Consider the following 115,343-nt stretch of genomic DNA (forward strand, 5'->3'; position numbering starts at 1 on the left):
TGAGGACGACGACACCGGCGAGATCGTGGCCATCCTCAAGCGCACGATCGAAAGCGACGGCGAATGGCGCTCACTCCTTTCGATGTGGGCGCGCAGACTCGTCGGCGACACGCTGCTCGTGGCGCGCCAGGCGCTGCGCACCGAGCGTCTTGCCGAGGACGGCGACCGCGTCGAACCCGTTTACACCGAGCTCGTGGGCGCGCATGCGCGCCGGATGGACGCGATGGGGCTCGCCGCGTAGCGCGGCTCAGATTCCCAGTGCCGCGCGCTTGGCGGCATCCGAGCGATGACGGGATGCCGTGAGCGCGAAGCCCGCCACCCCGGCGAGCGCGACCGCACCGACGATGCTCGCCAGCCACAGCCAGCCGCTGTCCTGGCCGACGCCTGCCCACTGCATGACCGTGTACACGATCGCCGATGCCGCGGTCGCCATCGCCGGAACGACCACGACGCCGCGCAGGTCGCGATGCGGCAGCAGATAGTGCACGCCGATACCCAGCGCGCAGGCGGCGATCAGCGCGAGGAGGATGTACATCTCGGGTCAGGCGACGAAGCCGACGCGACGAGATTCCTCTGTGCCCAGCTCGACGTAGGCGAGGTTCGCGGTCGGGACGATGTAGGAGTTGCCCTTCACATCGGTGAAGCTCACGTGCGCTGCGTTCTGCTCGAGGGCTGACGCGACCTCGGTGCGGAGTTCCTCCGCGCCGGTGGCGGTCTCGAAGTTCAGCTCGCGGCCGGTGTTGATGATGCCGATGCGGATTTCCACGCGTGCTCCTTGAAGATTCGGGGACTGAGACGACTCTACCCCGGGGGCAGGATGGCGGATCGGGCACGGGGCCCCGTTTCGCCATGGGCGCACAAGAGCGGCCGCGGGACGCCGCTGGCCGGTCATGTCGCCGGTGCCGGATACCGTGGATGACATGACACAGCATGCCGCGCAGAGAGCTGTCGTCGAGGCCCCCGCCGCGGCATCCGGTGTCGTCATCGGCGCCCCCGGCACGGGCAAGACCCGAACGCTCACCGACCGCGTCGTGGCTCTGCTGACCGACCACGCGCTGGCGCCGGAGGAGCTGCTGGTGCTCACGCCGAACCGGCAGGCGGCGACGGCCCTGCGCGACCGCATCGGCATGCGCATCGGCCAGGCGACGCCGGGGCCGCTCGCCCGATCAGTGGGCTCGTTCGCCTTCCAGATCGTCCGCGGAGCGATGGTGCACGCGGGCGAGGAGCCGCCCGCGCTGCTCACCGGCGCCGATCAGGACCGCATCATCGCGGATCTGCTCGCCGGTGACGCCGATGACGAGGGGCAGGGCTCGCTCAGCCGCTGGCCGGAGGAGCTGTCGACGAGCGTGCGTGCATCGAAGGACTTCCGCTCCGAGCTGCGTGCGTTCCTCGCCGAATGCACCGAGCTCGGCGTGCTGCCCTCCGAGCTGCAGCGGTCGGAGCGTCCGGTCTGGGCCGCCGCCGGTGCCTTCATCGACGAGTACCGCACGGTGCTGGCGGGCATGCGCACGGCGTATCGCGACGCCCCGGACCTCCTCAGCGAGGCGGCGGCGATCATGCGAGATGCGGATGCCGCGCCGCTCGGGCCGCTCGCAGCGCTCCGGGTGGTGCTGATCGACGACGCGCAGGAGATCACCAGGGGCGGCATCACGCTCGTGCACGCGCTGCGCGCCCGCGGCATCGCCGTGATCGCGTTCGGCGACCCCGACATCTCGTCCGGCGCGTTCCGCGGCGCGAGCCCGCAGCTGTTCCACGAGCTGTCCAACCTGCTCGACGAGGTGTTCGTGCTCGACACCGCACACAGGCAGGCTTCCGCGCTCACGGGTCTCACCCGCACCGTGACCCAGGCGATCGGCGTCGCCGGCCGCGTCGAGCATCGCCGGGCGCCGGGGCCCGCCCCCGAGACACCCGATCCGGCGGTGCAGGCGTTTCTGGCATCCTCGCCGTACGAAGAGATCGACCGCATCGCAGGCACCCTCCGCGACTGGCACCTCAGCCACGGCATCCCGTGGAGCGACATGGCCGTCATCGCGCACGACACGCGTCAGGTCACGACGCTAGAGACAGAACTCGCAGCCCGCGAGGTGCCGACCCGCGCCGCCGGCGTGCAGCGCCCGCTGGGAAGCGAGCGCGTCGTGCGCGACATCGTCGGCATCGTGCGACTCGCTCTGCAGCCGGCCGCCGAACGCACGCCGGAGGACCTCGTCGACGCGCTCCGGTCTCCGTTCGGAGGACTGGATGCCGTCGGTCTCAGGCGCCTCCGCGCCCGCCTGCGGCATGTCGAGCTCGCCGACGGGGGATCGACTCCGGCATCCGAACTGCTGCGTCAGGCACTGGAATTCCCCGCGCAGTTCACATTCATCGATGCCCCGGAGGCCCGCATCGCCGCACGGTTCGCCACCACGCTCGCCGAGACGGCCGCCGCGGCTGCGCACGAGACGATCCACGAACTGCTCTGGCGGATCTGGGACGCGGCCCGCGCGCTCGACGGCGGCAAGCTCGCCCGGTATTGGCAGGAGACCGCAGGCAAGCCCGGCGGTGGCGAGATCGCGCGGAACCTCGACGCGCTGGTCGCGCTGTTCGACGCCGCGAAGCGGTTCGTCGAGCGGACGCCGAACGAAGATCCTGAGACGTTCGTCCGCGACATCCTCGACAGTGAGGTGCCAGAGGACTCCCTGTCGACGCCTGACCGTCCTGGGCTCGTCACCCTCCTGACGCCGGCCACGGCGCTGGGAACCCAGTTCGAGGCGGTCATCGTCGCCGGCGTGCAGGAGGGCATCTGGCCGAACACGCGCCTGCGCGGCGGACTGCTCGAGACCTGGCGGTTGGCGGATGCCGTCACCGCAGCGCGCACCGGCAGCCCCGTCCCTGACCCGGGCGTGCTCGACCGGCGACGAGACGCGCTGCACGACGAGCTGCGGTTGTTCGTGCGGGCGGTGTCGCGTGCGCGATCGCGCATCCTGGTATCGGCTGTCGACGATGACGACTCGAGCCCGAGTCCGTTCTTTATGTTCCTCCCCGAGCCGCCGCCGGCATCCGATCACCCGGCCGCCGAGCATCCGCTGACGCTCCGCGGGCTCGTGGCCAGGCACCGCCGTACGCTGACGAGCGCGCCTGACCCCGCCTCGCGCGCCGAGGCCGCCGGGCAGCTGGCCGTCCTCGCGCGCGAGGGCGTCCCCGGCGCCGACCCGAGCGAGTGGTACGGCACGATCGCCCCGTCCACCGACGCCCCGCTGCACGACCTCGCCCTCGAGGCCGCGCGGGTGTCGCCGTCGCGGATGGAATCCTTCGAGGAGTGCGAGCTGCACTGGGCGATCTCGGCACTGGGAGGCGACACAGTGCTCCCGCCCTCGGCGGGGATCGGCACCATCATCCACGAGGCCATGGAGAAGGTGCCGGGCGGCGACCTCGACGAGATGCGCGCGATCGTCGCCGAGCATTGGGGAGAGCTCGATTTCGAGACCGAGTGGATCAGCCGGAAGGAGCGCCGCCGCGCCGACCTGTACGTCGAACGGCTGCATGCCTACCTCGGCGAGGTCGCCCGCGACGGCGGCCGCGTACTCGCCAGCGAGGTCGAGTTCCGCTTCGCCGTGGAGGTGACCGATCAGGATGCGGCTGCGGATCCCGGCGCGACGCCGGCCGTGTTCATCGGCGACGAGACGAGCGGACCGGGGCGCGCCGTCGTGCACGGATTCATCGACCGCGTCGAGGCGTACCCCAGTGGTGCGGGCGAACACGCGGTCGCGCGGGGCAGGGGAACGGCACTGATGGGACCGGGAGCCGAGGGGGAGTGCGTCGTGGTCGTCGATCTGAAGACCGGCAAGTACGAGCCGGAGTCCGACGGGAAGGTCGAGGAGCACGCACAGCTCGCGGCCTACCAGATCGCCGTGGAACAGGGCCTCATCGAGGGCGCCGATCCCGCTGCCCTGACCGGTGCGCGTCTGCTCATCGTCTCGAAGACCCTGTCGGGCAGCCACTACCGGGTCGCGCACCAGCACACGCTCGAGGGCGAAGGGCGGATGCGCTTCCTGAACCGGCTCGCCGATGCGGCGCGAGGGATGTCCGCCGGCAGCTTCACCGCCCACGTCGAGGCGCACTGCGCCGACGTGCAGTGGCGCGTGCAGCCCTGTCGCATCCACACCGTGCCGGCGGTCAGCGCATGACCGCCGCGTGGAGCGAAACCGGGCCGGGACTGTCCGCACTCGATGTCGCCGCCGCCCTCGGGCAGCCGGCACCGACGCCTGCTCAGCAGCGCGTGATCGAGGCGCCCCCGACGCCGGCCCTGGTGGTTGCCGGTGCCGGCAGCGGCAAGACCGAGACCATGTCCGGGCGCGTGGTGTGGCTGATCGCGAACGGCCATGTGCGCCGCGACGAGATCCTCGGGCTCACCTTCACACGCAAAGCCGCCGGTGAGCTGGCCGAGCGGATCGGCGCACGTCTCGCCGTGATCGACGAGTTCGGCCGCCGCGGACTGCTTCCGCACATCCCAGCGATCGTCCGCTCGGGCGCGCTGGCACGTATCGACGCCGCCGGCGCCGCGCACCGGCACATCGTGCGGACGCACGTGCTCGACGAGCTGGCCGCGCACCACGACACCGGCTGGGATGCCGCCACCCCGCGCACCGCGGAGGAGATGCTCATCCGGCCGCGGGTGTCCACCTACAACGCCTTCGCCGACTCGATCGTGCGCGAGCACGCCTCCCGGATCGGGCGCGACCCGGACGTCGCGATGCTGAGCCAGGCGGCATCGTGGATGCTGGCGCGCGAGGTCGTGCTCCGCGCAGACCTGCCGCAGCTGGAGAACATCGATCTTTCCGTCGCCACAGTGGTCGACGCCGTGCAGCGCCTCGCGGGCGAGGCGCTCGATCATCGCGCCGATCTCGCACGAGCGGAGCGGATCGCCCTCGAGCACGCGACGGCGTTCGAGCCCTATCGCAGCAACGCCGACGTCGCCAAGGTCGCAGACAACCTGCGCGCCCTCCCGACCCTCGCAGCGCTCGTGCGCGAGTACATCTCCGAGAAGCAGCGCCGGGGCGTGCTCGACTTCGCCGATCAGGTCAGCGGCGCGTTCGACATCATCGAGTCCTCGCCCGACGTGCGCGCCGCTCTCGTCGAGCAGCACCGCGTCGTGCTGCTCGACGAGTACCAGGACACCTCGGTCATCCAGACGCACTTCCTCTCGGCGGTGTTCCGGGACTCCGCCGTGATGGCCGTCGGCGACCCGCACCAGTCGATCTACGGCTGGCGCGGCGCGAGCGCGGACAACCTCTACGCGTTTGCGCGGACGTTCGCCGACCAGCAGCCGGCACACACCTACAGCCTGATGACGAGCTGGCGCAATGACAGTGCGATCCTCGGCATCGCCAACCGTGTCCTCCAGCCGCTGCAGCGACCGGGGCTCGACGTTCCGCCGCTCGAGCCGCGGCCCGGCGCAGGGGCAGGCAACGTCGAAGTCCGCTACCCGATGGCCGTGCACGATGAGGCGGCCGAGGTCGCCGACTGGTTCGTCGAGCGCCGTGCTGCTCACGGCGACACGGGCAAACCCCATACCGGGGCGATCCTGTTCCGCTCGAAGCGTCACATGCAGACCTTCGCCGAGGCGCTCGCCGCCCGCGGCGTACCGCATCGCATTCTCGGACTGGGCGGTCTGCTCGCGACGCCGGAGGTCGTCGACGTCGTCGCTGCGCTGCGAGTGATCCACGACCCTGGTGCCGGTTCCGCCCTCATCCGGTTGCTCGCCGGACCCCGTTTCGGCGTCGGCGTCGCCGACCTGGGCGCGCTCTACGGGCTCGCCGGTGAGCTCTCGAAGCGCGACAGCGGGCTGCTCCCTCTTCCCGAAGAGCTCCGCGCCCGCATCCGCGCCTCACGCGGAGCGGATGAGGCCGTTTCGATCGTCGATGCCGTCGACGTCGTCCGCGGACTGCGCGACGACTACCGCCTCCTCGAGCGGATCACGACAGACGGCCGCGTCCGCATCCGCGCAGCCGGCGAAATGCTCGAAAGGTTGAGACGCGCGGCTGCGCAGCCGATCCCCGAGCTCATCCGGCTCATCGAGACCGAACTGAGACTCGACATCGAACTCGCCGCCAACGAGACACGAGGGCCCGCGCGTGTCGCGGCGACCCAGCTGCGCGCCTTCACCGACGAGGTGCGCACGTTCCTCGCCGCCGACGAACGCAGCAGCATCGGGAGCCTGCTCGCGTGGCTCGAGAAGGCCGAGAGCACCGACGAGCTCATGCCGCGCCCGGAGCCGCCGGAGCCCGGCGTCGTGCAGCTGCTGACGATCCACGGCTCCAAGGGACTCGAGTGGGATGCCGTCGCCGTGGCGCGCATGGTCGACGACGAACTGCCCTCCCGGCCGAGCGACACCTCCGGCTGGTTCGGGTTCGGTGTGCTGCCGTTCGCGCTCCGTGGCGACAGTGGCGCACTGCCGAGATTCGCCTGGACTCCGCCGGTCGGCGATGAACCCGATCCCGCCAAGCGCCTCAAGGCCGGAGTGGCTTCGCTCACCAGCAAGAGCAAGGTCGCCCCCGGCGCGATCACGGTGTTCAAGGACGCCTACCGCGAGTATCAGCAGCAAGAGGAGCGCCGTCTCGCCTATGTCGCGGTCACCCGCGCCCGCACCGACCTGCTTCTGACCGGCGCGCACTGGGCCGGGCAGAAGCAGCCGCGCAAGGCCGGCCCGTTCCTGCTCGAGGCCATCGAGACCCTCGGCGCGGAGGCGATCGGCGAGGTGGATCCTGACGAGAACCCGTACGAGGGCGAGGGCAAGACGACGGTGTGGCCGCTCGATCCCCTCGGGGCGCGCCGCGGCAAGGTCGAAGCCGCTGCAGCCGCTGTGCAGTCCGCACTCGAGAGCGGGCAGACGGCACCGTCGCCGCAGCTCGAGCGGCTGCTCGCCGAGCGCGCCGAACGTCTGCGCGGCGCAGTCGTCGCCCCTCCGACCCGGGTGCCGGCGTCCAAGTTCAAGGACTACGTCACCGACTTCGACGGCACGGTGCGCGCGCTCGCCCGGCCGATGCCGGAGCGCCCGTACCGGCAGACCCGACTGGGCACGCTGTTCCACGCCTGGGTCGAGCATCGTTCCGGGCTCGTCGGCGCCGGGCCGAGCGCCGACGCGGCGCTGTGGGACAGCGACGAGGAGCAGCCGGAGCAGTCCGGCGTTTCGGCCGCCGACGACGCCGACCTGCAGAAACTGCGCGAGATCTTCGAACGCAGCGAATGGGCAGGGCTCCGGCCGATCGCCGTCGAGATCGAGATCGACTTCGCTCTCGGTGCTGGCGCCGTGTCCGCCGGTGAAGGCCACATCGTGATCTGCAAGCTCGACGCCGTATACCGGCGCGACGACCGCGGCGGCCGGATCGAGATCGTCGACTGGAAGACCGGCCGCGCGCCGCGCACCGCATCAGAAAAGGACGAGAGGATGCTGCAGCTGGCGCTGTACCGCCTCGCGTACCACCGGCGATTCGGCGTGCCACTCGACGACATCGACGTCGCGCTGTACTACGTCGCGGACGACCTCGTCATCCGCGGCGACCGGGTCTACTCGGAGGAGGAGTTGGTCCAGCGGTGGAGCGCGGCGCGCGCAGCGCGCTGAGCCTCGTCGGCCGGATCTGAGTCATCGCCATCTTTCGGCGACTCAGCGTGCGAGGACTCCGCTGCGGACGATTCGTCGCGCCATGCCTCTGCGACCTCGCTCAGGTCTTCGGTCGCGTCGCCGGCCGGGGCGTCCTCGAGCTCCTCGGGCAGCAGGTCGCTCGGGTTGTACGCGTCGGTCTGCATCGAGGTGTTGAAGCCGGTGGCCGCGGTCTCCGGCACGCGGTCCAGGGCGTCCAGAGCCGAGTCGACGCCGTCGCCGCGCGCGGCGATCACCGACAGATCGTTCTCCCGCAGCCCTTCGGCGAGCGCATCCAGGAGGGCTGCGGCGTCATCGACGATGTCCGTGCGCCGCAGCAGGTCACCGTGCACCAGCCAACGGGCGAACTCCAGCTCGGCCAGCATCCGCGCCCGCACGGCCAGCGCGGCATCGGGTGCCCGATCCGAGCTTTCGGCGTACGAGGCGTGCACGTCGCCCGCGGCATCCGGGGCCGAGGAGAGCCACGCGAGGTCGACGGCGGGATCGCCGATCGAGAGCGCGTGCCAGTCGACCATGCCCACCACTTCCGGCCCGCGATCCGGATCGTCCTCGAACAGGAACGAGGTCGCCTTCGCTCCGCCGAGGGTCACCGCCGATTCGAACCGCCACAGATCGTCGTCTTCAACGGCCTCGCGCCAGCGAACCGTGAGCCGCGCGGGAACGCGCCCGGTCGCCGCAGCGCGGTCGACCAGCTGACGGATCTCATCCCGCACCTCTTCCGCGCTTCTGGCAGTGAGGCCCGCACCGCGGACCACCGATGCCGGCAGCGAGTGCACGGCGGCGATCGATGAACCCATCGACGACGCCGCTCCGCGTCCGCGGGGCACGTGCGTCGCCTCGATCTGGAAGCCGTGCAGCAGCTCCGTCACCAGCGCGCGTCCCTCGGCGAGGCGGGTCTCGCCGACGTACTCCGGGGCCCGGAACGGCAGCATCGCCCGTGCGCCGGCCGTAAGTGCACGGAGGGCGAGCGCCTCCGCGGCGAGCTCTCGCGATGTCTCGTCGTCGTCGCCGACGCGGATCGCGAGCTCTCGGCCGTCGGCGAGAGTGACGACGGCGGAGTCGAAGCGTCCGTCGCCGTCTGCGGTGAGGGGTCGCGCGCCCACGACCTCCGCCCCGGGCAGTGCGGCTGTGACCGCCGCCGCTAGAGTAAAGGGAGACCGTGCCATGACCCCAAGGTTAGGTCTGTTCGGGCGCGGTTCCGCCTACGCCACGCCTGCGAGAGAGGGAGTCGATGACCGTCCAGCGTGCTCTGTTCGACCGGACGGGCCACCTCCGTGATGAACAGGGCATCCTCGACGCGCTGCGCTCCTCGGCCGATGCCCGTGTCGTCGTGGTCCGCGACGGACGTGCGCGGGTCCAGGACGGCGCGCTCGTGACCGTCCCGCCGGCCGAGGTCGACGAGGAGGCGGAATGGGGGCTGCTCGGGCAGGACAGCGATGGCAACTCGCTGCTGCTGGCCGCAGTCGGAGCTGAGCCCGATTCGATCGACGCGGCCCCCGCCGAGACCTGGCTCGGGTTGCGCGACACGGGCGGGATGCTGGATGGCGAGAGCACCGAACTCCTCGTCGCCGCGGTGACCCTGGCGTCCTGGCTGCGCGACGCGCGGTTCTGCCAGGCGTGCGGCGCGGAGACGGCCCTGCAGCAGGGCGGCTGGTCCCGGCGATGCGCGACCTGTGCGCACGACATCTTCCCCCGCACCGATCCCGCCGTCATCGTCGCGGTGGAGAACGCCGACGGGGAGCGTCTGCTGCTGGGCGCCAACGCGAACTGGCGCGGCCGGATGTACTCGTGCTTCGCCGGTTTCGTCGAGGCGGGGGAGTCGCTGGAGACCACGGTTCACCGCGAGATCGAAGAGGAGGCCGGCGTCCTCCTCGACGACGTCCGCTACGTCTCGTCGCAGCCCTGGCCGTATCCGCGCTCGCTGATGATCGGGTTCAGAGCGACGGCATCCGACGAGCGCCCGGCGCGCCCGGACGGCGAGGAGATCATCGACGTGCGCTGGTTCACCCGTGACGAGATCCGCAGCGCCCTGAACGGCGACGGGCCGGTGGGCCTCCCTGGCCCTGCATCCATCGCCAGGGCGCTCATCCAGAGCTGGTGCGAGGAGCGCGAGTGAGCGCACTCGACGCGCTCGACGAACGGCAGCGGGAAGCGGCGTCCGTGCTGCGCGGTCCGGTCGCGGTGCTTGCCGGCGCCGGCACCGGCAAGACCCGCGTGATCACGCACCGCATCGCGCACGGCGTCGACACCGGTGCGTACTCCCCGAACAGGGTGATGGCAGTCACCTTCACCTCGAAGGCCGCCGGCGAGTTGCGAGGCCGACTGCGTGCGCTCGGGATCGAAGGTGTCGCCGCCCGCACCTTCCACGCCGCTGCCCTCGCCCAGCTGAACTTCTTCTGGCCGACGCTGGCAGGTTCGCCTGCGCCCGCGATCATCGACAACAAGGTGCGGGTGCTCGGGCAGGCGGCCGAACAGCTGCGCCTGCGGCTGGACACCGCGACGCTCCGTGACGTCGCAAGTGAGATCGAGTGGCGGAAGGTCTCGATGCTGTCGATCGAGCAGCACGCGGCGCTCGGCAAGGCCGTCGGCCGGGTGAGCGCCGAGCAGCTCGCGGATCTGCAGCGGGGGTACGAGGTGCTCAAGGACGACCGGCGTCAGCTCGACTTCGAGGACGTGCTGCTGGCGTGCGCAGGGATGCTGGAGGCCGAGCCTCGCGTCGCGGCATCCGTGCACGAGCAGTACCGCCACTTCACCGTCGACGAGTTCCAGGACGTCTCCCCGTTGCAGAACCGGCTGCTGGAGCTGTGGCTCGGCGAGCGCCGCGACATCTGCGTCGTGGGCGACGCGAGCCAGACGATCTACTCGTTCGCCGGCGCCGATCAGCGCTACCTGCTGGAGTTCGGACGCCGGTACCCCGACGCGACGGTCGTGAAGCTCGAGACGAACTACCGCTCGCAGCCGCCGATCCTCGCCGCAGCCAACGCCCTCATGAAAGGGCGGCCGGGGGCACTCGAACTCGTCGCGGCGCGGGAGGCGCCGACCGCCGAGGGGCCGACGCTCACGGTGTACGACAGCGAGACGGACGAGGCTGCTGGCATCGCCGCGTCGATCACGGCGCGCATCAAGACCGGGGCCGCGCCGTCCGAGATCGCCGTCCTGTACCGAGCCCACGCGCAGTCCGCGGCGATTCAGCAGGCACTCGCGGCGGCAGGCATCGCCGCGAGCGTGCTGGGCGGCAAGCGGTTCTTCGACATGCCGGAGGTGCGTCAGGCGGTGCTGGCGCTCCGCGGCGCCTCCGTCGCTCCGACCGAGCGCGGCTTCCTCCCGAACGTGCGGCGCGTGCTGCGCGAGATGGGACTCACCGACGAACCGCCGGCGGCGGGCGGCGCGCAGCGGGACGGCTGGGAGGCGCGGCGCGCGATCCTGCAGCTGGCAGAGGAGGCCCCGGACGGCACCACGCTGCGGACATTCAGCGACACGCTCATGGCCCGAGCGAAGGACCAGCACGAGCCGACCATGCAGACCGTCACACTCTCGACCCTGCACGCGGCGAAGGGTCTGGAGTGGCCGCACGTGCTGCTGACCGGATGCGCAGAGGGCGCGCTGCCGATCTCCTACGCGACCGGGTTCGATGCGATCGACGAGGAGCGCCGCCTCGCATACGTCGGAATCACGCGCGCCGCAAGGACGCTGGAGCTGTCGTGGTCCCGGTCGGCAGGGCGCGGGGAGCGCCGTGCGTCCCGGTTCCTGGAGGAGATCGGAACGACTGCTCGCGGCACCGGCATTCTTCGTGAAACCTCGCCTCGCGCCACGCGCGGCGCCCGTCGGGGCTGACCCGCACCGACTTCGCGTGCTTCGCGCCGTCGTCCTCGCCGAGCAGGCGTGCGATCAGCCCGGCAGCCTCGGCCGCGCGAGTGCCGGTGATGCGCCCGCCCTCCGCACCGATCAGCTGAGCGTGCATACCCGGCCACGCCGGATCCCGTTGCCGCTCGTGCTCGTCGCGGCACGACAGGCAAGGGGTGCGTCCGGGGACGATCAGAGGACCGACCGTAGTGGCGCCGGGTTCGAAGGCGACCGGTACGTGCGCGAGATCGTCGTGCAGGTAGCCGGCGAGCTGATGAGCGGATGCTGCGCCGTGCACGAGCACCACGCCCACGGCCCCGACGGCTGCTCTTCCCGCGGTCGTGAACCCCTCGTCCCGCAGAGCGAGCTCCATGCGCGCCTCGACGCGCGAGTCGTCGATGTTGACGCTCTCGATCCAGATCGCCGGGAGCGGGGGCGGGTCCGTGCGCAGCACGGGTTCCAGCAACTGCAGCAGCTGGCGGGCGGCTTCGCGCGGGGCGCCGACGCCGTGCGCGACCACGTCGAACGCGCTCCGGCGGAAGCCGGTGCGCATGGCCTGGAGGAGCGGTTCGACCCACGGCTCCGACAGCGACACACGCAGGACTCCGTCCGGCCCGTGCCGCCCGTCCAGGCCGAACTGGACCGTGTCGACGTCGCGCCACAGCAACGGGAACGCCGGGTCGATGCGGGTCAGCGTGGTCGGGGTGATCGGAGGCATGCCCCGATTCTGCTCAGCCGCCGGACGCCAGGGGGCGCCGAACGTCGATCAGTGGACAACTCCGGGGTGCGCGCCGAAGTGCAGGACGAGTCGTTCCGGCCGGCTCAGACCGGCTTCTCGCCCTCGCCGGAAGCGCCGTCGTCGCTCTCTTCGCCGTCTCCTTCGCTCGCGTCGCCGTCATGCGACTCGTCGTTCTTCCCGTCTGCGAAGTCGTCGCCGTCCAGAAGACGCGCCAGCGCCTCATCGAACTCGTCGGCAGCGGGCTCCTCGCCACGGGAGCGGGCCTGCAGACGGGCGATGAGAGCGCTCGGGTCGTCTATGTCGGCGGCGGAGGGCAACAGGTCGGGGTAGTCCCACAGCGAATCACGGGCGGCGATGCCGACGGCATCCGTCACCCTGCGCCACATCTCGGCGGCCTCGCGCATCCTGCGGGGCCGCAGCTTCAGACCGACGAGGGCGCCCAGCGCGTCCTCCGCCGGCCCGCCGACGGCGCGCCGCCGGCGTGCGGCCTCGGCGAGTCGCACGCCGTCGGGCAACCGCGAGGTGGCCTCGCTCGTCACGACATCCACCCAGCCGTCGATCATGGCGACGATGTTCTCGAGGCGGCCGAGCGATTCTCGCTGGGCGTCGGTCTGCGCCGGAAGCAGTGCACCGCCTTCGATCGCCGCGCGCAGCTCCTCGGGATTCGAGGGGTCGAGGCGGCTGGCGACGTCCTCGAGCGCCTCCACGTCGACGGTCACGCCGCGGGCGAAGTCCGTGATCTGCGACATCACCTGCAGATGCAGCCACTTCGCGTGCCGGTACAGCCGTGCATAGGCGAGTTCGCGCGTCGCGAGGTAGAGGGTGATCTGATCCTCGGGGATCTCGAGGCCCTCGCCGAACGCGGTGATGTTCTGCGGGATCACCGCGGCGGTCCCGGCCGGCAGCACGGGGATGCCTACGTCGCCGCCGGAGACGACCTCGAGCGACAGGTTGCCGAGCACCTGTCCGAACTGGGCGGCGAACACCGAGGCGCCCAGGCCCCTCATGAGCTTGCCGGCGCCCTGTATCGCACCGCGCATGTCTTCCGGCACCTGGGTGTCCAGGGCGCTCGTGAGCGCATCGGCGATGCTCGTCGAGACGGGACCGGCGATGTCCTTCCACACAGGCAGCGTCTTCTCGACCCATTCGCCGCGGGTCATCGCCTGCGGACTCTCGGAGAGCTCCGAGATCGTCGTCGCCTCGCCCAGCCAGAGGTTCGCAAGCGCGAACGCGTCGACGAGCGAGTGCCGCGATCCGTCGGTAATGCCCTGACCCTCGCGGTTCGCGATGTGCAGCGCCTGCCGCAGAGTGTTCTCCCACGGGTCCGCGCCGAACACGTTCTGCAGCTGCTGGGAGAGCGCGGCCATCATCGCGGGGTCGAGCTGGATGCCGTCCGCCCCGCCGAGCGCGTTCTGCAGTGCGTCGAGGTCGAAGTCTCCGGCGCCCGCGCCGGACATCATCCTCCGCAGGAACTCCTGGAAGTCTTCCGGGTTCGGATCGTTGTCTGCCATGTCGGTCGCCTCTCAGCACGTCGCTAGCCGTGCCATCTACGCTAGTTGCAGGTTTCTGCACGCACCCCCGACGCGAGCAGATCGCTGTACGCCGGTCGCGAACGACGGAGGAACACGTGTCTCAATCCCGCCCTGTGAGGATCGGGCTCGGAGTGTGGGCGCTCGTCGTCGCGCTCATCGCGCTGGTGGTGCTGACGTTCCTCCCCACCCCGTACGTGATCCAGCGTCCTGGGCCGGTTTATGACACGCTCGGCACCGCCGCGAGCGGCGACGGGGAGCAGGTGCCGCTCATCGAGATCGACGGCGCGGAGACGTTCGAGACCGGCGGAAGCCTCAACCTCACCACCGTCCAGGTCGTCGGCAACCGTGAGCGCACCCCGTCGTGGTTCGAGCTCGCGCTCGCCTGGATGGATTCCTCGCGTGCCGTGGTCCCGCTCGATTCCGTGTTCCCGGAGGGCGTGAGCACCGAGGAGCGCGACGAGCGCAACGCCATGCTGATGGTCGACTCGCAGCACGAGGCGACGGCCGCCGCACTGCACGAGCTGGGCTACGACACCGGAGCAGAGGTGCAGGTCGTCTCCGCTGTGGAAGGCTCACCCGCAGATGGCCTCCTTGAGGAAGGCGATGCCATCGAGGCCATCGACGGCGTCGAGCTGACCAGTGCCAGCGAGCTGCGCGCCGCGATCCAGGATGCCGAGGGGGAAGCCGTCGACCTCACCGTCCTGCGGGGCGAGGAGGAGCTGCAGGTCGAGATCACGCCCGAGCATGAACTGGTGAACGGCGTGGACACCTGGCTGATCGGCATCACGCTCACGACCGAGTACGACTTCCCGATCGACGTCACGATCCAGCTCGACAACGTCGGCGGGCCGAGTGCCGGCATGATGTTCGCCCTCGGCATCGTGGACGAATTGACACCGGGGGAGCTCAACGGGGGCAACGACATCGCCGGCACCGGGACGATCGACGCCACCGGAGCGGTCGGCCCGATCGGCGGCATCCGCCAGAAGCTCTACGGAGCGCGAGACGCCGGCGCCGACTACTTCCTCGCGCCGTCCTCCAACTGCGACGAGGTCGTCGGCCACATCCCGGATGGGCTCCAAGTGATCAGCACGGCGACGCTCCAGGAGTCGCTCGACGCCCTCGAGGTGATCGCGGACGGCGGTGATGTCGAAGAGCTGCCCGCGTGCGCGGCATCGTGACCTGAGCGTCACCATGCACGCGGCCCGCACATAGGGAGCGTGCATAGGATGGTCAGGTGACCACGACCTCGGCGCCGAATCCGGCCACGCCTCGCACCTCTCGACGAATCCTGACGATCTCGTTGGTGATCATCGCCGCGCTGGTCGCGGCGTTCTTCGTCTTCGCCTCGCTGTACACCGACTTCCTCTGGTTCGACCAGCTAGGGTTCGCCGGCGTCCTCACGACGCAGTGGATCGCCGCCTCGGTGATGTTCGTCGTGGGCTTCCTCGGCATGGCTGTGCCTCTGTTCGTCGTGATTCAGCTGGCCTACCGGCTGCGTCCGGTCTATGTGCGCCTGAGCTCCCAGCTCGACCGGTACCAGGAGGTCATCGAGCCCCTGCGCCGGCTGGCGATGTGGGGCATGCCGATCTTCTTCGGCATCTTCGCCGGCTTCGCGTCCGCGGGGAACTGGGAGACCGTCTGGCTCTGGTTCAGCGGCGGATCCACCGGTGTTGCCGACCCGCAGTTCGGCATGGACACCGGCTTCTACCTGTTCGCGATGCCGTTCTACTCGATCCTGCTGGCGTTCGTGTCGGCGGTGCTCCTGCTCTGCCTGATCGTCACCGCGCTCGTGTCCTACCTGTACGGTTCTGTGCGCATCGGCCAGGGCGAGTTGCGCATCTCGAAGGCCGCCCGCATCCAGCTGGCCGTCCTCGCCGGCCTTTACCTGCTCGTGCAGGCGGCGAGCCTCTGGCTCGACCGCTTCAAGACGCTCGTCGCCGAGGAGGACCGCATCACCGGTGCCGCCTACACCGGCGTGAACGCCACCATCCCCGGGATGGCGATCCTCGCGATCCTCGCAGCCCTGGTCGCCATCCTCTTCTTCGTCACCGCGGTGATCGGGCGCTGGCGCTTCCCGCTGGCGGCGACCGCGCTGCTCATCGTGGCATCCCTCGTCGTCGGCATCGGTTACCCGTGGGTCGTGACCACCTTCCAGGTGCGCCCGAACCAGAACAGCTTCCAGGCCGAGTTCTACCAGCGCAACATCGACGGCACCAAAGAGGCATACGACATCGCCGACCTCGAGGTCACGCCGTTCAAGGCGGAGACCGACGCGGAGGCCGGCCAGTTGCGCGACGACGCCGCGACCACGGCATCCATCCGCATCCTGGACCCGAGCATCATCAGCCCGACCGTGCAGCAGCTCGAGCAGTTCCGCGGCTATTACCAGTTCCAGGACACGCTGGATGTCGACCGTTACGAGATCGACGGCGCAACGCAGGACACCGTCGTCGCCGTCCGTGAGCTCGACGTGAACCGGCTCGGCGACAGCAACAACTGGAACAACCGCACCGCGGTCTACACGCACGGTTACGGCCTTGTCGTGGCAGCGGGCAACCAGCGCACCGGCGAGGGCGAGCCGGTGTTCCTCGAGCGGGGCATCCCCACGGCCGGCTTCCTCAGCGAGTCCGAGGACTTCCAGCCGCGGGTCTACTTCGGCGAAAGCTCTCCGCTGTACTCGATCGTCGGCGCGCCTGAGGGCACCGAGCCGGTCGAGATCGACTACCCGCGTGGTCAGGACGGGGCGAACGACACGAAGACCACCTTCGACGGCGACGGCGGACCCCGCGTCGGCAACACGTTCAACAAGCTGCTGTACGCGCTGAAGTTCCAGGAGGCGGAGATCCTGTTCTCCGACCTGGTGAACTCCGACTCGCAGATCCTGTACGACCGCGACCCCAAGGAGCGCGTGCAGAAGGCCGCGCCGTACCTCGAGCTCGACAGCGACCCGTATCCGACCGTCGTGGACGGCCGGATGGTCTGGGTCGTCGACGGCTACACCACCAGTGCGACGTACCCGTACTCGACGAGCGTCAGCCTGTCCGACGCGATCACCGATTCGAACACGGCGGCGCCGAACTTCGCGATCGACGACATCAACTACATCCGCAACTCGGTCAAGGCCACCGTCGACGCCTACGACGGCTCGGTGACGCTGTACGCCTGGGACGAGGAGGATCCGATCCTGAAGGCTTGGCAGAACGTCTACCCGGCGACCGTGAAGCCGGTCAGTGACATGTCCGCCGACCTGATGAGTCACGTGCGGTACCCGACCGATCTGTTCAAGGTGCAGCGTGAGATCCTCGGCGTCTACCACGTCGACACCGCCGGCTCCTTCGCGCAGCAGGACAACCGCTGGCAGACGCCGGACGATCCTCGTGACCCGACGTCATTGCAGCCGCCGTACTACCTGTCGATGCAGATGCCAGGCCAGGATTCGCCGCGGTTCTCGATGTTCTCGACGTTCATCCCTGCGTCCGCGCAGGGGACGACCAGCCGGAACGTGCTGATGGGTTACCTGGCGGTCGATTCGGATGCCGGATCCACCGCCGGCGAGAAGGCAGAGGGCTACGGGCAGTTGAGGCTGCTGGAGATCGACGCCGACACGACGGTGCCCGGCCCCGGTCAGGTGCAGAACACCTTCAACTCCGATCCCGCCGTCGTGCAGCAGTTGAACCTGCTGCAGCAGGGGGAATCCGAGGTGATATACGGCAACCTGCTCACCCTGCCGGTCGGCGGCGGTCTGCTCTACGTGCAGCCGGTGTACGTGCAGTCGTCCGAGGGCACGCAGCTGCCATTGCTTCAGAAGGTGCTGGTCACCTTCGGCGACAGCGTCGCCTTCGAGGACACGCTCACCGAGGCGCTCGATTCGATCTTCGGCGGTGATTCCGGTGCGACCGGAGGCGACGAGGAAGTGGAGCCCACGGACCCGGGCGACGGCACCACTCCGCCCGACGAGGGCGGCACGGACGAGCCCGGCACCGGAACCGAGACCGACGCATACCAGTCGGCTCTGGCCGCAGCGCAGCAGGCGCTGTCCGACCGCGAGGCGGCGCTCAAGGAGGGCGACCTGACGGCGTTCGCGGAAGCCGATGATCGCCTGACGGATGCCGTCACCGAGTTGCTCGAGCTGGAGGCCGCAGCCGCCGAGTGATCGGCGCAGCCGGCCTGACCGGCATGTGTCACAAAGATGGCGGGTTCGCGCGTGCGCGACCCGCCATCTCTGTGTCCTCGCCTCGGTCCGTGCAGGGCGTGCATCTTGGCACGACCCGCTAGGCGGTGTCCACCTCTCCTCAAGGGCCCCGTTCCTTGAGAGACTCTGCGCATGGTGTTCATCGGTTTCCATGCTTCGCACGAGCAGATCGCTCCGAGCGCGCTCCTGGACGCCGTCATCGGAGCCGAGCGCGCAGGATTCGACGGAGCGATGTGCTCCGATCACCTCGCGCCCTGGACTCGGGCGCAGGGCCATTCGGGTTTCGCGCTGAGCTGGATCGCCGCGGCGCTGGCCTGCACCCGTTTCTCGATCGGCATGGTCAATGCGCCAGGGCAGCGCTATCACCCTGTGATGATCGCCCAGGCTTTCTCCACTTTGGAGGAGATGTTCCCCGGGCGTTTCTGGGCGGCGATGGGCAGCGGCGAGGCCATCAACGAGCACGTGACAGGCGATGGCTGGCCCGCCAAGCACATCCGCAACGATCGACTGCGGGAGAGCGTCGACGTAATCCACCGTCTGATGGGCGGTGAAGAGGTCGACCACGACGGTCTGGTGCGAGTCCACCGCGCCAGAGTGTGGAGCTTGCCGGCCGAGCCGCCTCCGCTGTTCGCGACCGCCGTGAGCGCTGAGACCGCGGCTTGGGCGGCATCGTGGGCGCAGGGTCTTGCCACGGTCGTTCAGGAACCGGCCGCATTGCGTCGAGTCGTCGACTGTTACCGTGCCGCGGGGGGCGCGGGTCCCTGCATCCTGCAGGTGCATCTCAGCGTGGCGGACCGCGACGACGTGGCGTTCGCCATCGCGCGCGAGCAATGGAGCAACGGTCTGCTGTCACCGCCGGTCACTTGGGATCTTGAGCAGCCCGAGGACTTCGAGGCAGCAGTGGCCGGGCTGGACGAGGAGCAGCTGCGAAAAGCCGTACTGATCGACCACGACGCCTCCTCGTTGGCCGGCCGGATCGCGGATCTGGTGGAGACCGGATTCGACCGCGTGTATCTGCATCACGTCGGCACCGAGCAATCGCGATTCCTGGACGTCGCCGAAACCGAACTGATCCCTGAGCTGAAGGAGCGACTGTGAAGATCACCGACACCAGCGACCTCTGGTGGAAGACCGCAGTGGTCTACTGCCTCGATATCGAGACCTTCCTCGATTCGAACGGCGACGGTATCGGTGACCTGCAAGGACTCGCCCAGCGGATCGATTACCTCTCGCAGTTGGGCGTCACGTGCCTGTGGCTGATGCCGTTCTATCCGACGCCGGATCGTGACGACGGCTACGACGTCAGGGACTTCTACGGTATCGATCCGCGTCTGGGGAACCACGGCGACCTCGTCGAGGTGATCCGCACCGCACGCGATCGCGGGATGAGGGTGATCGTCGACCTGGTGATCAATCACACATCCGACCGCCACCCGTGGTTCCTCGCTGCCAAGCGCAGCGTCAACTCTCCGTTCAGGGACTACTACGTCTGGCGCGACGATCCGCCCCCGAAAGGCCAGAAGAACGCGGTCTTCCCCGGCCAGGCCGATGGCATCTGGGGCAAGGACGAGAAATCGGGACAGTGGTATCAGCACAGCTTCTACGAGCACCAGCCCGACCTGAACATCGCCAACCCGCACGTGCGTGATGAGATAGCGAAGGTCATCGGATTCTGGTTGCAACTGGGCATCTCCGGCTTCCGCGTCGATGCTGTGCCGTTCCTCCTCGAGATCCCTGAGGGAGCCGGCATCCCTGAGCCGCACGACCTGCTGCGCGACCTCCGCCGGTTCCTGCAGCGTCGTTCGAGCGAGGCGATCCTGCTCGGCGAAGTGAACCTGCCTTACGAGAAGCAGGTGCAGTACTTCGGCGACGAAGACGGAGACGAGCTCACCATGCAGTTCGATTTCGTCGCGATGCAGGCGCTGTACCTGTCGTTCGCCCGCAGGAACCCGGCCCCTCTGATCGCGGCACTGCGTGCCCGTCCCGCACTCGGATCGGAGGTGCAGTGGGCGAACTTCCTGCGAAACCACGACGAATTGACCCTCGACAAGCTCAGCGAGAGCGAGCGGCAGGAGGTGTTCGACGCGTTCGCGCCGGACGAACGGCAGCGTGTGTTCGGGCGAGGCATCACGCGGCGCCTCCCTCCGATGCTCGACGGCGATCCGCGCCGGATCCGCATGGCCTACAGCCTGCTCTTCACCCTCCCGGGCACGCCCGTGCTGTTCTACGGCGAAGAGATCGGCATGGGGGAGAACGTCGAGGTCTCCGGCCGCGAAGCCGTGCGGACCCCGATGCAGTGGTCCGCAGACCGCAACGGAGGATTCTCGGACGCCGCGCAGAGCAGGCTCGTGTCCCGTCCGCCGACCGACGGATACGCGCCCGAGCACGTCAACGTCGCCGCGCAGCTCGAGGACCGAGAATCGCTGCTGTACTTCATCCGTACTCTCACGTCGCGCTACCGCATCTCTCCGGAACTGGGGTGGGGCAGCTTCGAGGTGATCGATCAGCCCGCCGAATCACTTCTCGCGCACTCGATCTCCGCCGACGTCGGCCGTCTCATCGCCCTTCACAACTTCGCAGAGGTGCCTGTGACCACCACTTTCCGGATGACCGACGAGCCGGAGGGGACGACCCTCCTCGACCTCTTCGAGCCGTCCCACATGGCGCTCGGCCCCGGTGGGACGGTCGAACTGGAGGTCCCGGCCTACGGTCATCGCTGGCTTCGGGTCTCGCGGCCCGGCGATGGTCGTGTGACATGAGCGGCCGGGGCGAGCACGAAAGGAGAAGGCCCCGAGATCGTGAAGATCTCGGGGCCTTTCTGTGTCGCATTCTCGTTGCGGGGACAGGATTTGAACCTGCGACCTCCGGGTTATGAGCCCGGCGAGCTACCGAACTGCTCCACCCCGCGGCACGTCTTATAGCTTAGCACGCGTTCGGAGCGCGGGGCGCCACGGGCGGGGATGCGGGAGGATGGGGGCATGCCGTCGACCGTTGCCATCTGCCAGTTCCGTCCCACAGCGTCGCGCGCGGACAATCGAGCGCGGATCGCGGAGCTGACCTCCGATGCGGCGGCGCGCGGCGCGCGGCTGGTGGTCTTTCCGGAGTACTCGAGTTTCTTCGTCGATCCGATGGATGCGACCCTCGCTGAGAACTCCGAGACGCTCGAGGGCGACTTCGTCCAGGGGCTGCGCCGGACGGCATCCGCGCACGATGTCACGATCATCGCCGGACTCGTCGAGAGCGCGGGGGAGCGGGTGCGCAACACCCTCGTCGCGGTGGACGGCACCGGCCTGCGCGCCGTGTACCGGAAGCAGCACCTGTACGACGCGTTCGGGCAGACCGAGTCGGATTGGATCGAGGCGGGCGCACTCGACGAGCCGCAGACCTTCGACATCGACGGGCTGCGCGTGGCGATGATGACCTGCTACGACCTGCGTTTCCCCGAGGTCGCCCGCACCCTCGTCGACGCTGGAGCGGACGTCATCGTCGTGCCGGCGGAGTGGGTGCGCGGGGCGCTCAAGGAGCATCACTGGACGACGCTGCTCGCCGCGCGCGCCATCGAGAACACCGTGTACGTCGTGGCCGCCGACCACCCCACGCCGATCGGCGTCGGTCACTCGCAGATCATCGATCCGCAGGGCGTCGTGATCGCGGGCGTCGGGACAGAAGAGGGTATCGCCGTCGCGGAGATCAGCGCGGATGCTGTCGCCAGAGTGCGCGAGGTCAACCCCGTGCTGCGGCTGCGGCGCTACCGGGTCATTCCGCGCTGATCGCTCGGTTCAGAACCGCGCAGCAGCCAGGCGCGCGGCGGCATCCTCGAGCACCTCGACGCGCTTGCACGCGGCGAAGCGCACGAGCCCGGCGTAATCTCCCTGGTGTGCAGGGCTGACGAACGCGCTCAACGGGATCGCGACGACTCCGGCCTTCTCCGGCAGCGCGCGGCAGAAGGCGGCGGCATCCGCTCCTCCCAGCGGCGTTGCGTCCGCGACCGTGAAGTATCCACCCTGCGGCGGGATGACCTCGAAACCGGCAGCGCGCAGACCGCCCCCGAGGACCTCGTGCTTGTGCTTGAGGGTGGCTGCGGCATCCGCGAAGAAGGCATCCGGCATCCGCAGTCCGACGGCGATCGCGGGCTGGAACGCCGACCCGTTCACGTATGTGAGGTACTGCTTGACGGTCAGCACCGCGGTGATGAGATCGGCCGGCCCGTGCACCCAGCCGATCTTCCACCCGGTCGTCGAGAAAGTCTTGCCGCCCGACGAGATCGTCAGCGTCCGCTCCGCGGCGCCGGCCAGCGTCGCCAGCGGCACGTGCGGACCCGTGAACGTGAGGTGCTCGTAGACCTCGTCGGTGACGATGATCGCGTCGTGCTTCTCGGCCAGCCGCACGATCTCGGCCTGCACCTGGGGCGTGAAGACCGCGCCGGTCGGATTGTGCGGGTCGTTCACGAGGATGATGCGTGTGCGGTCGGTGACCGATGCCGCGAGCACCTCGAGATCCGGCTGAAGATCCGGCAGCCGCAGGGGGACGGTGCGCAACCGCGCACCCGCGAGCGCGACAGCGGCGGCGTACGAGTCGTAGTACGGCTCGAAGACGACGACCTCGTCGTGCGGCGAGTCGATCAGAGCCAGCAGCGTCGCCGTCAGGGCCTCCGTGGCTCCGGCGGTGACGATGACCTCGGTCGCGGGGTCGACCTCGAGCCCGTAGAACCGGTGCTGGTGCTCGCCGATCGCCGCGAGCAGATCGGGGAACCCGCGCCCCGGCGGGTACTGGTTCACGCCTCTGGCGATCGCGTCCCGCGCCGCTTCGAGCACCTCGGCAGGGCCATCCTCGTCGGGGAACCCCTGCCCGAGATTGATCGCACCGGTTCGCGCCGCCGCCGCAGACATCTCTGCGAAGATGGTGGGCGCGACGACGCCATCCGAGGAAAGCAGGCCCGCCCCCGCCGCAGTGCGCCGCCAGGCGCCGGGAATAGCACTCATGCGAACCAGGCTAAGGCCATAGGCAGCACTCACCCTGCCCATATCGAACGCACAGCTACAGGCGGCACTCTGAAATGGCGTTGATGAAGGAGCAGACATGAACCACGACAACACCCCCGACCAGCCCTCGTCCCCCGAGCAGCCTGCGCCGCAGGCCTCAGGCACGGGTTCCGGCCACGACATGCCCGCCGCGTTCACGTCGCCCTCCGCGACGCCGAATCAGCCCGGCTGGGCCGGGTCACAGCACCCGGCGCCGACCGGCAGTACCGCGCAGGGAGCCGCGTTCGGCGTCCCGACGCCGGCTGACCCGCACGCGCACGCGGTTCCGGTCACCCCCTACGCCGCGGGTTCGCACGAGCAGACCACGCCGGTCACGCCCCTCGCGACGAGGACCACGGAGAAGAAGCCGTTCGGTGCAGGCAAGGTCGCGGCGCTGATCGTCGCCGCATCCCTCGTCGGCGGCGCAGCCGGCCTCGGCGGCAGCTATCTCGGCAGTACTCTCTGGGCGCAGCCGGTCGGCAGCACCGCGACAGGGCCCGAGGCGATCACGGTCAACAACCCGGGATCGGTGAACGAGACCACGGCCATCGCGACCGAGGTGCTCCCGTCCGTGGTCACCATCCAGGCCGCGGGTTCCAGTGAATCGGGCAGCGGCTCCGGTGTCGTCCTGAGCGACGACGGCTACGTGCTCACGAACACGCACGTCGTGACCCTCGGCGGTGCCGAGGCGAACCCGACCATCCGCGTCACGACCTCCGACGGTCACATCTACAACGCCGAGATCGTCGGTACCGACCCGATCTACGACCTGGCCGTCATCAAGCTCGAGGGCGCGACGGATCTCGCGCCGATCGAGTTCGCGGACTCGTCAGAACTCAACGTCGGCTCCACCGCGGTGGCCGTCGGCGCTCCGCTGGGACTGTCGAACTCGGTCACCACCGGCATCGTCAGTGCGCTGAACCGCAGCATCCAGATCGCCTCTTCCGCGTTGCCGGACTCGGCAGCCGAGGACGCTCCGCAGGATGAGGGCGACCAGGGCGGCAGCCCGTTCCAGTTCGATCTTCCCGGCACAGAGCAGCAGAGCGCGAGCCAGTCGATCTCGATCTCGGTCATCCAGACGGATGCCGCGATCAACCCCGGGAACTCCGGTGGTGCACTGGTCGACAGCGAGGGCAGGCTCATCGGCATCAACGTCGCCATCGCGACCGCCGGCGCCGCGGAGGAATCCGGTTCCATCGGCGTCGGCTTCTCGATCCCGTCGAACATCGCCAAGCGCGTGTCGGACGAGATCATCGAGAACGGCTCGGCGACCCACGGCCTGCTGGGCGCGACCGTGCAGGATGCCACGTCCGTCGAGAGCGCGGAGGTCGCCGGTGCGGTGATCGTCGAGACGACCGGCGGCGGTGCCGCAGCCGACGGAGGACTCGAGAGCAGCGACATCGTCACGCAGTTCAACGGCCTCCCGATCACGGGGGCGACCGACCTCACGGCGCAGGTCAGGGCCGCGGCCGCCGGCAGCGAGGCGACCGTCACTTACGTGCGCGACGGTGAGACGTTCGAGGCGACGGTGACGCTCGGCGAGCTCGATCTCTGAGCCGAACCGTTCACAGAGAAGGACGCCACCCCGCGATAGGCTCGCGGGGTGGCGTCCTTCTCTTTCGGCTCCGGCAACGCGGCCAAGCTGCTGCGGATCCCGCTGTATGCCGCCGGACGCATAGGCACTCTCCTCGTGCCGCGTGGAACCCGCTGGGTGTTCGGCTGCGGCGCCGGCGTGGGGGACGGCGCACTCGCGCTGTGGCGCGTGGCCGAGGCCGAGGGGCACGACGCCGTCTGGCTCGCAGCCTCCGATCGCGAGCATCGGGACGCCGCCGCGCTCGGCATCCCGACGATCCGCAAGCAGTCCCTGCGGGGCTGGTGGGCGACCGCGCGTGCGGGCGTGCTGGTCGTGACACACGGGCAGGGCGACGTGAACCGCTACGCCGCCTCCGGAGCGTTCATCGTGCAGCTCTGGCACGGCATCCCGCTCAAGCGCATCGGACTCGATTCGCTCGCGACCACCCAGGTGCCGAACGTGCCGGGAGCGCGACTGCTGCGCCGCCTGGTCGAACTCCTGTACCGCGCGACGGCGCAGCGCATCACGTTGATGCCCGCCGCGTCCGAGCGCTCTCGCGGGCGGCTCGAATCCGCCTTCGCTCTCGGGGACGCGAAGGTCGTCGTGACCGGCGAGCCCCGTGTCGACGTGCTGTCGGCCGGCACCGCTGAGGAACGGCGGTCCGCGGCATCCGCTCTGCTGGAGGAGGCGACCGGACCGCTGCCCGAGGGCGCTCGCAGGGTGCTGTACGCGCCGACCTGGCGCGATGGCGGCGACGACCCCGCCGTGCCGACCGCGGCGGAGTGGGTGCGCATCGTCGCCCTGCTCGAGCAGCGCAATGCTGTGCTGTTCGTGCGCTCGCATCCGCTCGGCGCGGGCGCGTACCGGTCGCCGCTGCCGACCGCACGGGTGCGGATGCTGGGATCCGACGTCATGAACGACGTTACACCGGCGCTACCGGGGATCGACGTGCTGATCACGGACTACTCATCGCTGGCGTACGACGTCGGGCTCCTCGGGATGCCGGTGCTGTATCTCGCGCCCGACGCTGAGGAGTACGCCCGTACGCGCGGCTTCTACGGGCGCTACGAGGACATCGCCGGGGCGGATGCCGCGGTCGACTGGAACGGGCTGCTGGACCAGCTGGACGGCCTGCTGACGGACGAGACCGCGTTCGCGATGCGTTCGACGGCATCCAGTACGCTCAGCGCACAGTTGCATGCGCATCGTGACGGGCAGAACACCCGGCGCGTGTACCGAGCCATGCGCGCGCGGGGGATCCCCGCGCCGAGAGGAGCAGGATGACGACCGCCCGCATCGATGAGCAGACCGAGAGCCTGGTCATCGCCGGCACGGGTTCGAGACCCTCTGAGGGGACGCTCGCAGGATCTCGCGCGCGCGTCCTCGGGAAGATCACCGGCGGTGGCAAGACCTGGAAGGCGACGTTTCCGCTGCAGGCGGCGCGCTGGGGTGGCGCCGAGCTGCCGCTCCCGTCAGGCGCGTACGAGCTCAGCATCGACGGCGTGGATCTCACCGGAATCGAGGCGGAGCCCCGGGTGCTGCCGGGGGTTCGGATCTCACTTCAGGGCGCACACGTCGTGATCGCACCTCCGCTGGATCCGGTCCACGAGACGAGCGACGGGCAATCGGCGCTCGAGGAGCGCTACGTCGCGCAATCCGGCGGCGACGAGAACGCCGTGTTCTTCGAGAGCTTCTACGGCCAGAGCGCGGGATGCAACCCCGGGGCGATCGATCGCGAGCTCGCCGCGCGCGCGCCGGGCGTCACGCGGTACTGGAGCGTCGTCGACCTGTCGGTGCCGGTCCCGGACGGGGCGATCGCCGTCGTCGAGGGCAGCCCGGAGTGGTGGCGGGCCAGGGGAGCGGCACGGCTGCTGATCGTGAACGACTGGCTGCGGCGCCGATTTGCACGCAAGGCCGGGCAGCGGGTGGTGCAGACCTGGCATGGCACGCCGCTCAAGCGGCTCGCGCTGCATCGCCCGGGATTCGACCCGAGGCGGATGGCGGCCGTGATCAAGGAGTCGCGGCGGTGGGATGTGCTGCTCGCGCAGAACATCTATGCCGAGCGCATCCTCAAGAAGGCGTACGCCTTCTTCGGCAAGCCCATCTGGACGGACGGCTATCCCCGCAACGACACGCTCGTCACCGGCGACGGCGCGGCGACTCGCGAAGCCCTCGGCATCGGCCCGGAGGAGAAGGTGCTGCTGTACGCGCCGACCTGGCGCGACGATCGCAGCGAGATCGTCGACTTCGTCGATCCCCAGCTTCTCGCCGAGCAGGCGGATGCGGTCGTGCTGGTGCGCGGACACTCGCGAACCCTTCGGCCGGGCAAGGACCACACCGGTGCGCGTGTGATCGACGTCACAGGATTCCCCGACACCACCCGGCTGCTGCTCGCGGCGGATGCGCTCATCACGGACTACTCCTCGGTGATGTTCGACTTCAGCGTCACGGGCAAGCCGATGTTCTTCCTCGTTCCCGACCTCGAGCACTACCGGGGGCAGCTGCGCGGGTTCTACTTCGACCTCGCCCACCGCGCGCCGGGGCCGCTGGTCGGCTCGCAGGACGAGCTCGTGGCCGCCGTGATCGACGACTCGGTGCCCGGCAGGTTCGCCGAGCGGTATGCGGCGTGGCGGCGGCAGTTCAACGGCCGCGACGACGGTCACGCCGCCGAGCGCGTGGTCTCCCGCATCCTCGACCTCGGCTACCTCACCCCGTAGCGCTTCAGGGGAGCGGGGTGTTCCGCGTGCCGAGGCGGGAGGCGTCCACGGTGTCCCTGGCGCCGCGCAGCACACCGGCGATGAAGCCGAACCCCCAGGCCAGGTGCATGGTCGGCAGCACGGCCAGGGTCCACAGACGCTCTCGCGGCGTGCGCCCGCCGCCGGGTCGGAGCGCCATGGCGGCCACGAGCACCGCGTACGCGATCAGCGGCAGATAGATGATGGATGCCACGACAGACGCGACGCCGGTCAGCACGCGCGCGAGCTGCAGGATGCCGACGATCACCGCGAGCGCGACGTTCAGCACGAGCGCGGGGGGAGCGAAGAAGCGCAGGCCGTTGCTGCGGCCGTAGCGCCGCACGAGCTCGCCGCGCCATGCGCCTGTCGCGCGGAACTGTCGCGCCAGCCGCCACCAGCTCTCGCGCGGCCAATAGGTCACCGACAGCTGCGGATCGAGCCAGACCTTGTGGCCTGCCTGGCGGATGCGCAGATTGAGCTCCCAGTCCTCGCCGCGCCTGATCGACTCGTCGAACAGCCCGACCTGCTCGAGCACGGAGCGACGCATCACGCCGAGATAGGCGGACTCCGCTTCGCCCTCGTGCGTGGTGCCGTGATAGGCGCCGCCGCCGAGGCCGATGGGGGAGTTGTACGCCCGGGCCACCGCGCGCTGGAACGGTGTGCGACCGTCCGCGCGCATCACCCCGCCGACGTTCGCAGCGCCTGTGCGCTCCAGCGTCGCCAGCGCCCGCTGCGCGTACCCGGGGGCGAGCTCGGAGTGCGCGTCGACGCGCACGATCGTAGGGTGGCGGCTGGCGCGGATCGCCGCGTTGAGGCCGACCGGGATGTGCGCGGCGGGGTTCTCGACGAGACGGATCCGGTCGTCCTCGTCTGCGAGGCGCCGGGCGAGCTCCGTCGTGCCGTCGGTGGAGGGGCCGAGGGCGAGCACGAGTTCGCTCGGACCCTGCAGCTCCTGCGCCAGCACCGAGGCGACGGCGTGCTCGAGGTACGCGCGCTCGTTGAGCACGGGCATGATGAACGACACCCCTGACCGAGGCGTTGTGTAATCGTGCTCTTCCACCCGTCGATCATGTCATGGCGCGCCGAGCGTCCATGCGTACTCTTGAGAGGTGAGTGGTGTCAGCGATCTCAAGAAGGCCTATCGACTGCTGCGGAAGGCCCTGCGGTCGAGGAAGGCCGTGCAACGGGTCCGCCGGCAGCTCGTGACCCGGCCGCCGCACCCCGAAGACCACTACAAGGTCGCGGTGTATTTCGCCGACGGCGCCGTCAACATGTACCAGATGCGCCAGTGGTACCGGCCGCTCGCCGAACTCGAGAAGCTCTGGCCCGTCGTCGTCCTCGCCCGCAACGCGGGCGGCGCCGAGAAGCTGCTCGAGGAGGACGCCCTGCCGGTCGCCTTCGTGCCCACCGTGCGCGACCTCGAGCGCTTCATCTCCCGACAGGACATCCGCGTCGTGCTGTACGTGAACCAGAACACGCGCAACTTCCAGATGTTCCGGTACGGCCGGCGCTGGCACGTGTTCATCAATCACGGCGAGTCCGACAAGATGTACATGACCACGAACCAGTACAAGGCGTACGACTACGCGTTCGTGGCCGGCCAGGCCGCGCGCGACCGTCTGAGCCGCACGCTCTGGGACTACGACGTGGACAGCAGGACGATCGAGATCGGCCGTCCGCAGGCGGATCACTACTCCGGCATCCTGCCGTACACGCCCGACGAGCGCACCGTCGTGCTCTACGCGCCCACCTGGGAGGGCGATCGTCCCAGCGCCCACTACGGCTCGATAGCGACGCACGGCGAGACTCTCGTCAAGGCGCTGCTGGCGACCGGGCGACACCGGGTGATCTACCGGCCGCACCCCCGCAGTGGTGTCATAGACGACGAGTACGGCGCCGCGCATCGGCGTATCATCTCGGCGATCGCCGAGACTAACCAGTCAGACGCCGCCGCGCGCCACATCTTCGACGACAGCCCCGAGCTGGGCTGGCAGCTCTCGTCAGCGGATGTCGCGATCGTCGACATCTCGGCGATGGTCTACGACCGCCTGGCGTCAGGGAAGCCGCTGATGATCACGCGCCCGATGGACGAACGCGCGTCGATCGACACCGGCGGGTATCTCTCCGACTGCGAGTGGCTGACAGCGGATGCTGCGGCGGACATCGTCGCCGAGATCGACCGCGTGCGTGCCGACGAGCGGGCCATCGCGAAGCTGCGGATGTGGGTGCAGCACTACTTCGGAGACACGACCCCGGGCGTGGCGACGGCGAAGTTCCACACGGCCGTCGATCGGCTCATGGGCGACTGGGACGAGTGGCGCCAGCGTGAGATCGGCGCCGTCGCGCGGGATGAGGACGACGATGACGAAGAGGCGAAGGACGACGACCTCTGATCCGATGCCCCTGACGCCTGACTCGACGGGTTCGTAGACTGGCGACATGGACTTCCCTCAGGCACAGGCCGTGGCATCCCGGCTCGAGGTGCTCGCCGAATCGGCGTCGACCAACGCCGCCCTGCGGCTTCTGTCCGCCGATGCCGAGGCCTGGCCGCATCTGTCGGTCCTGCTGACCGAGAACCAGACCGCCGGCCGCGGCCGGCTGGACCGCTCCTGGGAGACGCCCGCCGGTTCTGCGCTGGCGATCTCGGTCCTGCTGCGCGAGCTGCCGTCCCAGCCGGAGGCGATGGGATGGATCCCTCTCGTGGCGGGGCTCGCGATGGCGGACGCCGTGACCGTGCAGCTCGCCGACCACGAGGTCGGCGTGAAATGGCCCAATGACGTGCTGGTCGGCGGCCGCAAGATATGCGGCATCCTGGCGGAATCCACCGGCTCGGCGATCGTGCTCGGGTCCGGCGTGAACACCGCGATGACCCAGGCGCAGCTTCCGGTGCCCGCCGCCACCTCCTTCGCCGTGCTCGGGAAGACGTGCGATGCGGACCGGCTCGTGGCCGACTACCTTCGTCGGCTCGACGGCCTGCTGTCCGCGCTGCGGTCGTGGGGAGACGGGGACCGCAGCGGCGTGCATGCCGCGGTATCGGCGCGGTGCACGACCCTCGGAAGGAGCGTCGAGGTCGCTCTGCCGGACGGTGAGATCCTCCGCGGCGAGGCCGTTCGCCTCGAACCCGACGGACGCCTGTGCGTGCGCAACGATGGCGAGGAACGCCTCGTCGGGGCCGGCGACGTGGTGCACGCACGGCTGAGCTGACGACGACGGCCGCTGGACACGCCGTCGCCGGAGCGGAGATGTCGGCGGCGCCGGGCACAATGGAGGCATGACTCAGCCCACGACGCTCGGAGGCCGGCCGATGATGCCGCCGCCGGGTGCGCCCGCCGAAGAGCTGCTCATCGCGCGCTTCCACGGTCATGCGCGCGCACTGTTCTGGTCGGCGCTGCTGCTGATCGCGCTATTCGGCGCGACGGCGTACTTCTACGACAACCTCCCCGCCGGCTTCGAGAACTGGATGCTGATCGCCGCCGCTGCCGTGCTGCTCGTCGTCGGTGTGGTCGTTCCGTACCTCGTCTGGGCCTCTCGCACGTACACGGTGACCACGCGGCGGGTGATCGTCCACCGCGGGCTCGGCGCGCGCCAGCGGCGCGAGATGTCGCACGTGCGCGGGTACACGATCGGCGTGCGCCGCGGCATCCTGCAGCGCATGTGGGGTGCAGGAACGATCACGCTCTCCAACGGGATGGATTCGCCGCTGCGGCTGGTCAACATCCCGAACGTCGCGCTCGTGAACGAGGCGCTCGCCGACCAGATCGAGGTGAACCAGATCCTGGCGCACCGCGACGCCCAGACGATGGGCGACACCGACCCCGTCGCCTGACCCCTCGCGGGCCGTTGACTAGCCGGAGCGTCCTTCTGCGGGTCGTTGAGCGAGCCGAAGGCGAGACGAAACGCGTTGAGCGAGCGCAGCGAGTCGAAACGAGCCCCAGGCCGCCCACCCGACCGGTCGAACCGAACCCCGCGATGCGGAAGAATGGAACCCGACGAACGGAGACCCACATGGCGTTGCGCGTTGGCGTGATCGGCGGCGGACAGCTGGCACGGATGATGATCGCACCGGCGGTCGAGCTCGGCCTCGAAATCCGCGTGCTCGCCGAATCGGAGGGCATGTCAGCCCAGCTCGCGGCGACAGCGGTGGGCGACTACCGCGACCTCGACACCGTGCGGGCCTTCGCGACGGACGTCGACGTCGTCACCTTCGACCATGAGCATGTGCCGCAGGATGTCCTGCGTGCTCTCGTGACTGACGGCGTTGCGGTGCACCCCGGCCCCGACGCTCTGCAGTACGCACAGGACAAGCTGGTCATGCGCGCCCGCCTGGCCGAGCTGGGTGTCCCGCAGCCGGACTGGGCGCCGATCGCGAACGCTGGAGAACTGCAGGCCTTCCTCGACGACCACGGCGGTCGAGCCGTGGTGAAGACTCCGCGCGGAGGATATGACGGCAAGGGCGTGCGCGTCGTGCGGGCGTCGGAGGACGCGGCCGACTGGTTCGCGCAGACCGCGGACGGGGAGCCGCTGCTCGTCGAGGAGCTGGTGTCGTTCCGACGCGAACTCGCCCAGCAGGTCGCGCGCCGACCCAGCGGACAGATCGCGGCCTACCCGGTCGTCGAGACCGTGCAGCGCGACGGCGTGTGCGCCGAGGTGTTCGCCCCGGCGCCGGGCGCAGCGGAGCGTCTCATGCGGGTGGCCGAAGGGATCGGCCGTCAGATCGCCGAGGGCCTCGGTGTCACCGGGATGCTGGCCGTCGAACTCTTCGAGACCGATGACGAGCGCATCCTCGTCAACGAGCTCGCGATGCGCCCGCACAACAGCGGCCACTGGAGCCAGGACGGCGCCGTGACGAGCCAGTTCGAGCAGCACCTGCGGGCGGTCGCCGACCTGCCGCTGGGCGATCCTTCGCCCCGTGCCGCGTGGGCGGCGATGGTGAACATCCTCGGAGGCCCCGCAGAGGGAACGTTCGAGGATCGATTCGGAGCGGCGATGTCCGAGCATCCGGACGCCAAGATCCACACGTACGGCAAGGATGCGCGCCCCGGTCGCAAGGTCGGCCACGTGAACGCCGCCGGCGACGACCTCGATGACGTCGTTTACACGGCGCGCGCCGCCGCAGCCCACTTCGCGTGAATCCGCCGGCGCAGCGCGCGCCGTTCAGCGGAACCCCGGGGTTCAGACCGTACCCTGGGTTGGTGATTGAGCCACTGCACACTTCGAGCGCGCCCGCCGTGGGCGTCGTGATGGGGTCCGACTCCGACTGGCGCGTGATGAGTGACGCCTCCCAGGCGCTCGCCGACTTCGGCATCCCGCACGAGGTCGAGGTGGTGTCCGCGCACCGCACGCCCGACAAGCTCATGTCGTATGCGCGCGAAGCGCGCGCACGCGGCATCCAGGTCATCATCGCCGGCGCCGGCGGCGCCGCCCACCTGCCGGGCATGCTGGCGTCGATGACGCCGCTCCCGGTCATCGGCGTGCCCGTCCCGCTCGCGTACCTCGACGGCATGGACTCGCTGCTGTCGATCGTGCAGATGCCCGCCGGCATCCCCGTCGCCACCGTGTCGATCGGTGGCGCGCGCAACGCCGGCATCCTTGCGGCGCGCATCCTCGGAACCGCGGACCCGGCGATCGCGGACCGCGTCGAGGACTACGCGAAGAAGCTCGAGTCCCAGGTCGCCGAGAAGAACGAGCGGCTGAAGGGCTCCTTGTGACCGTTGCCGCACCCCGCGCGACGGCAGGCGCGGGCCGTCGGCTGATCGAGCCGCGGCCGCTGCGCAACCCGGACGCCGCCGACCCGGCGCTCATGGGCCGGCGCGGCTGGTGGCTGGTCGCGATGAACGTGCTGGTCCCCGGATCGGCGCAGATCCTCGCCGGACGCAACCGGAGGCTCGGCCGGTTCGGCCTGGGTGCCACGCTGCTGGGGTGGCTGCTCGTCCTCCTCGCGGCGGTCACGGCGCTGTTCTGGCGTTCGGCGCTGATCAATCTGGCGTCGAACTGGTTCTTCCTCACCGTGCTGCAGGTGCTGTTCATCGCGTACGCCGTGCTGTGGATCGTCCTCACGTTCGACACGCTGCGACTGGTCCGACTCGTGAAGGTGCCGCCGATCTCGCGCATCGCGATTCCCGTGGTCGCAATGCTCGTGGTGGGGCTTCTCGGTGCCGGTGCCGGGTACGCGGCCACCGCAGCCGGAACCAGTCGCGGAGTCATCGGCGACATCTTCGGGCAGAGCGGTCCGAGCGTCGAGCCCAGCGACGGGTATTACAACATCCTGCTGCTCGGCGCCGACAGCGGCGACGGACGCGACTCGATGCGGTTCGACAGCATCTCGGTGGTGTCGGTCAACGCGACGACGGGATCAGTGACGATCTTCGGCATCCCACGGGAGCTGCCGCACGCGCCGTTCAGCGACGGCAGCCCGATGCAGGCGCTGTACCCGGACGGTTTCGAGGGTCGTCAGTCGTCGACGTGCGGCTGGAACCAGTGGATGAATCATGTCCGCTACGCCGCCGAGGTGTGCCGCGACGACGAGGGGTCCGAGCTGTACCCCGACGCGGCATCGCACGGCTCGGCGCCCGGTATCGAGGCGACGAAGGATGCTGCGGAGGGGATCCTCGGGATCGAGATCCCGTACTACGTCTTCATCGACATGAACGGGTTCGCGGCGATGATCGACGCCCTCGGCGGGGTCGACATCAACGTCACCGAGCGTCTGCCCAAGGGCGGTCCTCCCGAGGGCTGGACCGGGACCGACGTCAATGAATGGGCGATCGGGTGGATCGAGCCCGGACAGCAGCACATGGACGGCGATACGGCGCAGTGGTACGCCCGCTCGCGGTACACGACCAGCGACTGGGATCGCATGGAGCGTCAGCGGCAGTTGCAGGTCGCGATCCTGGACCAGTTCACGCCGCAGAACATCCTCGGGCGCTTCAACGACATCGCGAACGCGGGCAACGTGCTCGTCGACACCGACCTCCCGAAGGACAAACTGCCGGAATTCTTCGATCTCATGCTGAAGGCGAAGGAGCAGCAGGTCACCTCGATCGAGCTGGTGCCGGAGAACGGCGTCGACGAGTACGAGCCGGACTACGCCTTCATTCGCGATCTCGCGCAGAAGACGCTGCACCCGCCGACGTCCACGCCGACGCCGACGCCGTAGCGAGGTTCGGGAGCCACTGCTCACCACCCCACGTCTGGGGCGGTGAGCAACAGGCCGTCCGATTCGCATCGATCGACTCGGCGCGAGGGCAGTCAGAGGGGAGAGTCTGCCCTCACCCGGTGAGCGGTCACCGCTTCAGTGATGACCGGGTCTGCGCGCGGCTGCCGTGACGAGCACTCCGCCGGCGAGTAGCGCCATCGCGCCGCCCCCGATCATCCACGGCGAGACGCCTCCGCCTGTGCGGGCGAGCCCGGCGGCGACCGCGGGGTCATGATCGCAGCTCGCTGCCGCGTCCTGCCCGTGCGACACCGTGATCTGTGCGGTGTACGAGCGCGAGCCGTCCAGCGAGACCGCATAGCGGGCATCGCCATCGGCGGGCGGCCGGAACGTGAGCGCGAGTGCACCTGTATCGTCCGCGACGTTGCCCGAGTAGGAGGCACCGGCAGCGTTCGAACCGGAGATGCCCACGGACACGTCCTCGCCGGGATCGAAGAACCCCGCACCGAAGACGATCGACGAGACCTCGCACCTGTCGATGACGGGATGGTCGACGGTCACGTCAGGAGGCTCCGCGTACGAGTGAGCGATGAGCGGCGCGGAATCCGACGGCGCCGCAGATGCGGCGACCGGTGCGCAGAGCACGAGCGCACCTGCGGCAAGGCTGATCACAGCCAGTTTCTTCAGCATGATTTCTCCCCCAGAGAGACACATGCGGAATCACAGCCGAACACACCCCTGCGTTCGTCTGTGCGGACTCCGCTGCCCCCACGGCAGCTTTCAGAGCCCGATATTCCCCAGTGGTGATGAGACTAACGCATCGCGCGTCGATCTGTCATCATCTGCAGACGAACTTCGATCGCGTCGTCTCCGGCGCGTCGATCATGGGGGTGTGCTGCACGCGCGTGAGCCGGTCACCGGCACCTTCTCCGATGTAGGACACGGTGATCGTCGTCGACTCGCCGGGGGCGAGCTCCACCTCGTGCTGCACGACGCTGCGCGCGCCGATCAGAGCCGTCTGCACCGGCGCCTCATCACCGTCCCGGTCGGCGGACTGCACCATGGCGCCCTCCGGGCCGTAGATCGCGACCAGCGTCCGGACGTGACCCGCGTCCACGCCGAAGACCTCGTCTCCGGTGACGTAGCGCGGCAGTGACTGCTCGGCATCCAGGGGCGCGTCATTGGACCAGGTCACCCGCACCTGCGTCGTCGGCTCGCCGTGACAGATCCCGACGGCGGTGCTGATCCGGGCCCGCGTGTAGAAGTCCATCTTCGCGCCGGTGGCGTCGTTGAGGAGCACGCCGACGTATGGTCCGCGCTCGCCGTCGGTGGGCAGGGCGCCCCCGAGCGTGGATGCCGCGAGCATCTCCTGCTCTTCCTCATGAGCACTCCAGATGCGGATGCGGTTCTCGTCCGCGGAGTCGGCGAGGGCGGCGATGAGCTGCTTCGGATCACCTCCGGACAGCGCGACGGAGAAGAGGGCCCTCGCCGCCTGCCCGAACACGATGTCCTGTTCGGCAGGGTCCGGGATGGTCGCATAGATCTCTGAAAGCAGGATCGGCACGATGGTGTCGGGGTCCGCGGTGAAAGGGCCGAACGAGATGCTGCCGGCTGCGCGGAGGAGATGAGCTGCGACGACGGCGTCGATCGCGACGACACCGTCGACGTTCTGGCCGAACTGCTGCTCCCAGCGTTGCGCGAGCACAGGGCCTGCCTCGGTGAAGTCGGGGATGCTGGTGACGTTCTGGATGTGGCGGCCCGGGCCATCGCCGAAGAGCGCGAGGGTGGAGTCGCTGAGGGGGAGGGGGCTGTCCAGCGCAGGGAAGTCGGCGGTGGAGGCCTGGCGCACGATGGTGATGCGTCCGCCTTCGGCGCGCAGCAGGGCGAGCGACCCGACGATGCCTCCGTCTGAGCGCAGCTCGGCATTGTTCTGCATGGCCACGACGTAGGTGCGAGGGCCGTCCGCGCCGAGCATCGGCGGGAGCAGGACGGATGCGCCGTGCAGGGCGCCGACGACCGTCGCCGCTTCGGTGACGACGTCGCGCATCTCGCGCACGGCGTCGGCGAGGACAGGCAGAGTGGCGTCCGCGTCGATCTGCTGAGCGCGCACGTCGGCGATGCTCAGGCTCGCGCTTGCGGCGGCGAGCGGTGATTCCAATTCGGCGAAGGGGGAGAGATCCATGCCGGATCCGCTGAAGCCGAGGCTGGCGAGGTCGATGTCGCCGGCGAGGTCGACGACCGGGGCGACGGCATCCCTCGCGACCGTGCTGGCGATGTCGGACACCTCGCGCACAGCGGTGAAGTTGGCTCCGAGCAACGGGAGGAGTTCGAAGGCCCGCCAGACGACGTCGGAGGTGAGTTCGCGAGCCTGCGTGGAGTAGGTGACGAGGCGGGGCGCGATGCGCTCGGCGTGTTCGATGTCACCTGCGGAGATCGCGGCGCGCAGCTGAACGGCGGAGTTCCGGACGTTCTGCAGTTCGCTGACGGCTCCTGCACCGCGGATGACGACCCAGCCGGTCGCCAGCAGGAGCAGCGCGATGCCACCCGTGATGGTCCATCCGATCCAGCGCCGCCGCGCCGGAAGCCGCCCGTCCGTCATACCTGCATTCAAGCATGGGCCGGAAGGTCGCGGGATCCTGCGCGTGCCCCGTTATCCTTGCGATATGGGAGCTCAGCTGCGCGTCGTCCTCGACCAGATCGTTTCGGTCGTCGATGCCGATCAGGCCAGGGCCGCGCGTGACCTGACCGCAGGGCTGATCGCGATGGCGCCGAGGGACTGCACGGTGGATGCGATCGTGCCGTCCGGCGCGGACGTGGATATCGACGGTGTCGTGGAAGTGCGCAGGCTTGCACTCGGACGTCGGGAACTCGCGGCATCATGGCAGCTCGGACTCGCGCCGGGGGTCGGCGCGGGCCTCATCCATGCACCGTCCCTGATGGCGCCGCTCGTCAAGCACGACCGGCTCCACGACAACCATCAGATCGCCATCACCGTGTGGGACCTGAACGCGTGGGAGGCTCCGCAGACGCTGCCCAAGTCGACAGTGGCCTGGCAGCGAGGCATGCTGCGCCGCGCGGTGAAGCACGCCGACGCCGTGATCGTGCCCACTCACGCGATGGCCCAGCGGATCAGCGAGTTCGCGAAGCTCGGGGACCGCGTGCGCGTGATCGCTGGCGCCCCTCCGAGCGGCTTCGCTGTCCCGGTCGACGGCGTGGGCCGGCGTCGTGCCCTTTCGATGCCGGAGCGCTATATCGTGCTGTCCGGGGCGCCGGACGGGCTCGAACATGGCTTCCGCGCGGCGGCAGCCGCCGATGTCGACGCCGTGGTGATGGATGCCGCCGACGGCACCGAACCGCAGCTGGCGGATCTGGCTGCGGCAGCGGGGCTCCCGGAACGGCGCGCGCACATCCGAGGCGCGCTTCCTGCGGAGGATCGTGCGGCGGTGCTCGCCGAGGCATCGGCATTCGTCGCCACGAACGCGCTCGCGGCGTGGCCGTGGCGGGCCATGGAGGCGATGACGCTGAGCGTTCCGATCATCGCCGTGGAAAGCGGCATGCATCGTGACACGATCGCCGAGGGCGGCGTCCTCGTAGCGGTGGATGATCTGCCGGATGCCGTGACCGATGCGCTCGGCGCGGGGCGGACGCGTCTGGGTGTCCTGGCGGGCGACCGCGGTCGAGCCTTCTCATGGGCGAGCTCGGCGGAGCGGGTCTGGACGTTGCATTCCGACCTCTAGAGCGAACGCCCTTTTTTCTGCCGAGAACCTGTTAATCGCGGCGACACGCCGAGTTCCTATGCGATTTCATGAATCCCAGTGGCATCATCACGCAACTTCAGTCACACTAGTCACATGTCTCGTCGTGTCGCGCGCTCTCGAAGCGTGCTCCGGTTCCCCCGATTCCTGGCGGTCTTCGTCGCCGTCGCAGCTGTCGTGGTCGGCACCGTCGCACCGCTCGAGGTGGCGACAGCATCGGCATCGGTGAACACATCCACCGTTCTCGCCCGCAGCGCCGGCGACCCGATGCAGAGCGGAATCGCCAAGACATCACTCGCTGGCTTCAAAGCGGGCAACATCATCAGCGATGCGGTATTCACGAACAACCGCACGATGACCGAAGCCCAGATCCAGTCGTTCTTCAACTCGAAGGTCTCGAAGTGCGTCGTCGGCAAGGACGAGGACGGCAAGCCGTTCGTCTGCCTCAAGGACTTCAAGATCACGTCGGTCAACCGTCAGGCTGACGCGTACTGCAGTGGCTACAAGGGCGCTGCGAATGAGTCGGCCGCTCGAATCATCTATCGGGTCGCGCAGGCGTGCGACATCAACCCACAAGTGCTCATCGTCATGCTCCAGAAGGAACAGGGTCTTGTGACGCACGTGTGGCCGAGTGCGTGGCGGTACAACATCGCACTGGGGCAAGGCTGCCCTGACACCGCACCGTGTGACCCGAACTACATCGGCTTCTTCCACCAGATCTACGGTGCCGCCCGCCAGATGCAGATCTACATGGAGGGCAAGTACTTCCAGTGGTACGCACCGGGAAAGACCTGGGGCATCCTGTACCACCCGAACGCTTCCTGCGGCCGCGGCAACGTGTACGTCGCGAACAAGGCCACTGCTGCGCTCTACTACTACACGCCCTATCAGCCGAACGCCGCAGCGATGCGCGCGAACTACGGCGAGGGCGACGGCTGCTCGAGCTACGGCAACCGCAACTTCTACAACTACTTCACCGACTGGTTCGGGTCTACGCAGACATCGGCGCCGTCGCATCCTGAATGCACGCCTCCCGCCGGCGGCACGAAAGGCGCGAAGTACGCGTATGTCGTGACGGCTGACAGCGCGGCCGTGCGCACGTCCGCTCGCAATGGCTGCGATCTCAAGGTGCAATGGGTGCCCGCGGGCACCGTGATTCAGGCGGTCAGGGTGACTGCTGCGGGGGACTGGTTGCAGGTAAAGACGGAATGGGGCAAGCGCTGGATCAAGCGAAAGTCAGTCGAACGGGCGTCCGCCGCGCAGGCGGAGTGCACCATGGCGGCTGCCGCCGATCCCGCCAAGCTGACCTACGTGATCACCAGTCAGGCGACGGCGCGACTCGCTCCTCGCAGCGGATGCACCGACGCCGTGACACTTGAGCCAGGTGCTGCAGTCCGCGCTGTTGCCGTGAGCAAGTCGGGGCTGTGGCTAAAGGTCAGGACCGAGTCCGGGAACCGATGGATCCTGCGTGAGAACACCAGGAAGGCGTCCAGCGATGAGGCCCGCTGTGTGGTGCCCAATTCTGCGACGGCCGCGAAATACGCGTACGTCGCCTTGGGCAACGTACCCCTTCGGACCGGACCGGATGCCGCCTGCGACACTGTCGGGACCGGACTCGCAAAGGGAGCGGCGGTACGCGCCGTGAGCAGCACCGGCGGGTGGTTGAAAGTCATCGTCGGCGATTCGGAGCGATGGGTCGATCGCAACGAAATGCGCCGCGCATCGACGGCTGAAGGCGTTTGCGTCCCGCAGGCAGGACAGATTCCTGCAGTCAAGACGTACATCACCACCGGCAGCAGCACCGCTCGTATCGCGCCGAATACGGCATGCAGTACGACGGCATCGACAGTGAAGGCGGGCACGATCGTCCAGGCGGTCTCCGCGACAGCGGAGCGAGATTGGCTGCTGGTCGATCTGGGAACGGCGAAGAAATGGCTTCCACGTGGCAAGCTCGCGTACGCAACGCAGGCGGATCGGCTGTGCTCAGATGTGACGGACGTCACCGCGGCAAAGTACGCCTATGTCACGACGCGGACGACCGCCGCGCGCACTGGCCCCGCGGACGTCTGCGCGAACGGCGGGAAGACCGTCGCGGCCGGGCAGGTGGTGCGTGCGGTCGGCGGAGCCGACGATTGGCTGCTCGTGCGCGTAAACGGCGGCGAGAGTTGGATCAAGCGCTCGGACACCAGGCGCGCGACCACGGCGGAAGCCGTGTGCGTGCCGCCGTCCGTGCTCAAGCCGGCGAAGCTCGTCTATGTGGTCTCGACAGCCACCACGGGACGAATCGCACCCGACACCCGCTGCGCGCAGGAAACTTCTTCGATTCGTGCGGGCGTCACGTTCACGGCGGATCTGGTGACCGCAGACAAGGCTTGGCTGCACACCACGATCGGCGGTCGGGAGGTCTGGGTTCCTCGCGGGTCTGTCCGCAAGGCGACGACTCTGGAGCTTCAGTGTCCCGTCCCATCCGACACGAAGAGCGCCCACAAGGCGTATGTCGTTCTGGACGCCGGCGCCACCGCGCGCAAGGCGCCTACCACCGACTGCGACATCGAGTCATCACAGCTCAAGGCGGGCACGTTGGTGACCGCGGCAGCTGTGACGGCGGACGGAGCCTGGCTCCAAGTCGACGCCGGTTCCGGGCCCGTGTGGATCTCGCGTGCGGACGTTCGCTATGCGACCTCGGCCGATACGACGTGCAAGCAGCCGTCGGATGCCACGGCAGCCAAGCTCTGGTATCGGACGAGTGCGGTCAGCACCGCGCGCGTTGCACCGAGCAATGACTGCACGGACGGCGCCCAGACGATCAGTTCGGGGTCTGTCTTCCAGGCTGTGCGCGTGAACGCCGACTGGCTCGAACTCCGTGTAGGAACGTCAACCAGATGGCTGCTCCGCTCTGATCTCGAGAAGGTGCCGACCGCGACGACGACGACCTCGCTCAACGTGCGAGCGTCGGCGAGCACGTCATCGCCGGTGGTAGTCACTCTCGCACAGGGAACCCTCGTCGCGGTGCTCGCCGAGTCGGGCGAGTGGTGGCAGGTTCAGACCGCTGGTGGAACCGGATGGGTAAAGGACGACTTCCTGCGCTGAGCGATACAGTCGTCGGTCGAGGAAGGCGCCACTGGAGAATCTGATGGTGCGACGAGCTGGCCCCTGTCGCCTTCGCTGGTTGACGCGGCTCGGTCGGATAGAATGTCCAGTGGTCGACTATGCCCTGTCGGGGCGTTCGCGCACGCGTTATCGCTGCGATTCGATGACCCTGCCACACCACACCTTAAGGATCCACTCGTCCATGCGGCTGTTCGTGCAAATCCCGTGTCTCAATGAAGAGGAGACCCTCCCACTCGTGCTCTCGAGCATCCCTCGAGAGATCCCCGGCATCGACGAGATCCACATTCTCGTGGTCGATGACGGTTCGAGCGATCGCACGGTCGAGGTCGCTCGATCGCTCGGAGTCGAGCACTTCGTCTTCCACACGCGGAACATGGGGCTCGCCCGGTCGTTCCGCGACGGCGTCGACTACGCCATGCAGCACGGTGCCGACATCGTGGTGAACACGGACGGCGACAATCAGTATCCGCAGGAGCGCATCGCCGACCTCGTCCAGCCGATCATCACCGGCGAGGCCGACATCGTGATCGGCGATCGGCAGACCAAGACGATTGCGCACTTCTCCCCGTTCAAGAAGTTCATGCAGGGCGTCGGGTCACAGGTCGTGAACTTCGCAGCGGAGACGGACCTGCCGGATGCCGCGAGCGGTTTTCGAGCGTATTCGCGCGAGTCGCTGGTCCGGCTGAACGTCGTCACCGTCTTCAGCTACTGCATGGAGACGATCATCCAGGCGGGCAACAAGCGCCTTCGCATCGCCAGCGTTCCCGTGACGACGAACCCGAAGACCCGTGAATCGCGCCTGTTCAAGAACATCTTCCAGCACATGGGCCGGTCGGGTCAGGCCATCATGCGCAGCTACATCATGTTCAAGCCGCACGCGGTCTTCCTCACGTTGGCCGCGCTGTTCTTCGTCGGGGCTGCGATCCCGTTCGGACGATTCCTCGTCCTCAGCTGGATGGGCATCGCTGGCGACCACATCCAGTCGCTCATCTTCGGCAGCGCCATGCTCGTCGGCTGTCTGCTGAGCATCGCGCTCGTCGTCATCTCCGACATGCTGCGGACCAACAGGACTCTTATGGAGGACGCCCTCGAGCGCGTCAAGCTGCTGCAGTACGCGCCGGATCGAATCATCGATCCGAATCGGGTGCTCCCGGAAGACGCGACGCGTCACCCCTCCATGATGACCGCGGAACCCGCACGGACGACGGACGACATCGGCGACGCCGACCGCTGACGCGGACGCGCGCTTTACGGGAGACATCAGTGCTGAACAAGCTCAAGCTCATCGCCAAGGATCTGCTCGCGATCACGTGGATCAGGCGCATCTACGAGGCGGTCAACCGTCTCTTCCTCGAGGTGTTCGGTTCGAGCCGAGTCCTCACGCACCTCTTCTACTTCGTCAGCTTCATCACATTCAACCGCGAGCAGACCGCGGTCCTCCGCGGTCGGCGCGACTACTATCGCAACAAGCACCGCGATCGCGTCACGCACGTCGAGCTGCGCCGAAACGTGCACCGACTCGAGAAGGGGCTGATCATGCGGCCTCGTCGAGACATCTTCGCCCGCGATTACATCACGGAGACGATCGAGTTCTACGAGGAGGCCGTCCGGCAGTGCTCCACATCACCCGGAACGCTCGATCAGAGCGAGATGGACTGGGCACACGACGTACTCACCGAGTACTTCCGCGTCTCGACCACCGGCGACGCGACCGTGGATGCTGCACGAGTGCGATTCGAAGCGGCCGCGTATCCCGGAGAGAACACGGGGAAGATACCCTATCCCAAGAAGCGTCTCAGCGACATCGACTACGGTGCGCTGGAGAAACTGGTCATGCAGCGCCGCAGCGTCCGCTGGTTCGAAGAGCGTGAGATCCCGCGCGAATTGATCGACAAGGCGCTTCTGCTCGGCCGGCAGGCGCCGACCGCCTGCAACCGTCTGCCCTACGAGTTCCGTGTATTCGACGACCCCGAGATGGTCCGCACGGTGTCGGCGATCCCGTTCGGCACCGCTGGCTACGGGCACAACATCCCCGCGATCGCCGTCGTGGTCGGGAAACTCGAGTCGTACTTCAGCCCGAGGGATCGGCACGCCATCTATGTCGACAGCTCCCTCGCCGCGATGCAGTTCATCCTCGGCCTCGAGACTCTGGGTCTCAGCTCCAGTGTCATCAACTGGCCGGACTTCGAGCCGCTCGAGCGCAAAATGCAGAAGACGCTCGGCCTCGATATGACCGATCGGGTAGTCATGCTGATCGCCTTCGGTTATGCCCATCCGGAGGGGATGGTGCCGTACTCGCAGAAGAAGGAGCTCGACACCTTCCGCCGGTACAACTGACCGTGAGCCTTCCTGACGAGTCCGAGGGCGCGACCCCGCCGCGGAAGAAGAAGCCGTTGCGGCGTGTGCTGCGGTGGACGGCCACGATCCTCGTCGTCGGTCTCGTCGGCTTGCTCTTCACACGCGCGCTGATCGACAACTGGAGTCAGCTCCAGGCCCAGCAGCTGACCTTCGACTGGCGCTGGGTGGTAGCGATCGTGCTGTTCGCTGTGGCGGTCCCGGTCACGGGCCTCGCATGGATGCACATCGTGCGCGCCGTCGAGCCCGGTGCGCGGCTCACGACGGCCGAGGCCATCGCGGTGCAGTGCCTCTCCTGGATCCTCAAGTACATCCCCGGTCAGGTCGGATCGGTCGCGAACAAGGTCGTCTGGGCGAAGAAGAAGGAAATCAGTCGGACGCTGATCATCATCAGCTTCGTCTACGAGAACGTCTTCCTGCAGCTGGCGTCGATCGTGCCGTCCGCGATCATCCTCGTGACCAGTCTCGGCCCGCAGATATTCGGGGAGAACTTCACGCTCCTGGTCCTGCCGCTGCTCGTCCTGATCCCCCTGGTCTTCGTCCTGTACCGCCCGTTGTTCCACCGGATCGTGAACCTGGCCGCTCGCCGCGTCCTCAAGAAGGACGTGCCCAAGCAGTACTTCCTCAAGAGCGTGCAATCGCTGCGCGCGTTTTTCGAGTTCATCGGTCCACGCATCGTGAACGGCGTCGGATTCGTCCTGATCGCCTCCGCCGTGGCCGACGTCGCCCCGCAGCACTGGCTTCCGTTCGCCGCCGCGTACGCGCTCGCCGGAGCGATCGGCATCCTCGCGATCCTCGTCCCGAGCGGTCTCGGCGTCCGTGAAGCTATCATCGTCCTGGTGCTCAGCCAGTACATCCCTGTCGCGGAGGCGATCGTGATCAGCCTCCTGGCGAGACTGCTCAGTACAGTCGGCGACGCGGCCGTCGCCCTCATCTACGTCCTCATCCGACGCACCATACCCAAGGAGCTCCGTCCATGACCACCTCTCGGATCACGATCATCGGATCAGCACTCTCCGGAAACAAGGGAGCAGCCGCGATGCTGGAGAGCGCCGTCCAGACGCTCGGCGACCGTCTCGGTGATGTGGAGTTCACGCTGCTGAGCATGTACCCGCGCGAGGACGCGGACCAGAACCATTACGACAATCTCGAGATCGTGTCGGCCACGCCCCGCCAGCTCGGCGTCACGATCAACGTGCTCGCACTGGCATACCGAGTGCTGCCTTTCCTCCGCGGCACGATCCGCAAGAGGTCGAAGGCCATCGGAGCCCTGGTGGATTCGTCGGTGCTGCTCGATCAGGGCGGTATCACGTTCACTGACGGACGCGAGAAGTTCCTCCTCTACAACGTCGCGTCGATCCTCCCCGCCTTGAACACAAGGACCCCCGTTTTCAAGTGCGCGCAGGCGGTCGGCCCGTTCACCAACCCCGTCAACCGATGGGCTTCCAAGACCTTCCTCCCGAAGGTGAAGACGCTCGTCACTCGCGGCCGCATCACACACGAGTTCGCCGAGGGCCTGGGGCTGACCAATCTCCATGCGGGAGCCGACTATGCGTTCTCACTGGAGATGTCGGGAACCGAGGCCGAGGAGGTCGCCCGCCACATCGATCTGTCGTTCTTCGACGACGGCGATGTCGTCGGCGTCTGCCCGAGCGTGGTGCTGCAGAAGAAGGTCGATGCGGCAGAGGGCGATTACGCGGGACAGATCATCGGCTTCATCGAGCATCTTCAGGCACAGGGGCGCAAGGTGCTCCTGGTCCCGCACAGCGTGCGCACCGGCACCGACAAGACCCACAACAACGACCTGCCGCTGTGCCGGGACATTCATCAGCGACTGAGCGTCTCCAGCAACGTGCTGTTCATCGACCGCGAGCTTTCCTCGCAGCAGCTTCGATACCTCATCGGGCTATGCGATCTGTTCGTGGCCAGCCGGTTCCACGCCATGGTCTCATCGCTGGCGATGGCGGTGCCGACGCTCGTGATCGGCTGGAGCCACAAGTACCGCGAGGTGTTGGAGATGTTCGGCCTGGAGGAGTGGGCGTTCGGTCACGACCAGCTCACACCGGAGCATCTGCAGGGTCGCTTCACCGCGCTCGAAGACGCGAAGGACGATGTTCGCGCGAAGTTCGCCCGTCACCTGCCGGAGGTCAAGGAGCGATCTCTTGCGCAGGCCGATCTCATCGCCGAGATAGTCCAGGGACGACCCAACTACTCGTAGCTGGCCGTCTCGGGCCGACGAGTCGTCGCCCGGCCACAGCCGCGCGAGCTTACTCTTCGAGGAGCCGCGCGCCGGAGAGCTCGTCCTGGAGCTGACCGGGTCGCACCCACACGCGGTAGCCGTAGTTGACGTCACCCTTCAGACGCAGAGCGCCGCTCTGGCGAAGTTCCGCGTTGTCGTGGCACGAAAGGACGAGATCCGAGGTGTAGGGGCGCCCGCCGGGCGGATCGGCGAAATGCACCTCGCGCGGCGCGAACCAATAGCCCGACCAGTTCAGCATCTGTGGTGTCGCTGACCCAGGCCGCTGGCACGAGAAGTCGAAATCCACGGGCAGCATCCCGTCGCCGACCGCCGCATCTGCCTGCTCGAGAGTGGCTGCGATCTTCACCGGTGCAGGCCTGAGCTGGTCGAGGTCGGCCGTCAATGACAGTCCGGTCGCGATCGCGAGTAGCACCACGACCGTGACGCGGGGGAACCTGCGCAGCACGAACATGGCGGCGAGGCATACCACGGCGAAAAGCGAGCCCCATAGCCAGAAGCTGTTTTCGTTGGTGAACGTCGGCAGGAGGGGTCTGTGGAAAGGTTCGTCGGGAAACAGGCCCTGCCAGCTGTTGATCGCAGAGGAGCTTGTGGAGAGCACTCCCCACAGCGGGACATCCGGGGCGACCCGCACGACGACGGCGATCGCACCCAACACGAAGGCCCCCAGCGCAATCCAGATCATCGACGCGCGAACCCGGCGAATCAGCGCGGCGATCGCGACGAGGCAAACGAATGCGGCTACATGGTCGATATAGCGCGTGTAGAGCCAGGCGTCGAGCCGGACGTATTCGTCGTTCCAGAGAATATCCGGCCGGGTCCACCAAACGACACTCATGGCCACGGTGGCGATCGTGAGACCGAACAGGAACGAGCCCGGTCCGAGGCGGAGAGTGCGCACCTCGCGCAGCATCCACACGACGATCACGACTGCCCCCAGCGCGAACAGGCCGGCAGTGCCCACGACCTGGATCCAGCTCTGACTGAACAGGACGCGGGCAGTGAGTGCGGGCTCCACGCGCAGCAGCGCTGAGATCGCCATATCTGGCTTATTGCTCCCCGTTAATTGAACCGGGGCGTTCACCGCGGCGGCGAACACATCGATAACTCGCCAGGCGACGAGTAACACCGTCACGCCGACCACGGACTGTGTGACGCTGCGACGCAAGTAAAAGACGAGCCAAACGACGGCGGTGAAAACGAGTGCTAAGGCGCGCGGGTGCGTGAGGTAAGCCGCAGCGATCGCACCCACCAGCAGTACCAGACGCCACCAGGACGGCCGTCGCCAGAGCGCGAACATCCCCAGCACAGCCCAGGCGTAGAAGAACATCAGCGCCTGCTCGCTCATGGCGTAGTCCGCGGCTCCCATGCGTCCCGGCAGGCACATCACGATCCCGGCCGCGGCTACGGCCTGGGGAGCCGTGATCCGCAGACGCCGGCCGATCAGCGTCAGCGGGACAATCGTCGCGGCGGCAAAGATGTTGCCCAGCACGACGGCGGACTGATACACCGTCGCCGGGTCTTGTGTGAACCACCAGATGGGTGTCATCAGGATCGCCCAGCCCGGATAGTACCCGCTGCCGGAGAGCGGCATGATGGACTCGGCGCCAGAGAACAGCCGTGCGATCTGCAGCGGGTGGATCTCGTCCCAGGGCGTCCGCGGCGCGACGGCGCTGCGGCTCACCTCGATTTGCAGCCAAACGAAGATCCCCAGTGCAACAACAGCGGCGATCCACCAGAACCAAGAGGATTGCAAAGGCACGTCGGGCTCGGCGCGCCGGCGTAGGGCAGTGGGCGGGGCGGTATCCTCGGTCGCGGCACCGGACGTTGCGCTCGCAGGGTGAGTGGCCTCGGAGTCGATGTGCGGCGATGGGTCGGCATCCCGATATGGGGCGGTTTCTGCACCAGGAGCGGCAGAGAGCGGCACGGTCGGCCTCCGTCAGGGTATTAGCAGCTTGACGCGCGACGGCTCGGGGCCTGTTCTCACGCCGATCATCATGGGGTACGTCTCGGATACCGCGCCTCTGATGTGCCGCGGTGGCGGATAAGGGCGAGATCAACAGTCGTCCACTCGGGGAGCGGGGTTAGGACGCTGTGACCATAGTAACCGACGCCGATGCGCGAGGTGATGTCGTGACCCACTCGGTTTGGGTCGCTACTCGGCCGATCCGTTCAGCTTGAGCTTGTCATCCCAGTACGCATCTGATGTCATGTCAGCGTAACCGCGCCGCCATTCCTCATGCAGCTGCGAGAAGTTCCGACGCAGCCGAAGAGTGTTCTTCCACAGCCGCATGGTCTCTTGCCAAAAGCGGCGCCGATCCCGATGGACGACGTAAGAGGCGGTTCCATCGGCGTTCAGGTAGGTGATCTGTTTCGCACCGTAGGTCTTGCGGTAGTCGTCACGGTACGGCGCGGACAGGACCAGCCGGGAGCCGAGGCGGTCGCTGAACGGCGCGAGGTGGCCGTTCAGCGTGGCCAGCCACAGGGCGCGCAGCGGGCGCGGCAAGCGGCCGAGCCGTTCCTGGGGTGTTGCGTCGAGCGTCTTCCAGGTCTCGCTGGTTGTGAGGGCCTTCAGATCCGCACGACGCTGCGCCATGTCCGCATTGTCGTCGAAGAAGCCAGGCCCCCGCATGACATCTTCCATCGCCAGATTGACAGCGGAGAGCGTGTCGTAGTGGAACCGGAGGATGTTGCGCAGATAGAAGCTGCGCACCATCTTGAGCAGCTCGCGCCAGGTGCGCTGCCGGGCGGCGCCGCTCAGATAGTGAATCAGGTGGCTGCGGAAGTCGAGGTACCAGGTCTGTGGGGAGGCCTTGTCGGTGAAGCTCTCCTGGATCGATGCCACGCCGGGAAGGGTGACGATGCTGAAGTCGTTGACGAGCGAGAAGCTCACATCGTCGCCACGAACGAAGAACGGGAACGGGAGGTGCCTGGCCTCTGCGATCGGAAAGGCGAAGAACCACCACCCGCCGTAGAAGTCCTCCGGGGCGGAAGCCGTGGTCTGATACTCCATGCTGAAGACGGCCTTGCGCTTGCGCAGATCCAGCCGACTGTAGAGCGGGATGCATCCACGATCGAATCGTGCGCCGTTCTCCCAGACCTGCCAGCGGTAAGCGGCGTTGATCATTCCGCCTGCCACTGCGGTACGCGGATCCAGCGCGTACGCGAGAAACCACCAGGTGCGGCTGATGGCCTGCATCTGAATAGAGGCGTCGTCGTCCATGAAGAGACAGTGCGTAGCATCGGCGTCTTTTGCCGCTAGCAACCCGCGGGTGAATCCTCCTGACCCGCCGAGGTTCTGGTTGGGGATGACGCGCACCCCGTCGCCATCGTCGATGCTCACGGTGCCGCCGTTGTCGACGATCAGCATGTGCATGTGGTCACGCAGTTGGGACTGCGCCCGGAACTTGCGGAAGCGCTCGGAGGTCCTGGCGACTTCGTCTTCGCGGCGGAAAGTCGTGATCGCGATCGTCAGCTCCGGTGTCCTTCGTGGCGACGCCGTCGTGGCCCACGCGAAGTCGTCCAGGCGCGCATGATCCAGCGCGGTCAACTCGAAGTACATGACCGCCGGGCCATGCCGCAGATCACCGAACACGATTGGTTGGCGGACCGTCCCGTCCAGGTCGATCGTCTCTGTGAAGATTTGGTGCGTGGACGTGATAGTACCGGACACCCGAATCGACAGCACAAACCGTCCATGTCCGGACAGCTGCAGTTCCAGCGGCAATTCGCCGCAATTCTTGCGCCATTTCCCGAGATTGAACAGGTTGTAATACGTGTTGGTGGCCAAGTGACCGCCAGGGCCGAAGTCCGCTCCACCATCGGTCAGTGACAGCCCGACCGGCCCCTTCAACCGGAAGTGGGGCGCCTGTTCGGTGGAGATGTCCGCTTCCGGCCAGATCGCCGCTTGCACAGGATTGCCCATTACCGAGCCGACCTCTTCGTGCCCCGTCGTCGGAGTGCTCCCGTCCGATTCCTGCATTGTCGTCATGTCCGCCAGTCCCCCACCTTGCGTCAGCCCTTGCGGTGGCGCAACAACACGTGATCCATGTCGGTACGCTTCGAGCGCGGTACCAGGACCTTCTCGTCGTAGTGACCGACCGCGATGAAGGAGATGAAGACCTCGTGGTCGGGAATATCGATGATCTTGCGGATCGCGGTTTCCTTCTCGGTGCCCATCGCCGTGTTCAGCGAGCACGAGCCCAATCCGACCTGCGTCAGCCCCAGGAGAAGCGACATCATGAACAGCCCGCCGTCGACGAACGGCTGATTGCGTTCCGGCGCGAACAGGAACGCATCCAAGTCCGCGGTCACGAGAAGCAGACGCGGAGGCATCTGGTAACCGCTGAAGCCTCCTTGAATGTCGAGCACGGATTTGATGATGCGAGGATCCTCGAACTGGTGCACTCGCGCGCCCTGACGGTTGCAGACCGAGGGTGCCTGCATCGCAATCTGCACGGCGCGGGCGATGTCTGCGTCGCTGACCGATTTCGAAGTGAACTCGCGCACGCTGCGTCGCCCGTACATCACGTCGATGAAGCTGCGGTCCGTGTCCGTTTCGCTGGTGATCTCCCGAATCTGATCTGCCGGCACCACGCCGCCTTCTTGATGCGTGATGTCGTCAATAAGGCCCTGACTCGCCTCTGAGAACAGCTGCCGGAATTGCGACACGTCTGCTTTGAGCAGGTCGTGTCGCTCGAAGTATGTCTTCATCACCGCGGCCGAGCTCTGCAGGAACGGGTCATCGACACCACGTCCCGCGGCCAGCCATGCATTCATCTCCTTGGCGAGCCCTGGCACGGCGATCTTGCCGAAGCCGGCGCGGAAATCAGAGCGGCTCAATCCTTTCTCGATGGCGTGAGCGTGAAAGATCATGCGCGCCCGCGCTCCTGAGACGCCTTCAGGAGATCGTCCGTGGACGTAGGAGCGGTTCCGGCGTTCGAAATCTTTCAGGGCGAGTGCTTTGGCCTGGCCGGCGAAGCTTCTTCCCGGATTGGCACCTTTGGCGCGACGCTTCGCTGCAGGGAGCCCGTCCGGAAACTCTTCCAGCTTGATGCTGCGCACCTCGGCACCGCCGCCCCGGCCGCTGAAATGAATGGCTCCCAGCATGAACTGGCTCAGGCCTGCTTCGGTGACATGGAATGCGATCTTGTCGGTCCGCGCCGTGCCTGACTTCTCTGGCATGCTCACCGAGCCGATGACACGGAACTTGCCGGTCTCGGGGTTGCGAACATGAAGGTTAATGGACTCTGCTGTGGTCCGCGGCGTCCAGTCGATCTCGAGTTCGTAGCTCGAACCCTCGTTCAGTTTCTCCGGCAAATCAGTCCAGACGAGATTGCCGAGGACAGCGCCGCCGCGGGCGACCTTCAGTCGGGTGGCCCCGCGCTTGTGTGAGACCCGCCAGGCGGAGTTTCCGGCGGTGAACTCCGGCTCTTCGACCGTGAACTTCTGGGGCGGGGGTAGGACGACGATCTTCGAGGGATCGAGTGCGGCGGAATCCTTCATCTCGGGATCGAGCGCCCTCTTCAGCCATTCCATTGACGATTCGCGGCCCGACTCGATGTATTCTCGGGCCGTTGTGAAGTCGATCTCGCGCGTGACGTTCGGGTTCTTGGCGATCGACTCGGTGTCATCGATCTCGAATACGCGGCGGCTGTCGTCGAACCCGAGGGACGAGAGAAGGTTGGCGAATCGATCTGCTCCACGCTTGGCGTTGTAGATCGACGAGAAGGGCTTCTCGAAGATCGTTGCAAACGCTGTGCCGTGGAAGCTGTCCGTCACGACATAACTGGCATCGGCGTAACCGCGGAGGAAGTTCTCAGGTGCGTCCTCGGAGAGGATCTCCGCACCAGGCTCCTGCGCGAAAACCTCCGCGACGTGCTCGCGTCCGTCATCCGGATTGGGAATGACGAGGATCTTGTCGAAACCGAGCTTGTCGGCGATCGCCTGGGCGACGGCGCGCTTCTCCGGAGTGGGATCGAGGAAGAAGACCGCCATGTATTCGCCCTCCGGGGCGATGGTGGCGTTGGATGCCAGTTCACGGTAGTGCGCCTGGGATAGGAGGAATACCGGGTCGACGACGAGGCTCGCCTTCGCGCCGAAGACATCGACCGCGGTGTCGATCGCGTACCCTTCGCGCACCGAGATGGCTTTGAACTTCTGAAGATTCGCGGCGTGCTTGGCGACAAAGTACCGTTTGAACTTGTCGGTTCCTCGATTGCCGAACGAAGTGCCATAGGCGACTCGATCGTTCTGTGGCCCGACGAAGTCCAGGAACAGATCATCGTTCACTCTGCCGATCAGTGGGTTCCACAGCTGATCGCTGCCGACTACGAAGGTGTGTGCGATGTCATTGAGCTCGGCAAGTTCCGAGTAGTGCACCTGCTCGGTGTATTCGTAGCCGATGCGACGGGCGAATTCCATGGACAGGATGTCGTCGGGCCAGTCGACCCGGTAGCCGTTGTATCCCAGCGGCTCGTGCACCATAAGCGCGGAGCGGCCGAGACTGTCGATCGCGCGGTTCAGCCCGTAGTAAGTGAGGATCGATCCGTAGTTCTTGCCGTACCACCACCCGAGAATGGCAACATCGTACTTCTTGTCCGGAAGCGTCATCTGGCTGTCCTTACTTGCAATCGTCTTGCTGATCGGGCGTCTGGTGAACCGGCAGCACCATCATGACGTGGGCTGGTCGCGGATCGCTCAAGGCGCGCGAAGTGAGTGTAGCTCAGCTCCGCCTGAGAAAGCTCTGCGACGGTGCGCTGCCGCTGAGGCGTTGGTTCGGCTCCATCGTAGTGTGCACGGCAGCCCTCCGGCGGGATGACACAATGGAAGTCATGGATACTGATCTCTTGGTCGTCGGGTCTGGGTTCTTCGGTTTGACGATCGCTGAGCGCGCGGCCTCCGCGGGCCGCAAAGTGACTGTCATCGACAGGCGGACGCACATCGGCGGCAACGCGTACAGCGAGAACGAACCCGAGACCGGCATCGAGGTCCACCGGTACGGCGCTCACCTGTTCCACACCTCGAACCCGACGGTCTGGGAGTACGTGAACCGGTTCACGACCTTCACGAATTATGTCCACCGGGTGTACTCGACGCACAAGGGCCAGGTCTACGCGCTGCCGGTGAACCTGCACACCATCAACCAGTTCTTCGACGCCGCCTACACTCCGGACCAAGCACGCACCCTCGTCAAGAAGCAGGCCGGCGAGTTCGACGTCAAGTCGGCGCAGAACTTCGAGGAGAAGGGCATCGCCCTCGTCGGACGCCCACTGTTCGAGGCGTTCTTCGCGCATTACACCGCCAAGCAGTGGCAGACATCGCCCGAGAAGCTCTCCGGTGACATCATCAGCCGCCTCCCCGTGCGCTACAACTACGACAACCGCTACTTCAATGACACGTGGGAGGGACTACCCACCGATGGGTACACCGCCTGGATCGAGCGGATGGCCGACCACCCGAACATCGAGGTCAAGCTCGACGTCGACTTCTTCGACGAGTCGCAGCCACTGAACAAGAAGGCGACTGTGGGGCAGCTCCCCGTCGTGTACACGGGACCCGTCGACCGCTACTTCGACTACGCGGAGGGCGCGCTCAGCTGGCGCACGCTCGACTTCGAACAGGAAGTGCTGAACATCGGCGATTTCCAGGGCACCTCGGTCATGAACTATCCGGACGCGGAAGCGCCGTACACCCGCATCCACGAGTTCAAGCACTTCCACCCCGAGCGCAAGGACATCTATCCGACGGACAAGACCGTCATCATGCGCGAGTTCTCACGGTTCGCCACGCGTGACGATGAGCCCTATTACCCGGTGAACTCCACCGACGACCGCTCTGGTCTGCTCGCCTACCGCGAACTTCAGAAGGGCGAGCATCAGGTTTATTTCGGCGGTCGCCTCGGCACCTACCAGTACCTCGACATGCATATGGCCATCGGCTCTGCGCTGTCGATGTGGTCCAACCAGCTCAGTTAAGACGCGCATGGTAAAGACTGTCGGTGAACCCGGCTCTATGCGACGCAACCTGCACTCCCTGTGGGTGCTTTCGGCGCGTGATCTCCGGGTCCGGTATGCCACGAGTTGGCTGGGCTATCTGTGGAGCGTCCTCGATCCGCTCGTGATGAGTCTGATCTATTGGTTCGTCTTCACGGAGATCTTCCATCGAAGTGTCGGCTCTGATCCATACATCGTCTTCCTCATCGCGGCGCTCTTGCCGTGGGTCTGGTTCAACGCCTGCATCAGCGACTTCACACACGCGTTCCAGCGAGATGCCAAGCTCGTCCGCTCCACATCGATACCCCGGGTCATCTGGGTCGGGCGGATCATCTTGTCGAAGGGGATCGAGTTCCTTCTGGCTGTGCCGGTGCTCGTGCTTTTCGTCGTCTTCAGTGGCGCCGAGGTGACGTGGGGCGTTCTCTGGTTCCCCGTGGCGATCATCTTGCAGACCGCCTTGCTCGCCGGGCTCGGGCTCATCCTGGCTCCGCTGTGCGTGCTTTTCGATGATCTCGAGCGCACGACCAGGCTCGTGCTGCGTGCGCTGTTCTATGCGACGCCGATCATCTACAGCGCGAACGATCTGCCGGCCGGCTTCTCTTGGCTGCCGCTGGTCAATCCGCTCGACGGCATCTTTTCCATGTACCGGGCAGCCTTCTTCCCTGAGCAGTGGAATACTGCATCCGTGATCGCCAGCGTCGTGTGGACCGTCGTGCTCATCGTCGCAGGCGTGCTTGTCTTCCGCCGTCTCGAGCGGTCCGTGCTGAAGGAGCTGTGATGGGCGAGTATGCGATCGAGGTCTCGGGGCTCGGTGTGCGCTTTCGTCGCAACAGGCGCGGGGGCCGTTCAATTAAGGCGATGTTCGCTGACTCGTCGCGCCGCACTCCCAAGGGGGAGTTCTGGGCGCTGCGGGACATCTCGTTCAACGTGCGGCCAGGGGAGTCCATCGGTGTCGTCGGCCGTAACGGACAAGGCAAGTCCACCCTGCTGAAGCTCGTCGCAGGCGTTCTTCTGCCCGATGAGGGCAGCGTCACGGTGCACGACGGTGTCGCTCCGCTCATCGAGATCACCGGCGGGTTCGTCGGCGATCTGACAGTGCGGGAGAACGTGCGCCTCACAGCCGGACTGCACGGGATGGGCAAGGCTGAGGTGGCGAAACGCTACGACGGCATCATCGCGTTCGCGGAGCTCGAGGATTTTCAGGACACCCCCTACAAGCACCTCTCCAACGGGATGAAGGTGCGGTTGGCCTTCTCGGTGGTGTCACAGCTCGATCAGCCGATCCTGCTCGTCGACGAAGTCTTGGCCGTCGGCGACAAGTCCTTCCGCGAAAAGTGCTACCGGCGCATTGAGGAGATGCTTGAGGAAGGGCGTACGCTCTTCTTCGTCAGCCACAACGAGCGTGATCTGAAGCGCTTCTGCAAGCGGGGCCTGTATATCCGCGAGCATCGTCTTGTCCTGGACGATCGAATCGAGGACGTGCTCAAGATGTACAACGCGGACAATGCCGCGAGCCAGTGAGCCGCAGCCCTTGAGCGCCCACGTCTGACGCTAGGGTGGGGTTTGCAAGGACGTCAGTAGAACCCGGTCGGACGAGCTTGTAGATCACATGAAACGGTGGGACCCGATTGCGACCTCTGCGTGACATCCGAAGATCGTTGGCCGGTCGGCGGACGGCTCCACCACCTTCTTCTGAGCCTCTTCCGCCGTCGCCTCCACCTGTTCACTACTTGGTGTCGACCGCCGGGCATCCGAACTACGGCGACGAGCTGATCACCCGCGCGTGGCTCGACATTCTAACTGAGTTGCGCCCTGACGCCGAAGTCTGGCTTGACTGCCCGCATCCTGGCCGGGCCTCGCACCTGTTCCGTCGCACGCATCCGAACCTGCATGTCACGAACACGCTGTGGGAGTTGGCGCATTCCAGCCCATCACACGATCCGATCTCCGACACGGAGCGCATCGCACGCCACGTCAGAGATCTCGGCACGCCGCGCATCGATCCAGGACTGCTCGCCCTTCGGCACGTGACCAGCGTCCATCTGCTCGGGGGAGGGCACTTCAACGATCTGTGGCAGGACAACCTTGGCATCATCGCCGCCGTCTCCGCCCTCCATCGCGAGTTCGGCATCTCCGCCCGGGCGACGGGCCTCGGGCTGCAGCCTTTGGCGGCTGAACGCGGTGACTGGCTGCGGGAGCAGTTCTCGGTGTTCGACCATGTCGAGGTGCGCGATCGCGCGAGCGCGGACGCCATAGGGAGCGAGGTCGGTTTGGACGACGCGTTCCTCGCTCTCTCGGTTTTGCGTCCCGTTTACGACGAACGTCCGAGCCCCGAGAATGTCGTGCTCGTACAGGGGGATTTGCGCGCATGGTCCGACATCGACGCGATCAGGTCGATCGACGATTTTCTCGCGGACGCGCCGGATAACGAAGCAGCGTTCGTCGAGGCACTGCCTCCAGACGATGCCCGCTACATCGCCGACACTCGCCCCTCTGCACGCTTCTACTCCTTCGGGAATATCTGGTTCGATGGCCTGCCTGCCCGCCCAGGGCAGCGTTGGCTCACCACCCGGTTCCACGCTCACCTGCTCGCTGCAGCAGCCGGAGCGGCAGGAACGGTGATCGCGGGACAAGAGGGTTATTACGATCACAAACACGCATCGCTGCTAGAACTCGGCACGGGCTGGACCGTCGTGCCCGCAGGATCCGTCGCCGAGCCGACAGTGGATCCGGACTTTCCCGCACGTGCGCGCGAGCATGCCGCCGCCAAGCGGCGTCTCGCCGAACGGCTCTACCCGGCCGAACACCGGGCAAGCGCATCGCCTGGTCGCTCGCCGATGGGGGCATGACCGGTTCAGTTCGACGAAGGCAGACCGGGGACAAGCGTGGTCATGACAGGTCTTCGGCGTCCTCCTCATCCCACTCGGTGTCAGCATCGACAACGGCTTCTTGCTCCGATACAAAGTCGGGGTCAACGTCTTCCCCCTCTGGATTCGGGTCGTTTTGGGGAAGCGCATCTTCCGGGTACACAGGCTCGCTCACGATCATCTCCGTTCGTCTAGACGACAAGATTCTCACGCGCCGCCCTCGCCACCACGGCCCTTGACAGCGAATCGCGACCGGGAGAAAATCGCCTCCAGCTCACTAGCGCTTCTGGACGGACGACGTCGGACGGTTGGTTCACTCCCGGCTCGCCGACAGGAGCCCGCGGTCGTGCACGATATCCTGGTTCGGTTGTTCGCGAGAGGAACCCGAAGCCATGGAACGCACGAACTGCGCTGAGCCTGCGGGTTTTACGCGATTCCGTGACAGTAGACCCGGTCGCGGCCATATCCTGGCGGACCTCGGATGATGACCTGGATCTCACACGTCCCGGCACTGATCGCGGTTTTCGGGCTGCTCATCGTTCCCGGCTTGCCCGTGGCCTTCAGCGTCCGAGCGCGAGGAGTCTTTCGCCTGGGAATCGCCGTCGTCGTCTCACTCGCCGTAATCGCGGCTGCGAGTCTCATCGCGCCGGTGCTGGGGCTGGGCTGGTCCCTGGTGCCGGTGGCGCTGGTCGCCGTAGTCGTCGGGATCGTCGCCCTGACGCTCCGGGCGATCGGCAGAGACGCTGGGGAGGAACCGGTAGGCACTTCATCGAAGTGGGTCTGGGGCGCAGTCGTCGCGGCTCTCTGCGGCTGGACGGGCATCGTTGCCCTCGGCATCGGCGCTGCGGACCATCCCAACCAGCTCTACGACGGGCTGTTCCACCTGAATCTCATCGAGTTCATCCTTCAGAACTCGGACGCCTCCTCCCTGCACATGACGATGTCCACACCAGGACAGGCAACGGCCTTCTACCCGGCCCTCTGGCATGCCCTGGTGAGTCTGATCGTTCCCGTCTCGGGCAGCGTGGTCTCGGCGACGAATATCGTCACCCTAGGCGTCGTCGGGCTGATCTGGCCGGTCGCCGTCGCGTCGCTCACCAGCGTTGTGTTCCCGGCACGCCCGATCGCGGCAGCGGGAGCCACTCTCGCCTCATTCGGTTTCAGCGTCTTCCCGCTCGGGTTCCTCAATTGGGGCGTTCTCTACCCGAACCTGCTCGGAACAGTGCTGGTGCCGCTCTTCGTCGCGATCGTGGTCGCTGCGTTGCGGCCGGCACTCACGTGGAGCAGCCGGCTTCTCTGGTGCCTGGTCGGAATCGCAGCCGTCGGTGCCATGGGCTTCGCCCATCCCTCGGCTCTGCTCGGCGGCATAGCTCTCGTCGTGCCGTTCCTCGTCGTGCGGACATGGACGGCGGCTTGCCGTGCGGGGCTGGTCGCCCGTGTGGTGATACTCGTCCTTCTCTGCCTCGGCCTCGTGGCGTTGGCGATCGTATGGATCAAGGCGAACGTCACAACGAATCACTGGCTTCCCTCCGAGACGATGGCACAAGCCGTGGGCGAGGTGCTGTTGCTGAGCCCTGTGGAGCGAACGGCGGGTCTTCTGCTCGGCCCTCTGGCTGCTATCGGCATCTGGCAGGTCGTGCGGATGAAGCTATGGTGGGTCCTAGCTTCTTACGTGCTGAGCGTCGGGTTCTATCTCGCTTCAGCATGGTTCCCCATCCTCTCGCTTCGCAGTCTGCTCGTCGGAGTCTGGTACGACGACACCACGCGCGTCGGGGCGCTGCTGGCGATGTGGGGGTTGCCTCTCGCCGGTCTCGGCGTGGCCGTCGTGACTTCCTGGCTCCGGGCACGGTGGGAGAATGGGGCACGGCTCCCAGTGATCGCGCTGGCGACGCTGATCGCGTTCGCGGCAGCGAGCCACCTCATCATGCTCACCTCAGACGTCCTGCAGATGCGCCGCGTGAGCTTTCAGTTCGGTGACGCGTCACGGGGACTCTCAGCCGATGAGGCCGCTCTCTTCGGCAAAGCCGACGCAGTGCTCGATGAGGACAGCGTGGTGATCGGCGATCCGCTGACGGGTGCGGCTCTGCTCTACGCGTACACAGGTCACGATGTGGTCTTCCCGCACGTGGCCGGCCGATACGGGGAGGACGCCACCTTCCTCGCCCGCAATCTTGTCGATGGCGACGCCGCGGTTTGCGCGGCAGTGGACCGGATGGGTGTCACGCATGCACTGGATTTCGGCGACCGCACGTTTTTCGAGAGTCAGTCGCCGCGGTTCACAGGGCTGCACGACTTGAACGAGTCGCCGATTCTCACCCCCGTCGCCACCGTCGGCGAGGCCACGCTGTACGAAGTCAGCGGCTGCGAGTAGTTCCTTCGTCATCTTCCGCCGTCCGCTCTTCGCGCCCCGTCGCCTCGAGCAGAGCCGTCTTGCGAGCGAGCAAGGTGATCTCGCGCTGCAACGCCAGATTGCGTCGATACTGCGTGTACACGAACGCGAGGAACATGATCACCAGCGCGTACAGGAGCAGATCGGTCCCGCGACCGACGCCGATGAGCGAAGCAACCCAGGTGAGCCACTGCGGGAACAGGATCGAGAGAACCGCGGCGAAGACGAAGAGCCCGAGGAGGATGCGCCGGATCGCGAGATGGCTATCGGCGCCTGTGCGCCGCATCATGAATGCGGCGAGGAGCACGACAGCCACGATCAGCAGAAACTGAATCCACATGTTCTACCTCACCACCAGATCGACCAGGATGTTCACCGAGTTGAGCACGCTCTGGCCCTTCGCCTTCGAGTAGTCCGTGTAGAGCAGTTCGACGGGGTGCTCGGTCCACGGCAGCCCCGTGCGTCCGATCTCGAGGACGATCTCCGTCGCGTGCGCCATCCTGTCCTGCTTGAGCTCGATCTTCTCTGCAGCATCACGCCGGATGACGCGCAGGCCGTTGTGCGCGTCTGTGAGCCGCATTCCCGTTGTCATGTTGGTCACCCAGACAGCGGTCTTGAGCACCACCTTCTTCATCCAGCCCGGTCGCGTGCGGTCGTCGAGGAATCTCGACCCGAAGACGACGGCGGTGTTCTGCGTGCGCACAACTGCGAGCATCGCCACAGCGTCTTCGACGCGATGTTGTCCGTCGGCGTCGAAGGTGACGATGTAGTCGCATTCCGGATGAAGCAGGGCGAAGTCGATACCGGTCTGCAGTGCCGCGCCCTGGCCGAGATTGACAGGGTGCCGCACGAGCCGGGCGCCCGCCGCGGCGGCGATATCGGCAGAGCCGTCTACGGAGCCGTCATCGATGCAGACGACGTTCGTGAACTCCTTGCGGAGTCCGCGGATCACGTCGGCGATGACATCGGCCTCGTTGTACAACGGGATGACGACCCACGCGCGGCGGTCGGGGGTTCGTGGCGCGGGCACGCTCGTGGACATGATTCCATTGTGTCAGGTGCTCGCACACGATTTTGGTGAGGCGTGTGGGAATCGGTCGAGTGGAAGGAGCAGGCATGGCGTCTCGACGTCCCGCGTCGCGATCCGGTGTCCGTACCGTCATCGCGAGCCGCATCTTCGCGCCGGAGCCGTCCGCGGCATCCCTTCGGCTGAGCGCGTTGGCAGCCGAACTCGATGAGCGAGGCGTCGATGTGCGAGTGCTCACGACCCGGCCCCCCCGAGGGACGGCGACAGGGCCAGACCTGGGTCTGGATGTGCGCCGATGGCCAGTACTGCGCGATCGGTCCGGTTACGTACGCGGGTACCTGCCGTATCTGAGCTTCGATGCGCCGCTGTTCGTGCGAGTCCTGTTCGGGGCACGAGGTGACGTGTACGTCTGCGAGCCGCCGCCGACGACAGGATTCTTCCTGCGCCTCGCATGCGCGATCGCACGGCGGCCGTATGTTTACTACGCGGCCGACATCTGGTCGGATGCTGCGCAGGCGACCGGCGCCCCGGATCTCGTGATCAGAACCCTACGCAGCCTGGAGTCCTTCGCGATCCGCGGCGCACAGGGGGTGATCGTCGTCACCGACGGCGTCGCGTCGCGCGTCGCGGCACTCGCTCCGGGGGCGAATGCGCACGTCGTCGGTCACGGCGTGGATCTGAACCGGTTCTCTCCCGATGGAGGAGAGATCGCCAACCGCGCAGACATCGTGTACGTCGGATCGGCAAGCGAATGGCACGGTGCGGAGATCGCGGTGCGGGCCGTGATCGACGTGCTCCGGAGCGAACCGAAGACCACGGCGGCCTTCGTCGGTCAGGGGTCATCCTGGCCGGCCTTGCGCGCAGCCGTTTACGAAGCCGGTCTGTCCGAGCGGATCCGGTTCGTGGCTACGGTCCCGCCAGAACAGGCGGCCGCATGGCTCAGGGGAGCACGCGTCAGCCTCGCGACGCTCGTGCCGGGACAGGGATACGACTTCGCCGTGCCCACCAAGCTATACGCCTCCGTCGCGGTCGGTACCCCAGTGGCCTACGCCGGCCCCGACCCCGTGCGCGGCGTTGTCAATCAGAATGAACTCGGCCGCGGCGTCGAGTATGACGAGCAGGCTCTCGCGGACGCCATCCGGGAGTTGCTCGTCACAGACCGGCCTGAGGCGCGGAAGCGTCTGACTTCATGGGCGCACGCGAACGTCTCCGCACGTGCGGTTGCGCGCCGATCTGCGGATGCGATTCTCGCGGTTGCCGGGACGGTCACGGCCGGCTCAGGTCGCCGACGATAGAATTTCGTTGCGCCGACTCGTCCGGGCGGCGCGCAAGGAGTCTTGTGTCCAGTTATTCCCGTGTCCGCGTCGCCGAATCTGCGGATGTCGCCAGCGAGGCCAGCATCGGCGACGGATCATCGATCTGGCATCTTGCGCAGGTGCGCGAAGGCGTTCGCATGGGCGCGAACTGCATCGTGGGTCGCGGTGCCTACATCGGCACCGGCGTCCAGTTGGGTGACAACTGCAAGGTGCAGAACTACGCGCTCGTCTACGAACCGGCGAAGCTCGCGGACGGTGTGTTCATCGGACCAGCTGTCGTGCTCACGAACGACACCTACCCCCGTGCCATCAACGCCGATGGCACCTTGAAGAGCGCGCATGATTGGGAACCCGTCGGCGTAACGGTGGAACGGGGCGCTTCGATCGGCGCCAGGGCCACGTGTGTCGCGCCGGTGACCATCGGCGCCTGGGCGACGGTCGCGGCAGGCGCGGTCGTCGTCAAGGATGTGCCCCAGTACGCGCTGGTCGCGGGAGTCCCTGCCCGACGCATCGGCTGGGTAGGGGAATCCGGGGTGCCGCTGATCGCGGAAGACGACCACAACATCTGGGTCTGCCCGCAGACGGGTGCCCGCTATGTCGAGAGCGACGGATCATTGAGCAAGGAGACCGCGTGAGCGAATTCATCCCCCCGGCCAAGCCCATCATCGGCGATGACGAACGCGAAGCGGTGGATCGCGTGCTGCGCAGCGGCATGGTTGCACAGGGCCCGGAAGTCGCTGCATTCGAGCAGGAGTTCTCGGCGCACTTCGTGCCGGGGCGCCCATCTGTCGCGGTGAATTCGGGAACAGCTGGGTTGCATCTCGGACTGCTCGCCGCGGGCGTGGGAGTGGGCGACGAGGTCATCGTCCCGTCGTTCACTTTCGCTGCGACGGGCAACGCAGTCGCGCTGACGGGCGCGACACCGGTGTTCGTGGACATCGAGCCCGAGACGTTTTCGCTCGACCCCGACTCGGTGGCCGCCGCGATCACACCGAACACCAGGGGCATCATGCCGGTGCACCTCTACGGCCATCCTGCACGGATGCGAGAACTCGAGGCGATCGTTGCCGAGCGGGGTGTCGCGCTGTACGAGGATGCCGCACAGGCGCACGGCGCATCGCTCGACGGACGTCCAGTCGGGTCCTTCGGCGAGTTCGCCATGTTCAGCCTCTATCCGACGAAGAACATGACCAGCGGCGAGGGCGGCATGGTGACCACGGCCACCGACGACATCGCCCGACGGGTGAAGTTGCTTCGCAACCAGGGCATGGAGAAGCAGTACGAGAACGAGATCATCGGATTCAATGCTCGTATGACCGATATCCACGCGGCGATCGGCCGCGTGCAGCTGACCAAGGTCGACGCGTGGACGAAGACCCGCCAGCAGAACGCGGCCTTCCTCGACGCCAACCTGCAGGGCATCCTGACTCCACCCGTTGCTGAGGGCGCCGTGCATGTGTATCACCAATACACGGTCCGCGTGACCGAAGACCGCGACGGGTTCGTGCGTGCGCTCAAGGAAGAGCACAACGTTGGTGCAGGCGTGTACTACCCGATCCCGAACCACCGTCTTCCCTCTCTAGCTCCGTATGCGCCCGGACTCGACCTGCCCGAGACAGAACGCGCCGCCCGTGAGGTCGTCTCGCTGCCGGTGCACCCGTCACTGAGCCAAGGTGACTTGGAGCGCATCGTGACCGCGGTCAACACTGTTGCGGGAGCGGGCGCCTGATGGCCGCTCTGCGGGCGGGGCTGCTCGGCGTGGGCATGATGGGACGTCATCATGCCCGCGTGCTGCGCGAACTGGATGGTGTGGATCTCGTGGCGATCGCCGATCCCGGTGGCGACCCGCACGGCGTCGCCGGCGAGCTGCAGGTGCTGCCTGACATCGACGCGTTGATAGCGGCCGAGATCGATGTCGCCGTGGTCGCCGTGCCAACCCGGTTCCATGAGGAGGCCGCGCTGAAGCTCGCCTCTGCGGGGGTGCACACCCTCGTGGAGAAGCCGATCGCGCACAGCCTGGACGCTGGGCAGCGGATGGTCGACGCGTTCCGTGACGCCGGCCTGATCGGCGCCGTCGGTCACATCGAACGCTTCAACCCGGCCCTGCAGGAGATGCGCCGGCGCATCGAGGCGGGCGAGCTGGGTGCGGTCTACCAGGTGGCCACGCGGCGACAGGGACCATTCCCGTCGCGGATCGCGGACGTCGGAGTCGCGAAGGACCTGGCGTCCCACGACGTCGACCTCACCGCGTGGGTGGTCCAGAGCGACTACGAGCGCGTCTTCGCGCAGACTGCTTTCAAGAGTGGGCGCGAGCACGAGGACATGATCACGATCACCGGCCGCACGGCCTCGGGCGTTATCGTGAACAACATCGTGAACTGGCTCTCTCCGATGAAGGAGCGCGTCACCGTCGTCACGGGCGAGAAGGGCGCGTTCGTCGCTGACACGTCCACCGGGGATCTGACGTTCTACGCAAACGGCACGATCCCCTTGGAATGGGAGTCCGTCTCCAGCTTCCGCGGTGTCTCCGAAGGCGATGTCACGCGTTTCGCATTCGCCAAGCGCGAGCCGCTGCGCGTCGAGCACGAGGCCTTCCGCGATGCCGTGCTCGGCGAGAAGACCGACGTGGTGACCATGGAGCAGGGCCAGCGCACCCTGATGGTCGTCGAAGCTGCACTCGACTCCGCGCGCAGCGGCGAGTCAAGCACGCTCTGAACGCATGAAGCTCATCGTCCGCACTCTGAAACGGCTGATGCCGTTCCTCCCGCCATCGGGGAGGCGATTCCTTCTCGTCTATTCGGTGGTGTCCTCGCTGCTTTCGCTGATCGACATCGTCGCGCTGATGCTGCTGGCGTTGACCCTCGCGTCCAGCGTGACGGGCAATCAGGTCAGTCTTCCCGGACTCGGGGTGGTCAGCGGAGACGGAATCATCTGGCTGATCCTGGTGCTGGCGGCGATCGTGATCCTCAAGTCCGCCGCCAACGTGGGACTGCAGTGGGTGGCGACGCGTCGGTTCGCTTCCTACGAGCTCGAAGTGGGGCAGGAGCTGTTCGGCGCGTACATCCGCGCCTCCTGGGTCGATCGGCTGTCGCGCAACAGCGCGCAGATCGTCGCGATGTCCGATAGCGGCATCGCGAACGTGGTGGCGGGATTCCTGCTGCCGATCACCACATTGCCGGGCATGGTCGTCACCAGTGTCGGCGTCATCGGCGTGCTGGTCGTCTCGCAGCCCGTCACTGCTCTTGTGACGATCGTGTACCTCGGCGGGATCGCGCTGCTGCAGTACTTCGTGCTCAGCGGCAAGACGCGGCAAGCCGCGCGCGTGGCCCGTGATTCCGCCCTGCACGTCGCGGCGCTGATCTCCGGCATGGTCGCTTCCCTGAAGGAGATCACCCTTCGGGACAAGGCCGACGAGGTCAGCGAGGTGGTCAGAACCAGCCGCGCGCAGACGGCCCGAGCACGAGCGAACTCCAGCTTCTTGGCTGCGGTGCCGCGCTTCGTCTTCGATGCGGCCATCATCGGCGGGTTCGTCGTCGTCGGGGGAGCGGCGATGCTCACGTCGGGCGGAGACATGAGCGCCACGGTCTCGGCCGTCGCGATGTTCGGCATCGCGGGATTCCGGCTCGTGCCCTCGCTCACCGGCTTCCAGACCGTCATCACCCGCACGATCACCTCGGCGCCGTACGTCGAGACGGTGATCAGCGACATTGAGGCGTCGAAGCGGTTCCGGGCAGACCGTGAGGTCCTCGGAAACGCGGACCTGCCTGGACAACCGCGGCTGCTCGAACTCGACCGAGTCTCGTTCAGCTATCCGGGCAGCGACGAGTCGGCGGTGCACGACCTCGATCTCCGCATTCCCATGGGATCGACAGTTGGTGTCGCCGGGGCATCCGGTGCCGGTAAATCGACGCTGATCGACCTTCTCCTCGGACTGCTCACGCCGACCAGCGGACGCATCCGCGTCGACGGGGAGCCCGTCGAGGAGGTCATGGCGGCATGGCGCCGCCATGTCGGGTACGTACCGCAGGAGGTCACCCTCTTCGACGGGACCATCGCGCAGAATATCGCCCTGACCTGGGGGAAAGACATCGATGAGGCCCGTGTCGAGCAAGCTGCTCGTCGGGCGCAGCTGTGGCCACTGATCACGCAGCGCCCGGAAGGGCTGGACTCCCGCATCGGCGAGCGAGGGTTGACGCTGTCCGGCGGGCAGCGTCAACGACTCGGAATCGCGCGCGCTCTGTATGAGGAGCCTCTGGTGCTCGTCCTCGACGAGGCGACGAGCGCGCTCGACACGAAGACCGAAGCCGACGTCTCCGATGCGATTCGAGAGCTTCGGGGCGACGTGACCGTCATCGCGGTCGCCCACCGCCTAAGCACGATCAAGGACTCGGACATCATCGTGTTCATGAAGGACGGCACCGCGGCAGCGCAGGGCTCCTTCGACGAGGTCGTCGCGGCGAACCCTGACTTCGCCGGCCAGGCACGGCTGGCGGGGCTGGCGTGACACGGATCATCGCCCGGGCGAGGCGTCTGGTCGGAGTCGGCTACCGCCGGGCCCTGCAGCGGTGCCCGGACTGGCTCACGGTGTGGTTCCGACCTCCGGGGCGTCGATTCGCGCTCGGTGAGGTTCCGCGACCGGTCGTGCCCCCCGGGGCCGGAGTGAGGCTCTACATCGCTCCGGCAAACTTCGCAGCCCAGGGCTTCGCTCTGGCTCGTGCGGTCGAGAGGCTTCCCGACGTCGGCGCTGTGAGCATGCAGCCGCTTTCCGGTCAGGACTACGGCTTCCCGGCCGACTACGAGATTCCGATGAGCGCGTTCATCTCGTCCGGGACCTGGGGTCGCGGGCAGCGCGATGCGGTGAGCCGGGGATTCACGCACGTGCTCGTCGAAGCCGAACGCTCGGTGTTCGGCGCGGCGTTCGACCGCGATGTGGAAAAGGAGCTCCTCTGGTTGATCCGGCGGGGGCTCTCCGTCGCCTTGATCAGCCATGGGACCGACCTGCGCCTGCCGAGTCGGCACGCGGAGTCCGACGAATGGTCTCCGTTCCGCGGCCGTCTGGACGAGGAGTGGGTGCGGCGCCTGGAGGAGACGGCGCTCCGCAATCGAGAACTCGGACAGAGCCTCGGCACCCCGCTGTACGTATCGACGCCCGAACTCCTCCTCGACTGGCCGTCGGCGACCTGGCTGCCGGTCATCGTCGACCCCGGCACGTGGGCCACGGACTCGGAGCTACTGATCGGGCGACCGCCCGTCGTCGTGCACGCCCCGACGAGCCCGATCGTGAAGGGGACGAACCTCATCGAACCGACTCTGATGCAGATGTCGGATCGAGGCGCGCTCGACTATCGGCGGATCGAACGCGTCCCGGCGGCGGCGATGCCCAGCCTCTATGCGGCTGCCGACATCGTCCTCGACCAGTTCGCGCTCGGAGCCTACGGGACGACCAGCATCGAGGCGATGGCGGCCGGACGGCTGGTCGTGGCGCACCTCCACGAGCAGGTGCGGTCGCACATCGCCGGGGTCACCGGACTGGAGCCTCCCATCGTGGAGGCGACGCCGGACACGCTCGGAGCGGTGCTCGACGACATCATCGCTCGACCGCAGCACTATCGTGAGATCGCTGGACGGGGGCCGGAGTACGTGGCTGCAGTGCACGACGGGACGCTCTCGACGCGGGTCATCGTTCCGTTCCTCACTGGAGCCGAGGGCGCGAGCAGAGGATGAGCGGCGTGCGCGAACTTCTGACCACAACAGCCCGGCGGATGCTGCGGATCCTCCCTGACGGCTTCCTCGCCCGAGCACTTCCCGGACGTCTGGGCTGGGACGCCGGGGCGATGACGATCGTGACTGCGCCGCAGACCGCGATCAGGCTGTTCGTGGGCCCGGTGAACTCGGCCGGTCAGGGTTATCGGTGGGCCCGGGCGGCCGAACGACACCTGGTCGGCGTCGGAGCGGTGAGCATGATGACCACCAATCCGGCGCGCGAACGATTCGATTTCCCCGTCGACGTCAAGATTCCGGAGAGCGGCTTCGTGTTCGCCGGTGGATGGCAGCGGCGTCAGCGCGACGCGCTGTCGAACGGTTTCACGCACGTCCTTCTGGAGTCCGGACAGTATCTCTACGGATCCGTCGCCGGACGGGACCCCCTGGACGTGGCGGCGGATGCTGTGGCGCAGGGCCTGCAGGTCGCACTGCTGTGGCATGGGAGCGACATCCGCGTTCCCAGTCACCACGCCGACATCGAGCGCGATTCGCCGTTCGGTCCGAACGGGAACTACCCGCCGGCGGCTACCGACGTTCTCGAATCCAACGCGAGTGCCCGAATCGAAGGGCTGGGCGGAGCCGGACTCCCCGTCTTCGTCTCGACTCCGGGGCTGCTCGACGTGCCGGGGGCCCGATGGCTGCCTGTCGTCGTCGAAGTGGAGCAGTGGCGCAGCCACGACGACCCACTTCGGCGACCGGTGCCCGTGGTGGCCTACGTGCCGAGCAACTCGCCCATGAAGGGGGATCCGTCCATCGACGAGCAGCTCGTCGCACTCGAGGCGGACGGACATATCGTCTACCGCAGGCTCGAAGGCATTCCTGCGCGGCAGATGCCGGACGTCTATCGTTCCGCGGACATCGTCCTCGATCAGTTCCGCCTCGGCGACTACGGTGTCGCTGCGTGCGAGGCGCTCGCCGCGGGACGAGTGGTGATCGGACACGTGTCCTCAGAGAATCGATCGAGGGTGCGTGACCTGACCGGCCACGAGCTGCCGATCGTGGAGTCGCGGTTCGCGGATGTCGGCGAGACGATCATGAGCGTCCTCGGCGACCGCGAAGCGCACGTCGAAGCCGCCCGTCGCGGGCCGGCGTTCGTCAGCGCCGTGCACGACGGCGCCGCATCTGCAGCCGCGCTCGCGTCCTTCCTGGGCGCGTCGGGGCGCGCGTGATGAGTATGGAGAAGGAGCCTCTGATGCCCGACACCACCCGACCCCGGTTGCTGTGCATATCGTTCTCGGATTTCAACTCCGATTCGCGAGTGCTCCGCCAGCTCGCCGTGCTGGCGGAGAGCTGCGACGTGACAACTCTGGGGTACGGGCCACGTCCTCCGCACGCGGTGGATCACATCGAGGTCGATCGTTCGCTCCCGTCCCTTCCGCAGACGGTCGGCGGCGTTCTGAAGCTCGGTCTGCGTCGGTTCCGGGCGGTGCAGTACGAGGCACCAGCGGTGCGCGCCGCGATCGAGCAGGTTGGCGACCGGGAGTTCGACATCGTCGTCGCCAACGAGGCCCGCGCCCTGCCGCTGGCTTTCCGCGTGGCCGGATCCCCGCGCATCTGGTGCGATCTTCACGAGTGGGCTCCGGCGGAGCGCACGCATGTGCTCTCGTGGAGGCTGCTCGTCGCTCCCTTCATGCACTGGGTGTGTGCGGAGTATCTGCCCCGCGTGGATGCTGCGACGACCATCAACGACTCGATCGCCGACATGTACCGACGCGAGTTCGGGATCGATGTCGAGATCGTGCGCAATGCGATCGGATATCGAGCCGACCTGCAGCCGTCACCCGTCTCCGACGATGTGATCCGGCTCGTGCACAGCGGCGGCGCCATCCCCGGCAGGAATGTCGAGGCGATCATCGAGGCCGTCGATCTCCTGGGTGACGGCTATGCGCTGGACCTCTACCTCATCCCGTCGCGGGAAGGGGACTCGTACTGGCGAGGCCTCCTGCGGCAGATCGAGGACAGCCCGCGCACCACGTTGCATCCGCCGGTCGCACCGGACGAGCTTCCGGATGCCCTCAATCCCTACGATCTCGGCGTCTTCCTGCTGCCCCCGCTCACGCCGAATCACCGGCACATGCTGCCGAACAAGTTCTTCGACTTCGTCCAGGCCAGACTCGGGCTGGTGTTCGGGACGTCGATCGAGACCGATCGGCTGATCGCGGCGGACGAGCTCGGCGTGGTGGCATCCGGCTATGCCGCCGGTGACATCGTGGAGGCGGTGCGCGGACTCGACCGCGACGACATCCGCCGGTTCAAGAAGAATGCCGACGCAGCAGCCGAGAAGCTGTCGTCGATCATCGACGTCGCGACCGAACGGCGCGTGATCGACAGGCTCCGACAGGGGATCAGTCGGCGTTCGCGGCTGTGACGATCGCCTGAGCCGGCGCCACGCCGTACACTGCGCGAGCGTGGGACGGGGCCCAGCGCCTGGCGGCCTGCCACCCTGTCAGGATGCCGTCGCGTTCGAGGACGGCGATGAGATCGGCTCGTTCGATGCAGGTGCGGAACTCTCTGCTCCGCCGCGCAGCGCCCGCGAAACGGTGCCCCGCGTCGAACGGACTCAGCCGCTGGACGTTGCGTCCGAGCGCTGACGTCGACGTCCAGGACTCCATGCGCGCCGTGACGCCCGCGAAGCTCGGTGCCAAGAGCACGGATCGCACATCGGCATCGGGAGCGGCGCGAGAGACGACGGTGATGTCGTCGCTGGTCCCGTCAGCACCCAGTTGATTCAGGGTGAGTGCGACAGAGCCCGATGGTGCGATCAGGACGATCTTCATGCTGGCCTGTTCTGGTCGATGAACTCGCGAAGCTCAGCTATCCGCGGATCGAGCTGTCCTGCGCGCTGGAACTGAGCGGCCCATTGCTGCGTGCGCTCGCGGTCGGACGGAGTCTGAGCATGGGCGGCTTCTGCTGTCTGCATGAGCGTTCGGGCGATGGCGTCCGCTGACAGGTCGTCCGTTGCGAACCACGCCGGATGCTGGCGCAGCACGTCCGAGGCTGCGTTGCCAGGGTCGTGCACCGACGCGATGGGAAGCCCTGTGGCCGCGTACTCGAACACCTTCCCGCTTGTCACGTACCGGCCCGTCCCGAGCACCAGCAGGAGCGCGTCGAAGCGCCCGTACACTCTGCCGATGTCCCTCTTCGCCACCGATCCGTGGTAGCTGATGCCGTTGGCGTTGAACGACTCGAGCCTGCTGATGATCGATTGATTGGGAATGCCAGTGTGGTTGAGATGCCCCCACAACTCGATTCGGGCGCTTCGGAGTTCCGGTGAGAGCTCGCGGGCGCGGATCCACCCTTCCAGCAGCTGCCCGACGGGAACAGCGGCGGAGATGGTGCCGACGTAGCCGAACACGAGCTCCTCATCCGGGGCGGCCGCATCGGCGTCGACCGGTGACTCGTCATAGCCGTTCGCCACGACGCGGAACCGATGCGCCGACGAGGGGTAGAGCTCCGCGTGCCACCGCAGGATCGGCTCGTTCACGAACCAGACGGCGTGCGCATTCTCGATCAGACGCGCTTCGAACTGAGCCACTTCGCTTTCGGGCGACGCGGTGCGCTCACCGCTGAACACGTCGAGCTGCCAGGCATCGCGGTAGTCCATGACATATGGCACGCCGTAGCGCGAGTGCAGGTAGAGGCCTGGTGCGAAGTCGACGTTGGGGTTCGCCGTTCCCAGCACGAGGTCGACGGGATGCCGGTGATGGAGCTCCGCGGCGGCCGCTTCCATCGCCGGACGCCACGAACCGTAGGTGCGTTCGGGGAAGGCGCGTCGCTCGCGTCGGGCGTCCATGACGTTCCAGAGTTCGGGCGCGTGCGCTCGGAACGCGGACCAGGTGCTCAGATCGTTCTCGTACGCGGCGGAGTGGAACGGCACGCGCAGGATCTCGATCGACGGATCGATCGATTTCTCGAGCGACTCGTCGATGCCCGTCGACATGGTGAAGACCTCGCGGGGAACGGTCATGACGGTCACGTCCCAGCCGGCCGCAGCGAACGCGTTCGCCGTCGCCCATGCTCGGTACACACCGCTTCCCCTGCACGGTGGATATCCCCAGGCGACGTAGAGAAGATGAGGTCTGGCGCCAGCGGCATCGCGCGACGGCAGGGGTTCGGTAGGCATCCCTATCATCGTAGCCGCGGTGCCGCTGGTCGCCGTGAGGCCGCAGCCCGCGTGAGGGGCCGACTAGACTCGTCACCCGTGAAGATCGTCAGCGTCGTGGGTGCGCGTCCTCAGTTCGTCAAGCTCGCTCCGATCCACAAAGCGGTGCTCGCCGCGGGAGTGGAACACGTCATCGTGCACACGGGCCAGCACTACGACCCGATGCTCTCGGACGTGTTCTTCGAGGATCTCGGGATAGGCGCACCCGATGTGCATCTCGGCGTCGGGAGCGGGTCGCACGGCGTGCAGACCGGGGCGATGCTCGCCGCGCTCGATGCCGTGTTCGACGAGCATCGGCCCGATTGGGTTCTCGTGTACGGCGACACGAACTCCACCGTCGCCGCAGCTCTCAGCGCGGCGAAGATGCACATCCCCGTCGCTCACCTGGAAGCGGGGCTCCGCAGCTTCAACCGGCGCATGCCGGAGGAGCATAACCGTGTGATGACCGATCACGCCGCCGATCTCCTTCTGGCGCCCACGCAGGTTGCGGTGGATCATCTGGCCACGGAGGGACTGGCCGCGCGCACGGTGCTCGTGGGCGACGTCATGACCGACGTGCTCTTCGAGGTGCGCGATGAGGTCGCCGGACGCCCGTCCGCCCTGGTCGAGGAGTTGGGCCTCGAGCCCGGCGCGTACTACGTCGCCACGATCCACCGCGCCGAGAACACCGACGACCCGCAGCGCCTCGCCGAGGTCGCCGGGGGACTGGCGCACCTCGACAAGCCCGTGATCCTGCTCGCGCACCCGCGCGTGGTCGCCAGGGCCGCCGCAGCCGGGGTGGAGCTGACGCAGGGGTCGCTGATCGCGCATACGCCGCTGGCGTATCCCGACCTCATCGCCGCGGCGCTGTCGAGCGCCGGAATCGTCACGGATTCGGGCGGCCTGCAGAAGGAGGCGTTTCTGCTCGGTGTGCCGTGCACCACCGTGCGCACCGAGACGGAGTGGGTGGAGACGATCGAGCTGGGCTGGAACGTGCTCGCGAACACCTCCGCAGAGATCGCCGCCGGGGTCACCCGTCCCCGGCCCGTGGAGACCGACGCCGCGCCCTACGGCGACGGCCATGCTGCCGGGCGTGTCGTGCAGACGCTCCTGGACGCCCGCCGCGTCTGAACAGCCGCCGCGACCCTGGCGGATTCCCTAAGACCCCGGCCATAGAATGGAACCCATGCGTATCGCCGTCGTGGCCCTCGGAAAGATCGGGCTTCCCCTCGCCGTCCAGTTCGCCTCTTCCGGTCACGATGTGATCGGCGTCGACGTCAACCAGAAGGCTGTCGACACCATCAACTCGGGACTCGAGCCGTTCCCGGGCGAGACGCACCTGCAGGAGAAGCTCTCAGAGCTGATTCCGGCCGGCCGGTTGCGTGCCACGACCGACTATGCGGAGGCTATCCCGGGTGCGGATGCTGTGGTGCTCGTTGCGCCTGTGTTCGTGAACGACGAGACCTGGGAACCCGATTTCAGATACATGGATGCGGCGACCGCGTCGCTGGCCGAGCACCTCACTCCCGGCACGCTCATCTCCTATGAGACCACGCTGCCGGTCGGAACGACGCGCGACCGGTGGAAGCCGATGATCGAGAATGGCTCCGGTCTGACCGAGGGCGTCGACTTCTACCTTGCTTATTCGCCCGAGCGGGTTCTCACCGGTCGTGTGTTCGCGGACCTCCGAAAATATCCGAAACTGATCGGCGCGCTGTCTGAGGAGGGTAACCGTCGTGCTCGCGAGTTCTACGAGGCGGTGCTGCAGTTCGATGAGCGACCAGATCTTGCCCAGCCGAACGGGGTGTGGGACCTCGGCAGCACGGAGGCGTCAGAGATGGCGAAGCTGGCCGAGACGACCTACCGGGATGTGAACATCGGCTTGGCGAACCAGTTCGGCCTGTTCGCAGCGTCGCACGGGATCGACGTGTACAAGGTGATCGAGGCGTGCAACTCTCAGCCGTACAGCCACATCCATCGTCCGGGGATCGCCGTCGGCGGGCACTGCATCCCGGTTTACCCGCGCCTGTACCTGTCGACCGACCCTGGCGCGGACATCGTCCGCGTGGCACGACAGCTCAACGCGTCGATGCCCGAGCGACTGGTCGAGCAGGCGGAAGGCATCCTAGGAGACCTGGCCGGGCAGAAGGCTGTCGTCCTCGGCGCGGCGTACCGTGGCGGGGTGAAGGAGACCGCGTTCTCGGGTGTGTTCCCCACAGTCAAGGCCCTCAAGGACCGTGGTGCGAAGGTCGTCGTCCACGACCCGCTCTACACCGACGAGGAACTGCGCGCTCTCGGGTTCGAGGCGTACGCGATCGGCGGAGCCGCGGACCTCGTGATCCTGCAGACGGACCACGCCGACTACAAGACCCTCACTCCGCAGCAACTCCCCGGCGTGAAGCTCCTCGTCGACGGACGCAACGTCACCGACCCCGCGCTGTGGACAGGTACCCCCCGCATCGTCGTAGGAACAGCCGCCTGATCGTCCTGTCGTCGGGTGCTCTCCCGGCGCGCTGACGGTGAGCGCGCCAGGCGATCGCCCTCAGATCCCGACGAGGGTGCGCACCTGTTGCAGCGCCGCGCCAGCAGCGTCGAGCGACGCCTGCGGATCAGTGCCGTCGTCGTAGGCTGCGCGGAGCTCGCCGAGCGTCGACGCATACTTTGAGACGGCGTCCGTCCAGTCGCTCGCGATCGAACTCGGTGCCGCGGTGTCCGAAAGTGCTGCGGCGTCGTTCTGCAGCGAGTCGACGATCTGCGCGCCCAGGTCCATGTTCTGCGTCACCAGCTCCAGACCCCGGACCGCGTCATCAAGTCGCGGCTGCACCTGCCCGGCGAACGACTCGAGGTCCGGGTTCGGGACCGGCGGCTGCGTGGGCGCTGGGGTGGACGTGGCTGTGGCTGTCGGCGTCGGGATCGGGGTGGACGTCGGCGCGGGCGTCGTCGCCGACGCGCTCGGGCTCACGGTCGGAGCAGGCTCTCGGTCATGGGGAAGCAAGAAGAACAGAAGCACGCCGATGATCGCCAGAGCGAGAACCGACAGTCCGACGATGATCCAGTTCCGCCCCTTGTTGCTCTTCTTCTCCTCCGGGAAGATCCACTCGGGTCGAGGCTGCTCTCCGTCGCTCATCACTTCTCCAATGCGGGCATGGGTTGCCAGGAACGATCGCGACCGATCCTGCCACCATCGCGTACGCCACGGAACAGATTACTTGTGCCGCGCACGGTTCTCTCGACGAACACGAGCCGGATCAACTCCTTGAAGAAGGTTGCCGTGGTCCCCAAACCAAAGAGCACGGGGTTGTAGACGCCGTGCACCCGGTAGTACTGCTTGATGAATGCGCGATTGCGCATGATGTAGTAGCGGTACGCGTTGCTGGAGGCGTTCATGTGCCGCACGCCCATGTCCCACTGCTTGATCTCACGGGTGCGTCGCAGAACGAACTCATCCACGATCACGGCGGTGGTCAGGCGCGAGGCGAGCCATCCGTACATCTGGTCATCCCAGTAGATGAAGAACCGGGGATCGGGCAGCCCGATCTGCATCACGATCGAGCGGTGGATGAACATACCCTCGAAGCATCCGCTGTTCATCTCCTTGAACCCGGACTCGTCGAATCCGGCCGGCGCGAACGGGATCGGGATGCCCATGCGCTCGGCGATGCGGTACTGCCAATAGAACTCGCTGCCGTCGTAGTCGTACCGGCGACCCTGGATGCTTTTGAACCGAGTGGTCCACTTGCCCATGCTCGCCAGGCCGTCCGGGAGGACTTCGACATCGTCGTCCATCATCCAGATCCACTCGCTGCCGAGCTCATACGCCGTCCGCATCCCCTCGCTGAATCCACCGGAACCGCCCGTGTTCGTCTCGAGCCTGCGGTACACGATCTCGGTGCCGATGTCGTCGCGGAACGACTCCACGACCTCGGTGGTGTCATCGACCGACGCATTGTCGATGATGACCACGCGTCCGGGCTTCGGATCCATTGCCGTGATACTGGTCAGCAGTCCCGAGAGCAGGTGGGATCGGTTGTAGGTGACGACGACGATTGCTGACGATGCGGGATCGAACACGACCGGGACGAGATTCGAGGTGGGATCAGACACGTAAGAGTTCTCCGAGAGGTTGTCCCCGAGTATGTCCTCACCGAGGCACTATGGGGGTGCTTGAGCACAAACAAGCCTACCGTCGAAGCCAGTGGGGCACCGGTGAGAGGGGTGCCCACACGACCCACCGCAGTACGATGGGCCCGATGAAGGCTTTGATCACCGGCGGCGCCGGCTATATCGGTTCCTCGGTCGCAACCGCGTGCCTGGAAGCGGGTATCGACACAGTGATCCTGGACGACCTGTCTACCGGCCGCCGAGATTTTGGCGAGGGTCGCAACCTATACGTCGGAGACATCGCCGATCGCGAGCTGTTTGAGCTGATCGTCGATGACCACCCCGACATCGACGTCGTCGTACATTGCGCGGCCCGGATCGTGGTGCCGGAGTCGGTAGCCGATCCGCTCGGATACTACGACTCGAACGTCGGCAAGACGATCACGCTTCTTCACAACGTTCGCAACGCCGGAATCGCGCGCGTCGTGTTCAGCTCATCGGCGGCGGTCTATCTCGGGGAAGGAGGAGGCGGGGTCGACGAAAGCGCCCCGGTCGCGCCATCCAGCCCCTATGCCACCACCAAGTCGATGGTCGAGAGCATCCTGTCGGATGCCGCCCAGGCCGGCGACATCCGGGCCATCGCCCTGCGTTATTTCAATCCGATCGGTGCTGATCCGCGCCTGCGGACCGGCCTGCAGAGCCGCACCCCGTCGCACGCGCTCGGCAAGATCATGTTGGCTCGCGAGGCGGGGGAGCCGTTCACCATCACGGGAACCGATTGGCCCACCCGCGACGGCTCCGGTCTGCGCGACTACATCCACGTCTGGGACCTTGCACTGGCCCATGTCGCCGCCATGCAGCGCTTCGACGCGGTGGCACCGGCGTCCGATCCGTTCCAGACCATCAACGTCGGCACCGGGGACGGCGTCACAGTACGCGAGTTGGTCGCCGCCTTCGAACGCGTCACCCGGGAGCCGATGCCCGTCGTCGAAGTCGATCGGCGCCCCGGTGACCAGGCCGGCGCCTTCGCGATCGTCGACCGGGCCGTCGAACAGCTCGAGTGGAAGTCTCAGCGTTCCATCGACGACGGCGTGCGCGACGCGCTGGCCTGGGCGGAGAAGCTGAAGAGCCTCGACTGAGTTACTCCTCCGCCCTCAGCGTCGGGATCACCCCGGTGTTCGCCGCGTCGATGCTCTCGCGCCACGATCGTGACTGCCCGGCGCGCAGAGCGCACAGCACGAGCATGAACCAGCCGGCGCCCTCGAGCGTGAAGCTCTCGAACATCGAGTCGACGGCGAGAGTCACCAGCACGAGCGGCGTCCATGCGTAGACCACCGATCGACGTGCGCTCGCCACGAGCCACGAGCGCACCAGCGCGACCCCGCCGAGCAACAGGAAGAGCAGCAGGCCGACGACCCCGAGCTGCAGCAGCACATCGAAGTACGCGTTCAGCGCCGTCTCGTGACGGTCGTCCAGCAGGTAATTGATGTACGTGAAGGGATACTCGCCGCGCTGCCACGGCCCGAACCAGCCCCAGCCCTGAAGCGGCTTCACCGCGACGAAGTCGAGGATCTGATTCCACAGGTCCGCGCGGGTCGAGAAGTCGGACCCTGCACCCATCAGGGCGATGATCGGGTGCCGCAGCGCGAAGGCGAGGCCGATCGCGGCGGTGACCAGCGCGCCCAGCATCCACTGCACGACGTTCCGGCGCCGGGGCGGCGTGTGGCGCACGATGGTGAGAGCCAGCGTCACCACGCCGACGGCGAAGGCGAGGACGAGCACGGTCGGCGATGCCGACAGGAGCGCGAGGAAGCCGGCGAGCCCGATCGAGGGGACGGCGACCGGAGCGGCGAGCGACTGCGTGCGCCACTCGATGACGAACGTGATCAGTGCGATCACGGCGATGAAGCCGAGCATGTTGCGGGTGCCGAACAGGCCCTGGATCGGACCGCCGATCGCAAGGTTCCCCTCCACGTCGAGGAATGCGATCGGGATGTCCAGCAGGATGCCGGAGAGGATCTCGACCCCGAGCGAGAGGCCGAGCATGACGCGGAGCGTGTCGCCGATCGCCCTGACGGTCTGGAGCGTGTCGCGAATGTGCCCGATCGTGATCGCCAGCAGCGCGAATCCGAACAGCCACAGCCATCCCGTGAACGTGTCGGCGCGGTCGGTGGTCCACAGGAAGCTGACCAGCGCGAGCAGCAGGAACATCAGCAGCGACGTCGGCGCGATGCGCAGCAGCGAGAGCTCCTCGCGACGCACGAACAGGATCGCGACGCCAAGGACGCCGAGGATCAGGATGACCGTCGCGAACGTCGTGGCCGATGTCATCCGCTCGATCGCGAAGGAGCCGAAGGTGGCGCCGAGGGCGGTGAGCGTGTAGGCGCGCGCCATCTCGACCGAGCCGAGCAGCCGACTGAGGCGCGCCTGGGACGTCGTCACGGGATGCGCCGAACCTCACGGCCGCGATCGGTGACGCGGGCCTTCTCACTGAGTCCCACCCCGATCAGCGGCACGGCCTTGATCTTGAACGAGAACAGCACCAGCAGCATCCAGCCCCAGAGCATGATCGGAGTCGACTCCGCGAGTCCCTGCACGAGAAGGACGACGGTGAACAGAGCAGGCAGCAGCGTCATCGGTGAGTACGGGCGGTCGGCGCGCAGATCCCAGCGCGGGCGGTCTGCGGCGAAGAACCACGACCGCCACAGCAGGCTGAGGTACGCGACGGCCATGAGGACGACGCCCAGGACGCCGAGCTGCATGAGCACGTCGAGCCACATGTTGTGGGCGTGGAACACGGTGATCCCGTGGTCGACGATCCACTCGTCGAACGCAGGATCCGTCGGGATCCACGGGCTCGAGAACCCGTTGCCGAAGATCGGATGCCGCGCCGCGCGCTCCAGCACCTTCGTCCAGACGAGATCGGTGCGGCCAGTGAGGTCGGCCCCGCGACCCAGCGCGGTGAACAGCGGCTCCCTGAAGACGACGAGTGCGGCGACGGCCACTGCGACGATCCCGCCGCAGGTCATGTAGATGCGTCTCCGCCCGCCAGGGGTGCGCGTGCGCCTGATGAGAATGGCCACCAGCAGCACGACGGCCGCGGCCAGAGCGCACAGGTACGCCGTGGCCGACGACGCACGGAACATCAGGTAGGCCGCCAGGAGGGTCCAGAGTGCATGCGTGACGCGCCAGCGCGCGCGCAGCGCGATCTGGATGCCGAACGTGACGATCGCGAACAGGCAGATAATCGCGAGCATGTTCGAGTTGCCCACGACGCCCTGGATGCGGCCGCCGTCGAAGAGGTTCTCGCGAATCCAGTACCAGTGCGGGTCGACGTCGCCATCGGGGAGCGTCACGAAGTTCGGCAGCAGCGGATGCCGGAACACCACCGCGACCAGCAGCTCGAGGGCGAGCGACAATCCGAGGATCCACTTGAACGCCGAAGCGAGCGAGCGCACGATCTCGTGCCAGCTGAGTGCGTGGGCGAGCAGCAGCGCGTTCACGGTCACGGCGGCGAGCAGCGTCCAGGTGATGAGGGTGGGCAGTCGCCATTGCGACCACACCACCGACATCAGCGCCAGGGTGACATACCCGAGTGCGGCCCACGGGAGGCGTCGCCATGCGAACGGCTGCGGGCGGTTCTTCGCGAGCAGCGGGATGCCGATGGCGAGAGCCGCGAGCAGGAAGACGATCATCACGCCTCCCGCCCCGTACGGGCCGACCAGGTTGTACACCGCGGTGTGCGCGAAGACCGCGAACAGCACCAGAGTCGCGTAACCGCGCAGCAGCAGATGCCCCGTCGACTCGCGCTCCGGCGCGGTGGGCGGGGCCGCCACGGGATGCTTCGTGTACTGCGCCATCAGAATCAGGCTACCGCGCGAGGCGGGCGTCTCTCAGTACGCTGGTCGCATGCTGCTCAGTCTGTCGAACACCCCCCGCGACTACGCCTGGGGATCCACCACCCTCCTGGCTGATCTGGAAGGACGTGAGCCGGTCGGCACGCCGGAGGCGGAGGTCTGGTTCGGCGACCACCCCGGCGACCCGGCCGAGGTCGCCGACGGCACGACACTGGATGCCGTGACAGGCGGCACGCTCCCGTACCTGCTGAAGCTGCTCGCCGCCGCGGACCCGCTCTCGATCCAGGTGCACCCGACCGTCGCACAGGCCCGCGACGGATGGACGCGCGAGGCCGGACTCGCCGCCGACGACCCGCAGCGCAACTACCGCGACGAGAATCACAAGCCTGAACTGATCGTCGCACTGAGCGACCGGTTCGAGGCGCTCGGCGGGCTCCGCCCTGTGCCTGACACTCTGAGGCTCGTCGAAGCGCTCGGTTCGTCACACGGCATCGCGGCGCTGCGCGAGCGGCTCGGCGGCGAAGGCGACGTGCTGAGGGATGCCATCGCCTGGCTGCTCTCGGGAGCCGCACAGGCGGAGGTCGACGACATCATCGCGGCGCTCTCGGGTGCGACATCCGACGAGTTCGCCGCGGAGCTGGATGCCGTGCGCTCCATCGCTGCGCGCAACCCGGGCGATCCCGGCGTCGTCGTGGCTCTGCTGATGAACTTCATCGTGCTGCGCCACGGAGAGGGTATCTTCCTGCGAGCAGGGCTCCTGCACGCTTACGTGTCCGGGCTGGGCGTCGAGATCATGGCGGCGAGCGACAACGTGCTGCGCGGCGGACTGACGCCGAAGCACATCGACGTGCCTGAGCTGCTGTCGGTGCTCGACACCACGCCGGGCGTCGTGCCGGTGCTGCGGCCGGCCGCATCGGGCGCAGTGACGGCGTACCCTGTCGATGTTCCCGACTTCGCGCTGCGGCGGGTCGCGCTGAGCGGTACCCCGGTCGCTGTGGAGATCTCCGGACCGGCGATGGTTCTCGCCACCGGCGGAGAGGTGAGTGTCGAGGGCGTGGATGCCGTCGCCCGCGCCATCCCCGTAGGCAAGGCGGTCTTCGCCACTGCAGATGAGAAGGCGCTCGTCCTCTCCGGCACGGGGGAGGCGTTCATCGCCCACCCGGGCGTGTGAATGCCCCAGGACGGGCACATTGTGATGCGACACGCCGATGACACGCCGTGAACTTTCAATATGCGCTTGAGGGTTTACGATCTGCGACTTGACCGGATCGAATGACACGGGTGTAATTAGTGATGCACGGCCCAGCGGGGGGCAATATAAGGGCAAGGAGAACGATATGACGGGTTACCGTTCCGACGTTCCCGAGAACTGGTTTGTCGATCCGGTCAATCTCGGGGTTCCCGGGGTCAGGCGACCCGATCACGAAGAAGACACGGCGCTTGCGTGGCAGACCGATGCGCTCTGCTCGCAGACCGACCCCGAGGCTTTCTTCCCCGAGAAGGGCGGCTCGACACGCGATGCCAAGCGCATCTGCTCGTCCTGCGACGTCCGCGGCGACTGCCTGCAGTACGCGCTCAACAACGACGAGCGCTTCGGCATCTGGGGCGGGCTCAGCGAGCGTGAGCGTCGCAAGCTCAAGCGCCAGGCCGCAGGCTGACACTCGCATAGCTTCCGGCCACGCCGAGTGCGCTGACGATGGTGCACGACCCCAGAGCATAGGCTGACCAGGCCATGCCAACCCGAGTCCATGCAATCATCGTCGCGCGCCCCGGCCCCTCTTCTCGTGCGCAGCTGCTGCGAACACTCGATGCGCTGACGCTGCAGACCAGGCGCCCCGACGCCGTCACCCTGGTCGTCTGCGGAGACGGCTCCGCCGCCAGGGAGAGCGATGCCATCGCACGCGTCGTCGAGGGCATCATCGAGGCTCGCAGCAGCACATCGTTCGCTGCGGCCGTGAAGCTGGCCATGCCCCGCGTCACCGAGGGAGCAGCCGTGTGGCTGCTCGCGCAGGACACCGCACCCCACCCGCAGGCGCTCGCCCAGCTCGCCGGGGCGCTCGAGCGATCGCCGTCCGCGGCGATCGCCGCTCCCAAGCTCGTGGACGTCGACAACGAGCGTGAACTCGTCTCGCTCGGTGTGACGATGACGACGTTCGGCCGTTCCGTCGACCTCGTCGCCGGGGAACTCGACCAGAATCAGCACGACGGACGCGACGACGCGCTCGGCGCGGACATCCGCGGAATACTCATCCGCGGCGAAGTGCGCGAGCACCTGCTTCCCGATCCCGCGCTCGCGGGAGCCGACGAGGGCCTCGACCTGGGCGTCCGTGCACGACTGGGCGGCGGCCGCGTCGCCCTCGCCCCGAGCGCACGCATGTCGGTGAGTCCGGACGGCCCGGCGGCGCTGCCCCAGGGCGCGGCGCAGCGAGCATACGTCACGCGTGTCGCTCAACTGCATCGGCGCCTCGTCTATGCGCCCGCAGCGGTCATCCCGCTGCACTGGCTGACACTGCTGCCGCTCGCACTGTGGCGCACGATCGTGCATCTGATCGGCAAGCGCCCCGCAGCCGTCTTCCCCGAGTGGGGAGCGGCGTTCGCCGAGATGGTGAGGTTCGGCGCGGTCGCCAGGTCGCGGCGCGGCATCCGCGCGTTCCGCACCGCATCATGGGCGAGCATCGCACCGCTGCGCATCACCCGCGGACAGCTGCGACGCCGACTCGATGACGGCCACGGCAGCGAAGGCGGAGCGGTCAGCGAGCTCAACTTCTTCTCCGGCGGCGGCGCCTGGGCCGTCCTCGGTGCGCTCGTCGTCAGCGCCGCGGCCTTCACCTCCCTTCTCGCGTGGCCGGCGATCGGCGGAGGAGCGCTGCTCCCGCTGCGCGACACCGTTGCCGCCATGTGGCAGGACGCCGCCTGGGGACAGCGCGGCCTCGGCATCGACCTGACCGGCCCGGCCGACCCGTTCGCCGGCCTGATCGCCGTGATCGGCTCGCTGTGGCCGGGGGCGCCATCGTTCGCGATGGTGCTGCTCTGGCTGCTGGCGCTCCCGCTCGCCGTCCTGGGCGGTTGGTTCGCCGCCACCCGCATCACCGATCGTGGCGGACTGCGGATCTTCGGCGGCGTCGCCTGGGCGCTCGCACCGACCTTCCTCACCGCGCTGATCGAGGGACGCCCCGCCGCCGTGCTGCTGCATCTGCTGCTGCCCTGGCTGTTCCACGCGGCAGTCGTCGCCCACCGGTCCTGGGGCGCCGCGGGCGCAGCATCCATCATCCTCGCCGCGGTGCTCGCCTGCGCGCCGTCGCTCGCGCCCGCCATCGCACTGCTGTGGTTGCTCGCCCTGATCATCGTCCTCTCGCGTGCCTGGTTCCACGGCGCCGTGCGACTGCTGTGGCTGCTCGTTCCGACGGCTGTGCTCTTCGCACCGCTGCTCCTGAGGCAGATCCAGCGCGGCGATCTCTGGGCCGTCTTCGCCGACCCGGGGTTCCCCTGGGCGGGGCCGCAGGTCGCAGCAGACGCAACGGGGCGCCTCCTGCTGGCGTCGGGATTCCCGACCGCGGATCTCGCGGGCTGGGTGGACGCTGCGGGTCCTGCCGTCGCGGGGTGGGCGCCGCTGCTGATCGTGCCCGTCGCCCTGCTCGCGCTCGCCGCGGCGGTCGCCCCTCGCTGGGGCGCCGGAATCACCCTCCTCGGCGTGGCCATGACCGGTCTCGCGACCGCATTCATGGCCGTCGGCGTGATCGTCACCTTCGCACAGGGAGTGCCGGTCGAGATCTGGCCGGGCACGGGGCTCAGCCTTGCCTGGGTGGGATTGGTCGGCGCGGCCATCGTGACGCTCGACACGGCGATCACGATGCCGGGACTGCGCGTCGCGGCGGTCACCGTCGCGGGGCTCTCGCTCGCGGTGTGCGCGGTGCCCGCGCTGACCGCGCTGCACGCGGAGCGCGCGGTGCTCACCAACGGACCCGAGAGCACCCTTCCGGCCTATGTCGCCGCCGAGGCACGCGGCGACCGCGAGATCTCGACGCTCGTCCTGACCCCGCAGAACGACGGCGGCCTTGCGGTCGAGATCGTTTGGGGACCGTCGGCGACCCTCGGAGCGCAGACCACACTGCAGAGCACCGCGACGGAGCCCCCCGGCGTCGACGCCAGCGCGCTCGCCGTCGATCTGCTCTCGACGCGCACCTTCGATGCGCCGGGCGAGCTCGCGGCTCTCGGCATCCACTTCGTGCTGCTGGACCAGGTCGATGGCGAAGAATCCGATGTCGCGCGCGCGTTCCGCATCGAATCCGTGACGGCGCTGGATCAGCGCGCGGGCTTCGTGAAGGTCGGGGAAACCGACAAGGGCGTGCTCTGGCGGCTGGATGCCGAACCCACCGAGCGTGCGGAACTCACCAGCGCGCAGGCGGGCACGGGCAGGACGGTCACGACCGTCATACTCATCGTGCTGTTCGCGGCGCTCCTGCTCGCGATCCCGACTCGGGCGTCCCGCCGCGCCGCCCGCGCGCAGTCGCGCATCGTCGGCCGCTCGCCGGAGGAACCCATCGTGCTCCCATCCCGCAAGGAGCATCCCATCGCGCACGGTGAGGATGACGAGATCGTCGAGGACGAAGAACCGGACGAGAGCGTCGACGCGCCTGACGCACCGGAAGACGACGCGCTCGACGTGCCAGCGCAAGACACCCCCGACGTGCCGCAAGACGCGACCGCCGACGACGAGGAGAAGGACCGATGACTCAGAAGCGTGCGATCCGGGTCGTCGCGACCGGAGCTCGGCTGCTGGTCGGAGTCGCGGTCGCCGTCGGCTGCGTCGTGGGCGTCACGGCCGCCGTCGCTGTGCCCTGGCCGGAGATCGCAGGTGAGCCCGCCCAGGTCGCCGTGACTCCGACCCCCGGTGACACGACCCTGGTGTGCACCGGCGACTTCCGCGCCGTGGGCCGCAACGCCGAGGACGCTGCGCAGCAGGTCTCGGCCGGCACCCCCGAGTTCACGATCGACAGCAGTGGTCCCCGCGAGGAGTCCGAACTCGTGGCCTCCGATCTCCCCGATGTCTCCGGCCCGCGGCGTCTCGTCGGCAGTGCCGAGCGGGGCGGAGCGGCGCTGATCGCCGCGGCGGAGTCGATCTCCATCGAGGAGACCGATCTCTCCGGGCTCGCCGCGGCCCCGTGCCGTGAGGCGCGCACCGAGTCCTGGCTCGTCGGCGGCACCGTGGAGACCGGCACCAACGACCTCATCATCCTGTCCAATCCCGGCGACGTGACCGCCACCGCGACCCTCGTCGTGTACGGCATCGAACAGACCGCAACGACCACCCTGGTCCCGGCCGGCACGCAGCTGTCTGTACCGCTGGCATCGATCGCGGCGGGCGCTCAGGAGCCGGTCGTCCGGATCACGGCCGCCGGAGCGCCGGTCCGAGCAGTCCTGCAGTCCTCTCTGATCCGCACTCTCGATCCGTCCGGCATCGACCTGCAGGACAGCGCACCCGCGCCACAGAGCGAGCTGTCGTTCGCCGGCATCCAGGTCGCGACGAAGAGCGAGGACGCAGGACTCACCGTGCTGCGGCTGATGGCGACCGATCAGGCGACCAGGGCGCGCATCACCGTGCGCTCCGGCGACGCCGAGGTCCAGCAGCTCAACGTGCCGCTGGAGGAGAGCACGCCCACGGAGATGAGCCTCGACGGTCTGGATGCCGGCGTGTACAGCATCGAGATCGACGCTGATGCACCGCTCGTCGGAGCCGTCAGGCAGACGACCCGCATCGGACCGGGCAGTGACTTCGCGTGGACGACGGCGGCGGAGGGCATCCGCGGCGAGATTCTCGTGGCGGTGCCGGAAGGACCTCGCCCCCGCATCCACCTGGTGAACACCCAGGACGCCGACGCGACGGTGACGCTGGCGCCCGCGGGCGGCGGTGACGGCGAAGAGATCTTCGTTCCCGCTCACGGCGACGCACTCGCGGACGTCTCGGCCGACACCGCGTACTCGCTCTCCACGGATCAGCAGGTCCAGGCAGCGCTGACGCTTTCCGGCACGGACGAGCTGGCCGGCTGGGCGCTCTCGCCGGGGGCAGCGGCGCAGGCGCCGATCATCGTCTACCCCTGAGCGCGCTACCCCTGGTCCGGGCCGAACTCCCACGGGTCCTTGCCCACGTACTCCGCTGCTGCGCGGAAGACGGCGCTCTCGATCGCGATCCGACGGTGAATGCCGTCGTCGTGGCCTGGCGGAAGCAGGCGCTCGATCGGGATCCGGAACAGGACGATGCGACGCTCATCGCGGTCGATGTGCCAGCGGGGGATGCCGTCGGCACTCGCCTTCTGCGGCAGGCCGCCGATCTCGAAGCGAACCTCCTCGAGTTCCGGCCAGGTGCCGCGCAGGAACTCGACCGCGGTGCCGATGGTCACGTCGAAGCGATCGATGCGACCGTCCAGCGGCGCCAGGGGAGGCCGCACGACCTCGCTGCGTCCGAGACGCCCGTGACGGCCGTGCCGAGCACCACGGCGAGGCGTGGCGGCGCGTTCGGTGCGGCGACGGGGCATGACGAAAGTCTAGGTGCTCCGCGCGGCGTCCGCGCCCCGTGAGCCCTGCGCCCTACGCTGACAGAGATGGACGGAAGACTCTGCTCGAAGGTGACCTGCGCACGCGAGGCCGTGGCGACGCTTACGTTCGACTACGGCGATCAGATGGCAGCTCTCGGCCCGCTCGGCGGCACGGATCACCCGCACGCACATGATCTGTGCGCACAGCATGCCGACCGCCTCTCAGTGCCGGCGGGATGGATCGTCGTCCGGCACGAGGCGCTGCGGGTCTGACGACTGCAGGCCGACGCGGCGGCCGGTGAGCCTCTCGGCCCGCGCATCGGCGATCGCCAGCGCCCGCCGCTCGCGTTCGCGGCGCAGGACGGTGATCGCGATCAGCAGCTGCTCCGGGTGCGCCGCGGGCTGCGGTGAGATGTAGACGGCGGATTCCGCCACCAGGTCCTGTGCGACCCGAGCCCGTGCCGCCGGCGACATGCGCTCGGCGTGCTGCAGGAACTGTGAGATGCGCCGGGCGAGACGGTCCGGCATCCGCGCGACGTCCGCGATCTGCGCCCAGCCGGCCAGCGCGGGCGGCATCACGGGGGCGAGCGGAACGAGCTTCGGGGTGCGAACCCGCTGGCTGTACGTGCCGGCCACCAGGTCGCCCAGGCGCTGCGAGCGGGCGGTGAACGCGCCCGAGAGCATCGCCACCGCACCGAAGGTCATGTAAATCTCCAGCACGCCGATCAGGGCGCGGATGAACGCGTGCCGGAACCCGGCCGCTCCGCCGTCGAGGCGCACGATCCGCCCGCCGACTGCGAGCTTGCCGAGACTGCGTCCGCGGAGGGCGAGCTCGACGACGATCGGCACGACGACGAAGCACACCACCATCGCGGCGACGTTGAGGATGCCGTCGATCGAGCTGTCGATGGTCCCGGTGAACATCAGCCACGTCCGCAGCCACAGGAACAGCACGAACAGCACCCAGCTGACGATCATGTCGATCAGTGCGCCGAGTGCGCGCATGAAGAACCCGAGCGGCTGCACGTCGATCGCGACCGCTTCGCCGGAGAGGACCTCGTCGGCGGTGTCGATCGGCGTGGACATGAGTACAGTAAATCAGGTGGATGCCGATGCTCTGGCCGACGCGCGCCGCGCGGAATGGGAACGACTGGACGAGCTCAGTCGGTCCCGGCTGGATGGCGAAGGCGTCGACGAGCTGATCGTGCGGTACCGCGCGGCATCCGCGGATCTCGCCGAACTGAAGACATCTGTCGGCGACTCGCCGCAGGGAGCGTACGTGTCGTCCGTGCTGTCCAAGGCGCGACTGCGCCTGACCGGGGCGTCGGACAGCATCCTCACCCAGATCGCGCGGTTCTTCGCCGATCAGCTGCCCGCGGCGCTGTACCGGCTGCGCTGGACGACCCTGATGATCGCGGTCGTCTTCATCGCGATCACCGCCGGTGTCGGCACGTGGATCGCCTCCGATCCGGCGCTGGTCGCCACGCTGGGGCCCGCGGACTTCCTCGAGCAGTACGCCGAGGAGAGCTTCACCGGGTACTACACCGAGAACCCCGCGGCGGTGTTCGCGGGCATGGTCTGGACCAACAACGCCTGGATCGCCGCGCAGTGCGTGCTCTTCGGCGTGACGGGTATCTGGCCCGTGTACGTGATCGTGCAGAACGCCTTCGGACTGGGCGTCTCCGCGGCCGTGATGGCTGCGCACGACCGCCTGGACGTGATGGTGCTGTACATCCTTCCGCACGGGATGCTCGAACTCACGAGCATCTTCGTCGCCGCCGCAGCCGGCCTGCACCTGTTCTGGGCGTGGGTGGCACCGGGGCATCGTACGCGCGGCGCGGCGCTCGCCGAGGAGGGCAGGGCGCTGGCGACCGTCGCGATCGGGCTGGTCTTCGCGCTGTTCCTGTCGGGGCTCGTCGAAGGATTCGTCACCGGCTGGTCGCTGGCCTGGCCCGTCAAGATCGGGATCGGCGCTGCGGCTCTCGCCGTGTTCCTCGTGTACATGCTGCTGGTCGGACGCCGAGCATACCGGCGCGGTGAGCGCGGGGATCTCCTCGAGTACGAGGCCGGCACCCCGCAGCTCACCGCGGGCTGATCAGGACCGCTGGGTTCCGTCGAGCAGCGTCTTGTACGCGAGGCCGGCGATCATGGCGCCGACGATCGGGAACACGATGAACACCCACAGCTGCGACAGCGGGCCGACGCCGCCGTAGACGGCCGCCGCGATCGAGCGCGCCGGGTTCACCGACGTGTTGTCGACCGGGATGCTGATCAGGTGGATGAGGGTCAGCGTGAGCCCGATCGCGAGGCCGGCGAAGGGCGTCGGTCGCAGTTTGTGCGTCGTGCCGAGGATCACGAACAGGAACATCGCGGTCAGCACGAGCTCGATGATGATGGCGGCCCACATGCCGAAGCCGCCGGGGGAGTGCTCGCCCCAGCCGTTGCTGGCGAAGCCTGCGTCCTGGGCGCCGGTGAGCCAGCCGTCCGGGCCGAACAGCCCGACCAGCACGAGGATCGTGCTGGCAATGAGTCCGCCGACGATCTGGGAGATGATGTAGCCGGGCACCTCACGCCAGGGGATGCGGCCCGCCGCGGCCACTCCGAGGGTGACGGCGGGGTTGAAGTGGCCTCCGGACACGGGGCCGAAGGCGTATGCGCCCACGACGACCGTCAGGCCGAAGGCGAGAGCGACTGCCACATACACGGCCGACCCGGAGCCCGGCTCGGTGAAGTGGTTGGATGCGAACAGGGCGGTGCCGACACCGCCGAGAACCAGCAGGAAGGTGCCGAGAGCCTCAGCGGTCAGTTTTGCGCCAGTGGATGGGACCGGAGCCGCTGCTTCGGCGAGCGTTTCGCTCATGGGATTCCCTCTCGTCGGTTCGATTCGAAGCGATCGAATTCACCGCACATGCTAGTGGGGTCGGATGCCGAAGCATCCGACCCCACGCGGGAATGTTCGTCAGGCGATCAGTCGCCGACGCCGACGGGCTCCGGCTCGCCGACGGGAAGACCGGCCAGCGCGCGGACCTCATCCGCGACCGTCTGGTCGACCTGGCCCCAGTACCAGAAGAAGCGCTCCTGGATGGCGGGCACCGTCAGGGCGTTGTACTGACCGGTGAGGGTCTCGATGAAGCGCCGGCGCTCCTCGACGCTGAAGACGTCGTTGATCAGGGTGCGAGCCTGACCGAAGTCGTCGTCCTCCGAGTGCAGGGTCGCCGCGCTGCGCACGAGCGCGCCGTCGTTCTCCCAGCTCGCCTCGACACCGCGCTGCGGGTCGGCCTGCGGGCCACCGGCGACACCGTACGAGTTCGGGGTGTAGACCCGGTGCTCTGCGGTGTTGTAGTGGTACTGCATGTTGCCCTCGTGCATGTAGTTGCTCGTGTGGGCGGCATGCGGCTGGTTGACCGGCAGCTGGTTGTAGTTCGTGCCGATGCGGTAGCGCTGCGCGTCCGGATACGAGAACACGCGGGCCATCAGCATCTTGTCGGGCGAAATGCCGGTGCCGGGAACCTGGTTGCCGGGCGAGAAGGCGGCCTGCTCGATCTCGGCGAAGAAGTTCTGCGGGTTGCGGTTCAGGGTGAACGTGCCGACCTTGATGCGCGGGTAGTCCTTCTTCGACCAGGTCTTGGTCAGGTCGAACGGGTTGAAGCGGTAGGTCTTGGCCTCTTCGTACGGCATGACCTGGACGTAGACGTCCCAAGACGGGTTCTCGCCGCGCTCGATCGCCTCGTAAAGGTCACGACGGTAGTAGTCGGCATCCTGACCGGCGATCCGCTCGGCCTCGTCGGCGAACATGGGCTCGACGCCCTGCTGGGAGAGGAAGTGGTACTGCACCCAGAAGCGCTCGCCGGCCTCGTTGACCCACTGGTAGGTGTGCGAGCCGTAGCCGTTCATGTGGCGCCAAGAGCGCGGCAGGCCGCGGTCGCCCATGACATAGGTGACCTGGTGGGCCGACTCGGGGGAGAGGGTCCAGAAGTCCCACTGCATGTCGGCGTCCCGAAGGGCCGAGCCGGTGAGGCGCTTCTGCGAGTGGATGAAGTCGGGGAACTTCATGCCGTCGCGCAGGAAGAACGTCGGAGTGTTGTTGCCGACGATGTCGAGGTTGCCCTCGGTGGTGTAGAAGCGCAGCGAGAAGCCGCGGACGTCGCGCCACGTGTCGGGAGAGCCCTGCTCGCCCGCGACCGAGGAGAAGCGGATCAGCGTCTCGCTCTTCGCCCCGGGCTGGAACACGGCCGCGCGGGTGTACCGCGAGACGTCCTCGGTGACGACGAACTCGCCGAACGCGCCACCGCCCTTGGCGTGCGGGTTGCGCTCCGGCACGCGCTCGCGGTTGAACGAGGCGAGCTTCTCGACCAGGTAACGGTCATGGAGGGCGGTGATGCCGTCGGGACCGGAGGTCAGCGAGTGCGCGTCGCTGGCGACCGGGGTTCCGGTCTGGGTGGTCGTGAAAGTCTTGTCTGTCATTTCACTTGTTCCTTTCGCAATCGGAGCAGATGGCTCGGTAGGTCACAGAGGCTTCGATGATTCGCATCCCGTGATCGTGGGACGGATGCAGGCAGGGTGCTTCGCCGGTGGCGCAGGCGACGTCTTCGACGCGGCCGCATTCGACGCACTGCAGGTGGTGGTGGTTGTCGAACTCGTGCTGCACCTCGTAGAGGGCGCTGCCGGCGTCGGGAAGGCTCACTCGGCGCACGATGCCGGCGCCGGTGAGATCGCCCAGGATGCCATGGACCGTGGGCAGCGCCAGGCCGCTGAGCGTCTCGCGAAGGGCTGAGAACACCGAGTCCGCTGAAGCGTGCGGGTGGGCGGCGAGGGTTTCGAGAACCGCGACCCGCTGCACAGTGACACGCAGGCCCGCGGCGCGCAGGCGCTCGGGGGCTCCGTGTGTTGCTGCGGTCGTCATGCCGTCAGTCTACTCTTTTTCTGAATCATTCACAAAAACGAATCGGTCTGAAAAGTGCCTCGCCCCCCGTCCAGGTCGCAATTACTGCCGTTACAGACAGCGCAAACTGGCGCTTTCTGCGACCTGAACGCCAGCGCGCGCAGTCACAGGCCGAGCGCGCGACGGATGCGGGTGAGCAGTTCATCGCGTCGGGCGAACAGCGCGCTGGTCACTTCGATGACCGTCCAGCCGGCAGCGCGCAGCGCAGCGATCCGCTCCACGTCCGCGGCATACGTCGTTGCGTGCACGAGCCCGTGGTATTCGATCGCGATCTTTTTGGCCAGGTAGACCAGGTCGAAGCATCCGAGGAACCGGCCGTGTTCGTCATAGACGTCCTGGTTGAGCGTCGGCTCCGGAAGACCGGCGCGAACGATCAGGCACCTCAGCTTCGACTCGCGCGGCGACCACGAGTCCTCGCGGATGAGCTCGATCGCTTCGCGAAGCCGGCGGATGCCGTGGCGTCTGACTCCGTAGACCCGCGAAGCGAGATCGGCCACGGTCGTGAGCGGCGGTCGTCCCGCATCGGGGCGCCCAGGCCCGGGACGCCAGACCCGGCACAGATGGTCGCCGAGCGCCACCAGGTCGGGCACGCCCCACGACCCGAGCTGCCCCCACGCAGTGGCATGGTCGGCGACGAGGAAGCCCTCGACCTCGATCATCCGCGTGGTTCGGGGATCAGCCCGATGCGCCTGCACACCGGTGGCTCTCACGAGCGGACCCGCGCCGAGGGTGCTCACATGAACGGGCAGGGTCATACCATCCACGGCTGCACGATCGGCCGTCACCAGCGGTAGGGGGCCACCGAGCACGGACACGGCGGTCTCATGGCTGAGGAACTGTCCTGGCTTCAACCGCGGTGCATATCGGAATGCCTGGATGCGCCGCTCGGCGGCCTGGCGTTCGAACACGTCTCGCGCGGAGTGATCGACGGGCGCAGATCGTGTGCGGATGCCGTGGAACGGGGCCTCGAGGTCGGGGCGCCGCAGCCGGCCGCCGTTCAGTCCCGCGTCACGAGCATCCTGCACGGTGAACGATGAACCGAGCTGGCGCGGCAGGGGGCGTGGGGTTCGCATCGGACAACCGTGTCACCGGCGGGGCCGTGTCCGCGGGCGCTCTCCACAGCTTCGTGGCCGCAGCCCGGAGGCCGAGACATGTGCTCGGGTCGCGGAATGTGTCGCTACGACGAAGCCATAACGGCGATTCGTGCGACCTGAACGTCGAATCTGCCACCCGGGCGCGGATCCGCGCCCAGCAAGCGCGAGTTATCCACACGCGCCCCGCGAACGAGTGCTCGGGTCGCACAAATCGCCGGTATCACTCGCTCAGAGCGGCACCTATTGCGACCTGAACGTGGCGCCCGCTGTGCGCGTCAGAGGCGGCCCGCCGCCTTCAGCTCGAGGTACCGGTCGGCGATTCTGGGCGGCAGGCTCTCCGGATCTGCGGCGATCGCCTCGCCGCCCGCGCGGCGGATGGCATCGGCCACATTCTCGGCGTCGCGCAGCGTGTGCTCGGCGGCAGCGGCGAGATAGATGTCCTCGCGGGAATCGCGCTTCGTCGCCAGCACGCCGACCGCTTCATCGGTCACAGAGCCCACCAGCACGGTCGTGGCGCGCGATGCGTTCGGGAAGGCGCCGAGGAAGCTGCGCGCGGACTCCGCGGCATCCTGCGCCGTGAGCACGACGACGAGCGAGGGCCGCGTCGTCAGCGAGCGGATGGCGGTGAATGCTCCCCCCCAGTCGGTGTCGACCAGTCGCGCGTGCACGGGGGCCATCGCGTCGGTGATGGCCTGCAGCAGTCCCGGGCCGTCGACGCCGGTCACCCGGCCCCGCACGACGCGGTCGTACATCAGCAGGTGCACATGGTCGCCGGCCCTCGAGGCGAGAGCGGCGAGCAACAGGGAGGCCTCGAGCGCGGCATCCAGCCGTGTGCCGTCGCCGACGCGTGCGGCCGCAGTGCGGCCGGTGTCGATGAGGATGACCACATGTCGATCGCGCTCGGGCCGCCAGGTTCGGAGCATCGTGGTGCCGGCGCGCGCCGTCGCGCGCCAGTCGATCGAGCGCACATCGTCGCCGCGCACGTATTCGCGCAGGGAGTCGAACTCGGTGCCCTGGCCGCGCACCTGGATGCTGGTGTTGCCGTCCAGCTCGCGCAGCCGGGCGAGGCGGGAGGGAAGATGCTTGCGGGAGGCGAACGCCGGAAGCACCCGGATCGCGCCCCGCACGTCGTGCCGCGCCTGCCGCCCACCCAGGCCCAGAGGGCCGCGGGAGCGAACGAACACGAACGCGCTCACCAGCTCGCCGCGCCGGCGGGGGAGCAGCGGAACCGTCACCCGGCGGCGCTCGCCGGGCGGCACCACGACGCGCAGCCGTTCGGCGCTCGCCCCAGCGGTCGGCTGCCAGGCGTCGCGGATCAGCGCGTGCAGCGTGCGCTCGCCGTGGTTGTGCAGGGCGACGCCGGCGTCGATCGGCTCATCGATCCGGGCACGCGCCGGAACGCGCCTGGTCACGGTGATCCGGCGCGCGCTCGCCGCGAGGGACACGTCGATCGCCAGCAGGATGCCGCACAGCAGCAGCCATGCCGCGACCGCGACCCACACCGGGATCCCGGCCATGGCGAGCGCCACGACCGGGACGACCCCGAGTCCGATGAGCAGGGCGAGGCGACCGGAGACGAACACTTAGATCGGCACCCGCGTCTGCTGGATCACCGAGGCGAGCACGGCATCCGCAGACACGCCCTCCATCTCGGCGTCCGGGCGCAGCTGCAGGCGGTGCCGCCACACCGGCACCAGCATGGTCTGCACGTGATCCGGGGTGACCGCCGTCGACCCGTTCAGCCAGGCCCAGGCCTTCGCGGCGGCCAGCAGGGCGGTCGACGCGCGAGGGCTCGCTCCGAGCAGCACGGACGGCGACTGGCGGGTGGCGCGGGCGAGGTCGACGACGTAGCCGAGCACCTCGTCGGTGACCTCGACGCGAGCCGCGGCATCCTGAGCGGCGCGGATCTCCTCCGCCGTGATCGCGGGCTCGACGCCGGTGAGCTCGCGCGGTGAGAAGCCGCCGGCGTGCAGCCGCAGGACGGTGACCTCGGCGTCGCGCTCCGGCATCCCGACGACCAGCTTCATGAGGAACCGATCCAGCTGCGCCTCCGGCAGCGAATAGGTTCCCTCGTGCTCGATCGGGTTCTGCGTCGCGGCGACGAGGAACGGGTCGGGAAGGTCGCGGCTGGCGCCGTCGGCGGACACCTGGCGCTCCTCCATCGCCTCCAGCAGCGCCGCCTGGGTCTTCGGGGGCGTGCGGTTGATCTCGTCGGCGAGCAGGATGTTGGTGAACACCGGCCCCTGACGGAACTCGAACTCGCCGGTGCGCGCGTCGTACACGAGTGAGCCGGTCACGTCACCCGGCATGAGGTCGGGGGTGAACTGCACGCGCTTGGTGTCCAAGCCCAGCGCGCGGGCGAACGAGCGAACGACCAGCGTCTTGGCGACGCCGGGCACGCCCTCCAGCAGCACGTGGCTGCGGGACAGCAGGCAGACCAGGAGCCCGGTGACGGTGCCCGCCTGACCGATGACGGCCTTGTCGACCTCGGCGCGCACGCGGTGCATGGCCTGGCGCAGCTGCGCCTCATCTGTTTCGGTCACGGTTGTGTCGGTCACTCTGTGTTCCTTTCCACGTGAACGGCGGTGTCGACGGCCGCCTCGAGTTCTGCCAGCCGGCGAGCGGTGTCGACGAGTTCGGAGTCGGTCGCAGGCAGCGGGCCGGCGAGAAGCTGGTGGAGCGAGCCGCGCGGGATGCGCAGCCGGTCGGATGCCGCGTCCGCGATCTCCGCGGCCGTCGAACGGGCCGCCATCCCCAGACGGGCGGCGAGGCGGCGCAGCGAGCCGTCGCGCAGGGCGGCGGCGGCATGCGCGGAGTCGCCGGCCTTCGCGGTGAGACGGGCCCGGCCGTGCATGGTCTCGGAGGCACGCACCGTCACCGGCAGCGTCTCCGTGACGAGCGGTCCGAATCGCTGGCCGCGCGAGATGCCGGCGATGATACCTGCGAGCAGCAGGAGCAGGATGGCGGGGGTCACCCATTCCGGTGTGAGCGTCGCGAGGGTGTCGGGGGACTGCGCCTCGAGATCCGTGTCCGCGAACGATGGCACGTACCAGACGACGTGGCCGGTCTGACCGAGCAGCGCGAGGCCGAGCGCGGCGTTGCCGTTCTCGGCGAGGTGCTCATTGCTGAGCAGGGATCCGCCCTCGACGAGCACCGTGCGGATGCCGCGGCGATCGTCAGCGAGCAGGCCCGCAGCGCCGTCCTCCGTGAAGCATCCGGTCACACCGTCGGCGGGGGAGAAGAAACGATCCGGCTGCACAGTGCCGACGTTTGCGAGTTCCGGCAGGTCACAGCTCGCGCGCAGTGCGCCTGACGCAGGCGGGGCGGCGTTCTCGCCGAGGTCGAGCAGCCGCAGCAGCCGTGAGGCGCTGGAGAGGAACACGGTGTGATTCGCCGGCTCGATCAGCGCCTGCACGGCCTCGTCGGAAAGGGAGAAGGGGGCGGCCATGACGAGGGTCGTGTCGTCTCGGATGGCGGCGATCGCGTCCGCCCTGGTGCGCGCTACGGTGATCTCGACGTCCTGATCGCGCAGCAGTTCGGCAAGGGCGAGTGTTCCGGAATCCTTGGCGCTCTCCGGGTCCAGGGCGCCGCGCGAGTCCGGCGCACCGAAGCTCAGGGCGCCGATCAGCAGCGCGAAGGCGATCACGGCAGCCGCGATCGCCAGCCAGCCGAGGGCGGAGCGCAACCGGCCCTTCTCTCGCACTGCCGTGCCCGTCACGCGGTCACCGTCGCAAGCTCTTGTCCGGCGGCCGGATGCGCTGTCGAGATCAAGTCGTCGATTGCGGCGAGGTCTCGATAGTTCTGCTCGGATGCGGGATGTCGCAGGTACCGCACCCGGTCGAAGGCGCCGGCTGCGGACGAAAGCTCGGCGTGATGGGCGGCGAAGGCGGCTGCCGCCTCGCGTGCGATCGCCTGCGCTGTCGCGCCGGGGGTGGGGTCGATGATGTCGCGCTCGAGCAGGCCGCGCGCGAGCGCGCGGAACCGGAGCACGGTCGCGGAGTCCCAATCGCCGTCGCGGACGCTGCGTTCCGCGTCGGCGCGAAGCTGCGCGGCCGTGCGATCATCGCGCGCGCCGAGGAGGTCGACGGTGCGGCGCTTCACCCGCCGGGATGCGCGCGGACGCCCCCACAGGATCAGCACCGTGATGAGCGCCGCGACGATCACCGCGACCACGATCACCAACGCGGTGCTGCCGACCTGCTGTCCGGTGTCCGGTGAGAAGAGCCCGTTGATGAACTCGGCGATGTCTTCGGCGAGGTAGTCGAACCAGGTCGGCTTGGCGTCCGCATAGCGCGGATTCTGAAGTTCCTGTTCGGCCCACCGGCGTGCTTCGTCGCCGTCCGGTGCGTACGGATCGGGCGTGAGACGGATCATGCTCCGCCGGAGCCGGGCGCCGCCCATGGGTTCTGCTCGGCCGGACGCGTCGGTGCCGCGGCGGCCGCTGACGCTGCCGGTGGTGGCGGGGGCGGCGCCTGGGTGGTCGGAGCAGGGTACTGGCTGGTCGGAGCAGGGTACTGCGCCCAGCCGACGGGCGGGGTGGCGTACGTCGGTGCGGGCTTGGGTGGCGGGGCGCTGCTCACAGCACGCGCGGGATCGACGGTGAACGGATCGCCGAGATCTTCGGGCGTCGCGCCGAGATCGCGGCGTTCCAGATGGCTGATCAGACTGTGGTCGAGCCCTTCATATCGCATCCGGCAGTCGAGGTAGATGAAGGCGGCGGCGGCGCACTGGACGACGATGGCGACGGCCTGGAGTACGTACACCAGCAGCTGCGGCGCGACGGTGGCGATGATGAGACCGGCGATCTCGGAGGCGTCGCTGCCGCCGGTGGGGGCGATGACGGGGACGAAAAGCGACCCGAGCAGTGAGAGCGGGAGGCTCACGACGCTGACGGCGGTGCTCATGATGATGTTGATGAGGAAGATCACGCCGAACGTGTTCCAGAACCGTCCGCGGGTCAGGCGCCACGACCGCACCAGCGCCGCGCGAAGCCGGGCACGCTCGAGAACGAGAACCGACGGCACGAGGAGGAGCTTGGTGCCCAGCCAGACCCACAGCGGAATCGCAGCGAGCACGAGCAGGATGCCGATCACGACAGTGAACGCGACGCCCTCGGCCGATCCGCCGACGCCGGCAGTCACTCCCAGGGCGATGATGCCGCCGATCACGAGGACCAGGACGATCCCCGCGAGCGCCTGCAGGACGCTCCATCCGACCAGACGCCAGAACGACGGCCGCATGATCTGCCACAGCCGGCCGAGCGACGGCTTCTCGCCGAGGGCGGCGTGGCCGATGTCGGCCGCGACCACGCCCTGCATGACGGCGGTGAACGCGAGGCTCACGAAAGCCATGACCAGCACCACGAGCGCGTTGATCGCGATGGTTCCCCACATGACCGGGTAGAAGTCCGGGCTGCTCGGGGAAAGCGACTCCAGCCGCGTGAACGTGGCCAGGGCGACTGCCCCCACGACGACGAGCGTGATCACGGCGACCACGAGCTGCACGACGATCGCGAAGCCGAACAGCACCTTCGGGTTGTGCCGGAGCGCGGCGAAGGGCTTCCCCAGCAGCGCTCCGAACGTGAGCGGGTGAAGCGGGATGAGTCCGGGCCTCACGGCCGGCGTCCAGGATGCTGTGCTCATCTGACTCCCCGCGTTCATCGAGCTCCCTCCGAAGGTGCAGAACCATCGTGTCATATCCGAGGCCGCACACCGCGAACGCGCGAAGGCGCTACCGTGATCGAAATGTTGTCATGAAGTACGCTGGGCATGACTGCGTCCAGCCTTCACCCGAACGGCGGCGCGCCTGGGTAGAAAGATGGGGCTGGGATCATATGACGTCACGGATCCTCGTGGTCGACGATGACACCGCGCTCGCCGAGATGATCGGGATCGTGCTGCGCACCGAGGGCTTCGAGCCGGTCTTCTGCGCCGACGGTGCGAAGGCCGTCGAGGCATGGCGCACGCAGCATCCGGATCTGGTGCTCCTGGATCTCATGCTCCCCGGCATGGACGGCATCGAGATCTGCACGCGGATCCGCGCGGAATCCGGCATTCCGATCATCATGCTCACCGCCAGGGGCGACACGGCCGACGTGGTTCGGGGGCTCGAGGTCGGTGCGGATGATTACATGGTCAAGCCGTTCAACCCAAAGGAGCTCGTCGCTCGCATCCGCACCCGGCTGCGCCCCGTCACTCAGGCGATCAGCGAGATCCTGCGCATCGGCGATCTCGTCGTCGACGTCGACGCGCACGAGGTGCGGCGCGGCGCGACGCCGATCCCGCTAACGCCGCTCGAGTTCCAGCTGCTCGTCGCCTTGGCATCCAAGCCCCAGCAGGTGTTCTCGCGCGAGATGCTGCTCGAACAGGTGTGGGGGTACCACTACAAGGCAGATACCCGCCTGGTCAACGTGCACGTGCAGCGGCTGCGCGCCAAGGTGGAGCTCGACCCGGACGCGCCGAAGATCGTCATGACGGTCCGCGGCGTCGGATACCGGGCCGGGAGCGTCAGCTAGGAGACGGCGTTGATCGCGACGAGCGCGACGCCGACGACCGCCGCGCTGTGGCGCGACTGGCGTAGCTGGCCGGAGGCGGTGACGACGCTCTGGCGTCGCTCGCTGCGGTTCCGCACCATCACCACCACGCTGCTTCTGACGTCCTTCGCGATCTTCGTCACGAGCCTGATCATGGCGCTCGTGATCCAGAACAACCTCTTCGAATCGCGCCGCGACGAGGTGCTCTCCGACGCGCTGCGCGCCGTGGCGGAGGCGCAGAAGCGGGTGGACTCCGCCGAGGTGACCGACAACCCCTCGGGGCTTCGGGCCCTTTGGGGCGATGTGCAGGAGACGATCCCGCGGGCGTCCTCATCTTCGCGCGTCATCGTGCTCCCGATCGACGAGATCCCCGTCGGCAGCGGCGTGAGCGGCTTCCTGACGGATTCGAGTCTCAGCGAGGACGTGATCAGCGCGGGCCTTCACGAGCGCGTGGTCTCGTTCCCCGATCGGCAGTCGTGGCAGTCGATCGCGATCCCCATGGGCGATGGCTCGGTCGCGCCGGGCATCGTTGTCGGCCAGCAGTTGTTCCTGCCCGGCATCGGCGCGTTCGAGGTCTACATCGCCTACGACCTCGCCGACTCGCAGCAGACTCTGCAGTTCGTCCAGAGCACGCTGTGGGCAGCCGGCTTCGTGCTCATCGCGATCGTGGCGGGAATCTCCTGGATCGTGCTGCGCCTGGTCTCGAAGCCGATCATCGAGGCCTCCGAGACCAGCGCGCGACTGGCGGCCGGTGACCTCGAGGTGCGTCTGCCCGTGCACGGCGAGGACGAGTTGGCCACCCTGGCGGAGTCGTTCAACGCGATGGCCGACAGCATCGAGGCGCAGATCAAGGAGCTCGGTGAGCTCTCGCTCGTGCAGCAGCGCTTCGTGTCCGACGTCTCGCACGAGCTTCGCACGCCGCTGACCACCATCCGGCTCGCCGCGGACATGCTCAACGATCAGCGCGATCAGTTCGATGCGACCACCGGCCGCACCACGGAGCTGCTGCACACGCAGGTGCAGCGCTTCGAGACGCTGCTAGGCGACCTGCTGGAGATCAGTCGCTACGACGCGCGATCCGTGCAGCTCGAGCTGGAGGCGACCAGCCTCGCCGAGCTCGCGGAGGACATCATCGACCAGATGCGACCGCTGGCAGAGGGGCGAGGGTCGGAACTGCGACTGATCGCGCCGGGAGGATACTCACCGGTGGATATGGATGCGCGCCGGGTGCGCAGGGTGCTGCGCAACCTCATCGGCAACGCGATCGAGCACGGCGAGGGGCATCCGATCGTCATCACCGTCGACAGCAACCAGTACGCCGTCGCCGTCGGGGTGCGTGATTTCGGGCTCGGTATGAGTCCGGCCGACACAGAGCGGGTATTCGACCGTTTCTGGCGCGCGGACCCGTCGCGCCAGCGGACGATCGGCGGCACAGGTCTCGGACTCTCGATCGCGCTCGGCGATGCCAAGCTGCACGGCGGGACGCTCGCGGTCTGGTCGGAGCTCGCGGTGGGAACCAACTTCGTGCTCACGATCCCGCGCGGTCATGGTCAGAAGAACGGCACGTCGCCGGTGCCGCTGGAGCCTCAGGAGAACCTCACCGACGTCAGTCGGCTGACACAGCCGATCCACCTGACCGAGCTGCGCGAGGTGTACTTCACCGATTCGATCCCCACCGTCACGGGAGACGACTCATGACCCGCCGCAGACACCGCAGCCTCGCCGTCCTCGCGCTCGCCGCGTTCATGGCGGTGCTCGCCGGGTGCACGAGCCTGCCCTCGTCGGGCGAGGTCAACGTCGGGCTCGCGCTGAATGACGCCGACCTCGATCCCGACATCAGCCAGATCGCCGCGCGGCCGCTCGCCGGAGCCAGCCCGAGTGAGATCGTCGAGGGATTCCTGGACGCCGCTCTGACCCCGGACAACGGCTGGGCGATCGCACGGGAGTTCCTCAGCCCCGAGCTTGCGGCCACGTGGCGCCCGAGCGAGAGCGTCACGATCGACTCCGGCGCTGCGGCCCGCGAATTCACGGTGGACCTGGACGGCGAAGGCGATGCTGCGGCCTCCGGTGACGTCCGCGTGCTGCTCGACCACCAGGTGGCGCGCGTCGACGAGGACGGCGCGTATGCCGAACTCCCCGGCGACGCGTCCGTCGCCGCGTTCGAGGTCGAGCGCAACGAGGACGGAGAGTGGCGCATCACGTCGGCGGCGGACGGGATCGTGCTGGATGCCGAGGCGTTCCCGCAGGTCTACCGCCGGTATTCACTGCAGTACTTCGACCAGAGCTGGACGCACCTGGTCCCGGACCTCAGGTGGTACCCGCGTCGTCAGACGATCGCCACGACACTCACGCAGTCACTGCTCGGGGGAGAGCCCAGCGAATGGCTCGCGCCCGCGGTGCGCAGCGCGTTCCCCGGTGACGTCGCTCTCGCGAGCGACTCCGTGCCGATCAGTCCCGAGAAGGTGGCGACGGTGGAGCTGACCGTCGCCGCGGCGACGCTCGACGCCACTCAGCTCTCCCGCATGCGCACGCAGCTCGAGGCGACGCTGCGCCCGGCGGGTGTCACCGAGGTCCGACTCCTCGTGAACGGACGCGACCTGGACGCCGGGCGCTCCGTCGTCGAGACCGGACGTCAGGAGTCGAGCCCCGTCGTGCTGACCGAGGATGAGTTCGGCGCGTACGTCGGCGAAGAGATCGTGCCCGTGGACGGGATCAGCGATGAGATCGTGGAGCTCGCACCCAGCGTCACGGCGGTCGACGTCCCGGCGGACGATGCGCGGGCGGCGGTGAAACTGGACACGGGCCTGGTGTACACGGTCTCGGATGGAAGAATTGACGAACTCGACGGCAGAGCCGGACTGATCGCGCCGTCGATGGATCCCTACGAGTACACGTGGTCGGTCCCGTCCGGATCACCGCAGGCCGTCAAGGCATGGCGTCCCGATGTCACCGACGTCGACGTCGCCGGGGCGTTCCCCGACGCCTCATCCATCTCACAGCTCCGCGTCGCGGCGGACGGCGTGCGCGTAGCCGCCGTCGTCACGATCGGCAGTCAGCGCTGGATCACACTCTCGGCGATCGTGCGCGACGAATCGCAGGCGCCGATCGAACTCGGTCCGATGCACCAGGTCGCGCAGATCGAGGGCTCGGTGCTCGGGCTGTCCTGGGTCGGTGAGGACTCCCTCGCCGTGCTCGTGGACGACGCGCAGGCGCGACTGGTGCTCACGCAGGACATCGGCGGGCCGGGCGCCTACGCGGCGGCGCCGACCGGCGCGCACGCGCTCTCCGGAGGCCGTACGAATGCCGCCGTGCGCATCCTCGACGAGGACGGTGTGCTGTTCGCCCAGCGGGGGACGACGTGGCAGATGGGGCTGTCTGACGTGCTCGTGCTCGGCACGCACGCGGGGCAGTAGCCGCACTCGTCCTGCACACGCGCCGGTCGTGCACAGATCGTGCCCGACCGGCGCCGCGCAGTCGCGGCGCGCACCAGGATCGGCTCATGGTCGACTGGGCGGTGCTGGCGGACGAGATCGCGGCGTTCGTGCTGTCCGGATGCTGCGCCGGATGCGACGTACCGGGAACGCTGCTGTGCGACGACTGCAGAGCGGAGCTCGTCGCACGACCGGTGCACGCCGAGACATCCGCCGGGATGGCCGTGCTCGCGGCGCTGCCGTTTCGAGGGGTCGCCGCACGATGCCTTCGGCGGGTGAAGGAGGACGGCGAGACCCTTCTCGCTCGTCCACTCGGTGCCGCGCTCGCGGATGCCACGGCGCGCGTGCTGGCCGTTCACCCCGAGGCTCTCGCCGTGCCGGTGCCAACGGGCGCGGCGGCGTTCCGGCGCCGCGGCTACCGCGTGCCGGAACTGCTGATGCGCCGAGCAGGCCTCGTGCCGGCGCGGGTGCTGACGCAGACGCGGCGCACCGCGGACCAGCGGGAGCTCGACCTCATGCAGCGGAGGGAGAACGTCGCCGGCAGCATGCGCGCGCGACACGCCCGGGCCGCACGCGACGTGGTCGTGTTCGACGATGTCGTGACGACGGGTGCGACCCTCGACGAAGCAGCCCGCGCCCTCACTGCGGCGGGATTCCGGGTGCGCGGAGCCGTCGCGCTCGCCGCGACTCCGAGGCGCCGCGAATCACGGGAAACACATCATGAATGACTCGTGACATCCGAGGAAACGGGGACTACGGTAGGGGGACACAAGGCGACCACGGTCCGCCCTTGGCCGGGAGGACCGGGACAAGGAGGCAGCAATGGAAACAAGCATCGTTGGCGTCGGAGTGGGTATCACTGATCGCTTCCGAACCGTTGTCGAAGAGAAGATCGCCCGTGTTCAGCAGCTCGCCTCGCGGGCGCAGCGGCTGGATATCAAGGTCACGCATCGTGCCTACCGTGCAGGTCGCGTCCCGGACGAGACCGTCGAGCTCACGCTCGTGAGCAAGGGCCCCGTCGTCCGCGCGGAGGCCGTCGACGGAGACAAGTTCGTCGCCCTCGACCTCGCCGTCGACAAGATGGCCGAACAGCTCCGGCGCGCCAAGGAGAAGCGCGTGGACGGCCGTCAGCACCCGCGCGGTGCGCACTTCGAGAAGGGCAGCGGCTCCATCGAGGGCATCGATGTGCAGCCGGCATCCGTCGACGTGCTCCAGGCTGTCGCCACCGGAGCCATCCCGGTCCAGACCGACGAGACCGAGGAGTACTCGCCCGTCGTCATCCGTACCAAGAACTTCGACCCCGAGTGGATGACCGTCGAAGAGGCGGTCGACCGGATGGAACTCGTCGGCCACGACTTCTTCCTGTTCGTCGACGCCCGAACGGACCACCCGAGTGTCGTCTACCGCCGTAAGGGCTGGGACTACGGTGTCATCTCACTGACCACCCAGGCATCGCCCGAGGAAGCAGCACTGGCGTCCTGAACCGACGAATGGCTCGGCACTGAGCGTGCCGGGCCATTCTCATGCGTCCGAGGTCAGTCGAAGATCCCGTCGAGGATGCTGCCGATGACGAGGCCGCCCATGATGCCGCCCATGATGTCACCGCCGCCACCACCGCGGCGTCCGCCGCCCCAGCCGTCCCCGCCCCAGCCCTGCTGCTGAGGACGGGCCGAATCGATGTCGCGCTGCGCCAGCTGCAGCGCCTCCGCGGCGAGCTGAGCGACGCGGCGAGAGGCGGCCATGGCCTGCTCCCGCGTCTCTTCGGGGGCGATCATCTCGGGGATGTCGATGCGCAGGCGCTCGGCCTCGGCGAAGCGCGTGCGTGCATCCGCGCCGATCCAGCCGCGGTGACCGGAGATGAGCCCGCGGGCGACGCCCAGCTGCCGGTCCGCGTCGTCCAGCGAATGCTGCACGTGCGCCACCGTCGGCAGCGGGTTCTGCGCCCGGTAATGAGCCTTCGCGATGGCGTCGTCGAGTGCGGTGTTGGCGGTGCGTAGCTGGGTGAGCTCGGCGAACGGGTCGTTGCGGGTGCCGGCCGGCGAGAGCGCATCGAGCGCCTGCTCGAGCTCGGTGACGGCCGTCGTCACGGCCAGGACCTTCGGGGCGTTGCGTGCGGCGATGATGTCTCCGCGCGAGTCTGCGACCACCTCGGCGAGCGTGGACTCGGCGCGCAGCGCTTCGATCTCGAAGTCCTCGACCGCATCCAGCAGGGCTCCGGCGCGGCGGGTGGCCTCGGTCGCGGTCTCCAGCGCGAGGTTGGCCTCCTCGTTCTGGCGCGCCGCACGGCGGCGCTCGGACACTTCGGCGCCGTGCGTGGCGAAGGCGATCAGCTGCTCGGCCTCATCGGCGGATGCCGTGATCTGATGCATGGCCGACTCGGCGTACCGGGATGTCAGGCGTTCGATCGTCGAACGGGTCTGTGGAATCCGCGCGCTCAGCGCCTCCGCATCCTTGCGCACCTGCGCGACGATCTGCGGAGCCTGCCGCACCCGGGCGACCGACTCCGCGAGCGCAGAGGTCTTCTCGTCGAGAAGATCCTCTGCCCAGTCGCACAGCTGCACGATGCGGGCGTTGCGGGTGCGGAGCTCCTCGTCGGTGTCGGGGATCTCGTCGTGGTTGAGCTGGTGCAGCTGGAAGGCTTCGCGAAGGTGCGTCTTCACCGACTCCAGCGCGGCCTTCAGATCCTTCGTGAGCGAGATCCCGAGCTCGGCCTCGGCGAAGGCGAGCTCGTCGCCCGCTGTGCGGATCCGCTCGTCGGCGGCGACGAGCGCCTGCTCGGCGCGACGGGCGAGGTCTGCGTCCTGCGCCGCCTGTGCAGCCTCTTGCTCGCGTTTGCGCTTACCCCAGAAACCGGCCATGGATCGATCCTACTTTCCGAATCCGATGCGCGCGCTGTGGGTCAGGCGATGACGGTGCGGCGGGTGAGCTCCGGCGTCTGGGGCGGGATGAGCCAGGATGCCGCGGCGATGACCAGCGGCAGGCCGATCGCGAGCAGCGTCAGAGCGGGCCACGGCATGTCGGAGACGAGGAGGTCGCCGCGGGACTGGATCGCGAAGCCGATCGGCGGAAGGACTCCGGCGGCCGCTCCGGCGATCGTTCCGAATCCCGCGATGATCAGCCCCTGCCAGAAGCCGATGCGCCGTCGCAGCCCTCGGGTGCCGCCCACGGCCGAGAGCGTGGCGTCGTCGGGCCGGCGCTCGAACCGCGCGAGGCCGAGTGCAACCGCGGAGGCGCCGAGGACGAGCACGGCGACGCCGAGGAGAACGGGGACCATCCAGAACATGTCGTCGGACGGGCCGCGTTCGTAGTGCGGCGCGAATGTGATCTCGGGAGTGCTCAGCAGGTCGGCGTGGGCGTAGAGGCGATCCATGTCGTCGGTTTCGAGCGGCGTTGCCGGCACGGCGACGACCTTGACCGGCTGGACGACCATCCCGAGACGCTCGGCGGTCCCGGGGGAGATGGCTATCGCCATGGGCTGATCGGGCACGTCGACCACGACGGCCTCGATGCTCTCCCGCCATTCGGGCTCTGCGACCTCGGGCTGCTCGGGCTGCCGAATCCAGATGTTGTCCGGGACGCGTCCCTCGTAGGACTCGCGCGCCGCCCACGCGGCGACGTCGATGTCGCCGTCGGTCACCCAGCGTTCGTCCGTGACCAGAGCGCTGCCCGAGCGGAATGCGCTGAGCTGCGCGGGTGAGAGATCCACTCCCAACACGGCCGACAGCGAGGCGGGCTCGATCACCGAGATCGGATTCATCGGCCACTGTCCGCTGTAGCGGTACGAGGCCTGTGCCGTCGGGTCGAGAAGGTGCTCTTCGGGCATGAGCGCCATGATCCACTGATCCTCGGCCGGAACGTCCTCCGGCGACGGGTAGTAGCCCGGATCCGACTGGGCGCGGATCACGGCGGCGGTGCTCGCTCCGGCATCCGTGACGAGGTCCACGGCGGAATCGGCCGACACGTCGGCCTGCTCGGCGGTCACCGGCATCACGGTCCCGTTGCCGCCGGGGTAGAACTCCACCGACAGCGTGCCGACCGGCCCCTGATAGAACCAGTTGCGGGTGCTGTTGCCGATCTGCATCGACGATTGCGAGAGCGCGAACACGGCGATGAACACGGTCGCCCCGATCGCCGCGAAGGCCGGCACCGTGCGCGAGGCGTTGGCTGCGGCATCCCGCGACGCCAGGCGCGCCGCGAGGCTGACCCGCGACAGGACGCGCGAGGCGAGCCAGAGCAGCCAGCGACCGGAGAGAATGATGCCGATCTGCACGAGGATCGGGCCGATCACGATGCCGAACGGCGGAATCGCGCGCAACGGCGAGTCCGACCGCAGATCCGCCGGTGGGATCGCACTCAGGGATGCCGTCACCACCGCGCTCGCGATCGTGATCCCCACTCCCGCGATCAGGATGATCGAGCCCCAGATCGGACGAGACGCCCGTGGAGTCTGCGGTCGGCGTGCGCCGCGCAGAGCGCTCAGCGTGTCCGAGCGCGCGACGGTGCGCGCCGGGATCGCCGCCGATGCCGTCCCCACCAGGACGGAGAAGATCAGGATGCCGGCGAGCACGGCCCACGGCACGTGGAAGCCCCAGTAGCGGGTGGCTGAGCCGTCGTCGGTGATCCACATGATGAGCGCGGCGAGGCCTACGCCGAGAGCGAGTCCGACGAAGCCCCCGGCGAGCCCCAGAGCCGTTCCCTGCAGAATGATGGTCCGGCGCAGGTCCGACGCTGTCGCGCCGACGCTCGCCGCGACCGCGAGCGAGCGCTGCTGGCGCCGGGCTGCGACCGAGAACGCCGCTCCGGCGAGCATGATCACCACGTATGCGGCGAAGAGGCCGGCCGCCGCCAGCATCATGACGTAGCCCTGCACCGCGCCGTCCGCCGAACCGAAGTTCCCCCATTCGTCAGACGCCGTGGCCCGCGGTGGGTCGAGCACGACCTCTCGCGAGTAGGCCACGACGCCCTGGTCGTTGAGGGCCTGGACCTTCGCCCAGCTCAGCGCGTCTTCGGGCAGGAACCACTTCGTCGTGCCCGTCAGTGCGCCGGACGGGAGGAACAGGGCGGCCTGCGCCGACGGCGTGGCGGCCGCGGTCATGGTTCCCACGACGGTGAACGTCTTGGAGGAGTCGACCAGTGTGAGGTCTTCGCCGATCGTGATTCCGAAACGCTCCAGCCCGGCCGGGGTGACCAGGACCTCGTCGGCAGTCGCCGGCGCCCGCCCCGCGATGAGATCGAAGCTGCCCTGGAAACGTTCGTCCCAGACCTCGCCGGCCCATGCGGGCAGCGTCGCGACGCCGGCTGCCGTGTCGGCGCGAACCTGCCCCTCCGTCACCGCGATCGTCTCGGTTCCGGAGGGGAGAGTCGAGATCGGATCCGACAGCGGGTCGCCCTCGGCGATCGTCATCTGATTGTCTTCGAACGGGTAGCCGTTCCAGTCCGGCTGCGTCGGCGCCTGCCAGAATCCGGCATCGGGAACCCCGACGGGCTGCACCCAGGCCTGCATCTGACCGAGTTCGGCCCGAACCGACTCCTCCGGCGTCGCGACGGTGCTCCACACCACCACCGAGAACGCAGCCATCCCGGCGATCGGAAGGGCGATGAGAGTCGCGATCAGCACACTCGACGAGATCGTGCGCCGCACCTGGCGCCGCGCGAGCCGGGCCGCGACCCGCCACCGGGCGCGATACGCGCCGCTCCCGCGGTGTCCACGCGGCTCCCTCGGCTGTTCGTCGTGCCCGCGGCGCTGCCGTTCGAGCGTCGCGCTCATCGCGCGGCGCCGGTGAGGAGACTCTCGGGGCTGTCGCGTCGGGTCTCGTCGATGATGCGCCCGTCGCGCAGGAAAACGACACGATCGGCGAACGCCGCATGGCGCGCCTCGTGGGTCACGAGAATCCCGGCTGCGCCGGCATCCACGCATGCCCTCAGCATCTTCAGTACCATCTCGCCGGTGACCGAATCCAATGCTCCCGTCGGCTCATCCGCGAGGATGAGCCGCCTGCCGCCGACCACTGCGCGCGCGATCGCGACACGCTGCTGCTGGCCGCCGGAGAGATCGTCCGGGTAGGAGTCGAGCTTGTCCGCGAGGCCCACGGACGCCAGGGCGTCCTTGCCCGCGCGACGAGCCACTCTTCCGCGGAAGCCGTCGAGCTCGAGGGGGAGGGTGACGTTCTCGATGGCGGTGAGCGTCGGGATGAGGTTGAAATCCTGGAACACGAACCCCAGCGATCTCCTTCGCAGCTTCGCGATCTGCGCGGCGGACTGCTCGCTGAGGTAAGACCCTTCGATGATCACCTCGCCACTCGTCGGAGTCGCGAGACCACCGACGATCGACAGCAGCGTCGACTTGCCCGATCCGGACGCGCCCATGATGGCGACGAGCTCGCCCTGCCGAACCTCCAGATCGACACCCGACAGCGCGGAGACCGCCGTCGCCCCCTGCCCGTACTGCTGTGTGACTCCGACCAGCTGCAGCACCGTCTCGCTCATCGTGCCGACGCCTCCTGGTTCGAAGGGCGCCCGCGCTTGGGGCGCTCGGTCGCGAGCTCGAGTCCCATCGCGTGGTGCGGATGCAACGCCAGACGCTGCTCGGTGTGGTCGAGCCACCTCACCTCTGCCTCCGCTGCGAAGATCATCGAGTCCACGACGAGCGACCACGCGAGCTCGGCGGATCCTTCGAGGTCGCCTCCCGCGTACTTCGCACGTTGCATGCCCTGCAGATGCGAGAGCGATGCGCGTCGCTGCGCCTGGATCACCCGCCCGACATCGACTCCGGGAAGGGTGGCGGCGACTGCGAGCTTGATCGCGAGCTCATCCCGGGTCGCCTGCGTGCGGACGACGGGGGAGGACAGCCACTGTGCGACCTCGGCGGATCCGGCATTCGTGATCTGCCAGTACACATGACCCTGCTCGTCGGCTTCGCCGCGCTCGACCAGACCATCGCGCTCGAGGCGTTCGAGGGTGTTGTAGATCTGGCCGACGTTGAGCGGCCACGTGGACCCGGTGCGGCGATCGAACTCCGTCCGCAACTGGTAGCCGTAACAGGGTCCCTGATCGAGGATGGCGAGCAGACTCTGGCGAACGGACAATACGACCTCCCGAAGTGGTTTCTGAGTAAATATATACACGGAAACCGTTGCTCGGCGCTAGATCCAGCCGGGTGGCGCGTCCATACGCAGACGACGCGCAGGTCACCGGCCGGTAACATGGCGAGGTATGCCCGGCACCGAGCCCGATCTGGGTGGCCGGGATTGACCCACAAAAGGGAGATGACTTAAGTGGCGAATCCTCTTGAGAAGCTGCTGCGCGCGGGCGAAGGCCGTGTCCTGCGCCGCCTGAACCAGGTCGTGAAGGCCGTGGGCGCGCTCGAGGAGGACTTCGAGAAGCTCACCGACGACGAGCTCGCGAACGAGACGACCGAGCTGCGCGAGCGCTTCGAGAAGGGCGAGACGCTCGATCAGCTCATGCCCGAGGCGTTCGCCGCCGTGCGCGAAGCAGCCAAGCGCACCCTAGGCATGCGCGCGTACGACGTGCAGCTGATGGGTGGCGCCGCCCTCCACCTCGGGAACATCGCCGAGATGAAGACCGGTGAGGGCAAGACCCTGGTGGCCACGTTCCCCGCATACCTGAATGCGATCGCCGGCCAGGGCGTGCACGTCATCACCGTCAACGACTTCCTCGCCACGTATCAGGCAGAGCTGATGGGCCGCGTGTACCGTGCGCTCGGCATGACCACCGGCATCATCGTTTCGGGTCAGACCCCTGCGGTGCGACGCGAGCAGTACGCCGCCGACATCACCTACGGCACGAACAACGAGTTCGGCTTCGACTACTTGCGCGACAACATGGCGTGGCGCAAGGAGGACCTCGTCCAGCGCGAGCACTTCTTCGCGATCGTCGACGAGGTGGACTCGATCCTGATCGACGAGGCCCGCACGCCATTGATCATCTCCGGCCCGTCCTCCGGCGAGGCGAACCGCTGGTTCACCGAGTTCGCGAAGATCGCGCGGACGCTCGAGGCCGGCGAGGACTACGAGGTCGATGAGAAGAAGCGCACCATCGGCGTGCTCGAGCCCGGCATCGAGAAGGTCGAGGACTACCTCGGTATCGACAACCTGTACGAGTCGGCCAACACGCCGCTGATCTCGTTCCTGAACAACTCGATCAAGGCGCTCGCGCTGTTCAAGAAGAACACCGACTACGTCGTCATGAACGACGAGGTCATGATCGTGGACGAGCACACCGGCCGCATCCTGGTCGGACGTCGCTACAACGAGGGCATCCACCAGGCCATCGAGGCCAAGGAGGGCGTACCGGTCAAGGCCGAGAACCAGACGCTCGCCACGGTGACCTTGCAGAACTACTTCCGCCTGTACGACAAGCTCGCCGGCATGACCGGCACCGCCGAGACCGAGGCGGCCGAGTTCATGTCGACCTACAAGCTCGGCGTCGTGCAGATCCCTACGAACCGTCCGATGATCCGCAAGGACAACGCCGACCTCGTCTACAAGAACGAGACGGCGAAGTTCGACCAGGTCGTCGAGGACATCGTGGAGCGCCACGAGACCGGTCAGCCGGTCCTGGTCGGCACCGTGAGCGTCGAGAAGAGCGAGTACCTCTCGCGGCTCCTCGCGAAGAAGGGCATCAAGCACGAAGTCCTGAACGCGAAGAACCACGCGCGCGAGGCCGAGATCGTCGCCCGGGCAGGCCGCCTGGGCGCCGTCACCGTCGCCACCAACATGGCCGGCCGCGGTACCGACATCATGCTCGGCGGAAACGCCGAGTTCCTCGCCGTGCAGGAGCTCAGGGGCAAGGGCCTCGACCCGGCGGAGACGCCGGAGGAGTACGAGGCCGCCTGGGACGAGACGTACGAGGCGATGAAGGCCGTCGTCGCCGAGGAGAGTGCGAAGGTCACCGAGGCCGGTGGACTGTACGTGCTCGGCACTGAGCGCCACGAGTCGCGTCGCATCGACAACCAGCTGCGCGGACGCTCCGGCCGTCAGGGGGATCCCGGTGAGAGCCGCTTCTACCTGAGCCTCACGGACGACCTGATGCGGCTGTTCCAGTCCGGCGCCGCAGAGGCGATCTTGGCCCGCACCAACTTCCCGGACGATGTGCCGATCGAGTCGGGTCTGGTCTCCCGGGCCATCCGCAGCGCCCAGTCGCAGGTCGAATCGCGCAACGCCGAGATGCGCAAGAACGTCCTGAAGTACGACGACGTCCTGAACCGTCAGCGCGAGGCGATCTACGCCGACCGCCGTCAGATCCTGCACGGCGATGACATCGCCGACCGGGTGCAGCACTTCATCGAGGACGCCATCACCGGCGTCGTGACCGACCACACCGGCGAGGGCCACACCGAGAGCTGGGACTTCGACGCGCTCTGGACCGAGCTGAAGACGCTCTACCCGGTCAGCGTCACGATCGACGAGGTCGTCGCCGAGGGGCGCGGCCGCAAGGGCGGCATCACGACCGACGGCCTGACCAGAGAGCTGCTCTCCGACGCGAAGATCGCGTACGAGAAGCGCGAGGAGACCCTCGGCGAGGCGGCGACCCGTGAGCTGGAGCGCCGCGTGGTGCTGCAGGTACTCGACCGCCGCTGGCGCGACCACCTCTACGAGATGGACTACCTCAAGGACGGCATCGGCCTGCGGGCGATGGCGCAGCGCGACCCGCTCATCGAGTATCAGCGCGAGGGTTACTCGATGTTCCAGTCGATGATGGGGCAGATCAAGGAGGAGTCGGTCGGCTACCTGTACAACCTCGAGGTCGAGGTCCGTCGAGCTGCCGACTCCGAGGTGACCGAGGTCGAGGCGAAGGGGCTCGTCAGCGACGGCGGCGAGCAGCGTCTCGAGTACTCCGCTCCGAACGACGCCGGCGAAGTCGAGGTGCGCAACGACCGGGGCCAGGTCAAGCAGTCGGTGGCGGATGCAGAGGCCGCCGCTCCGCAGCAGGGCGAACGTGGCGCCTTCGGCCAGCGCACGGATTCTCCGGTTCAGGCCCCGCAGAACCGCGAGCAGCGCAGGGCCGCGGGCAAGAAGAAGAAGTGACCCCGCGCTGAGACGCACGGAGAAAGCCTGCCGGTCGATGCCGGTAGGCTTTCTCAATGACCCACACGCGCAACTTCGACCAGTCGTCGAAGCTCAAGAACGTCCTGTACGAGATCCGAGGGAAGGTTCCGGCAGAGGCGGCGCGTCTGGAGGCCGACGGCCACAGCATCCTCAAGCTCAACACCGGCAACCCCGCGATCTTCGGGTTCGAGGCACCCCACCAGATCGTGCACGACATGCTCGCGGCACTGCCCACGGCGCACGGGTACAGCGACAGCAAGGGAATCATCTCCGCCCGCCGTGCCGTCGTCAGCCGCTATGAGGAGATCGAGGGCTTCCCCTCCTTCGGTCCGGATGACGTGTACCTCGGCAACGGCGTCTCCGAGCTCATCACGATGACGATGCAGGCCCTGCTCGACGAGGGCGACGAGGTGCTGATCCCGGCTCCCGACTACCCGCTGTGGACGGCGATGACCAGCCTCGCGGATGGCACCCCTGTGCACTACCTCTGCGACGAGCAGAAGGGCTGGGAGCCCGACCTCGAGGACATCCGGTCCAAGGTCAGCCCGCGCACCAAGGCGATCGTCATCATCAACCCCAACAACCCGACCGGCGCGGTCTACTCGCGCGAGGTGCTGGAGGGGATGGTGCAGATCGCCCGCGAGAACGAACTGCTGATCCTGTCCGACGAGATATACGACCGCATCCTGTTCGATGACGCCGTGCACATCCCGACGGCGACGCTCGCGCCGGATCTGCTCTGTCTGACCTTCAACGGACTGTCCAAGACCTATCGCGTCGCCGGATTCCGGTCGGGCTGGCTGGTCATCACCGGCCCGCAGCAGCATGCGAAGGGATTCCTCGAGGGGATCACGCTGCTCGCCTCGACCCGGCTGTGCCCGAACGTCCCTGCGCAGCATGCGGTGCAGGCGGCACTCGGCGGCGTGCAGTCGATCGACTCGCTCATCGCGCCGTCCGGACGCCTGCACGAGCAGCGCGACATCGCCTGGCAGGGACTCGAGTCGATTCCCGGCGTCTCGTGCGTGAAGCCGCAGGGCGCGCTGTACGCGTTCCCGCGTCTGGATCCCGAGGTCCACGAGATCCACGACGACGAGAAGTTCGTCTACGACCTGCTGGTCGCCGAGCGGATCCTGCTCGTGCAGGGGACCGGGTTCAACTGGCCCACTCCGGATCACTTCCGCGTGGTGACGCTGCCTGAACCCCGCGTGCTGGGCGAAGCCATCGAGCGGCTCGGGAACTTCCTCGCCGACTACCGGCAGTAACCGTCGTGCGCGGCCGGGCGGGCTCAAGGTGCTCGGCCAGCCGTCGCACCGCGGCGACCAACGGCGAGCGGGGTGTGACGTCCGCCATCGGGCGTGCGTGCAGCAGAGCGGCATCAGCCGCGCGCTGATCGTAGGGGAGGAACGTCACGTCCGTGATCCCCGCGAAGCGCTCGAGCGCGCGCCTGATCTGCCCGCGCGCGTCGATGCCCAGCGGGCCGGGCCGTACCTGGTTCGCGACGACGGCGATGTGCGCGGTCGGGCCGACCAGCCCGCGCAGCTCGGCATGGTCGCGCAGGAAGCGCGAGATCGACAGCGGATCGGCGGCGGTGACGGCGACGATGACATCGGCTTCGCGGAGCACGGTGGTCGTCGCGGCATGGCGGCGTGGGCCGGCGAGGTCGTCAGAGACCTCCTCGTAGGCGTCGAAGGCCGCTGACACGTCGATCACGGTCTCCTCGGCCCACTCACGGCACACGCCGAGCGTCGCAGTCAACCGCTCGGCGGAGAGCTCCGGCCAGCGGGAGGGACGGTTCAGGCCCGCGAGCACCTCCACGGCGCCCGCGCTCGTCTCCACGGCGACGGCGACGCGGCTGAGCTCGGCGGCATCCAGACCGCCCAGCTCGGCGCGGCGGCAAGCGGCGGCGATCCCTGGTGCATCGTCACCCAGGGCGAGCAGCAGAGCGAGCGACGGGGCCACAGTGTCCGCGTCGACCAGCGCACAGCGGCGCCCCGTGCGTGCCAGCTCCAATGCCAGCTGAATCGCGACGGTCGAGCGGCCGGGCGCGCCCTGAGGACCCCAGACCGCGACGATCCGGCGGTGCGCCGGGATGAGCCGCGCGGCGGTGGGCGGTGTCTCCTGCGACAGGGCGTCGGCGATCCGCCAGACGTCGGCATCCTCAGGCAGCGCCTCGGGCAGGCCGTAGCGGCTGAGCAGGCGCGACTCACCGGCACCGAGGGTGACGATGCGCGATCGAGAGGATGACAAGGGCGATGCCGATGAGGAACCGGATGTCGCCCCAGAATGCGCGCCGGGCACGCGGTTTCGTCGTCATGCCCTCATCGTCACAGAATCGACCGACTCGAGGTGGAAGTTATCCACAGGACGGGTGAGTGGTACGGGCGGACCGGTGGCGCCGTCAGAATGGAGACATGTCCGATTCGCCCGCATCTGCTCCTCGCTTCCTCGCGCCCGCGCAGGTCGCCGAGCTGATGAGCATCGACGTGGACGAGGTGATCGCACTCGTGATCTCCGGTCGCCTGCGCGGCGCGAAGCTGGGCTCTCCCGCTCGCTGGCGCGTCGAGGAGGGGAGTATCGCCGACTATCTGGCGGAGCAGACCGAGGAGGCGCGGCGGATGGCATTGTGGCGCCAGGCCGACGAGGCGAGCTTCCCCGAGGTGTGGGGGCCACAGGGCAGAGGCCCGCGGCATCCCTAGATCGTCGAGCTCGCGGTGCGCACCCAGCGCAGCGCGGCGAACGGCACGACCCGGAATGCGCGCACGGCGCCGGCCAGACGGGCTTCGCCCGCGTCGTGCACGGCGAGATCCAGGTGATCCTGCCCAGCGCGATCGATCGTGCCATGCAGCACTTCGCCGTCGGCCAGTGCGAGGCGCACGGCCAGCCGCCGGCGTGCGAAGTCGCGCATCAGGAAACCCAGCGTCATGCGCTCGCGCAGCCCGTCCTGGGTGACCTCGACGTCCTCCAGCGTGTCGAGGAGCGCGCCATGGTGGGTCTCGACTCCCGTCACCGATGTCATCGGCACGATCAGCGCACCCGTGGTCTCAACCGGCTGAGCGGCGATCCAGTCCGCTCCCACCGCGCGCAGACGACCGGAATGATGCTCGCCTCCTGCCAGGCGGACGGTGATGGGGGCATCGCTCTGCTGCAGAAGGCGCAGACGGGTGCGCAGCGTGAGTTTCGAGATGCGCAGCCGCTCGGACTCGGCGTCGAGCGCCGCACGCTCCGCCTCCCACTCGGCGGCGAGCTGACCCTCCAGGTCCTCGAACAGGCGATCCCAGTGCACACGGACGAGCGTACGGGACGCGCTCGGGTCGTGTACGAGTTATCCACATCTTCCGCGGATGGCCCGGCGAGTGACCGCGCACCCGTGCTGTACTGTCACGC

The 115,343-nt window shown here is 67.8% G+C and carries 92 protein-coding genes and 1 tRNA gene (1 of these 93 only partly in view); 55 read left to right on the top strand and 38 right to left on the bottom strand.

Translation table 11 applies throughout. The features are described 5' to 3' along the window. Positions 1–241, top strand: partial view of a ferritin-like fold-containing protein gene (locus IM776_RS05795; protein ID WP_194422048.1) — the end only. 470 nt of this gene lie to the left of the window's left edge; 241 of the gene's 711 nt are visible here — the last part of the coding sequence; the start codon falls outside the window, past its left edge; it ends in the stop codon at positions 239–241. Between the two features lie 6 nt (positions 242–247). On the opposite strand, the gene IM776_RS05800 is transcribed toward IM776_RS05795, so the two are convergent. Beyond that, positions 248–535, bottom strand: a complete 288-nt coding sequence (locus IM776_RS05800) for a hypothetical protein (protein WP_194422049.1) — start codon at positions 533–535, stop codon at positions 248–250. Between the two features lie 6 nt (positions 536–541). Continuing rightward, on the bottom strand, positions 542–766 hold the full coding sequence (locus IM776_RS05805) for a DUF3107 domain-containing protein (RefSeq protein ID WP_194422050.1): 225 nt from the start codon (positions 764–766) through the stop codon (positions 542–544). A 154-nt stretch (positions 767–920) separates the two neighbouring features. Between IM776_RS05805 and IM776_RS05810 the strand changes: the two genes are divergently transcribed. Together IM776_RS05810 and IM776_RS05815 are read left to right on the top strand one after the other, a co-directional pair. Continuing rightward, positions 921–4,163 (top strand): ATP-dependent helicase, encoded by a 3,243-nt coding sequence (locus IM776_RS05810; RefSeq protein WP_194422051.1) that lies wholly within the window; start codon positions 921–923, stop codon positions 4,161–4,163. Continuing rightward, positions 4,160–7,597 (top strand): ATP-dependent helicase, encoded by a 3,438-nt coding sequence (locus tag IM776_RS05815; protein WP_194422052.1) that lies wholly within the window; start codon positions 4,160–4,162, stop codon positions 7,595–7,597. Before IM776_RS05810 ends, IM776_RS05815 begins: the two co-directional genes overlap by 4 nt. Here the strand turns inward: IM776_RS05815 and IM776_RS05820 are convergent. Then, positions 7,543–8,739 carry a phosphotransferase gene (locus IM776_RS05820; protein WP_228479938.1) on the bottom strand — a complete coding sequence of 399 codons (1,197 nt, stop codon included), beginning with the start codon at positions 8,737–8,739 and terminating at the stop codon, positions 7,543–7,545. The two genes, IM776_RS05815 and IM776_RS05820, sit on opposite strands and share 55 nt — an antisense overlap. A 128-nt stretch (positions 8,740–8,867) precedes the next feature. Here IM776_RS05820 and nudC point away from each other — a divergent pair, with 128 nt between their 5' ends. Both nudC and IM776_RS05830 read left to right on the top strand, forming a co-directional pair. Beyond that, positions 8,868–9,752, top strand: a complete 885-nt coding sequence (nudC, locus tag IM776_RS05825; RefSeq protein ID WP_194422054.1) for an NAD(+) diphosphatase — start codon at positions 8,868–8,870, stop codon at positions 9,750–9,752. Continuing rightward, positions 9,749–11,470, top strand: a complete 1,722-nt coding sequence (locus IM776_RS05830) for an ATP-dependent helicase (RefSeq protein WP_194422055.1) — start codon at positions 9,749–9,751, stop codon at positions 11,468–11,470. The genes nudC and IM776_RS05830 overlap by 4 nt, the downstream gene beginning before the upstream one ends. An 831-nt stretch (positions 11,471–12,301) precedes the next feature. Here IM776_RS05830 and IM776_RS05835 read toward each other — a convergent pair. Next, on the bottom strand, positions 12,302–13,729 hold the full coding sequence (locus tag IM776_RS05835) for a zinc-dependent metalloprotease (RefSeq protein WP_194422056.1): 1,428 nt from the start codon (positions 13,727–13,729) through the stop codon (positions 12,302–12,304). A gap of 116 nt (positions 13,730–13,845) precedes the next feature. Between IM776_RS05835 and IM776_RS05840 the strand changes: the two genes are divergently transcribed. The 4 genes from IM776_RS05840 to IM776_RS05855 all read left to right on the top strand — a co-directional run bounded on the left by IM776_RS05840 (position 13,846) and on the right by IM776_RS05855 (position 20,704). Further along, positions 13,846–14,931: a YlbL family protein gene (locus IM776_RS05840; protein ID WP_194422057.1), complete on the top strand. Its 1,086-nt coding sequence runs from the start codon at positions 13,846–13,848 to the stop codon at positions 14,929–14,931. 56 nt (positions 14,932–14,987) lie between these two features. Further along, on the top strand, positions 14,988–17,906 hold the full coding sequence (locus IM776_RS05845) for a UPF0182 family membrane protein (protein ID WP_194422058.1): 2,919 nt from the start codon (positions 14,988–14,990) through the stop codon (positions 17,904–17,906). 171 nt (positions 17,907–18,077) lie between these two features. After that, positions 18,078–19,043 carry a TIGR03885 family FMN-dependent LLM class oxidoreductase gene (locus IM776_RS05850; protein WP_194422059.1) on the top strand — a complete coding sequence of 322 codons (966 nt, stop codon included), beginning with the start codon at positions 18,078–18,080 and terminating at the stop codon, positions 19,041–19,043. Next, on the top strand, positions 19,040–20,704 hold the full coding sequence (locus tag IM776_RS05855) for an alpha-amylase family protein (RefSeq protein WP_194422060.1): 1,665 nt from the start codon (positions 19,040–19,042) through the stop codon (positions 20,702–20,704). The genes IM776_RS05850 and IM776_RS05855 overlap by 4 nt, the downstream gene beginning before the upstream one ends. Positions 20,705–20,779: 75 nt before the next feature. Here the strand turns inward: IM776_RS05855 and IM776_RS05860 are convergent. Beyond that, positions 20,780–20,853 (bottom strand) — tRNA-Met (locus tag IM776_RS05860). Positions 20,854–20,923: 70 nt separating this feature from the next. Here IM776_RS05860 and IM776_RS05865 point away from each other — a divergent pair. Beyond that, positions 20,924–21,715, top strand: coding sequence for a carbon-nitrogen hydrolase family protein (locus IM776_RS05865; RefSeq protein ID WP_194422061.1), 792 nt, complete (start codon positions 20,924–20,926; stop codon positions 21,713–21,715). 9 nt (positions 21,716–21,724) lie between these two features. Here IM776_RS05865 and IM776_RS05870 read toward each other — a convergent pair whose 3' ends face one another. Continuing rightward, entirely contained in the window at positions 21,725–22,927 is a 1,203-nt protein-coding gene (locus tag IM776_RS05870) for an aminotransferase class I/II-fold pyridoxal phosphate-dependent enzyme (RefSeq protein WP_194422062.1), read from the bottom strand. A gap of 97 nt (positions 22,928–23,024) precedes the next feature. On the opposite strand from IM776_RS05870, the gene IM776_RS05875 reads away from it, so the two are divergent. From IM776_RS05875 to IM776_RS05885, 3 genes are read left to right on the top strand one after another with little or no spacing between them, the layout of a single operon-like run. Beyond that, the gene (locus tag IM776_RS05875) at positions 23,025–24,521 is read left to right on the top strand and encodes a S1C family serine protease (RefSeq protein ID WP_194422063.1); all 1,497 of its coding nucleotides are present in this window, start codon (positions 23,025–23,027) and stop codon (positions 24,519–24,521) included. 48 nt (positions 24,522–24,569) lie between these two features. Then, positions 24,570–25,823 (top strand): CDP-glycerol glycerophosphotransferase family protein, encoded by a 1,254-nt coding sequence (locus tag IM776_RS05880; protein WP_194422064.1) that lies wholly within the window; start codon positions 24,570–24,572, stop codon positions 25,821–25,823. Next, a complete protein-coding gene (locus tag IM776_RS05885) occupies positions 25,820–27,256 on the top strand; it encodes a CDP-glycerol glycerophosphotransferase family protein (RefSeq protein WP_194422065.1) in 1,437 nt (478 codons plus the stop codon). Before IM776_RS05880 ends, IM776_RS05885 begins: the two co-directional genes overlap by 4 nt. A 4-nt stretch (positions 27,257–27,260) precedes the next feature. On the opposite strand, the gene IM776_RS05890 is transcribed toward IM776_RS05885, so the two are convergent. Next, positions 27,261–28,334 carry a glycosyltransferase family 2 protein gene (locus IM776_RS05890; protein ID WP_267237938.1) on the bottom strand — a complete coding sequence of 358 codons (1,074 nt, stop codon included), beginning with the start codon at positions 28,332–28,334 and terminating at the stop codon, positions 27,261–27,263. A gap of 49 nt (positions 28,335–28,383) precedes the next feature. Between IM776_RS05890 and IM776_RS05895 the strand changes: the two genes are divergently transcribed. From IM776_RS05895 to IM776_RS05920, 6 genes are all read left to right on the top strand, one after another. Further along, on the top strand, positions 28,384–29,667 hold the full coding sequence (locus IM776_RS05895; RefSeq protein ID WP_194422066.1) for a CDP-glycerol glycerophosphotransferase family protein: 1,284 nt from the start codon (positions 28,384–28,386) through the stop codon (positions 29,665–29,667). A 46-nt stretch (positions 29,668–29,713) separates the two neighbouring features. Beyond that, positions 29,714–30,478: a biotin--[acetyl-CoA-carboxylase] ligase gene (locus tag IM776_RS05900; RefSeq protein ID WP_194422067.1), complete on the top strand. Its 765-nt coding sequence runs from the start codon at positions 29,714–29,716 to the stop codon at positions 30,476–30,478. Between the two features lie 67 nt (positions 30,479–30,545). Further along, positions 30,546–31,100, top strand: a complete 555-nt coding sequence (locus IM776_RS05905) for a PH domain-containing protein (RefSeq protein WP_194422068.1) — start codon at positions 30,546–30,548, stop codon at positions 31,098–31,100. A 179-nt stretch (positions 31,101–31,279) separates the two neighbouring features. Then, positions 31,280–32,404: a 5-(carboxyamino)imidazole ribonucleotide synthase gene (locus tag IM776_RS05910; RefSeq protein ID WP_267237939.1), complete on the top strand. Its 1,125-nt coding sequence runs from the start codon at positions 31,280–31,282 to the stop codon at positions 32,402–32,404. 110 nt (positions 32,405–32,514) lie between these two features. Then, on the top strand, positions 32,515–32,982 hold the full coding sequence (gene purE, locus IM776_RS05915; protein WP_194422527.1) for a 5-(carboxyamino)imidazole ribonucleotide mutase: 468 nt from the start codon (positions 32,515–32,517) through the stop codon (positions 32,980–32,982). After that, a complete protein-coding gene (locus IM776_RS05920) occupies positions 32,979–34,430 on the top strand; it encodes an LCP family protein (RefSeq protein WP_194422070.1) in 1,452 nt (483 codons plus the stop codon). The genes purE and IM776_RS05920 overlap by 4 nt, the downstream gene beginning before the upstream one ends. Positions 34,431–34,565: 135 nt before the next feature. Here IM776_RS05920 and IM776_RS05925 read toward each other — a convergent pair whose 3' ends face one another. Both IM776_RS05925 and IM776_RS05930 read right to left on the bottom strand, forming a co-directional pair. Beyond that, on the bottom strand, positions 34,566–35,117 hold the full coding sequence (locus IM776_RS05925; protein WP_194422071.1) for a hypothetical protein: 552 nt from the start codon (positions 35,115–35,117) through the stop codon (positions 34,566–34,568). Between the two features lie 148 nt (positions 35,118–35,265). Then, complete coding sequence (locus IM776_RS05930) at positions 35,266–37,026, bottom strand: DUF4012 domain-containing protein (protein WP_194422072.1); 1,761 nt, start codon at positions 37,024–37,026, stop codon at positions 35,266–35,268. Positions 37,027–37,090: 64 nt separating this feature from the next. Here IM776_RS05930 and IM776_RS05935 point away from each other — a divergent pair, with 64 nt between their 5' ends. From IM776_RS05935 to IM776_RS05960, 6 genes are all read left to right on the top strand, one after another. Next, positions 37,091–38,164 (top strand): glycosyltransferase, encoded by a 1,074-nt coding sequence (locus IM776_RS05935; protein WP_194422073.1) that lies wholly within the window; start codon positions 37,091–37,093, stop codon positions 38,162–38,164. Positions 38,165–38,278: 114 nt separating this feature from the next. After that, complete coding sequence (locus IM776_RS05940) at positions 38,279–41,272, top strand: SH3 domain-containing protein (RefSeq protein WP_194422074.1); 2,994 nt, start codon at positions 38,279–38,281, stop codon at positions 41,270–41,272. Positions 41,273–41,474: 202 nt separating this feature from the next. After that, positions 41,475–42,527, top strand: coding sequence for a glycosyltransferase family 2 protein (locus IM776_RS05945; RefSeq protein WP_194422075.1), 1,053 nt, complete (start codon positions 41,475–41,477; stop codon positions 42,525–42,527). A gap of 29 nt (positions 42,528–42,556) precedes the next feature. Next, positions 42,557–43,630 (top strand): nitroreductase family protein, encoded by a 1,074-nt coding sequence (locus IM776_RS05950; protein WP_194422076.1) that lies wholly within the window; start codon positions 42,557–42,559, stop codon positions 43,628–43,630. Positions 43,631–43,632: 2 nt separating this feature from the next. Then, positions 43,633–44,628 carry a lysylphosphatidylglycerol synthase domain-containing protein gene (locus IM776_RS05955; RefSeq protein ID WP_194422077.1) on the top strand — a complete coding sequence of 332 codons (996 nt, stop codon included), beginning with the start codon at positions 43,633–43,635 and terminating at the stop codon, positions 44,626–44,628. Next, complete coding sequence (locus IM776_RS05960; protein ID WP_194422078.1) at positions 44,625–45,866, top strand: polysaccharide pyruvyl transferase family protein; 1,242 nt, start codon at positions 44,625–44,627, stop codon at positions 45,864–45,866. Before IM776_RS05955 ends, IM776_RS05960 begins: the two co-directional genes overlap by 4 nt. A gap of 49 nt (positions 45,867–45,915) precedes the next feature. Here the strand turns inward: IM776_RS05960 and IM776_RS05965 are convergent, their stop codons facing one another. The 3 genes from IM776_RS05965 to IM776_RS05975 form a co-directional block, all read right to left on the bottom strand. Further along, positions 45,916–47,667 (bottom strand): hypothetical protein, encoded by a 1,752-nt coding sequence (locus tag IM776_RS05965; protein ID WP_194422079.1) that lies wholly within the window; start codon positions 47,665–47,667, stop codon positions 45,916–45,918. Between the two features lie 393 nt (positions 47,668–48,060). Next, a complete protein-coding gene (locus tag IM776_RS05970; protein WP_228479939.1) occupies positions 48,061–49,896 on the bottom strand; it encodes a glycosyltransferase family 2 protein in 1,836 nt (611 codons plus the stop codon). 23 nt (positions 49,897–49,919) lie between these two features. Beyond that, positions 49,920–52,517 (bottom strand): polysaccharide pyruvyl transferase family protein, encoded by a 2,598-nt coding sequence (locus IM776_RS05975; protein ID WP_194422080.1) that lies wholly within the window; start codon positions 52,515–52,517, stop codon positions 49,920–49,922. Between the two features lie 221 nt (positions 52,518–52,738). Between IM776_RS05975 and glf the strand changes: the two genes are divergently transcribed. The 4 genes from glf (at position 52,739) to IM776_RS05995 (ending at position 56,748) form a co-directional block, all read left to right on the top strand. Next, entirely contained in the window at positions 52,739–53,881 is a 1,143-nt protein-coding gene (glf, locus tag IM776_RS05980; protein WP_194422081.1) for a UDP-galactopyranose mutase, read from the top strand. A gap of 37 nt (positions 53,882–53,918) precedes the next feature. Further along, positions 53,919–54,677 carry an ABC transporter permease gene (locus IM776_RS05985; protein ID WP_228479940.1) on the top strand — a complete coding sequence of 253 codons (759 nt, stop codon included), beginning with the start codon at positions 53,919–53,921 and terminating at the stop codon, positions 54,675–54,677. Next, on the top strand, positions 54,677–55,420 hold the full coding sequence (locus IM776_RS05990) for an ABC transporter ATP-binding protein (protein WP_194422083.1): 744 nt from the start codon (positions 54,677–54,679) through the stop codon (positions 55,418–55,420). Before IM776_RS05985 ends, IM776_RS05990 begins: the two co-directional genes overlap by 1 nt. Before the next feature lie 212 nt (positions 55,421–55,632). Then, complete coding sequence (locus IM776_RS05995; protein ID WP_228479942.1) at positions 55,633–56,748, top strand: polysaccharide pyruvyl transferase family protein; 1,116 nt, start codon at positions 55,633–55,635, stop codon at positions 56,746–56,748. Positions 56,749–56,788: 40 nt separating this feature from the next. Here IM776_RS05995 and IM776_RS06000 read toward each other — a convergent pair whose 3' ends face one another. After that, positions 56,789–56,947, bottom strand: a complete 159-nt coding sequence (locus tag IM776_RS06000; RefSeq protein WP_194422085.1) for a hypothetical protein — start codon at positions 56,945–56,947, stop codon at positions 56,789–56,791. A gap of 303 nt (positions 56,948–57,250) precedes the next feature. Here IM776_RS06000 and IM776_RS06005 point away from each other — a divergent pair, with 303 nt between their 5' ends. Next, positions 57,251–59,137 (top strand): DUF6541 family protein, encoded by a 1,887-nt coding sequence (locus IM776_RS06005; RefSeq protein WP_228479944.1) that lies wholly within the window; start codon positions 57,251–57,253, stop codon positions 59,135–59,137. On the opposite strand, the gene IM776_RS06010 is transcribed toward IM776_RS06005, so the two are convergent. Together IM776_RS06010 and IM776_RS06015 are read right to left on the bottom strand one after the other, a co-directional pair. Then, entirely contained in the window at positions 59,121–59,495 is a 375-nt protein-coding gene (locus IM776_RS06010; RefSeq protein ID WP_194422087.1) for a DUF2304 domain-containing protein, read from the bottom strand. The genes IM776_RS06005 and IM776_RS06010 overlap by 17 nt on opposite strands. Before the next feature lie 3 nt (positions 59,496–59,498). Further along, positions 59,499–60,197, bottom strand: a complete 699-nt coding sequence (locus IM776_RS06015; RefSeq protein ID WP_194422088.1) for a glycosyltransferase family 2 protein — start codon at positions 60,195–60,197, stop codon at positions 59,499–59,501. Between the two features lie 74 nt (positions 60,198–60,271). Here IM776_RS06015 and IM776_RS06020 point away from each other — a divergent pair, with 74 nt between their 5' ends. Genes IM776_RS06020 through IM776_RS06055 form a run of 8 tightly spaced genes read left to right on the top strand, consistent with a single transcriptional unit; the run spans position 60,272 to position 69,629 of the window. After that, positions 60,272–61,477 carry a glycosyltransferase family 4 protein gene (locus tag IM776_RS06020; protein WP_194422089.1) on the top strand — a complete coding sequence of 402 codons (1,206 nt, stop codon included), beginning with the start codon at positions 60,272–60,274 and terminating at the stop codon, positions 61,475–61,477. Positions 61,478–61,521: 44 nt separating this feature from the next. Beyond that, positions 61,522–62,133, top strand: coding sequence for an acyltransferase (locus IM776_RS06025; protein ID WP_228479945.1), 612 nt, complete (start codon positions 61,522–61,524; stop codon positions 62,131–62,133). After that, positions 62,130–63,227, top strand: a complete 1,098-nt coding sequence (locus tag IM776_RS06030) for a DegT/DnrJ/EryC1/StrS family aminotransferase (protein WP_194422091.1) — start codon at positions 62,130–62,132, stop codon at positions 63,225–63,227. The genes IM776_RS06025 and IM776_RS06030 overlap by 4 nt, the downstream gene beginning before the upstream one ends. Further along, positions 63,227–64,213, top strand: a complete 987-nt coding sequence (locus IM776_RS06035) for a Gfo/Idh/MocA family protein (RefSeq protein WP_194422092.1) — start codon at positions 63,227–63,229, stop codon at positions 64,211–64,213. Before IM776_RS06030 ends, IM776_RS06035 begins: the two co-directional genes overlap by 1 nt. Positions 64,214–64,217: 4 nt before the next feature. Then, positions 64,218–66,002, top strand: a complete 1,785-nt coding sequence (locus IM776_RS06040; RefSeq protein WP_194422093.1) for an ABC transporter ATP-binding protein — start codon at positions 64,218–64,220, stop codon at positions 66,000–66,002. Further along, positions 65,999–67,222: a glycosyltransferase family protein gene (locus IM776_RS06045; RefSeq protein ID WP_194422094.1), complete on the top strand. Its 1,224-nt coding sequence runs from the start codon at positions 65,999–66,001 to the stop codon at positions 67,220–67,222. The genes IM776_RS06040 and IM776_RS06045 overlap by 4 nt, the downstream gene beginning before the upstream one ends. Positions 67,223–67,227: 5 nt before the next feature. Continuing rightward, on the top strand, positions 67,228–68,430 hold the full coding sequence (locus tag IM776_RS06050; protein ID WP_194422095.1) for a glycosyltransferase: 1,203 nt from the start codon (positions 67,228–67,230) through the stop codon (positions 68,428–68,430). Positions 68,431–68,453: 23 nt separating this feature from the next. After that, the gene (locus IM776_RS06055) at positions 68,454–69,629 is read left to right on the top strand and encodes a glycosyltransferase (protein ID WP_194422096.1); all 1,176 of its coding nucleotides are present in this window, start codon (positions 68,454–68,456) and stop codon (positions 69,627–69,629) included. On the opposite strand, the gene IM776_RS06060 is transcribed toward IM776_RS06055, so the two are convergent. Both IM776_RS06060 and IM776_RS06065 read right to left on the bottom strand, forming a co-directional pair. Continuing rightward, positions 69,607–70,038: a hypothetical protein gene (locus IM776_RS06060; RefSeq protein ID WP_194422097.1), complete on the bottom strand. Its 432-nt coding sequence runs from the start codon at positions 70,036–70,038 to the stop codon at positions 69,607–69,609. The genes IM776_RS06055 and IM776_RS06060 overlap by 23 nt on opposite strands. Continuing rightward, positions 70,035–71,288, bottom strand: a complete 1,254-nt coding sequence (locus tag IM776_RS06065; protein WP_194422098.1) for a glycosyltransferase family protein — start codon at positions 71,286–71,288, stop codon at positions 70,035–70,037. Before IM776_RS06065 ends, IM776_RS06060 begins: the two co-directional genes overlap by 4 nt. A 174-nt stretch (positions 71,289–71,462) precedes the next feature. Between IM776_RS06065 and wecB the strand changes: the two genes are divergently transcribed. Next, positions 71,463–72,533 carry a non-hydrolyzing UDP-N-acetylglucosamine 2-epimerase gene (gene wecB, locus IM776_RS06070; protein WP_194422099.1) on the top strand — a complete coding sequence of 357 codons (1,071 nt, stop codon included), beginning with the start codon at positions 71,463–71,465 and terminating at the stop codon, positions 72,531–72,533. Positions 72,534–72,588: 55 nt separating this feature from the next. After that, a complete protein-coding gene (locus IM776_RS06075; RefSeq protein ID WP_194422100.1) occupies positions 72,589–73,884 on the top strand; it encodes a nucleotide sugar dehydrogenase in 1,296 nt (431 codons plus the stop codon). A gap of 60 nt (positions 73,885–73,944) precedes the next feature. Here IM776_RS06075 and IM776_RS06080 read toward each other — a convergent pair whose 3' ends face one another. Both IM776_RS06080 and IM776_RS06085 read right to left on the bottom strand, forming a co-directional pair. Continuing rightward, positions 73,945–74,529, bottom strand: a complete 585-nt coding sequence (locus tag IM776_RS06080; protein WP_194422101.1) for a hypothetical protein — start codon at positions 74,527–74,529, stop codon at positions 73,945–73,947. After that, positions 74,529–75,506 (bottom strand): glycosyltransferase, encoded by a 978-nt coding sequence (locus IM776_RS06085; RefSeq protein ID WP_194422102.1) that lies wholly within the window; start codon positions 75,504–75,506, stop codon positions 74,529–74,531. The genes IM776_RS06080 and IM776_RS06085 overlap by 1 nt, the downstream gene beginning before the upstream one ends. A 137-nt stretch (positions 75,507–75,643) precedes the next feature. Between IM776_RS06085 and galE the strand changes: the two genes are divergently transcribed. Then, positions 75,644–76,642: a UDP-glucose 4-epimerase GalE gene (gene galE / locus IM776_RS06090; protein WP_228479946.1), complete on the top strand. Its 999-nt coding sequence runs from the start codon at positions 75,644–75,646 to the stop codon at positions 76,640–76,642. A gap of 1 nt (position 76,643) precedes the next feature. On the opposite strand, the gene IM776_RS06095 is transcribed toward galE, so the two are convergent. Together IM776_RS06095 and IM776_RS06100 are read right to left on the bottom strand one after the other, a co-directional pair. Beyond that, a complete protein-coding gene (locus IM776_RS06095) occupies positions 76,644–77,945 on the bottom strand; it encodes an O-antigen ligase family protein (protein WP_228479947.1) in 1,302 nt (433 codons plus the stop codon). After that, positions 77,942–79,363, bottom strand: coding sequence for an O-antigen ligase family protein (locus IM776_RS06100; protein ID WP_194422103.1), 1,422 nt, complete (start codon positions 79,361–79,363; stop codon positions 77,942–77,944). The genes IM776_RS06095 and IM776_RS06100 overlap by 4 nt, the downstream gene beginning before the upstream one ends. 49 nt (positions 79,364–79,412) lie before the next feature. Here IM776_RS06100 and manA point away from each other — a divergent pair, with 49 nt between their 5' ends. The 4 genes from manA to IM776_RS06120 all read left to right on the top strand — a co-directional run bounded on the left by manA (position 79,413) and on the right by IM776_RS06120 (position 85,459). Then, on the top strand, positions 79,413–80,531 hold the full coding sequence (gene manA / locus IM776_RS06105; protein ID WP_194422104.1) for a mannose-6-phosphate isomerase, class I: 1,119 nt from the start codon (positions 79,413–79,415) through the stop codon (positions 80,529–80,531). Positions 80,532–80,697: 166 nt separating this feature from the next. Next, positions 80,698–81,018 (top strand): WhiB family transcriptional regulator, encoded by a 321-nt coding sequence (locus IM776_RS06110; RefSeq protein WP_194422105.1) that lies wholly within the window; start codon positions 80,698–80,700, stop codon positions 81,016–81,018. Positions 81,019–81,092: 74 nt separating this feature from the next. Continuing rightward, positions 81,093–84,092 carry a glycosyltransferase gene (locus IM776_RS06115; RefSeq protein ID WP_194422106.1) on the top strand — a complete coding sequence of 1,000 codons (3,000 nt, stop codon included), beginning with the start codon at positions 81,093–81,095 and terminating at the stop codon, positions 84,090–84,092. Beyond that, the gene (locus IM776_RS06120; RefSeq protein ID WP_194422107.1) at positions 84,089–85,459 is read left to right on the top strand and encodes a DUF5719 family protein; all 1,371 of its coding nucleotides are present in this window, start codon (positions 84,089–84,091) and stop codon (positions 85,457–85,459) included. The genes IM776_RS06115 and IM776_RS06120 overlap by 4 nt, the downstream gene beginning before the upstream one ends. Before the next feature lie 5 nt (positions 85,460–85,464). On the opposite strand, the gene IM776_RS06125 is transcribed toward IM776_RS06120, so the two are convergent. Further along, the gene (locus IM776_RS06125) at positions 85,465–85,893 is read right to left on the bottom strand and encodes a hypothetical protein (RefSeq protein WP_422730939.1); all 429 of its coding nucleotides are present in this window, start codon (positions 85,891–85,893) and stop codon (positions 85,465–85,467) included. 66 nt (positions 85,894–85,959) lie between these two features. On the opposite strand from IM776_RS06125, the gene IM776_RS06130 reads away from it, so the two are divergent. Continuing rightward, positions 85,960–86,166, top strand: coding sequence for a DUF3499 family protein (locus IM776_RS06130; RefSeq protein WP_194422108.1), 207 nt, complete (start codon positions 85,960–85,962; stop codon positions 86,164–86,166). On the opposite strand, the gene IM776_RS06135 is transcribed toward IM776_RS06130, so the two are convergent. Then, positions 86,116–86,979 (bottom strand): RDD family protein, encoded by an 864-nt coding sequence (locus IM776_RS06135; protein ID WP_194422109.1) that lies wholly within the window; start codon positions 86,977–86,979, stop codon positions 86,116–86,118. The genes IM776_RS06130 and IM776_RS06135 overlap by 51 nt on opposite strands. Positions 86,980–86,995: 16 nt before the next feature. On the opposite strand from IM776_RS06135, the gene IM776_RS06140 reads away from it, so the two are divergent. Next, positions 86,996–87,988 (top strand): stage II sporulation protein M, encoded by a 993-nt coding sequence (locus tag IM776_RS06140; RefSeq protein ID WP_194422532.1) that lies wholly within the window; start codon positions 86,996–86,998, stop codon positions 87,986–87,988. Here IM776_RS06140 and aqpZ read toward each other — a convergent pair whose 3' ends face one another. The 9 genes from aqpZ to IM776_RS06185 all read right to left on the bottom strand — a co-directional run bounded on the left by aqpZ (position 87,989) and on the right by IM776_RS06185 (position 97,571). Then, positions 87,989–88,753, bottom strand: a complete 765-nt coding sequence (gene aqpZ / locus IM776_RS06145; RefSeq protein ID WP_194422110.1) for an aquaporin Z — start codon at positions 88,751–88,753, stop codon at positions 87,989–87,991. A gap of 107 nt (positions 88,754–88,860) precedes the next feature. Next, complete coding sequence (locus IM776_RS06150) at positions 88,861–90,357, bottom strand: catalase (RefSeq protein ID WP_194422111.1); 1,497 nt, start codon at positions 90,355–90,357, stop codon at positions 88,861–88,863. A gap of 1 nt (position 90,358) precedes the next feature. Further along, on the bottom strand, positions 90,359–90,796 hold the full coding sequence (locus IM776_RS06155) for a Fur family transcriptional regulator (protein ID WP_194422112.1): 438 nt from the start codon (positions 90,794–90,796) through the stop codon (positions 90,359–90,361). A gap of 143 nt (positions 90,797–90,939) precedes the next feature. Continuing rightward, entirely contained in the window at positions 90,940–91,908 is a 969-nt protein-coding gene (locus IM776_RS06160; RefSeq protein ID WP_194422113.1) for a hypothetical protein, read from the bottom strand. Positions 91,909–92,204: 296 nt separating this feature from the next. After that, complete coding sequence (locus tag IM776_RS06165) at positions 92,205–93,512, bottom strand: DUF58 domain-containing protein (protein WP_194422114.1); 1,308 nt, start codon at positions 93,510–93,512, stop codon at positions 92,205–92,207. Continuing rightward, positions 93,513–94,436 carry an AAA family ATPase gene (locus IM776_RS06170; RefSeq protein ID WP_194422533.1) on the bottom strand — a complete coding sequence of 308 codons (924 nt, stop codon included), beginning with the start codon at positions 94,434–94,436 and terminating at the stop codon, positions 93,513–93,515. It abuts the gene before it with no gap. A 47-nt stretch (positions 94,437–94,483) separates the two neighbouring features. Further along, entirely contained in the window at positions 94,484–95,647 is a 1,164-nt protein-coding gene (locus tag IM776_RS06175) for a DUF4350 domain-containing protein (protein ID WP_194422115.1), read from the bottom strand. Further along, positions 95,644–96,303 carry a DUF4129 domain-containing protein gene (locus IM776_RS06180; RefSeq protein WP_194422116.1) on the bottom strand — a complete coding sequence of 220 codons (660 nt, stop codon included), beginning with the start codon at positions 96,301–96,303 and terminating at the stop codon, positions 95,644–95,646. The genes IM776_RS06175 and IM776_RS06180 overlap by 4 nt, the downstream gene beginning before the upstream one ends. Then, positions 96,300–97,571, bottom strand: coding sequence for a glycerophosphoryl diester phosphodiesterase membrane domain-containing protein (locus tag IM776_RS06185; protein WP_194422117.1), 1,272 nt, complete (start codon positions 97,569–97,571; stop codon positions 96,300–96,302). The genes IM776_RS06180 and IM776_RS06185 overlap by 4 nt, the downstream gene beginning before the upstream one ends. Before the next feature lie 191 nt (positions 97,572–97,762). Between IM776_RS06185 and mtrA the strand changes: the two genes are divergently transcribed. The 5 genes from mtrA to hpf all read left to right on the top strand — a co-directional run bounded on the left by mtrA (position 97,763) and on the right by hpf (position 103,374). Further along, a complete protein-coding gene (mtrA, locus tag IM776_RS06190; RefSeq protein WP_194422118.1) occupies positions 97,763–98,443 on the top strand; it encodes an MtrAB system response regulator MtrA in 681 nt (226 codons plus the stop codon). Between the two features lie 9 nt (positions 98,444–98,452). Beyond that, the gene (mtrB, locus tag IM776_RS06195) at positions 98,453–100,159 is read left to right on the top strand and encodes an MtrAB system histidine kinase MtrB (protein WP_194422119.1); all 1,707 of its coding nucleotides are present in this window, start codon (positions 98,453–98,455) and stop codon (positions 100,157–100,159) included. Continuing rightward, positions 100,156–101,874, top strand: coding sequence for an LpqB family beta-propeller domain-containing protein (locus IM776_RS06200; protein ID WP_194422120.1), 1,719 nt, complete (start codon positions 100,156–100,158; stop codon positions 101,872–101,874). The genes mtrB and IM776_RS06200 overlap by 4 nt, the downstream gene beginning before the upstream one ends. An 86-nt stretch (positions 101,875–101,960) precedes the next feature. Beyond that, positions 101,961–102,620 (top strand): ComF family protein, encoded by a 660-nt coding sequence (locus IM776_RS06205; RefSeq protein ID WP_194422121.1) that lies wholly within the window; start codon positions 101,961–101,963, stop codon positions 102,618–102,620. Positions 102,621–102,714: 94 nt separating this feature from the next. Further along, on the top strand, positions 102,715–103,374 hold the full coding sequence (gene hpf, locus IM776_RS06210; RefSeq protein WP_194422122.1) for a ribosome hibernation-promoting factor, HPF/YfiA family: 660 nt from the start codon (positions 102,715–102,717) through the stop codon (positions 103,372–103,374). A gap of 53 nt (positions 103,375–103,427) precedes the next feature. Here the strand turns inward: hpf and IM776_RS06215 are convergent, their stop codons facing one another. Genes IM776_RS06215 through IM776_RS06230 form a run of 4 tightly spaced genes read right to left on the bottom strand, consistent with a single transcriptional unit; the run spans position 103,428 to position 108,977 of the window. Next, entirely contained in the window at positions 103,428–104,750 is a 1,323-nt protein-coding gene (locus IM776_RS06215) for a coiled-coil domain-containing protein (protein WP_194422123.1), read from the bottom strand. Positions 104,751–104,791: 41 nt separating this feature from the next. After that, positions 104,792–107,659, bottom strand: coding sequence for an ABC transporter permease (locus tag IM776_RS06220; RefSeq protein WP_194422124.1), 2,868 nt, complete (start codon positions 107,657–107,659; stop codon positions 104,792–104,794). After that, on the bottom strand, positions 107,656–108,378 hold the full coding sequence (locus IM776_RS06225; RefSeq protein WP_194422125.1) for an ABC transporter ATP-binding protein: 723 nt from the start codon (positions 108,376–108,378) through the stop codon (positions 107,656–107,658). Before IM776_RS06225 ends, IM776_RS06220 begins: the two co-directional genes overlap by 4 nt. Beyond that, positions 108,375–108,977 (bottom strand): PadR family transcriptional regulator, encoded by a 603-nt coding sequence (locus tag IM776_RS06230; protein ID WP_194422126.1) that lies wholly within the window; start codon positions 108,975–108,977, stop codon positions 108,375–108,377. The genes IM776_RS06225 and IM776_RS06230 overlap by 4 nt, the downstream gene beginning before the upstream one ends. 189 nt (positions 108,978–109,166) lie before the next feature. Here IM776_RS06230 and secA point away from each other — a divergent pair, with 189 nt between their 5' ends. Both secA and IM776_RS06240 read left to right on the top strand, forming a co-directional pair. Further along, positions 109,167–111,938: a preprotein translocase subunit SecA gene (gene secA, locus IM776_RS06235; RefSeq protein WP_194422127.1), complete on the top strand. Its 2,772-nt coding sequence runs from the start codon at positions 109,167–109,169 to the stop codon at positions 111,936–111,938. Between the two features lie 56 nt (positions 111,939–111,994). After that, positions 111,995–113,221 carry a pyridoxal phosphate-dependent aminotransferase gene (locus tag IM776_RS06240; RefSeq protein ID WP_194422128.1) on the top strand — a complete coding sequence of 409 codons (1,227 nt, stop codon included), beginning with the start codon at positions 111,995–111,997 and terminating at the stop codon, positions 113,219–113,221. Here the strand turns inward: IM776_RS06240 and IM776_RS06245 are convergent. Beyond that, on the bottom strand, positions 113,112–114,206 hold the full coding sequence (locus tag IM776_RS06245) for a CpaE/TadZ family protein (protein ID WP_228479948.1): 1,095 nt from the start codon (positions 114,204–114,206) through the stop codon (positions 113,112–113,114). The genes IM776_RS06240 and IM776_RS06245 overlap by 110 nt on opposite strands. 164 nt (positions 114,207–114,370) lie before the next feature. Between IM776_RS06245 and IM776_RS06250 the strand changes: the two genes are divergently transcribed. Continuing rightward, the gene (locus tag IM776_RS06250; protein ID WP_194422130.1) at positions 114,371–114,655 is read left to right on the top strand and encodes a helix-turn-helix domain-containing protein; all 285 of its coding nucleotides are present in this window, start codon (positions 114,371–114,373) and stop codon (positions 114,653–114,655) included. Here the strand turns inward: IM776_RS06250 and IM776_RS06255 are convergent. Beyond that, positions 114,652–115,242 (bottom strand): hypothetical protein, encoded by a 591-nt coding sequence (locus tag IM776_RS06255; RefSeq protein ID WP_194422131.1) that lies wholly within the window; start codon positions 115,240–115,242, stop codon positions 114,652–114,654. The two genes, IM776_RS06250 and IM776_RS06255, sit on opposite strands and share 4 nt — an antisense overlap. Between the last annotated feature and the right edge of the window lie 101 nt (positions 115,243–115,343).

This window comes from Microbacterium abyssi (assembly GCF_015277895.1).
Taxonomy (GTDB): Bacteria; Actinomycetota; Actinomycetes; order Actinomycetales; family Microbacteriaceae; genus Microbacterium; species Microbacterium abyssi.

Bases quoted from the DNA above. Each gene is read 5' to 3' on its own strand.
- IM776_RS05940 (WP_194422074.1), top strand. From the start codon at position 38,279: ATGTCTCGTCGTGTCGCGCGCTCTCGAAGCGTGCTCCGGTTCCCCCGA.
- IM776_RS06005 (WP_228479944.1), top strand. From the start codon at position 57,251: ATGACCTGGATCTCACACGTCCCGGCACTGATCGCGGTTTTCGGGCTG.
- IM776_RS06220 (WP_194422124.1), bottom strand. From the start codon at position 107,659: ATGAGCGCGACGCTCGAACGGCAGCGCCGCGGGCACGACGAACAGCCG.
- IM776_RS05875 (WP_194422063.1), top strand. From the start codon at position 23,025: ATGAACCACGACAACACCCCCGACCAGCCCTCGTCCCCCGAGCAGCCT.
- nudC (WP_194422054.1), top strand. From the start codon at position 8,868: ATGACCGTCCAGCGTGCTCTGTTCGACCGGACGGGCCACCTCCGTGAT.
- IM776_RS06115 (WP_194422106.1), top strand. From the start codon at position 81,093: ATGCCAACCCGAGTCCATGCAATCATCGTCGCGCGCCCCGGCCCCTCT.
- IM776_RS06010 (WP_194422087.1), bottom strand. From the start codon at position 59,495: ATGTGGATTCAGTTTCTGCTGATCGTGGCTGTCGTGCTCCTCGCCGCA.
- IM776_RS06000 (WP_194422085.1), bottom strand. From the start codon at position 56,947: ATGATCGTGAGCGAGCCTGTGTACCCGGAAGATGCGCTTCCCCAAAAC.
- IM776_RS05815 (WP_194422052.1), top strand. From the start codon at position 4,160: ATGACCGCCGCGTGGAGCGAAACCGGGCCGGGACTGTCCGCACTCGAT.
- IM776_RS05885 (WP_194422065.1), top strand. From the start codon at position 25,820: ATGACGACCGCCCGCATCGATGAGCAGACCGAGAGCCTGGTCATCGCC.
- IM776_RS06060 (WP_194422097.1), bottom strand. From the start codon at position 70,038: ATGAAGATCGTCCTGATCGCACCATCGGGCTCTGTCGCACTCACCCTG.
- IM776_RS06180 (WP_194422116.1), bottom strand. From the start codon at position 96,303: ATGATCCGTCTCACGCCCGATCCGTACGCACCGGACGGCGACGAAGCA.
- IM776_RS05810 (WP_194422051.1), top strand. From the start codon at position 921: ATGACACAGCATGCCGCGCAGAGAGCTGTCGTCGAGGCCCCCGCCGCG.
- IM776_RS06240 (WP_194422128.1), top strand. From the start codon at position 111,995: ATGACCCACACGCGCAACTTCGACCAGTCGTCGAAGCTCAAGAACGTC.
- purE (WP_194422527.1), top strand. From the start codon at position 32,515: ATGGGGTCCGACTCCGACTGGCGCGTGATGAGTGACGCCTCCCAGGCG.
- IM776_RS06100 (WP_194422103.1), bottom strand. From the start codon at position 79,363: ATGGCGCAGTACACGAAGCATCCCGTGGCGGCCCCGCCCACCGCGCCG.
- IM776_RS05835 (WP_194422056.1), bottom strand. From the start codon at position 13,729: ATGGCAGACAACGATCCGAACCCGGAAGACTTCCAGGAGTTCCTGCGG.
- IM776_RS06200 (WP_194422120.1), top strand. From the start codon at position 100,156: ATGACCCGCCGCAGACACCGCAGCCTCGCCGTCCTCGCGCTCGCCGCG.
- hpf (WP_194422122.1), top strand. From the start codon at position 102,715: ATGGAAACAAGCATCGTTGGCGTCGGAGTGGGTATCACTGATCGCTTC.
- aqpZ (WP_194422110.1), bottom strand. From the start codon at position 88,753: ATGAGCGAAACGCTCGCCGAAGCAGCGGCTCCGGTCCCATCCACTGGC.
- IM776_RS05800 (WP_194422049.1), bottom strand. From the start codon at position 535: ATGTACATCCTCCTCGCGCTGATCGCCGCCTGCGCGCTGGGTATCGGC.
- IM776_RS06125 (WP_422730939.1), bottom strand. From the start codon at position 85,893: ATGCCCCGTCGCCGCACCGAACGCGCCGCCACGCCTCGCCGTGGTGCT.
- IM776_RS06015 (WP_194422088.1), bottom strand. From the start codon at position 60,197: ATGTCCACGAGCGTGCCCGCGCCACGAACCCCCGACCGCCGCGCGTGG.
- IM776_RS06110 (WP_194422105.1), top strand. From the start codon at position 80,698: ATGACGGGTTACCGTTCCGACGTTCCCGAGAACTGGTTTGTCGATCCG.
- IM776_RS05985 (WP_228479940.1), top strand. From the start codon at position 53,919: ATGCGACGCAACCTGCACTCCCTGTGGGTGCTTTCGGCGCGTGATCTC.
- IM776_RS06185 (WP_194422117.1), bottom strand. From the start codon at position 97,571: ATGAGCACAGCATCCTGGACGCCGGCCGTGAGGCCCGGACTCATCCCG.
- IM776_RS06170 (WP_194422533.1), bottom strand. From the start codon at position 94,436: ATGCACCGCGTGCGCGCCGAGGTCGACAAGGCCGTCATCGGTCAGGCG.
- IM776_RS05970 (WP_228479939.1), bottom strand. From the start codon at position 49,896: ATGACGACAATGCAGGAATCGGACGGGAGCACTCCGACGACGGGGCAC.
- IM776_RS06160 (WP_194422113.1), bottom strand. From the start codon at position 91,908: ATGCGAACCCCACGCCCCCTGCCGCGCCAGCTCGGTTCATCGTTCACC.
- IM776_RS06215 (WP_194422123.1), bottom strand. From the start codon at position 104,750: ATGGCCGGTTTCTGGGGTAAGCGCAAACGCGAGCAAGAGGCTGCACAG.
- IM776_RS06020 (WP_194422089.1), top strand. From the start codon at position 60,272: ATGGCGTCTCGACGTCCCGCGTCGCGATCCGGTGTCCGTACCGTCATC.
- IM776_RS06120 (WP_194422107.1), top strand. From the start codon at position 84,089: ATGACTCAGAAGCGTGCGATCCGGGTCGTCGCGACCGGAGCTCGGCTG.
- IM776_RS05925 (WP_194422071.1), bottom strand. From the start codon at position 35,117: ATGCTGAAGAAACTGGCTGTGATCAGCCTTGCCGCAGGTGCGCTCGTG.
- IM776_RS06080 (WP_194422101.1), bottom strand. From the start codon at position 74,529: ATGAGCGACGGAGAGCAGCCTCGACCCGAGTGGATCTTCCCGGAGGAG.
- IM776_RS05905 (WP_194422068.1), top strand. From the start codon at position 30,546: ATGACTCAGCCCACGACGCTCGGAGGCCGGCCGATGATGCCGCCGCCG.
- IM776_RS06155 (WP_194422112.1), bottom strand. From the start codon at position 90,796: ATGACGACCGCAGCAACACACGGAGCCCCCGAGCGCCTGCGCGCCGCG.
- IM776_RS05900 (WP_194422067.1), top strand. From the start codon at position 29,714: ATGGACTTCCCTCAGGCACAGGCCGTGGCATCCCGGCTCGAGGTGCTC.
- IM776_RS06075 (WP_194422100.1), top strand. From the start codon at position 72,589: ATGCGTATCGCCGTCGTGGCCCTCGGAAAGATCGGGCTTCCCCTCGCC.
- IM776_RS06205 (WP_194422121.1), top strand. From the start codon at position 101,961: ATGGTCGACTGGGCGGTGCTGGCGGACGAGATCGCGGCGTTCGTGCTG.
- IM776_RS05935 (WP_194422073.1), top strand. From the start codon at position 37,091: ATGGGAGCTCAGCTGCGCGTCGTCCTCGACCAGATCGTTTCGGTCGTC.
- IM776_RS05960 (WP_194422078.1), top strand. From the start codon at position 44,625: ATGACCACCTCTCGGATCACGATCATCGGATCAGCACTCTCCGGAAAC.
- IM776_RS05850 (WP_194422059.1), top strand. From the start codon at position 18,078: ATGGTGTTCATCGGTTTCCATGCTTCGCACGAGCAGATCGCTCCGAGC.
- IM776_RS05910 (WP_267237939.1), top strand. From the start codon at position 31,280: ATGGCGTTGCGCGTTGGCGTGATCGGCGGCGGACAGCTGGCACGGATG.
- IM776_RS06250 (WP_194422130.1), top strand. From the start codon at position 114,371: ATGTCCGATTCGCCCGCATCTGCTCCTCGCTTCCTCGCGCCCGCGCAG.
- IM776_RS05930 (WP_194422072.1), bottom strand. From the start codon at position 37,026: ATGACGGACGGGCGGCTTCCGGCGCGGCGGCGCTGGATCGGATGGACC.
- mtrA (WP_194422118.1), top strand. From the start codon at position 97,763: ATGACGTCACGGATCCTCGTGGTCGACGATGACACCGCGCTCGCCGAG.
- IM776_RS05990 (WP_194422083.1), top strand. From the start codon at position 54,677: ATGGGCGAGTATGCGATCGAGGTCTCGGGGCTCGGTGTGCGCTTTCGT.
- IM776_RS05975 (WP_194422080.1), bottom strand. From the start codon at position 52,517: ATGACGCTTCCGGACAAGAAGTACGATGTTGCCATTCTCGGGTGGTGG.
- IM776_RS06225 (WP_194422125.1), bottom strand. From the start codon at position 108,378: ATGAGCGAGACGGTGCTGCAGCTGGTCGGAGTCACACAGCAGTACGGG.
- IM776_RS06035 (WP_194422092.1), top strand. From the start codon at position 63,227: ATGGCCGCTCTGCGGGCGGGGCTGCTCGGCGTGGGCATGATGGGACGT.
- IM776_RS06055 (WP_194422096.1), top strand. From the start codon at position 68,454: ATGCCCGACACCACCCGACCCCGGTTGCTGTGCATATCGTTCTCGGAT.
- IM776_RS05870 (WP_194422062.1), bottom strand. From the start codon at position 22,927: ATGAGTGCTATTCCCGGCGCCTGGCGGCGCACTGCGGCGGGGGCGGGC.
- galE (WP_228479946.1), top strand. From the start codon at position 75,644: ATGGGCCCGATGAAGGCTTTGATCACCGGCGGCGCCGGCTATATCGGT.
- IM776_RS06040 (WP_194422093.1), top strand. From the start codon at position 64,218: ATGAAGCTCATCGTCCGCACTCTGAAACGGCTGATGCCGTTCCTCCCG.
- IM776_RS05865 (WP_194422061.1), top strand. From the start codon at position 20,924: ATGCCGTCGACCGTTGCCATCTGCCAGTTCCGTCCCACAGCGTCGCGC.
- glf (WP_194422081.1), top strand. From the start codon at position 52,739: ATGGATACTGATCTCTTGGTCGTCGGGTCTGGGTTCTTCGGTTTGACG.
- manA (WP_194422104.1), top strand. From the start codon at position 79,413: ATGCTGCTCAGTCTGTCGAACACCCCCCGCGACTACGCCTGGGGATCC.
- IM776_RS06135 (WP_194422109.1), bottom strand. From the start codon at position 86,979: ATGTCCACGCCGATCGACACCGCCGACGAGGTCCTCTCCGGCGAAGCG.
- IM776_RS06150 (WP_194422111.1), bottom strand. From the start codon at position 90,357: ATGACAGACAAGACTTTCACGACCACCCAGACCGGAACCCCGGTCGCC.
- IM776_RS05945 (WP_194422075.1), top strand. From the start codon at position 41,475: ATGCGGCTGTTCGTGCAAATCCCGTGTCTCAATGAAGAGGAGACCCTC.
- IM776_RS06130 (WP_194422108.1), top strand. From the start codon at position 85,960: ATGGACGGAAGACTCTGCTCGAAGGTGACCTGCGCACGCGAGGCCGTG.